The sequence below is a fragment of the Limnobacter sp. genome, from assembly GCF_036405155.1.
In the GTDB taxonomy this organism is placed as follows: Bacteria; Pseudomonadota; Gammaproteobacteria; order Burkholderiales; family Burkholderiaceae_B; genus Limnobacter.
This window is the reverse complement of the sequence record NZ_DASWYD010000006.1, coordinates 688,324-802,716: the sequence shown is the minus strand read 5'-3', so window position 1 is coordinate 802,716 and position 114,393 is coordinate 688,324. Positions and strand designations below refer to the sequence as shown.

The 114,393-nt window shown below is 55.9% G+C and carries 109 protein-coding genes, 4 tRNA genes and 1 pseudogene (2 of these 114 cut by a window edge); 69 read left to right on the top strand and 45 right to left on the bottom strand.

Annotated elements, in window-relative coordinates:
* Positions 1–74, bottom strand: partial view of a circularly permuted type 2 ATP-grasp protein gene (locus VGE55_RS10110; RefSeq protein WP_331131556.1) — the beginning only. It extends 2,494 nt beyond the left edge of the window; only the first 74 of its 2,568 coding nucleotides appear in the window; the start codon lies at positions 72–74; the stop codon falls past the left edge of the window.
* A gap of 41 nt (positions 75–115) precedes the next feature.
* Positions 116–3,409, bottom strand: a complete 3,294-nt coding sequence (locus VGE55_RS10105; RefSeq protein WP_331131555.1) for a transglutaminase family protein — start codon at positions 3,407–3,409, stop codon at positions 116–118.
* A 63-nt stretch (positions 3,410–3,472) separates the two neighbouring features.
* Between VGE55_RS10105 and VGE55_RS10100 the strand changes: the two genes are divergently transcribed.
* Positions 3,473–4,021: a pyridoxamine 5'-phosphate oxidase family protein gene (locus VGE55_RS10100; RefSeq protein ID WP_331131554.1), complete on the top strand. Its 549-nt coding sequence runs from the start codon at positions 3,473–3,475 to the stop codon at positions 4,019–4,021.
* Positions 4,022–4,032: 11 nt separating this feature from the next.
* Complete coding sequence (locus VGE55_RS10095) at positions 4,033–4,995, top strand: alpha/beta hydrolase family esterase (protein ID WP_331131553.1); 963 nt, start codon at positions 4,033–4,035, stop codon at positions 4,993–4,995.
* 18 nt (positions 4,996–5,013) lie between these two features.
* Here VGE55_RS10095 and VGE55_RS10090 read toward each other — a convergent pair whose 3' ends face one another.
* Together VGE55_RS10090 and VGE55_RS10085 are read right to left on the bottom strand one after the other, a co-directional pair.
* The gene (locus VGE55_RS10090; RefSeq protein ID WP_331131552.1) at positions 5,014–5,559 is read right to left on the bottom strand and encodes a hypothetical protein; all 546 of its coding nucleotides are present in this window, start codon (positions 5,557–5,559) and stop codon (positions 5,014–5,016) included.
* 74 nt (positions 5,560–5,633) lie between these two features.
* Positions 5,634–6,050, bottom strand: coding sequence for a hypothetical protein (locus VGE55_RS10085; RefSeq protein WP_331131551.1), 417 nt, complete (start codon positions 6,048–6,050; stop codon positions 5,634–5,636).
* A 96-nt stretch (positions 6,051–6,146) separates the two neighbouring features.
* Here VGE55_RS10085 and VGE55_RS10080 point away from each other — a divergent pair, with 96 nt between their 5' ends.
* Positions 6,147–6,476 (top strand): hypothetical protein, encoded by a 330-nt coding sequence (locus VGE55_RS10080; RefSeq protein ID WP_331131550.1) that lies wholly within the window; start codon positions 6,147–6,149, stop codon positions 6,474–6,476.
* A gap of 14 nt (positions 6,477–6,490) precedes the next feature.
* On the opposite strand, the gene iscX is transcribed toward VGE55_RS10080, so the two are convergent.
* The 16 genes from iscX to VGE55_RS10000 form a co-directional block, all read right to left on the bottom strand.
* The gene (iscX, locus tag VGE55_RS10075) at positions 6,491–6,685 is read right to left on the bottom strand and encodes a Fe-S cluster assembly protein IscX (protein ID WP_331131549.1); all 195 of its coding nucleotides are present in this window, start codon (positions 6,683–6,685) and stop codon (positions 6,491–6,493) included.
* An 11-nt stretch (positions 6,686–6,696) separates the two neighbouring features.
* Entirely contained in the window at positions 6,697–7,035 is a 339-nt protein-coding gene (gene fdx / locus VGE55_RS10070; protein ID WP_331131548.1) for an ISC system 2Fe-2S type ferredoxin, read from the bottom strand.
* Positions 7,036–7,059: 24 nt separating this feature from the next.
* Complete coding sequence (gene hscA / locus VGE55_RS10065) at positions 7,060–8,937, bottom strand: Fe-S protein assembly chaperone HscA (RefSeq protein WP_331131547.1); 1,878 nt, start codon at positions 8,935–8,937, stop codon at positions 7,060–7,062.
* Positions 8,937–9,458: a Fe-S protein assembly co-chaperone HscB gene (hscB, locus tag VGE55_RS10060; RefSeq protein ID WP_331131546.1), complete on the bottom strand. Its 522-nt coding sequence runs from the start codon at positions 9,456–9,458 to the stop codon at positions 8,937–8,939. The genes hscA and hscB overlap by 1 nt, the downstream gene beginning before the upstream one ends.
* Entirely contained in the window at positions 9,458–9,781 is a 324-nt protein-coding gene (gene iscA, locus VGE55_RS10055; protein ID WP_331131545.1) for an iron-sulfur cluster assembly protein IscA, read from the bottom strand. The genes hscB and iscA overlap by 1 nt, the downstream gene beginning before the upstream one ends.
* Positions 9,782–9,808: 27 nt before the next feature.
* On the bottom strand, positions 9,809–10,189 hold the full coding sequence (gene iscU / locus VGE55_RS10050) for a Fe-S cluster assembly scaffold IscU (protein WP_331131544.1): 381 nt from the start codon (positions 10,187–10,189) through the stop codon (positions 9,809–9,811).
* 39 nt (positions 10,190–10,228) lie between these two features.
* The gene (locus VGE55_RS10045; RefSeq protein ID WP_331131543.1) at positions 10,229–11,440 is read right to left on the bottom strand and encodes an IscS subfamily cysteine desulfurase; all 1,212 of its coding nucleotides are present in this window, start codon (positions 11,438–11,440) and stop codon (positions 10,229–10,231) included.
* 41 nt (positions 11,441–11,481) lie between these two features.
* Positions 11,482–11,967: a Fe-S cluster assembly transcriptional regulator IscR gene (gene iscR / locus VGE55_RS10040; protein WP_331131542.1), complete on the bottom strand. Its 486-nt coding sequence runs from the start codon at positions 11,965–11,967 to the stop codon at positions 11,482–11,484.
* 661 nt (positions 11,968–12,628) lie between these two features.
* The gene (locus tag VGE55_RS10035) at positions 12,629–13,537 is read right to left on the bottom strand and encodes a ScpA family protein (RefSeq protein WP_331131541.1); all 909 of its coding nucleotides are present in this window, start codon (positions 13,535–13,537) and stop codon (positions 12,629–12,631) included.
* 10 nt (positions 13,538–13,547) lie between these two features.
* Positions 13,548–13,733 carry a DUF3460 family protein gene (locus VGE55_RS10030; RefSeq protein ID WP_331131540.1) on the bottom strand — a complete coding sequence of 62 codons (186 nt, stop codon included), beginning with the start codon at positions 13,731–13,733 and terminating at the stop codon, positions 13,548–13,550.
* 76 nt (positions 13,734–13,809) lie between these two features.
* A complete protein-coding gene (gene metG / locus VGE55_RS10025) occupies positions 13,810–15,900 on the bottom strand; it encodes a methionine--tRNA ligase (protein WP_331131539.1) in 2,091 nt (696 codons plus the stop codon).
* Between the two features lie 69 nt (positions 15,901–15,969).
* Positions 15,970–16,062: transfer RNA gene (locus tag VGE55_RS10020), tRNA-Leu, on the bottom strand.
* A gap of 16 nt (positions 16,063–16,078) precedes the next feature.
* Positions 16,079–16,152, bottom strand: a tRNA-Cys gene (locus tag VGE55_RS10015).
* A gap of 80 nt (positions 16,153–16,232) precedes the next feature.
* Positions 16,233–16,308, bottom strand: a tRNA-Gly gene (locus VGE55_RS10010).
* Positions 16,309–16,452: 144 nt separating this feature from the next.
* Entirely contained in the window at positions 16,453–17,178 is a 726-nt protein-coding gene (gene queC, locus VGE55_RS10005; RefSeq protein ID WP_331131538.1) for a 7-cyano-7-deazaguanine synthase QueC, read from the bottom strand.
* Between the two features lie 202 nt (positions 17,179–17,380).
* Positions 17,381–17,998, bottom strand: coding sequence for a response regulator transcription factor (locus VGE55_RS10000; RefSeq protein ID WP_331131537.1), 618 nt, complete (start codon positions 17,996–17,998; stop codon positions 17,381–17,383).
* 495 nt (positions 17,999–18,493) lie between these two features.
* On the opposite strand from VGE55_RS10000, the gene VGE55_RS09995 reads away from it, so the two are divergent.
* The 7 genes from VGE55_RS09995 (at position 18,494) to VGE55_RS09965 (ending at position 26,936) form a co-directional block, all read left to right on the top strand.
* Positions 18,494–19,132: an RNA polymerase sigma factor gene (locus VGE55_RS09995; RefSeq protein ID WP_331131536.1), complete on the top strand. Its 639-nt coding sequence runs from the start codon at positions 18,494–18,496 to the stop codon at positions 19,130–19,132.
* Between the two features lie 10 nt (positions 19,133–19,142).
* Complete coding sequence (locus VGE55_RS09990) at positions 19,143–19,559, top strand: hypothetical protein (RefSeq protein WP_331131535.1); 417 nt, start codon at positions 19,143–19,145, stop codon at positions 19,557–19,559.
* Positions 19,560–19,576: 17 nt separating this feature from the next.
* Positions 19,577–21,499, top strand: a complete 1,923-nt coding sequence (locus VGE55_RS09985; protein ID WP_331131534.1) for a peptidase domain-containing ABC transporter — start codon at positions 19,577–19,579, stop codon at positions 21,497–21,499.
* Positions 21,499–22,875, top strand: a complete 1,377-nt coding sequence (locus VGE55_RS09980) for an HlyD family type I secretion periplasmic adaptor subunit (RefSeq protein ID WP_331131533.1) — start codon at positions 21,499–21,501, stop codon at positions 22,873–22,875. Before VGE55_RS09985 ends, VGE55_RS09980 begins: the two co-directional genes overlap by 1 nt.
* Entirely contained in the window at positions 22,872–24,524 is a 1,653-nt protein-coding gene (locus VGE55_RS09975) for a TolC family protein (RefSeq protein WP_331131532.1), read from the top strand. The genes VGE55_RS09980 and VGE55_RS09975 overlap by 4 nt, the downstream gene beginning before the upstream one ends.
* Before the next feature lie 169 nt (positions 24,525–24,693).
* A complete protein-coding gene (locus VGE55_RS09970; RefSeq protein ID WP_331131531.1) occupies positions 24,694–26,013 on the top strand; it encodes a hypothetical protein in 1,320 nt (439 codons plus the stop codon).
* A gap of 77 nt (positions 26,014–26,090) precedes the next feature.
* Complete coding sequence (locus VGE55_RS09965) at positions 26,091–26,936, top strand: hypothetical protein (protein WP_331131530.1); 846 nt, start codon at positions 26,091–26,093, stop codon at positions 26,934–26,936.
* Positions 26,937–26,974: 38 nt separating this feature from the next.
* Here the strand turns inward: VGE55_RS09965 and VGE55_RS09960 are convergent, their stop codons facing one another.
* Entirely contained in the window at positions 26,975–28,030 is a 1,056-nt protein-coding gene (locus VGE55_RS09960) for an ABC transporter ATP-binding protein (RefSeq protein ID WP_331131529.1), read from the bottom strand.
* 157 nt (positions 28,031–28,187) lie between these two features.
* On the opposite strand from VGE55_RS09960, the gene VGE55_RS09955 reads away from it, so the two are divergent.
* Complete coding sequence (locus tag VGE55_RS09955) at positions 28,188–29,729, top strand: iron ABC transporter permease (RefSeq protein WP_331131528.1); 1,542 nt, start codon at positions 28,188–28,190, stop codon at positions 29,727–29,729.
* Here the strand turns inward: VGE55_RS09955 and VGE55_RS09950 are convergent.
* The 3 genes from VGE55_RS09950 to VGE55_RS09940 form a co-directional block, all read right to left on the bottom strand.
* Positions 29,726–30,970 carry a DUF2863 family protein gene (locus VGE55_RS09950; RefSeq protein WP_331131527.1) on the bottom strand — a complete coding sequence of 415 codons (1,245 nt, stop codon included), beginning with the start codon at positions 30,968–30,970 and terminating at the stop codon, positions 29,726–29,728. The two genes, VGE55_RS09955 and VGE55_RS09950, sit on opposite strands and share 4 nt — an antisense overlap.
* A 48-nt stretch (positions 30,971–31,018) precedes the next feature.
* A complete protein-coding gene (locus VGE55_RS09945) occupies positions 31,019–31,969 on the bottom strand; it encodes a sterol desaturase family protein (RefSeq protein ID WP_331131526.1) in 951 nt (316 codons plus the stop codon).
* Positions 31,970–32,251: 282 nt separating this feature from the next.
* Positions 32,252–33,262, bottom strand: coding sequence for an alpha/beta hydrolase (locus VGE55_RS09940; RefSeq protein ID WP_331131525.1), 1,011 nt, complete (start codon positions 33,260–33,262; stop codon positions 32,252–32,254).
* Positions 33,263–33,373: 111 nt separating this feature from the next.
* On the opposite strand from VGE55_RS09940, the gene VGE55_RS09935 reads away from it, so the two are divergent.
* Together VGE55_RS09935 and acnB are read left to right on the top strand one after the other, a co-directional pair.
* Positions 33,374–34,390: a helix-turn-helix domain-containing protein gene (locus VGE55_RS09935; protein WP_331131524.1), complete on the top strand. Its 1,017-nt coding sequence runs from the start codon at positions 33,374–33,376 to the stop codon at positions 34,388–34,390.
* A 213-nt stretch (positions 34,391–34,603) separates the two neighbouring features.
* Entirely contained in the window at positions 34,604–37,195 is a 2,592-nt protein-coding gene (gene acnB / locus VGE55_RS09930; RefSeq protein WP_331131523.1) for a bifunctional aconitate hydratase 2/2-methylisocitrate dehydratase, read from the top strand.
* Between the two features lie 74 nt (positions 37,196–37,269).
* Here the strand turns inward: acnB and VGE55_RS09925 are convergent, their stop codons facing one another.
* Positions 37,270–37,758 (bottom strand): hypothetical protein, encoded by a 489-nt coding sequence (locus VGE55_RS09925; protein ID WP_331131522.1) that lies wholly within the window; start codon positions 37,756–37,758, stop codon positions 37,270–37,272.
* A gap of 126 nt (positions 37,759–37,884) precedes the next feature.
* Here VGE55_RS09925 and VGE55_RS09920 point away from each other — a divergent pair, with 126 nt between their 5' ends.
* Positions 37,885–39,387: an amidase gene (locus VGE55_RS09920; protein WP_331131521.1), complete on the top strand. Its 1,503-nt coding sequence runs from the start codon at positions 37,885–37,887 to the stop codon at positions 39,385–39,387.
* A gap of 29 nt (positions 39,388–39,416) precedes the next feature.
* Here the strand turns inward: VGE55_RS09920 and VGE55_RS09915 are convergent, their stop codons facing one another.
* The 5 genes from VGE55_RS09915 to prpB all read right to left on the bottom strand — a co-directional run bounded on the left by VGE55_RS09915 (position 39,417) and on the right by prpB (position 48,370).
* Positions 39,417–42,182: a phosphoenolpyruvate carboxylase gene (locus tag VGE55_RS09915; RefSeq protein ID WP_331131520.1), complete on the bottom strand. Its 2,766-nt coding sequence runs from the start codon at positions 42,180–42,182 to the stop codon at positions 39,417–39,419.
* Positions 42,183–42,420: 238 nt separating this feature from the next.
* The gene (prpF, locus tag VGE55_RS09910) at positions 42,421–43,620 is read right to left on the bottom strand and encodes a 2-methylaconitate cis-trans isomerase PrpF (RefSeq protein WP_331131519.1); all 1,200 of its coding nucleotides are present in this window, start codon (positions 43,618–43,620) and stop codon (positions 42,421–42,423) included.
* Positions 43,617–46,235 carry a Fe/S-dependent 2-methylisocitrate dehydratase AcnD gene (acnD, locus tag VGE55_RS09905; protein WP_331131518.1) on the bottom strand — a complete coding sequence of 873 codons (2,619 nt, stop codon included), beginning with the start codon at positions 46,233–46,235 and terminating at the stop codon, positions 43,617–43,619. Before acnD ends, prpF begins: the two co-directional genes overlap by 4 nt.
* Before the next feature lie 13 nt (positions 46,236–46,248).
* On the bottom strand, positions 46,249–47,406 hold the full coding sequence (gene prpC / locus VGE55_RS09900; protein ID WP_331131517.1) for a bifunctional 2-methylcitrate synthase/citrate synthase: 1,158 nt from the start codon (positions 47,404–47,406) through the stop codon (positions 46,249–46,251).
* A gap of 76 nt (positions 47,407–47,482) precedes the next feature.
* On the bottom strand, positions 47,483–48,370 hold the full coding sequence (gene prpB, locus VGE55_RS09895) for a methylisocitrate lyase (protein ID WP_331131516.1): 888 nt from the start codon (positions 48,368–48,370) through the stop codon (positions 47,483–47,485).
* A gap of 169 nt (positions 48,371–48,539) precedes the next feature.
* On the opposite strand from prpB, the gene prpR reads away from it, so the two are divergent.
* Both prpR and VGE55_RS09885 read left to right on the top strand, forming a co-directional pair.
* A complete protein-coding gene (gene prpR, locus VGE55_RS09890) occupies positions 48,540–50,141 on the top strand; it encodes a propionate catabolism operon regulatory protein PrpR (protein ID WP_331131515.1) in 1,602 nt (533 codons plus the stop codon).
* A 49-nt stretch (positions 50,142–50,190) separates the two neighbouring features.
* Complete coding sequence (locus VGE55_RS09885) at positions 50,191–50,550, top strand: DUF2845 domain-containing protein (RefSeq protein WP_331131514.1); 360 nt, start codon at positions 50,191–50,193, stop codon at positions 50,548–50,550.
* Between the two features lie 35 nt (positions 50,551–50,585).
* On the opposite strand, the gene VGE55_RS09880 is transcribed toward VGE55_RS09885, so the two are convergent.
* Complete coding sequence (locus tag VGE55_RS09880) at positions 50,586–50,903, bottom strand: hypothetical protein (RefSeq protein ID WP_331131513.1); 318 nt, start codon at positions 50,901–50,903, stop codon at positions 50,586–50,588.
* Positions 50,904–51,209: 306 nt separating this feature from the next.
* On the opposite strand from VGE55_RS09880, the gene VGE55_RS09875 reads away from it, so the two are divergent.
* From VGE55_RS09875 to VGE55_RS09865, 3 genes are read left to right on the top strand one after another with little or no spacing between them, the layout of a single operon-like run.
* A complete protein-coding gene (locus tag VGE55_RS09875; RefSeq protein WP_331131512.1) occupies positions 51,210–51,746 on the top strand; it encodes a DinB family protein in 537 nt (178 codons plus the stop codon).
* Positions 51,746–52,150: a PPC domain-containing DNA-binding protein gene (locus VGE55_RS09870; protein WP_331131511.1), complete on the top strand. Its 405-nt coding sequence runs from the start codon at positions 51,746–51,748 to the stop codon at positions 52,148–52,150. Before VGE55_RS09875 ends, VGE55_RS09870 begins: the two co-directional genes overlap by 1 nt.
* A gap of 20 nt (positions 52,151–52,170) precedes the next feature.
* Positions 52,171–52,650, top strand: a complete 480-nt coding sequence (locus tag VGE55_RS09865; protein WP_331131510.1) for a TspO/MBR family protein — start codon at positions 52,171–52,173, stop codon at positions 52,648–52,650.
* 24 nt (positions 52,651–52,674) lie between these two features.
* Here VGE55_RS09865 and VGE55_RS09860 read toward each other — a convergent pair whose 3' ends face one another.
* Both VGE55_RS09860 and VGE55_RS09855 read right to left on the bottom strand, forming a co-directional pair.
* Positions 52,675–53,658, bottom strand: a complete 984-nt coding sequence (locus tag VGE55_RS09860) for an HpcH/HpaI aldolase/citrate lyase family protein (RefSeq protein WP_331131509.1) — start codon at positions 53,656–53,658, stop codon at positions 52,675–52,677.
* 91 nt (positions 53,659–53,749) lie between these two features.
* Positions 53,750–54,736, bottom strand: coding sequence for a malate dehydrogenase (locus tag VGE55_RS09855; RefSeq protein ID WP_331131508.1), 987 nt, complete (start codon positions 54,734–54,736; stop codon positions 53,750–53,752).
* A 167-nt stretch (positions 54,737–54,903) separates the two neighbouring features.
* Between VGE55_RS09855 and VGE55_RS09850 the strand changes: the two are divergent.
* The 29 genes and pseudogenes from VGE55_RS09850 to VGE55_RS09710 all read left to right on the top strand — a co-directional run.
* Positions 54,904–55,623 (top strand): annotated as a pseudogene (locus VGE55_RS09850) (GntR family transcriptional regulator); the annotation flags it as partial.
* A 176-nt stretch (positions 55,624–55,799) separates the two neighbouring features.
* The gene (sdhC, locus tag VGE55_RS09845; protein ID WP_256765042.1) at positions 55,800–56,213 is read left to right on the top strand and encodes a succinate dehydrogenase, cytochrome b556 subunit; all 414 of its coding nucleotides are present in this window, start codon (positions 55,800–55,802) and stop codon (positions 56,211–56,213) included.
* A 3-nt stretch (positions 56,214–56,216) separates the two neighbouring features.
* Positions 56,217–56,594 carry a succinate dehydrogenase, hydrophobic membrane anchor protein gene (gene sdhD / locus VGE55_RS09840; protein WP_331131507.1) on the top strand — a complete coding sequence of 126 codons (378 nt, stop codon included), beginning with the start codon at positions 56,217–56,219 and terminating at the stop codon, positions 56,592–56,594.
* A 2-nt stretch (positions 56,595–56,596) separates the two neighbouring features.
* Entirely contained in the window at positions 56,597–58,378 is a 1,782-nt protein-coding gene (sdhA, locus tag VGE55_RS09835; protein WP_331131506.1) for a succinate dehydrogenase flavoprotein subunit, read from the top strand.
* A gap of 22 nt (positions 58,379–58,400) precedes the next feature.
* Positions 58,401–59,117 (top strand): succinate dehydrogenase iron-sulfur subunit, encoded by a 717-nt coding sequence (locus VGE55_RS09830; protein WP_256765039.1) that lies wholly within the window; start codon positions 58,401–58,403, stop codon positions 59,115–59,117.
* Between the two features lie 75 nt (positions 59,118–59,192).
* Positions 59,193–59,465 carry a succinate dehydrogenase assembly factor 2 gene (locus VGE55_RS09825; protein WP_331131505.1) on the top strand — a complete coding sequence of 91 codons (273 nt, stop codon included), beginning with the start codon at positions 59,193–59,195 and terminating at the stop codon, positions 59,463–59,465.
* Between the two features lie 30 nt (positions 59,466–59,495).
* Positions 59,496–60,803 (top strand): citrate synthase, encoded by a 1,308-nt coding sequence (locus VGE55_RS09820; RefSeq protein ID WP_331131504.1) that lies wholly within the window; start codon positions 59,496–59,498, stop codon positions 60,801–60,803.
* Positions 60,804–60,888: 85 nt separating this feature from the next.
* The gene (locus VGE55_RS09815; protein ID WP_331131503.1) at positions 60,889–62,430 is read left to right on the top strand and encodes a 2-isopropylmalate synthase; all 1,542 of its coding nucleotides are present in this window, start codon (positions 60,889–60,891) and stop codon (positions 62,428–62,430) included.
* Between the two features lie 147 nt (positions 62,431–62,577).
* Positions 62,578–62,847: a 30S ribosomal protein S15 gene (rpsO, locus tag VGE55_RS09810; RefSeq protein WP_331131502.1), complete on the top strand. Its 270-nt coding sequence runs from the start codon at positions 62,578–62,580 to the stop codon at positions 62,845–62,847.
* A gap of 130 nt (positions 62,848–62,977) precedes the next feature.
* Complete coding sequence (gene pnp, locus VGE55_RS09805) at positions 62,978–65,137, top strand: polyribonucleotide nucleotidyltransferase (protein WP_331131501.1); 2,160 nt, start codon at positions 62,978–62,980, stop codon at positions 65,135–65,137.
* A 7-nt stretch (positions 65,138–65,144) separates the two neighbouring features.
* The gene (locus VGE55_RS09800) at positions 65,145–66,134 is read left to right on the top strand and encodes an NAD(P)H-quinone oxidoreductase (RefSeq protein ID WP_331131500.1); all 990 of its coding nucleotides are present in this window, start codon (positions 65,145–65,147) and stop codon (positions 66,132–66,134) included.
* A 59-nt stretch (positions 66,135–66,193) separates the two neighbouring features.
* Positions 66,194–66,961, top strand: a complete 768-nt coding sequence (tpiA, locus tag VGE55_RS09795; protein ID WP_331131499.1) for a triose-phosphate isomerase — start codon at positions 66,194–66,196, stop codon at positions 66,959–66,961.
* Between the two features lie 7 nt (positions 66,962–66,968).
* Positions 66,969–67,334: a preprotein translocase subunit SecG gene (secG, locus tag VGE55_RS09790; protein WP_331131498.1), complete on the top strand. Its 366-nt coding sequence runs from the start codon at positions 66,969–66,971 to the stop codon at positions 67,332–67,334.
* Between the two features lie 6 nt (positions 67,335–67,340).
* Positions 67,341–67,426 (top strand) — tRNA-Leu (locus VGE55_RS09785).
* 89 nt (positions 67,427–67,515) lie between these two features.
* Positions 67,516–67,875 (top strand): NADH-quinone oxidoreductase subunit A, encoded by a 360-nt coding sequence (locus tag VGE55_RS09780; protein ID WP_256765191.1) that lies wholly within the window; start codon positions 67,516–67,518, stop codon positions 67,873–67,875.
* Between the two features lie 18 nt (positions 67,876–67,893).
* Complete coding sequence (locus VGE55_RS09775) at positions 67,894–68,370, top strand: NuoB/complex I 20 kDa subunit family protein (protein ID WP_256765029.1); 477 nt, start codon at positions 67,894–67,896, stop codon at positions 68,368–68,370.
* Between the two features lie 12 nt (positions 68,371–68,382).
* Entirely contained in the window at positions 68,383–68,982 is a 600-nt protein-coding gene (locus VGE55_RS09770) for an NADH-quinone oxidoreductase subunit C (protein WP_331131497.1), read from the top strand.
* Positions 68,983–68,984: 2 nt separating this feature from the next.
* Positions 68,985–70,238, top strand: a complete 1,254-nt coding sequence (locus VGE55_RS09765; protein ID WP_331131496.1) for an NADH-quinone oxidoreductase subunit D — start codon at positions 68,985–68,987, stop codon at positions 70,236–70,238.
* 14 nt (positions 70,239–70,252) lie between these two features.
* Positions 70,253–70,732, top strand: coding sequence for an NADH-quinone oxidoreductase subunit NuoE (gene nuoE / locus VGE55_RS09760; RefSeq protein ID WP_256765026.1), 480 nt, complete (start codon positions 70,253–70,255; stop codon positions 70,730–70,732).
* Positions 70,729–72,024 carry an NADH-quinone oxidoreductase subunit NuoF gene (gene nuoF / locus VGE55_RS09755; protein ID WP_331131495.1) on the top strand — a complete coding sequence of 432 codons (1,296 nt, stop codon included), beginning with the start codon at positions 70,729–70,731 and terminating at the stop codon, positions 72,022–72,024. Before nuoE ends, nuoF begins: the two co-directional genes overlap by 4 nt.
* A gap of 20 nt (positions 72,025–72,044) precedes the next feature.
* Positions 72,045–74,312, top strand: a complete 2,268-nt coding sequence (gene nuoG / locus VGE55_RS09750; RefSeq protein WP_331131494.1) for an NADH-quinone oxidoreductase subunit NuoG — start codon at positions 72,045–72,047, stop codon at positions 74,310–74,312.
* Complete coding sequence (nuoH, locus tag VGE55_RS09745; RefSeq protein WP_331131493.1) at positions 74,309–75,382, top strand: NADH-quinone oxidoreductase subunit NuoH; 1,074 nt, start codon at positions 74,309–74,311, stop codon at positions 75,380–75,382. Before nuoG ends, nuoH begins: the two co-directional genes overlap by 4 nt.
* 12 nt (positions 75,383–75,394) lie before the next feature.
* Positions 75,395–75,886 (top strand): NADH-quinone oxidoreductase subunit NuoI, encoded by a 492-nt coding sequence (gene nuoI / locus VGE55_RS09740; protein ID WP_256765022.1) that lies wholly within the window; start codon positions 75,395–75,397, stop codon positions 75,884–75,886.
* A gap of 29 nt (positions 75,887–75,915) precedes the next feature.
* Positions 75,916–76,530 (top strand): NADH-quinone oxidoreductase subunit J, encoded by a 615-nt coding sequence (locus VGE55_RS09735; protein WP_331131492.1) that lies wholly within the window; start codon positions 75,916–75,918, stop codon positions 76,528–76,530.
* 15 nt (positions 76,531–76,545) lie between these two features.
* On the top strand, positions 76,546–76,851 hold the full coding sequence (gene nuoK, locus VGE55_RS09730; protein WP_256765020.1) for an NADH-quinone oxidoreductase subunit NuoK: 306 nt from the start codon (positions 76,546–76,548) through the stop codon (positions 76,849–76,851).
* A gap of 6 nt (positions 76,852–76,857) precedes the next feature.
* The gene (gene nuoL / locus VGE55_RS09725; RefSeq protein WP_331131491.1) at positions 76,858–78,843 is read left to right on the top strand and encodes an NADH-quinone oxidoreductase subunit L; all 1,986 of its coding nucleotides are present in this window, start codon (positions 76,858–76,860) and stop codon (positions 78,841–78,843) included.
* A gap of 36 nt (positions 78,844–78,879) precedes the next feature.
* Positions 78,880–80,361 carry an NADH-quinone oxidoreductase subunit M gene (locus tag VGE55_RS09720; protein ID WP_331131490.1) on the top strand — a complete coding sequence of 494 codons (1,482 nt, stop codon included), beginning with the start codon at positions 78,880–78,882 and terminating at the stop codon, positions 80,359–80,361.
* Between the two features lie 22 nt (positions 80,362–80,383).
* A complete protein-coding gene (nuoN, locus tag VGE55_RS09715) occupies positions 80,384–81,847 on the top strand; it encodes an NADH-quinone oxidoreductase subunit NuoN (RefSeq protein WP_331131656.1) in 1,464 nt (487 codons plus the stop codon).
* Positions 81,848–81,869: 22 nt separating this feature from the next.
* The gene (locus VGE55_RS09710; protein ID WP_331131489.1) at positions 81,870–82,172 is read left to right on the top strand and encodes a DUF2818 family protein; all 303 of its coding nucleotides are present in this window, start codon (positions 81,870–81,872) and stop codon (positions 82,170–82,172) included.
* Between the two features lie 75 nt (positions 82,173–82,247).
* Here the strand turns inward: VGE55_RS09710 and VGE55_RS09705 are convergent, their stop codons facing one another.
* Positions 82,248–83,900: an electron transfer flavoprotein-ubiquinone oxidoreductase gene (locus VGE55_RS09705; protein WP_331131488.1), complete on the bottom strand. Its 1,653-nt coding sequence runs from the start codon at positions 83,898–83,900 to the stop codon at positions 82,248–82,250.
* 243 nt (positions 83,901–84,143) lie between these two features.
* On the opposite strand from VGE55_RS09705, the gene VGE55_RS09700 reads away from it, so the two are divergent.
* From VGE55_RS09700 to ftsB, 6 genes are all read left to right on the top strand, one after another.
* Positions 84,144–84,848 (top strand): CoA transferase subunit A, encoded by a 705-nt coding sequence (locus VGE55_RS09700; protein ID WP_331131487.1) that lies wholly within the window; start codon positions 84,144–84,146, stop codon positions 84,846–84,848.
* A 10-nt stretch (positions 84,849–84,858) separates the two neighbouring features.
* Positions 84,859–85,503, top strand: a complete 645-nt coding sequence (locus tag VGE55_RS09695) for a 3-oxoacid CoA-transferase subunit B (protein ID WP_331131486.1) — start codon at positions 84,859–84,861, stop codon at positions 85,501–85,503.
* Positions 85,504–85,597: 94 nt separating this feature from the next.
* Entirely contained in the window at positions 85,598–87,244 is a 1,647-nt protein-coding gene (locus VGE55_RS09690) for a CTP synthase (RefSeq protein WP_331131485.1), read from the top strand.
* A 53-nt stretch (positions 87,245–87,297) separates the two neighbouring features.
* Positions 87,298–88,158 (top strand): 3-deoxy-8-phosphooctulonate synthase, encoded by an 861-nt coding sequence (gene kdsA / locus VGE55_RS09685; protein WP_331131484.1) that lies wholly within the window; start codon positions 87,298–87,300, stop codon positions 88,156–88,158.
* Between the two features lie 29 nt (positions 88,159–88,187).
* Positions 88,188–89,471 (top strand): phosphopyruvate hydratase, encoded by a 1,284-nt coding sequence (gene eno, locus VGE55_RS09680; RefSeq protein ID WP_331131483.1) that lies wholly within the window; start codon positions 88,188–88,190, stop codon positions 89,469–89,471.
* Between the two features lie 42 nt (positions 89,472–89,513).
* Positions 89,514–89,882, top strand: a complete 369-nt coding sequence (ftsB, locus tag VGE55_RS09675) for a cell division protein FtsB (protein WP_331131482.1) — start codon at positions 89,514–89,516, stop codon at positions 89,880–89,882.
* Positions 89,883–89,900: 18 nt separating this feature from the next.
* Here the strand turns inward: ftsB and VGE55_RS09670 are convergent, their stop codons facing one another.
* Positions 89,901–90,818 (bottom strand): Hsp33 family molecular chaperone HslO, encoded by a 918-nt coding sequence (locus VGE55_RS09670; protein ID WP_331131481.1) that lies wholly within the window; start codon positions 90,816–90,818, stop codon positions 89,901–89,903.
* Positions 90,819–90,824: 6 nt separating this feature from the next.
* On the bottom strand, positions 90,825–91,349 hold the full coding sequence (locus tag VGE55_RS09665) for a gamma carbonic anhydrase family protein (RefSeq protein WP_331131480.1): 525 nt from the start codon (positions 91,347–91,349) through the stop codon (positions 90,825–90,827).
* A gap of 68 nt (positions 91,350–91,417) precedes the next feature.
* Between VGE55_RS09665 and VGE55_RS09660 the strand changes: the two genes are divergently transcribed.
* The 9 genes from VGE55_RS09660 to VGE55_RS09620 are packed head-to-tail and all read left to right on the top strand — an operon-like array spanning position 91,418 to position 99,239.
* Positions 91,418–92,221: a ferritin-like domain-containing protein gene (locus tag VGE55_RS09660; RefSeq protein ID WP_331131479.1), complete on the top strand. Its 804-nt coding sequence runs from the start codon at positions 91,418–91,420 to the stop codon at positions 92,219–92,221.
* Between the two features lie 17 nt (positions 92,222–92,238).
* Positions 92,239–93,162 (top strand): 3',5'-nucleoside bisphosphate phosphatase, encoded by a 924-nt coding sequence (locus VGE55_RS09655; protein ID WP_331131478.1) that lies wholly within the window; start codon positions 92,239–92,241, stop codon positions 93,160–93,162.
* 15 nt (positions 93,163–93,177) lie between these two features.
* A complete protein-coding gene (locus tag VGE55_RS09650) occupies positions 93,178–93,834 on the top strand; it encodes an L-threonylcarbamoyladenylate synthase (protein ID WP_331131477.1) in 657 nt (218 codons plus the stop codon).
* Between the two features lie 2 nt (positions 93,835–93,836).
* Positions 93,837–94,493 carry a site-2 protease family protein gene (locus tag VGE55_RS09645; protein WP_331131476.1) on the top strand — a complete coding sequence of 219 codons (657 nt, stop codon included), beginning with the start codon at positions 93,837–93,839 and terminating at the stop codon, positions 94,491–94,493.
* Positions 94,494–94,496: 3 nt separating this feature from the next.
* A complete protein-coding gene (locus VGE55_RS09640) occupies positions 94,497–95,699 on the top strand; it encodes a tryptophan--tRNA ligase (protein ID WP_331131475.1) in 1,203 nt (400 codons plus the stop codon).
* A gap of 26 nt (positions 95,700–95,725) precedes the next feature.
* Positions 95,726–96,298 (top strand): class I SAM-dependent methyltransferase, encoded by a 573-nt coding sequence (locus tag VGE55_RS09635; protein ID WP_331131474.1) that lies wholly within the window; start codon positions 95,726–95,728, stop codon positions 96,296–96,298.
* Positions 96,299–96,307: 9 nt separating this feature from the next.
* On the top strand, positions 96,308–97,186 hold the full coding sequence (dapA, locus tag VGE55_RS09630; protein ID WP_331131473.1) for a 4-hydroxy-tetrahydrodipicolinate synthase: 879 nt from the start codon (positions 96,308–96,310) through the stop codon (positions 97,184–97,186).
* Between the two features lie 25 nt (positions 97,187–97,211).
* Positions 97,212–98,378, top strand: a complete 1,167-nt coding sequence (gene bamC / locus VGE55_RS09625; protein ID WP_331131472.1) for an outer membrane protein assembly factor BamC — start codon at positions 97,212–97,214, stop codon at positions 98,376–98,378.
* Between the two features lie 24 nt (positions 98,379–98,402).
* Entirely contained in the window at positions 98,403–99,239 is an 837-nt protein-coding gene (locus VGE55_RS09620) for an MBL fold metallo-hydrolase (RefSeq protein WP_331131471.1), read from the top strand.
* A 70-nt stretch (positions 99,240–99,309) separates the two neighbouring features.
* On the opposite strand, the gene VGE55_RS09615 is transcribed toward VGE55_RS09620, so the two are convergent.
* Together VGE55_RS09615 and VGE55_RS09610 are read right to left on the bottom strand one after the other, a co-directional pair.
* Positions 99,310–99,528, bottom strand: a complete 219-nt coding sequence (locus VGE55_RS09615; RefSeq protein ID WP_331131470.1) for a hypothetical protein — start codon at positions 99,526–99,528, stop codon at positions 99,310–99,312.
* A gap of 240 nt (positions 99,529–99,768) precedes the next feature.
* Positions 99,769–100,920, bottom strand: coding sequence for a cupin domain-containing protein (locus VGE55_RS09610; RefSeq protein WP_331131469.1), 1,152 nt, complete (start codon positions 100,918–100,920; stop codon positions 99,769–99,771).
* Positions 100,921–101,043: 123 nt separating this feature from the next.
* Here VGE55_RS09610 and VGE55_RS09605 point away from each other — a divergent pair, with 123 nt between their 5' ends.
* The gene (locus tag VGE55_RS09605) at positions 101,044–101,592 is read left to right on the top strand and encodes a peptidylprolyl isomerase (protein WP_331131468.1); all 549 of its coding nucleotides are present in this window, start codon (positions 101,044–101,046) and stop codon (positions 101,590–101,592) included.
* Positions 101,593–101,598: 6 nt separating this feature from the next.
* Here the strand turns inward: VGE55_RS09605 and VGE55_RS09600 are convergent, their stop codons facing one another.
* The 3 genes from VGE55_RS09600 to VGE55_RS09590 all read right to left on the bottom strand — a co-directional run bounded on the left by VGE55_RS09600 (position 101,599) and on the right by VGE55_RS09590 (position 106,196).
* Positions 101,599–102,723 carry a metallophosphoesterase gene (locus tag VGE55_RS09600; protein WP_331131467.1) on the bottom strand — a complete coding sequence of 375 codons (1,125 nt, stop codon included), beginning with the start codon at positions 102,721–102,723 and terminating at the stop codon, positions 101,599–101,601.
* Complete coding sequence (gene mutS, locus VGE55_RS09595) at positions 102,720–105,329, bottom strand: DNA mismatch repair protein MutS (protein ID WP_331131655.1); 2,610 nt, start codon at positions 105,327–105,329, stop codon at positions 102,720–102,722. Before mutS ends, VGE55_RS09600 begins: the two co-directional genes overlap by 4 nt.
* Before the next feature lie 99 nt (positions 105,330–105,428).
* On the bottom strand, positions 105,429–106,196 hold the full coding sequence (locus VGE55_RS09590) for an inositol monophosphatase family protein (RefSeq protein ID WP_331131466.1): 768 nt from the start codon (positions 106,194–106,196) through the stop codon (positions 105,429–105,431).
* Between the two features lie 45 nt (positions 106,197–106,241).
* Here VGE55_RS09590 and VGE55_RS09585 point away from each other — a divergent pair, with 45 nt between their 5' ends.
* Together VGE55_RS09585 and cysE are read left to right on the top strand one after the other, a co-directional pair.
* On the top strand, positions 106,242–107,063 hold the full coding sequence (locus tag VGE55_RS09585) for an RNA methyltransferase (protein WP_331131465.1): 822 nt from the start codon (positions 106,242–106,244) through the stop codon (positions 107,061–107,063).
* A 48-nt stretch (positions 107,064–107,111) separates the two neighbouring features.
* A complete protein-coding gene (cysE, locus tag VGE55_RS09580; protein WP_331131464.1) occupies positions 107,112–107,912 on the top strand; it encodes a serine O-acetyltransferase in 801 nt (266 codons plus the stop codon).
* 12 nt (positions 107,913–107,924) lie between these two features.
* Here cysE and VGE55_RS09575 read toward each other — a convergent pair whose 3' ends face one another.
* The 4 genes from VGE55_RS09575 to VGE55_RS09560 form a co-directional block, all read right to left on the bottom strand.
* On the bottom strand, positions 107,925–108,743 hold the full coding sequence (locus tag VGE55_RS09575; protein ID WP_331131463.1) for a UDP-2,3-diacylglucosamine diphosphatase: 819 nt from the start codon (positions 108,741–108,743) through the stop codon (positions 107,925–107,927).
* 93 nt (positions 108,744–108,836) lie between these two features.
* Positions 108,837–109,328, bottom strand: coding sequence for a peptidylprolyl isomerase (locus VGE55_RS09570; RefSeq protein ID WP_331131462.1), 492 nt, complete (start codon positions 109,326–109,328; stop codon positions 108,837–108,839).
* A 128-nt stretch (positions 109,329–109,456) separates the two neighbouring features.
* Positions 109,457–110,755: a L,D-transpeptidase family protein gene (locus VGE55_RS09565; RefSeq protein WP_331131461.1), complete on the bottom strand. Its 1,299-nt coding sequence runs from the start codon at positions 110,753–110,755 to the stop codon at positions 109,457–109,459.
* Positions 110,756–111,901, bottom strand: a complete 1,146-nt coding sequence (locus tag VGE55_RS09560) for a L,D-transpeptidase Cds6 family protein (protein ID WP_331131460.1) — start codon at positions 111,899–111,901, stop codon at positions 110,756–110,758.
* A 185-nt stretch (positions 111,902–112,086) separates the two neighbouring features.
* Between VGE55_RS09560 and cysS the strand changes: the two genes are divergently transcribed.
* The 3 genes in view from cysS to VGE55_RS09545 are tightly spaced (at most 9 nt apart) and all read left to right on the top strand, a layout consistent with a single transcriptional unit that may run on beyond the window.
* Complete coding sequence (gene cysS / locus VGE55_RS09555) at positions 112,087–113,490, top strand: cysteine--tRNA ligase (protein ID WP_331131459.1); 1,404 nt, start codon at positions 112,087–112,089, stop codon at positions 113,488–113,490.
* Positions 113,475–114,122, top strand: a complete 648-nt coding sequence (locus tag VGE55_RS09550; protein WP_331131458.1) for a DNA-3-methyladenine glycosylase 2 family protein — start codon at positions 113,475–113,477, stop codon at positions 114,120–114,122. The genes cysS and VGE55_RS09550 overlap by 16 nt, the downstream gene beginning before the upstream one ends.
* 9 nt (positions 114,123–114,131) lie before the next feature.
* On the top strand, positions 114,132–114,393 hold the 5' end (the start) of the coding sequence (locus VGE55_RS09545) for an acetyl-CoA carboxylase carboxyltransferase subunit alpha (RefSeq protein ID WP_331131457.1). The gene runs 707 nt beyond the window's last position; the window shows 262 of its 969 coding nt (coding positions 1–262); the start codon lies at positions 114,132–114,134; its stop codon lies off the right edge, out of view.

Below are 114,393 nucleotides of genomic sequence, written 5' to 3'. Positions count from 1 at the left end.
GTGCCGTCCAATATGGCCTGTTGCCAGGGAATGTCGGCGTCTGCAATGTTCGGCAGGTTGGGGTTGGCACTCACGGCAGGCCACAGTTCAGCAATGAAGACTTCATTTTACTGGTTTAAGTCCATCGCAAATCCAGTGTGAGCGGGAACTCCCCGCGTGGTTTGCAATCGCTGGCCACCAACGCGCCCTGGCTCTGCCCCATCCGGAAAAAGCGGGCCAAACGTCGACTTTCAGCCTCAAAGGCGTTCACTGGAAATACCTCATAATTTCGGCCACCCGGGTGGGCCACATGCACTTGGCAACCCCCCAGGCTGCGGCCATTCCAGGTGTCCACGACATCAAACACCAAAGGGGCATGCACACCGATGGTGGGGTGCAGCGCATTGGGCGGTTGCCAGGCGCGGTATCGCACACCCGCCACATATTCCCCTTCTCGACCCGTGGGGTGCAATGGCACACGGTGTCCGTTGCAGCAAAGCTGGTAACGTTCATCGACCCAATTGCGAAGGCGAACCTCCAGCCGCTCCAGGGATGAATCCACATAACGGACTGTGCCACCCGCACTGCCTTCCTCGCCCAGCACATGCCATGGCTCCAGCGCCGCATGGATGTCCAATTGAAGGTCCCGCACCTGCAAATCGCCGATTTTCGGGAAACGGAAGGCAAAGTGGGGTTCAAACCAGGCCATCTTCAAATCAAAACCCGCTTGGTTCAAATCCTCCAGCACATCGCTCAAATCTTGTCGAACAAAGGTGGGCAGCATGAACTGGTCGTGCAGGCGGTTACCCCAATTCACCAGCCGTGCTTTGTAGGGGCGCTGCCAGAAGTGGGCAATCAGGCTGCGCAGCAGCAATTGCTGGGCAAGGCTCATTCGCGCGTTCGGTGGCATTTCAAAGGCCCGCAATTCCAGCAAGCCCAGGCGGCCCGTGGTGGAGTCGGGGCTGTACAGCTTGTCGATACAAAATTCGCTGCGGTGCGTGTTGCCCGTGGCGTCCACCAGCAGGTTGCGCAGCAGGCGGTCCACCAGCCAAGGTGGGGGCTCACCGCGGTAACGCTGTGTTTGTCGGTCCAGTTCGGTCAGGGCCAATTCAAGCTCATGGGTTTGGTCGCTGCGGGCTTCATCCACACGGGGTGCCTGGCTGGTGGGCCCAATGAACAGGCCCGAGAACAGGTAACTCAAACCCGGGTGGTTGTGCCAGTAGCGCAGCAGGCTGGCCAGCAAGTCGGGGCGACGCAAAAATGGGCTGTCTGCTGGGGTGTCTCCGCCCATCACGATGTGGTTGCCGCCCCCGGTACCCGTGTGTCGACCATCCAGCATGAATTTCTCAGTGGACAAGCCGCACTGCCGGGCTTCCTCATAGAGGGTGGTGGTGAGTGCAAGCAGTTCACCCCAGTGTTTGCTGGGGTGAACATTCACCTCCAGCACACCGGGGTCGGGCGTCATTTGAAGCACAGTGAGGCGTGGGTCGCGGGGGGGCGGGTAACCTTCCAGCACCACAGGGCAATCAAGGTCCGCCGCTGTTTGCTCAATGGCCGACAGCAATTCAGCGTACGCCTCCAGGCCAGCCAAGGGCGGCATGAAAATATACAGGTGTCCATTGCGAACCTGTGCGCACAGGGCGGTTCGAACAATGCCACTGGCACTGTCAAAGAGTGCGGGCTCATCGTGTGAGCCTGAGTTTTCTACCGACTGGGCCGCAGCCTTGGTTTGAAATGCTGTCCGCTGCGTCAACGGTGGTGGCGTGGTGTCGAAAGGGTCCCGCTCAATGTGCACGGGTAAGTCGGCTTTGCTGGCCCACGGCAATGAGTCCAAAGGCAGGCGGTAGCCCATGGGTGAGTCGCCCGGCAACAGGTAAAGCCGCTCATCCCGCAAAAACCACGGGCCTGTTTTCCAGCAGGTGTTGCTTTTGGCCAGCGGCAGGCAATACCCGGTCACCGTGCCCAGCCCTTGGGCAAACACGGCGCGCAGCCGTTTGCGTTCCAAAGCGTCGTCCAGCCGCGAATCGAAAGGGTCCACATTCACCGGCAGGCGGCGCTCACGCCACAGGTGGTACCACACGTCCTCATACCCAGCCAGCACATGGGCATCGCTCAAAAACAGGTTGTGGCACAGGCGTTTCAGGAACACCTGTGCGGTGGTGGTTTCGGCACGGCCTGGGCTTTGTTCATCATCCAGCAGTTCGCGGTTGTGCCACAAAGGGGTGCCGTCTTTCATCCAGTACAGGCTGAGTGCCCAGCGCGGCAGTTGTTCGCCGGGGTACCACTTGCCCTGGCCAAAGTGAAAAAAGCCGCCAGTGCCATAATGCCGGGCCATGCGCTTTAGAAGTTCAGCGCCATGGGCACGCTTGGTGGGCCCCAGGGCCTCGGTGTTCCATTCGGCACCCCCCCGGTCAGTGCTGGACACGAAAGTGGGCTCTCCACCCATGGTCAGGCGCACGTCCAGTTTGTCCAGCACTTGGTCTACTTGGTGCCCCATGGCTTCAATGGCTGCCCAAGTGTCATCGGTGTACGGTTTGCTGGTGCGCGGTGCTTCGTGAATGCGCTGAACGGTCATGGTGTGTTCAAACACCACCTCGCATTCATCCAGTGCGCCCGTGATGGGCGCTGCACTGCTGGGGTCAGGGGAACAGGCCAACGGAATATGCCCTTCGCCGGCCAACAGGCCCGATGTGGGGTCCAAACCAATCCAGCCGGCACCGGGCAGATAGACTTCGCACCAGGCATGCAGGTCGGTAAAGTCGGCTTCTGGTCCGTCGGGCCCGTCGATGGCTTTGACATCACTTTTCAGTTGAATCAAATAGCCCGACGCAAAGCGGGCAGCCAGGCCCAGCCGCCGCAGCACCTGCACCATGAGCCAGGCGGAGTCCCGGCAGGAGCCACTCCGTTTGAGCAGGGTCTCGTCCGGGGTTTGCACACCGGGCTCCAGGCGAATCAGGTAGTCAATTCTTTTGAACAGCAACTGGTTCAAGTACACCAGGTAATCCACCGTGCGGCATCGGTCTCGCACCAAGGTGCTCATGAATTGCTCAAATGCAGGGCCCAGCCGGCAGGGCTTGAGGTAAGGGGCCAGTTCATGGTCCAGGGTGGCATCGTACTGGAATGGGAAGTACTCCGCCTCTTTCTCCAGGAAGAAATCAAAGGGGTTGTAGACCGCCATTTCGGCCACCAGGTCAACGGCAATCTCGAACTCGGTGGTTTTGTCGGGGAAGACCAAACGCGCCAGGTGGTTGCTTTGGGGGTCTTGCTGCCAGTTGATGAAATGGGTGGCTGGCAGCACCTTCAGGCTGTAGCTGAGGATGCGTGTGCGGGCATGGGGCGCAGGCCGCAGGCGCACCACTTGGGGGCCAAGGTGGATGGGCCGGTCATACCGGTAGCGTGTAATATGGCGCAGGGCAATGTGAATGGACACGGTTCAATTCCCAAAAACAGGGCACAAATGTCAGCAAATAATCCTCTTTTGATGTGACAAAGCATGAATCATGCCGCTGAAACATGGGCCATGCTGGTTCGGGCCAGTGTGGACAACAAACACCCGTGGCGCACACCAGCCTTGTGCACCCAAGGCGTGGACGGCCCCAACGCACGCCATGTGGTGCTGCGCAAGGTGTTGCCGGATGCAGCGACCTTGGTATTTTTCACCGACCACAGAAGCCAAAAAATGCAAGACCTTGCGCAATGCGACAAGGTTAGCCTGGTCTTCTGGAACCCCAAAAGCAATACCCAGCTGCGGGTGTGGGGTACTGTGCGTGTTGAAGCCGATGTGTCGCAAGTTGACCAATACTGGGCGAGGGTGCCTGACCATGCGCGGCGTGACTATGCCACCTTGTCTGCACCGGGTAGCGTACTGAATACGGACAGTGATCAGGCTCACGACATGAGCCTGGCGCGCGAGTACTTCACCGTGTTATTGGTCGATGTGCAGCGCATGGATTGCCTGCAATTGAGCCGGGAAGGGCACCAGCGTTGGGCTGCAGAGCGCAATCGACAGGGTGGGTGGATAACGCAGAATTTGGTGCCTTAAAGGACATGGCAATGAATGATCAACGAATGAGTGGTCGTTTGACGGGTGTTGTGGCTGCTGCCCTGTGGCTGGCTGTGTGGCTGCTGCAACCTGCTTATGCCGATGTGTTGGCGGTGAATGGTCAAAAACGCACCTACACCTTGGTCAAGCCCAGCGGCAACAACCCTTTGCCTTTGGTGATTGCCTTGCACGGCAATACGCAGCAAGGCGCAGACCTGATGGAACGCAGCACCTGGCCCGAACTGGCCCGCCAACAGGGATTTGCAGTCGTGTTTCCCGATGGCTTAAACCGCAGTTGGGCCGATGGCCGCTATCCCGCTGAGCGCGCGGGTGCTGTGCCGCCGGAAGGTACCGATGACCGCGCCTTTCTGCTGACATTGACCGACCAGTTGATATTGCGCGGCGTGGTCGACCCTCGACGGGTTTACTTGGTGGGTGTGTCCAACGGTGGAGCCATGGCGTTGACCTTGGCCTGCAGTGACCCGCAACGGTTTGCCGCTGTGGCCAGCGTCATCATGCTGATGACCCAAGGCTTGTCGGAAACCTGCGCCAACCGGCAACCCAGCCCACCCCTGCCCATATTGTTTATGAATGGTACTGACGACCCATTGGTATCCTTTGCCGGTGGGCAGGGTCGAGCGCGCCATGCTGTGCGGGGTGTTTGGTCATTTGATCAAACACTGGATTTTTGGCGCCGTTTCAACGCTTGCCAGGAAGGCGATGCCCGTTTGGTCCAACTACCCAACAAAGACGCCCAAGACGGCAGCACCGTGAGCCGAATTGAATCCAATTGCCCCAAGGGAACCGATGTGTTGGCTTATCGAGTCAACGGTGGGGGCCATCGCATGCCAGGCCGAAGCCCGGACGCGCGATTCCCGAAACTCGTGGACAAAGCCCTGGGTCCGCAAAACCACGACATTGATGGACCCGAGGAAATCTGGGCCTTTTTCCAGCGGTTTAGTTTGGTGCGGTAAGTCACTTTTTTGGCACCATTACCGACATTGGCGCGGCGGCTGGTCTGAGCTGAATGCTTGTCGGCTTGATGCAATTCGGAGGTGCTGATTCGATGTGAACATTTCCACAAAGAGTTGGGTGCTGTCCTGCGGAATTGATGGATTGGCCTCCATGGCTGCTTTGGTAAAGGGTTTAACAGTCAGTTTCAACCTAGCCCAATCAATGCATGTCGTCGACTTGACCGGAAGCCATTCGATATCAACTACCTCACCCAATACACCGAGGGGTTGCAAGGCGACTTCGGGTTGCTCATCCATGGTGGCTGCGGACAACCAATAGTTCAGACGACAGGGTGTACTGGTTTCAGTCTGACAACGGTTGGTTTTTTCGGGAAGACTGTGTAATCGAACCCAGATGGATTTGCTGATGGCTGGTGAATAGTCATTGACCTCTTTGGTTTGTCCGATCGCAATGATTCGAGTAAGGTCGGGAGTATTCGATGCAGCCCATGTGTCAGCAACCGACATTGCAAATATCAGCGTCAAACCAAGCACACTCAAAGATTTTTTAAGACTGACTCTCATCTTTAATCCACCGACGAATTAGAAATCGGGTGTTACCCACCGAGGGATTGGACGGTCATGCCCATCCCCTGGTTTTATTTCCGCTTTTTCTTTTGCGACACCACTTTTAATGGATCAAGACTGTCCATTTCCACCAGCAGGCGGGTGATGTTTTCCAGCTTGGCCCGGTGCATGTTCAATTCAATTTCGGTTCGTTCCAGTTGAACACTGAGTGCGGCGTTTTCCTTTTCAGCCATGATCAGTTTCCGGTTCAGTTCCTGGTTTTCCTGCTCCAGTTCCTTGTGGGCCTGGTACATTTTCATGAGGTTGGTTTGCAGGCTGCGGACCTTGTCTTGTAATCCATCCACCGTGCTTTTCAAGCCACTTTCAAACTGGCTGACCTGGTCCACCACCGCGGTCAACAAGTTGCCTGCGGGCAGGGAAGCCGCACCCGCTTGCGCAACAGATTTCAAACGGCTCAATACGGCACCGCCTTTCTTGGTCACACCCATGGTTTTGTCTCCTGTTATGATGTTGGGGTTGCAGCGTGCAGTTTGCCCTGCTTTTTCGAACCTGCAAAGATGAAACTTTTACACCCTGCAAATTGTTTGATTGCATTGTCCGTGTCGATGACAGCCTGTGCATCGCCAACGCCCCAGCCTGTGGAGTTGGCCAAACGGGTGAGCAATGTGCAGTGTGAACCTGCCAAAACAACCGTGGGTATGTTGGATGCCGAGTTGGCCAAGGCCGGTGTGGGTGTGAAAGCAGCGCGTTGTGCCAGTGATGGCCGCATGTATGCCGCAGTGTGTGGCGGGCCCACAGCATTTGTTCGGGTGGTGTCTGTGGATGCCGCCGATGAGCAAAAAGCCCGTGCCTTGGGCTATCAACCAGTCAGTCTATTTCCCAGTTTGACGGACAGTGCTTGTCCGTCAAACTGATCTTCAAACAAGTTTCAGTCTTGCTCGTCGATCCACGTCATCTGGATCGCTTCCAGAATTTTCTCGTTCGACTTGGCTGCCTCGTCGGAAAACCCAGGCAGGGCCATCACCCACGCATGCAGGTCCGTGAAGCGAATGTACTGTGGGTCTACGTCCGGATGAGCGTCAATAAGCGCCAGGGCGATGTCCAGTGTGTCGGTCCATTTCATGGTCGTCTCTCTCAGTGGTGTTCGCGCGCATGGTTTTTGGTGTATTTGGGCAGTTCCAGTGTCAGGTCCTTTTGGGCCACTTTCACTTGGCATGACAGCCGGCTTTGGGGCGTCAGGCCCCAAGCCATGTCCAGCAAGTCATCTTCGTCATCATCACTGGCTTCCAGGCTGTTAAAACCCTCGCGTACAATCACATGGCAAGTGGTGCAGGCGCAGCTCATCTCGCAGGCGTGTTCAATTTCAATGTCGTGCTTCAACAGGCTTTCGCACAGTTGTTCCCCTTCGGCCACTTCAAAGGTTTTGCCTTCGGGGCACAGCGTTTCGTGGGGCAATACCTTGATCACCGGCATGGTCAAAAATTCCTCAATTCCAGTTTATTGATTGGTCAGTTGTTGGCTGACTGCATCCAGCGTTTTTCCAGCCAAAGCCTTGCGGATGCCAGCATCCATGCGGCGTGCAGCAAAATCTTCCGTGAGGTGGCTCAGGCTTTCAATGCCTTGTTCAATGGCGCGCAATTGGTCGCTGGCTGCAAGCTCACGCAATGCGCCCACACTGGCGCGTATGGACTTCAACTCCGTGTCGTCCAGCAGTTGAGCGTCTTTGTCGAGTGCCGCTTCAACCGACTCCACCAAGCGCATGGCCTCCACTTGCTGCTCGCGCAACTGGCGTGCATGCATGTCAGCTTCGGCATGTTCAAAGCTGCTTTTCAGCATGTCGGCAATTTGGTCGTCGCTTAAGCCATACGCGGGTTTTACCGTGATATTGGCCGACACATTGGAGCCTGTTTCTACAGCATTCACCGATAGCAAACCATCGGCATCCACTTGGAATGTCACGCGAATGCGCGCAGCGCCAGCCACCATGGGGGGAATGCCCCGCAATTCAAATTTTGCCAGCGAACGGTTTTCGCTCACCAGTTCGCGTTCGCCCTGTACAACGTGAATGGCCATGGCGGTTTGGCCATCTTTGAAGGTCGTGAACTCCTGCGCCCGGGCCACTGGAATGGTGCTGTTGCGGTTGATGATGCGCTCAGTCAGTCCACCCATGGTCTCGATACCCAGCGACAGCGGGATCACGTCCAGCAGCAACAGTTCATCATCATTTCGGTTACCGGCCAGCATGTCGGCCTGAATGGCGGCACCCAGCGCCACCACTTCATCCGGGTTCAGGTTGACCAAGGGGTCCTGACCAAAAAATTCTTTCACCGCCTTGCGAATGACGGGCATGCGGGTTGAGCCCCCCACCATCACGACGCCATCAATGTCGTCGATCGACAAGCCTGCATCCCGCAGGGTTTTTCGGGTTGCTGTCAGTGTGCGTTTCACCAGGGGTTCGACAATGTTGGCAAACTGTTCAGCCGTCACTGTTTCAGCAATGGTTTCACCGCTTTTAAAATTCACACTCAAAAATGCCGTGTGTTCGCTGGAGATTTGTTCTTTCACTCGACGGCAAGCCATCACCAAGCGGGACCGTTGTTGCGGGTTTAGCTCCGTCAGCCCGTGCGTGGCCAGAAAATGGTCTGCCATGGCACGGTCAAAGTCGTCGCCGCCCAGGGCTGAGTCGCCACCGGTGGCCAACACTTCAAACACACCACCTTGCAGGCGCAAAATTGACACATCAAAGGTGCCACCACCCAGATCGAACACCACAAACTGGCCTTGGGCCTTTTGATCCAATCCATACGCCACGGCAGCGGCGGTGGGTTCATTGATGAGGCGCAGCACATTCAAACCAGCCAGTTGCGCAGCGTCTTTGGTGGCTTGGCGTTGTGCATCGTCAAAGTAGGCTGGTACGGTGATCACAGCACCCACCAATTCACCGCCCAAGGACGCTTCGGCCCGTTTGCGCAAGGCACGAAGAATGTCTGCCGACACTTCCACCGGGCTTTTAACGCCAAAATCCGTGTCGATGTTCACCATGCCAGCGGTGTCGGTTAAGCGGTAGGGCAACCTCAGGCCCTGCACATCGGCATGGCCACGGCCCATCAGTCGCTTCACGGAAAACACCGTGTTGAATGGATCGGTGTCGGCACAGGCCAGGGCTTCTTCACCCAGGTTTTTCACACCCTGTTCGCCGTAGCGAACCACCGACGGCAATATCACCCGGCCAGAGGCATCGGGCAGGCAGCTTGCGCTGCCAGAGCGCACGCTGGCCACCAGCGAGTGGGTGGTTCCCAGGTCGATACCAACCGCCAACCGGTGTTCATGCGGCGCGGTGGACATGCCGGGTTCGGCAATCTGCAACAAGGCCATTAGCTGGCATCCTCCATCTGCTCCAGCTTCTTCTGAAGCTCCAGCAGAAATTTGTCGATGAACATCAAGGCCTGCGCGGTGTGTGTGGCGGCCTTGGCATCCCGTTCTTCATCAATTTCACGGGCAATCACGCCCAGGCAGCGCCGCTTTTCCGCAGCCACTGCATCCATCAGTTCCTCCAGCGCAGCGGGCGAGTCAATGTCCTCGGCCTCTTCACGCCAGTCCATTTGCTGCATCAGCAGGGCAGGGGGCAATTGGCTTTGCTGTGCGCGGGGTTCTTCCCCCTGAAGTTCGCACCAGTAAATGGCGCGTTCCAAGGGGTTTTGCAAGCGCTTGTAGGCCTCGTTGATTCGCGTGGCCCACTGCACAGCCAGGCGCTTTTCCTGTGCACTGGCATTGGCAAAGCGGTCTGGGTGCGTCTGGTTTTGCAGGCGCAGGTAGGCCTTGGTCAGGGCCTCCTTGTCCAGCGAGAAGCGTGCAGGCAGGCCAAAGAGTTCAAAATCGCTGTCGCTGAGGTTCATCACACGGTAAAGCTTTCACCACAACCGCAGCGGGCTTTCTCATTGGGGTTGTTGAACTTGAACCCTTCGTTCAGGCCTTCGCGGGCGAAGTCCAGTTCAATACCTTCCAGGTAAGGCATGCTTTTGGGGTCCACAAAAAGCTTCACGCCATGGCTTTCAAACACGGTGTCTTCCTCGGCCGAGGTGTCGACAAATTCCAGTTTGTAGGCCATGCCCGAGCAACCTGTGGTGCGAACACCCAGGCGTAGCCCAATGCCCTTGCCGCGTTTGGCCAGGAATTTGGTGATGTGGTCAGCAGCCCGTTCCGTCAGTGTGATGGCCATGGTGTTTCTTCCTTCTCAAGCCAACATTCAAGCGTGTTTCTTTTTGTAATCTTCAACTGCAGCCTTGATGGCGTCTTCAGCCAAGATGGAGCAGTGAATTTTTACAGGTGGCAATGCCAGTTCTTCGGCAATCGCGGTGTTCTTGATCTCCAGGGCTTGGTCCAGTGTTTTGCCTTTCACCCACTCGGTCACGAGCGATGACGATGCAATGGCCGAACCGCAACCATAGGTCTTGAATTTCGCATCGGTGATCACACCGTCTTCACCCACTTTGATTTGCAGCTTCATCACGTCGCCGCAGGCCGGTGCGCCCACCATGCCGGTGCCCACTTCATCGTCATTTTTGTCAAACGAGCCCACATTGCGGGGGTTTTCGTAGTGATCAAGCACTTTGTCGCTGTATGCCATGGTACTTCTCCTTCAATTCGGGTTGGTTCAGTGGGTTGCTCAGTGGGCAGCCCATTGCACGGTGTTCAAGTCCACGCCGTCCAGGTGCATTTCCCACAATGGGGACAGCTCCCGCAGCTTGGCCACTTTGGTTTTCATGAGTTCAATGGTGAAATCAATGTCAGCCTCGGTGGTAAAGCGGCCCACCGAGAAACGAATGGAACTGTGCGCCAGTTCGTCGCTGCGGCCCAAGGCGCGCAACACGTACGAAGGCTCCAGCGAGGCCGATGTACAGGCCGAACCCGACGACACCGCGATGTCCTTAACCGCCATGATCAGCGACTCACCTTCCACAAAGTTGAAGCTCACATTCAGGTTGTGCGGCACGCGGCGTTCCAGGTCACCGTTCACGTAAATTTCGTCAATCTGTTTCAAGCCGTTCAGAAGGCGATCGCGCAGCGCGCGAATTTTTGGCAGTTCGGTGGCCATTTCTTCTTTGGCAATGCGGAAGGCTTCGCCCATGCCCACAATTTGATGTGTGGCCAAGGTACCCGAGCGCATGCCACGCTCGTGGCCGCCACCGTGCATTTGCGCATCAATGCGCACGCGGGGTTTGCGTCGCACATACAAAGCACCCACACCCTTGGGGCCGTAAGTTTTGTGGGCCGAAAAGCTCATCAGGTCCACTTTCAATTTGGTCAAATCGATGTCCATTTTGCCGGTGGCCTGCGCGGCATCCACATGGAAAATGATGCCCTTTTCGCGGCACAACTCGCCGATGGTCTCGATGTCCTGAATCACGCCAATTTCGTTGTTCACTGCCATGACCGAAATCAAAACCGTATCGGGGCGAATGGCGGCTTTTAGCACATCCAGGTCGATCAAGCCGTTTTCCAGAACATCCAGGTATGTCGCTTCAAAACCATGGCGCTCCAACTCGCGGAAAGTGTCCAGCGTGGCTTTGTGCTCGGTTTTCACGGTGATGATGTGCTTGCCCTTGCTTTCGCCATAAAACATGGCGGCGCCTTTCACAGCCAGGTTGATGGACTCGGTGGCGCCCGATGTCCAGACGATTTCGCGTGGGTCTGCATTCACCAGCGCGGCCACATGCCCACGGGCTTGTTCAACCGCGTCTTCTGCTTCCCAGCCGTACGCATGGCTGCGGGATGCCGGGTTGCCAAAGCTTTCGCGCAGGAAGGGAATCATGGCGTCGACCACGCGGGGGTCCACGGGGGTGGTGGCGCTGTAATCGAGATAAATCGGCATCTTCATGTTCAACTGCTCCAAATGTGTTCTGTCGTGTTCGTGTTTTGTCAGGCTTGGGCTGCGGTATTCAAACCCACTGGCCTGTCGCGAAACTGAATGGTTTTTCCTGCATCCTTTTCGGCGTCTTTTTGGCGGTGTTTGTCCACCAAGCACTGCAAACTGACCGAGCCCAGGTATTCCAACATTTTCTGGTTCAGGCTGGACCAGAGGTCGTGCGTCATGCACTGGCCTTCGTCGGTGCAATTTTCCTTGCCGCCGCATTGTGTGGCATCCAGGGGTTCGTCCACGGCCAAAATGACATCGGCCACGCTGACTTTGGTCAGTGGACGGGAAATCTGATAGCCACCGCCAGGGCCGCGAACACTGTCCACCAGCGCATGGCGGCGCAGTTTGGAGAACAGTTGCTCGAGGTAGGACAGGGAAATGTTTTGGCGTTGACTGATGCCCGCCAGCGACACCGGACCCTCGTCCTGCTGCAGGGCGAGGTCGATCATTGCTGTCACGGCAAAACGGCCTTTTGTGGTCAATCGCATGGCAAAAACCCAATTCCGAGTATTTTGGTCAAGTATAGCAAAGTTGACTAAATCACTCAACTTTGATGTGGTGCAACATGGCTGGGGAAAACCCGGTTTTTTGAATATTCGAAACCGTGGATAACACACAGCGTGGTTCATCTGCCTTGGCGCTCCATCAAATGCGCCACTGCGCATTCACCCCCCTTCGCGACGGCCAATCTGTGTTTCAAAACCTGGGCCTCGCGATCGCTGAGGTCGACCCTCCAAAAGAGACGGTCGGGAATCGACCTCTGAACTGACCGTTGTTCAGTTCACCGCGCCCGCTTGTCACAAGGTTTGGACAATGAGTGCAGATTGTCCTGACTGTCGCTGCAGGGGAGGGGAACCGCGCAGGCGGCGCCCCCAGCAATGCCGGTATGCCCGGCGCCGAACAGTCAGCCCCCCGATCGGCTTGACCCGCACAGCATTCGAACACACGGACCGAGATGTTTGAGCCACGCAGTGGCGAGTTCTCGGGACGGTTCGCGATTTTGCCCAATGAGCGCGGGGCAACCTTTTCATTCGGGGGGCGTTCGGCACGGGCTATCGGTGTTGCTGGGGGAGCAAATACAACAGGCACGGGCTACCGGTGTTGCTGGGGTGCAATACAACGGGCACGGGCTACCCCTGCCAACGGGGATTAGATTGCCTCAGCGCCATCCGCATGAAACGGCACCGCAGGCTCAGTACCGCCCTGTGCGCCTGTAGCTTCATACCCCAGTCGCACATAAATCGGCGCATAGGGCTCAGCCTGGGTCACCTTGACCAGACCTTCACGGGTTAATTCCAGCATGGCGATGAAATGAACCACCACCACAGCAACACCTTTGGCGGTCTCGAACATGTCAAAAAATTCAACAAACTTCTGGGTTTGAAGGCGACGCAGAATAATGGTCATGTGTTCACGCACCGACAGCTCTTCCCGTGAGATGGTGTGCGCTTTCACCAGCGATGCTCGCCGCAAGATGGCTTGCCACGCTTCCTTGAGTTCATCTGCGTTCACGTCCGGATACTGAACGACGGTGCTGGGGTCGTGGTGGGCATGGGGCGTCCAAAAGTCCCGACCCAACACCGGCACGCGGTCCAGCTCCTGGGCTGCCAACTTGATTTGTTCGTATTCAATGAGGCGCCGTGCCAGTTCAGCACGTGGGTCTTCGGCTTCTGTTTCGCCATCCTTGGGGATGACCGGCAACAACATGCGTGATTTGATTTCGATCAGCATGGCGGCCATCAGCAAGTACTCGGCGGCCAGTTCGAGATTTCGGCTGCGAATTTCTTCCACATAGGCCAGGTACTGACGGGTCAGCTCGGCCATGGGAATGTCCAGAATATTGAAGTTCTGCTTTCGTATGAGGTAGAGCAGCAAGTCCAGCGGCCCTTCAAAGGCCTCCAGGAATACCTCCAGCGCATCGGGTGGTATGTACAAGTCTTTGGGCACATTGAACAGCGGTTCGCCGTAGAGGCGCGCCAAGGCCAAGCCGTCCACCGTATTCGGTGTGCTGTCCTGGCTGGTGCCCAAGCCGACATCGTCAAGCGCTGGTGTGCTCACGCAGCGGCGCTCAGTTGTTTTGGTACACGTAGGGTTTTTGAGGCACTTTCGCGGTCTTGAAACCCGCCTGCAAATCGCGGTCCAGTTGCTTGTCCCACAGCAGTGAGCGGCCCTTCTGTTGCTCCTGTTCCAGGTGGGGTCTCTCCTGCTTCAGTTGATTCAAAAACTGGGTTGCTTCAGATTCGTAGTGCGCCATGGTCAAAGCCTGTTGAGAAATGTTTTCAATAGTTTATCAGGCGCCCAACGGACGGGCGCCGGTTGTCAATCGGTGATCAACTGATTTTCATGCCCGGGGTTAATTGACCGGCTGCGCTCAATGTGGACAGCGCAGAGTCATCGTCCGCCGCTGCGCACAGCACCATGCCTTCAGACACGCCAAACTTCATTTTGCGGGGTGCCAGGTTGGCCACCACCACCACAAACTGGCCAACCAAAGCCTCGGGTTTGTAGTGCGCGGCAATACCGCTGAAAATGTTGCGTGGCTTGGCTTCGCCCAAGTCGACCGACAGTTGGAGCAACTTCGTTGAACCTTCCACCGCATTGCAGCTCAGCACTTTGCCCAGGCGCAAGTCCACTTTGGCAAAGTCATCGATGGTGATGAAGTCGCCAGTGGCAGGGGTGTTGGCAACAGCCTGCGCAGGTTTGCTGGTCTTCGCCGTTGCGCTATTTGCCGTGGCTGTGGGGGCGGTGGTGCCCAAGGATTGTTTGTTGGCCTCAATCAAGGCCTCAATCTGTTTGGCATCCACGCGTTGCATGAGGTGTTTAAACGCAGAAATGGCCTGGCTTGCGTTAAGTGGCAGGTTCACGCTGTTCCAGGTCAGTTGGCCTACCCCCAACAACTGCTCGGCGTTGCCGGCCAAGGTTGGCAATACGGGCTTCAGGTAAATCGTCAATAACCGGAACGCTTCCAAGCACACAGAGCAAGCGGTGTGAAGTTCATCCCGTTTGTCATCCTGCTTGGCAAGGTCCCAGGGCTTTTCCTGGTCTACATAGGCATTGACTGCATCGGCACCCGCCATGATTTCCCGAATAGCCTTGCCATACTCCCGTTCATCGAAGTGCTGGGCGATGGTGGCCGCTTGTGCGCGCAACTGTTGCAACAGCGGGTGTTGCATGGCGCCGTTGTTCACTTTGCCATCAAAAAACTTCACCAAAAAGCCGGCGCTGCGGCTGGCGATGTTGATGTATTTCCCGACCAAGTCACTGTTCACGCGTGCTGTGAAGTCCGTGAAGTTCAGGTCCAGATCTTCCATGCTGGAATTCAGCTTGGCGGCAAAGTAGTAACGCAGCCATTCCGGGTTTAAGCCTTGTTGTATGTAGCTTTCGGCGGTGATGAAGGTACCGCGGGATTTACTCATCTTGGCACCGTCCACCGTGAGGAAGCCATGCGCATTCACTTTGGTGGGCGTGCGCAGGCCTGCAAATTGGAGCATGGCTGGCCAAAACAGGGCATGGAAATAGAGAATGTCTTTCCCGATGAAGTGAATCATCTCGGTGTTGGTGTCTGCTTTCAGGAATTCCTGATAGTCCACACCGATGCGTTCGCAGAGGTTTTGGAAGCTGGCGAAGTAACCCACCGGTGCATCCAGCCACACATAAAAGTACTTGCCGGGGGCGTCTGGAATTTCAAAGCCGAAATAGGGCGCGTCGCGGGAAATATCCCAGTCAGCCAGTTTGCCGCTGCCTTCCTCGCCCAACCACTCCTGCATTTTACGGCTGCCTTCAATTTGCAGACGACCTGGGCTTTGGGTCCATTCGCGCAAAAACTGCTCGCAGCGCGGGTCAGACAACTTAAAGAAGTAGTGGTCCGAGCTTTTTCGGATGGGGGTGGCCCCTGATACCGTGGAGTACGCATTTTTCAATTCGGTGGGCTGGTAAGTGGCGCCACACACCTCACAGGAGTCGCCGTACTGGTCTTTGGCGCCGCACTTGGGGCATTCGCCCTTGATGAAGCGGTCCGGCAGAAACATGCTTTTGACCGGATCGTAAAACTGCTCCACCGAACGCGTTTCAATCAGACCCTGGTCGCGAAGCTGCTTGTAAATGGCTTCGCAGTGCGCCTTGTTCTCGGGTGCGTTGGTGGAGTAGTAGTTGTCGAAGCCGACAAAAAAACTGGCAAAGTCGCGTTGATGTTCAACACTCACCCGGGCAATCAGTTCTTCCGGTGAAATGCCCTCAGACTGTGCGCGCAGCATGACTGGGGTGCCATGTGTGTCGTCTGCACACACGTAATACACCTCGTTGCCCTGCATTTTTTGAAATCGAACCCAGATGTCGGTTTGAATGTACTCAACCAAGTGGCCCAAATGAATGGCGCCATTGGCATAGGGCAGGGCGGAGGTAACAAGAATGCGGCGGGTCACGGTGAATAGATGGCAAATTTGAACAATTTGCTATTGTACTTCGGGATCCAGGCCACGCGCGTTGACCTGTGGTGCCCGGGACCGGAATCGAACCGGTACGCCCCTTTTACGGTAAGCGGCGGATTTTAAGTCCGCTGTGTCTACCAATTTCACCACCCGGGCAGCTGTCTGTATTTGTTGGAGGCGGGGGTCGGAATCGAACCGGCGTACACGGAGTTGCAGTCCGCTGCATGACCACTCTGCCACCCCGCCAAGGGTGCTCTACAAGGAGGAAAAAAACCTCCCCCGTAGACGTGGAAAAGGGGAAGTGTAGCACTTCCCCTTTAGGAATATGGAGCGGGAAACGAGGCTCGAACTCGCGACCTCAACCTTGGCAAGGTTGCGCTCTACCAACTGAGCTATTCCCGCGTTTTCAGCAACAATGCGTCGCTGAGAGAACGAAATTATAGCAATTAAAATTCACCTGTCAAACACTTTTTGAAAATTATTTTGATTATTTCCATTTTGCTTAAAAAATGTGCAAACCCGCGTGGCGATTGGTTTCGCGCAGTTTCAAGGCGATGGTTCATCAAGTGACTGATTAACCTTGGAAATGTATTGATTCCACCCGTTTGCACGCAACTCGCAGGCGGGGCATTCACCGCAACCATACCCCCAGGGGTGCAGTGTGCTGCGGTCGCCCATGTAGCAGGTGTGTGTGTGGTGTCGAATGATGTCGAGCAGTGGATTTCCGCCCAATTGGGCCGCCATGTCAAAGGTTTCGGCTTTGTTGATCCACATCAGCGGCAATTCAAACCGGAACTGACTGGCCATGCCCAGGTTGGTCGCCACTTGGAGTGCCTTTAAGGTGTCTTCCCTGCAATCCGGGTAGCCCGAGAAGTCCGTCTGGCACATCCCGCCCACCAGTGTGTTCAGTTCACGCCGGTAAGCCACTGCGCTGGCAATCAGAAAAAAGACTAGGTTACGGCCGGGTACAAAGGTGTTCGGCAGGCCGCTCTCTGACAGCTCAATCTTGCGGTTCTCGGTGAGCGCGCAGTCGGAAATTTGCCCCATCCAGCCCAAATCAATCACGCGGTCTTCACCGATTTTGGCGGCCCACGCTGGGAATGTGGTCCGAATGGCCTCCAGCACCTTGAGTCGACAGTCCAATTCCACCCGGTGACGCTGGCCATAATCAAAACCAATGGTTTCGACGTGGTCAAACTTGGACAAGGCCCAGGCCAGGCAGACGGTGCTGTCTTGCCCGCCCGAGAAGAGAACCAGCGCTTTGTTGGACATGGTTGGTGGTGGTGTTAGGTCATTGCAGATGGTTGGATTGTAGCGCTGATCCGGCCCACAGCTTCCCCGTTGCTTTGCCGAGCGCCATAAAAAACCCCGCCATTCGGGCGGGGTTTGGGCGCTTTTTTAGAACAATAGTTTTGTAGTCGTTTTTCAGGTTTTCAAAAGACTGCGGTAATCATCAGGTAAGGAATGCGTTGAATCAGTTCGCCAGGCCTGCAGAAATGGCGTACTTCACCAGTTGAACGCTGGAATCAAGGCTGAGTTTTTGCAGCAGCCGTGCACGATAAGCATCAATGGTGCGGGGAGACACTTTGAGCAGCTCGGCAATTTCCCGGCGAGGACGCCCTTGTGCAATCAGCGTCAACACCTGACGTTCGCGACGAGTCAGCTGCGTGCTTTCTTCGTCTTCATGGAATGTATTCAGTTTGCCGCCGTGATCCGTCCGCTCGTGCGCATTGGCTGCGTTGGCGGGTTTGGCGTTGACCAACTCAGGCGCTACAAAGCGTGCACCAGCAGCCACCGTGTCAATCGCTTCGCGCAGCGTTTCAACGGAAGACTGGCGCCCCACACAGGCCCATACGCCCTGTTTGAAGGCCATGGCGAGAATGTCCTGCGCTGTGCCTTCACACACGAGAACAATGCGGACATCCGAATAATGTTCACCGATGTGCTCGACCACCGTTTCGCCGTGGCTGCTGCCTTTTTCCAGCGTTACCACCACGATTCGGGTCTCTGCGCTGGCGAGGTGGTTGTCGATTTCTGCAAGGGTTGTTCGGTTGGTCACGAACATGGGTTGCAGGCTGACAGTACGGTTCACGGACGGCTGACTCAACGCAGTGGTGTCGCGTCCAGGGCTGGTACGGCCAGCCATTATTTTTTCATTTGTCATATTCCCACCCAAGGTCGGCTGGTTTGGCCAGCTCGTACGTAGTGTCATGTTAACCCCGCATTTGTCATTCACGTTCTGGACTGCAACGATTGTGATTGTTACTTAACACTTCAAAAATCGGATTCAACTGACTGTCAGTAAAGTTAGCGGTCGTCAATCGGGGGGTATCCATCGGGGGGATGGATCTTTCGGTAATTGTCTGTAAGCAAACCAACACAAGACGCTGTTCGCTCCGGTTAACTTTTGCTAGTATCACTGAACTGAGGGATACCGAGAAGTCACATCCCCAGAAGCGGGTGGCCCTATTGAGCGGTTTGACCTGAAAAACAGGGCTTATTTGACGGACCCTGCCACACGCCATGCCAGTAAATTACGCAGTAAAGAATCGTTCCATTCCAGAAACGACCTCTCGGGGACACTCATTTGAAAGACGAACTGGCTTCTCTGATCGAGCGTATTGCCAACCGCGACCGTCGGGCATTCGAGGAGCTGTATCGCCTCACTTCCCGAAAGATGTTCGCGGTGGCCATGCGCATCGTGCGTGAGCCAGGCGTTGCCCAAGACGTTATTCAGGACTCCTACATCCGCTTGTGGCGTTACGCTCATACCTTCAACGCCAAGTTGTCTGCACCCGAAACCTGGTTGCATCAGGTGGTTCGAAATCGAGCGTTGGATCTGATCTCACAACAGGGGCATGCCCTGAATTGTATTTCCATCGACCAGTTTGCCGACGATGAGGACGGTGAGTCCAATGCTTTGTTCGAAGAACATGGCCATCATGCCGATGAGGGTGACTCTGGACAGGTTATGCGGGATTGCGTTCAAAAACTGGAAGGCAAATATCGACAAGTGCTGACTTTGGCCTACAACCATGGCATGAGCCATGCAGAGATTGCGGACCATTTGGATGTCCCGCTGGGCACGGTCAAAACCTGGGCCCGGCGCGGCTTGATCGAATTGAAGGCGGTGTACGACCAGTACCAGTCCGAGTTGACAGCCTTGTCGCTGGCAGCAGTCAACAAACACCGCCAGGATGCCGAGCACCCTGGCTTCATGGCCTAGGAGGCACCTCATGACCGACGACGAAAAAAACTGGTTGGCAGCCGACTATGTGCTGGGTGTGTTGCGAGGTCCTGAAAAACTGGCGTTCGAGCAACAAATGCGCAACGACACGGTGTTGGCTCGCAGCGTGCTGGATTGGCAAACCCGTCTGAGCCTGATTGATGGGCAGGGCCACGCATTCATGCCGTCCATGAGTGAGGCTGATATTGATGCTGCGCTTGGACAAGTCTTTGAGCGGGTTTGTAAAGCGATTGATGCCCAGCCTGAGGCGGGTGTCAAGTTGAACAATCCCTTGTCGCGCCTCAGCCGAGAACAGCTGGGGGCCATGCGCCCAGCCGTGGTCCGCATGATCGCCTCTTACCTGGTATTGCTGGAACGTTTGAAAGCCCAGCAAGCCCGTATGGCCAGTTCCACTGGTCTGGCCTGAAAATCTAGGATCATCGAATGTCAGTCAAATATTTGTTCAAAGAACGCCTGGAGGCTCTCTGGAATTTCGGCTTGAAGCCGTGCAGTACCACCGCGGATGAAAACGAAGCGGGTGCGACCGGGATTCAAGGTGAGCGCACCGTTCAGTCCGTGATTCGGGGGGCATTGCCCATGTTGAAGCGGGCAGCGTTGTTGTCCGTGTTCGTCAACCTGGTTGCCCTGTTTCCGGCTGTGTTCTCTTTGCAAGTCTATGACCGTGTGATTTACAGGGGTGGCCTCAACACCTTGGTGGCTCTCCTGATCGGCATGGCCATACTGATGGCGGCTGATTTGATTTTGCGTTCCTTCCGTGCCCGTGTGCTTCGGGTGGCCGCCGTAAAAATCGATGGTCAAATTGCCAGCGACCTCATGAACAAAATCTTGGCCATTCCGCTGCGTCAATTGGAAGCAAAATCCACTGCCGCTTGGTATGCCTTGTTCAAGGATGTGGACACAGTCCGTGTGGTGTGGAGCGGCGCGGTGGCCATGACCATTCTGGACTTGCCATTTGCCATTTTGGCCTTGGGGCTGATCGCAACCATTGCATTGCCCATTTTGCCGGTGGTGTTGACAGGGTTGGCTTGCCTGGCCAGCTTGGCTTGGTACAGCTCGGGTGAGTTCCGCAAACGCCGGGTGGAAGAATTTGCGCGCGCCCGTCGCCGGGATGAGGTGTTGGCGGAGGTGTGTCGCGGTCGCGAGGCCATCAAGAGCCTGGTGCAGGATGATTCTGCCAAACGGGCGTGGGTGTCCAGTTACAACTCTTGGGTGCAGGAAAGCTTCAGCAAAAACGGTGAACTGGAAGACCAGCGCGAACTCTCGACCACCATCATGCTGTGCGTGAACGTGGCGATTACAGCGGTCGGTGCCTTTTCCGTGATCAACCAGTGGATGACGGTTGGGGGCTTGATTGCATCGAATATGTTGGCCAGCAAGGCGATTGGACCGTTGGCGGCGTTGTCGGGGCACTGGCGCTCGATTGCGCATGCGCGCGAGGCCACAGACCGCTTGAATGACGTGTTGGCAGCACAGGAAGAAAAACAGGCCACCGGCCTTGCCTTGCCCATGCCTTCTGGTGCGTTGCGCCTTGAAAATGTCAGTTACCAACACGTGGGTGCGCAAAAGGAAGTCGTGAAGACGGTGTCTGCCCAAATTGGTCCACGGGGTTTGTATGGATTGGCTGGTGACAACGGTGCGGGCAAATCCACGCTGCTCAAATTGCTTCGCGGCCTATACGAGCCACAAGAGGGCCGGGTGTTGCTGGATGAATACGATCTCTCCCAGTTTTCGAGGGTGGAGTTGTCCAAGTGGATCGGGTTTTTGCCGCAGACTTCTCAATTGTTTGAAGGCACCATTGTAGACAACTTGCGCCGGTCCAACCCCGATGCAAGTGACGAGCAAATCCTGCTGGCCTCCAAGCGCTCGGGCGCGCACGACTTCATCGCCAAAATGCCCGACGGCTACATGACGCAGGTCGGTGAAGGCGGTAATCGCCTGTCGGGTGGTCAGCGCCGTCGCATTGCCATCACGCAGGCATTTTTGAGTGATGCGCCGGTCTTGCTGCTCGATGAACCCACCAATGACCTCGACTTTGCCGCTGAAACCCACCTCATGGCGGTTTTTAAAAGCTTGGCCACAGTCAAAACCATCGTGATGGTGACCCATTCCGTGCGTTTGATGTCGATTTGCGACAAGATCATTTACCTCGACAAGGCCTCCAAGTTGCATGTGGGCGCAACGCCGGAAATGCTCAAATTGTTGTACGGCATTTCTGTGCCAAAACCTGTGGCGCCTGCGGTCAAGCCGACGGTGGCCCAAGTGGCTGAACAGGCGGTGCAGGGCGCCTTGGGCGACGCTGCGGCGTCTTCCAACGCAGACACCAACGGCAAAGCAGCCCAGGCGTAATGAGCGAGACACCCGACATGAACAAACCCAACAACGCGGTGGCCGAGGTGCCCAAGCGAGAGCCAGCGCTGCGCAATGACTCGCAAGTGATTGAAGTTCCGTCTCTGTACAAACCAACCGGTGGTACTTTTGACACCAAAAGCAAGTTTGCCTTGGGTCTGATTTCCGTCGCCTTGTTCGCATCGTTGTTTATCCGTGTGGATCAGGTCGTGAGCGCCCCTGGCAAGGTGATTCCCTCCAGCCGGATCAAAACCATCCAGCACTTGGAAGGCGGTATCGTCAAAGAACTGGATGTCAAAGAAGGCGACGTGGTCAAAGAAGGGGATGTGTTGGTCCGTTTGGACCTGGCCACTTCCGGTATCAACATCGAGGAGTTGAAAAGTCGCCGGGCAGCGTTGGAAATGAGCCGCGCACGTCTCATCGGCGAGGCCTCGGGCAAGCAGCCAGAGTACCCGGCAGAACTGATCAAAGACTTTCCGGAGCTGTATCGCACTGAGCAGTCCACCTACATTGCCCGCATGGCCGAATTGAACGGTGTGCTGTCGGTGAATGACAGCCAGACACTGGGCAACCAGGGCAAAGTGGGCGAGTTACAAGCCAAGCTGGATGGGTTGCAAAACCGTGAAGTCACCACCGCGCGTGAACTGGAAATTACCAAAGAATTGGTGCGCGAGCGTTTAGTCTCACAGTTGGAATACCTGACCAAAAAGCGCGAATACGACAGCCTGGTGGCTGAAATCAACTCGATTCGCCAAACCATCGCTTCCGCCCAAGCAGCAGTGACGGGTGGCCGTGCAAAGCGCATGGAGGAAGATGGCAAATTCAGACGCCGTGCAGCAGACGAGCTCACCACGCTTGAGCGTCAATTGGCCAGCTTGAAAGAGGACATTGGACGTGCGACCGACCAGCGTGATCGTGCCGTGATCAAGTCGCCCATCGACGGCGTGGTCAAAAACCTGAAGCTGCAAGCTGTGGGCAACGTGGTTCGCCAAGGTGAGCCGATGATGGAAGTTGTGCCGGTGGATGAGGTGTTGGTGGTGGAAACACGCTTGTCACCATCCGACCGTGGTTATGTATCGCTAGGGCAGGAGGCCCAGGTCAAGGTGTCGGCTTACGATTTCCTTCGCTACGGCACATTGCCAGGGAAAGTCAGCCAGATTGCGGCGGACACCGACCCTGGAAGCGAAGAAACCGGTCCATACTACCGCTTGATTGTGAGCACCGACAAAGCGTTTTTTGGCACTGCCAGCGCGCCACTTCGAATCTCTCCGGGTATGACCGCAGAGGTGGACATCAAGGTGGGCTCTCAGCCGTTTATTTACTATCTGCTTAAACCGGTATTGAAACTGAAGTACGACGCTTTCAGGGAACCATGAACAAAAACCATCGGGGTGGGAAGAAGCTGCAGGCATTTTTGCTGGTGCTGGCGGGCTTGACTGCGAGTGCACATTGTGTGGCTGAGGTCGCGGTCAAGAAGGCTGCCAACAACGCAGGCCGTCGCATATCGCCAGCAGAGGCTGCGGACATGTCAGTTCCCGACCAAGCCAAATTCCGCTTTTTGAACATGTTGCGAACCAATCCGGAGATCGCTACATCCCGGATTAACCTGAACGCCCAACAGTATGTCGAAGACGCTGCACGTGCAGCGTATTACCCCAAATTGACCGTGGGAGCCAATGCCAGTTCCAGCTCCACGGTGACCAACCGGCAATCCACGGACATTACGGTGACGCAGCCGATTTACACGGCAGGTCGCATTGGCGCGCGCGTGGACGCCGCTTTGGCTGACGAAACCATTGCCCAAGGCCAGTTCAACAAAACAGTTCAGGACGTGGTGCTGGAGTCCTTCATTGCGAGTAACAACTTGTCGCGCAACTCATTGCTCGTGGATGCTTCCCGTGCAGCAGTCAGCGCGGTTTCCCAGTTGCTGGCCTTGGAGGAAAAGCGCGTGGAGCTGGGCGGCAGCGGGATCACCGATGCGCAGTTTGCCAAGGCTCGGTTGGCGGTAACCCAAGACCGCCTGGTGAACTATGAGGGGCAATTGGACGAGTCCCGTGCGACCTACTTCAAATATTTTGGTGCGTATCCGGAAGGGTACAACGTGCCCGAACTTGAAATCACCAAAACCATGTTGCCACCCAACCTGGATGATGCGGTGAACAAGGCCCTGTTTGCCAACCCGGACATCCGCGTCGCGGAAGTGCAAATCACCAAGGCCAAACACAACTACAAGGCTGAGGATGCAAGCCTGTATCCGTCGTTGAACCTGGTGGGAATTCAGCAGTTTTTTGGCGAAAAAGACCCTTTCACCGGGAAAAATACAGACAGCTCTGTGAACTTGCGTTTGTCCTACAGCGCATTTTCAGGTGGAGAACAGGTGGCCCGAGTCAACCAGGCGGCAGCCAGCATTGACACCCGCCGAACACAACTCACCTCGGCCCGCATGCGGGTTGAGGAGTCGGTCCGTTTTCAGTGGGGGCGTTACCTGGCTGGCACGGCACGCTCCAACACATTGCGCAATGCCTATGCGGATTCGCTTCAGGTGTTTAAAAATCGCAAACGCTTGCGCGACTTTGGCCGCGAAACCGTGATCGTGATGCTGGACGCGCAGGTGGAATACTTCAACGTGTTGATTGCCTACGTGAATGCCGTGTTTGATGCGCGCGAAGCCGGATTTCGCTTGATGCATGCCATGGGGCAGATGATGCCCACGGCAGGCGCAGAGGCCACTTGGTATGGCCAGTTTTTTGCCCAGCAAACCGAACGCGCGCGGCTTGAAGAAAGCCTGAAAGCGACTGCCGACATTGCCAGCAGCCCTGCTGACCAAGACATTGCCAAACGATTGGGGTTGGATGTCAGCCAGAAAGACATCCAAAAAGCTTCGGAGTTTACCCTGACCCCAGCCCAGCGTTTGCAGGTGGAGCGAGAGGCGGAGAAGGTTCGTGTGGCACCCAGTGACAATGAAAAGGGTTTAAAACCCAAATTGCGTGCAGCGCCCATTCTTGATCCACGGTTTTATCGTTAAGTAAAACCTTGATTTTTGTCCGTAAAGTGCCGACAATTTAAATCAGAAGCACTTTTACCCGCCAATTCCCGGCTTTTGCTTGCTTCCCGGCTTGAGACACTAGTCTCATTGGGGAAGACCATTTGAGGCCGGGGCTTGACCGGTTCTCTCGAACAGGGAAGGCAAGATCATGGGTGACACACAACCGTTTGAATCGCAGTGGGCAGGCTTGGATGCCGACATGCAGAAAGCCGAGTCAGTGCTTGCTGACCCGCATGCGCTCAACATGCAGATTCTGCAGTCCACCATCGACCACACCCCGCAGGACCTATCTGCCGCCAGCGCTGCGCTTCCACGATCCACATTTTCGAACAGTATCCCCCACAGTTATGCCACTGCACCCTTGGGCGGGGTGGCGCCTGCGTTTTCAGGCTTGGGTTTGTTGGCTGCCACGGTAGACCACGCCGGGGCCGCATCAGCGTTGGGGCTGGTGTCGTCCACAGCGGCGGCTGCCCCCAGCAGCTTTGGAAAAACAAGCCTCGGTGACGCTGCCCAACTGTCGCATTTGGGGGCCAAGGCCATGGTGGACAACATGCCAGCGGAACGCTTGGCCGATTCTCTCCCCTTGCTAAAACCGATTGTTGGACAGGAGTCGCACAGCATGAGTCCCGAACTGGATCATTTGTTGGCTTCCCTGATGAACCCGGAGGCTTTATCGACTGCAGTGGACCCGGCGCACCTACTGCAGGGCCTGGGCAGCAATCCAAGCGCCGATGCACTCCAGACCGCCATCGACACCTTGGTGGATCAAATCAATTTGCTGAACAACACCTTTGAGCCGGTTTTCGACAATCTGAGTGCCGATGTTTCCCAGCAGTTGAGCGATTTCTCCGGGCTTCCGACGACAGACCTTGGCGTGATCCTTCACGATGATGCTTCCAATCTGAGTGATTCCCTTTCATCGCTGCTCAGCGTTACCGATTCGATTGGCAATCCATCGATTGATAACCTGTTGCACCTGGGCACCACTGTGGACGATGTGGTCTCCTTGGTGGGTAACCTGCCCGGTGTTGATTTGTCGCCCGTGTTGACGCCAATCACCGATGTGGTCGGTGATATTACTCAACCCATCACCGACATTGTGGGCGGCATCACGGACCCCATCACCCAACCGATCACCGACATCGTGGGCGGCATCACGGACCCCATCACCCAACCGATCACCGACATTGTGGGCGGTATCACTGACCCCATCACGCAACCGATCACCCAGCCCATCACCGACGTGGTTGGCGGCGTGACCACGCCCATCACACAGCCCATCAGTGACATTGGTGGGGTGCTGGGTACTGTCACCGGTGGTCTGTTGGGTGCTCACCAGGTGGACGGTGCGCCGGCCACAGACACCAGCATGCTAAACACGCTCAGCAGCGGTATTTCCAGCACCTCAGGGGCCGCCGATGGTGCTGTGTCCCATTTGCTGGGTGGTCTGGATCCAACGAAGACCTGACAATGTCCGAATCGATTTGAATCCGATCTTGAGCCTGTGTCGTATAATTGACATAGGAACAACGTTCGGACCTTATCTTGACACCCACCACCATCCAGATTCAGGCGGATTCAAACCACACGACAGTTCAAGGCGAACTGATCGATGTGGCGCGGGCCGCGTCTATCCGGTTTTTTGACCACAGTGCATCCAGCTGCGATGTGGCGTCAGTCCACTTGGATTCCGTGTCGGGTCTGGTCAAGGGTGTGCACCTCTCATCATTGGGAACCGATGTCCCTTCCGTGGGCGAGTTTCGGGTCTTGGTCAGCCACTGCGTTTCCGATCCTGGCTTGATGGGTGATCAATCCCTGGTCGCTGGCACAGCCTCAGCGGATTTGTGGATGGAGTCCGAACCGGTTGGAGCACTCATGCACACTACACACGAACAAGGTTCTGCCCACTTGGGCCACGACTTGGCCGGTATGATTCCCAAGATTGATGCGGCGTTGGCAGGTCATTTGAACGCTGGTGAACTGAATCAGCTGATTGCCGACCTTCAATCCCAAGTGCTTGACTTGAACAGCGGTGGACAGCAGCTCTTTGGTGACTTGAGCAGTGACATTCACGCCACAGTGCATGCGTTGCAGGGCCTGGACAGTCACCTGTTGTTGAGTGCCATGAGTCTGGACAGCGCCTATTTGGGAGATCCTGTCTTGGATGCATTTTCTGCTTCAACCCCGTTGGCCACGGTCACGACGCTGGACGGTCTGTTCACATCGCCGGAAGCGTTTCCGTTGACCCTGGATTTCTCAAATCCACACGGCGTGCACGAAGCCACCGAACTGTTTGCTGCTGCGGGTGGATCCTCCATCAACTCGTCAGCTACCTCCAGCGACCCTGGTTTCATGGTGGATTCTGGCAAAAGCGGGTCAGATCTGGGCTAAACCCAGCTGTTGGCTCGACCCTCCGCAAAACCTACGCGTCATTTCCGGGCAAACGTCATCACATGGTCCAATTCAAGCCGAATACCAATCGGCTCGCCAATGGCGTGATTGTGGTGACTGGGCACCAGCGCCATCACATGGGCACCACTGCCCAATGCCAGGGTGTATAAAAAATCTGCACCGCGAAACGCTTTCCGAATGACTGTGGCCTGTAGAGGGCTTGCATCGTCGTGGATGATGTCGTCCGGCCGGATCAGAATATCCAATTCCGCTGCATCTATGGCCGCTCCTTCCGGGATGGGCAATTCACCCAGTTCGAATTCGATGCATTTGGCCGATCGACGCGCTGGCAGAAATACGCCCTGACCAATAAAATCGGCCACCATTCGGGAGTTGGGCTGGTGGTAAAGGGCATACGATGAGCCCCACTGCTGCAATACGCCGTTGTCCATCACGCCAATTTCATCGGCCATGCTAAAGGCCTCATGTTGGTCGTGTGTGACCAAAATGGCGCTCATGCGCTCTGCTTTCAGAATGTCCCGCACTTCCAGCGTCAGACGCTCTTTGAGTTCCACGTCCAGGTTAGAAAATGGCTCATCCAGCAAGATCAGCGCAGGGCGGGGGGCCAGAGCACGGGCCAGTGCAACCCGCTGTTGTTGCCCGCCAGACAATTCATGTGGGTAGCGTTTTCCCATGTCTTTCAGCCCGATCAATGCCAACAAGCCATTGCTACGTGCCGCACGCTCAACGGGCTTTTCACGGTGAAGCCCAAACTCAATGTTTTCTTGAACGGTGAGGTGTGGAAACAGGGCATAGTCCTGAAACACCACGCCCACGTGTCGCTTCTCGGGACTCAGCACTTGCCCGGGTGTGCTCATGCGTTGGCCACCAATGTGAATTTCCCCGTGCGATGGGGCCAAAAAACCCGCGATGGCCCGAAGCAGGGTGGTTTTACCGCAGCCGGACGGCCCCAAGAGGCAAGCAATCGTGCCCGCAACCAATTTGAAGGATATGTCTTGGACCGCAGGCGTGGCGGAACCCGCATAGCCAATGCTGAGGTGGTCAATTTCAAGGGCCAGGGGAGGAGTGCTCATGGGCGAACAGCGCAACTGCCAACTTAAAGTAAAATGATAATTACTTCTATTTTGCCATGCTTGGGCGGTTGGTTTGTTGACATTGGGTATTCGGAGTCGGGTTTCCGCAGGCCTGTTGGCCGTGCTTTTGCTGCTGCCATTTGCATGTCTGGCTGGCATGGCTTTCGTTGGTGCCTATGCTTCGCCGGGTGTTTTGCAGCACGTGCTGTCCACCACCTTGCCCAGCCTGTTGGGGCAAACCGTGCTGTTGACAGTCGGGGTGATGCTCTTGACCAGCACCATGGGCGTGTTGCCAGCCTGGTGGATTTCTACCCATGACTTTCCCGGCAGGCGCTGGATTGAATGGTTGCTGATTTTGCCGCTGGCCATGCCCTCGTACGTCATCGCGTATGCCTACACCGATGCGTTGCAATACTCGGGCTTCATCGCGAGCCATTTGCGGATGGTCTTTGGGTCTCAGTTCCGCATACCGGAAATCCGTTCGCTATCCGGCGCCATTGTCGTCCTGGCGCTGGTCCTTTATCCATATGTGTATCTCATGGCCAGGGCCTCATTTCTGGCCCGCAGTCCGTCGTTGATGGATGCAGCGCGCTCATTGGGTCATTCAGCCACCGGGGCCTTTCTGCGGGTTGGTTTGCCGGTTGCCCGTCCAGCCTGGGTGGCTGGTTTGGCCTTGGTGTTGATGGAAACACTCTCTGAATTTGGTGCTCTGTCGTATTTTGGTGTGCAAACCTTCACCACGGCCATATTCAACACTTGGCTTAACCTGGGTGACCGTGCCTCTGCGGCCCTGTTGTCGGTGTTGTTGCTGGTCATCATGTTTGGACTGATTGTGGCCGAGGGCCGTGCGCGCGGCAGGGCGCAGTTTTACACGCAATCCGGCAAGGGGCAGGCACCCCTTCGCAGTCGACTGAAACCCCTGCAGGCCGGCGTGGTGATGGTGTTGTGTGCGCTTCCGTTTGTGTTGGGTTTCGTGCTGCCTGTGTTGTTTCTGCTTCTGTTGTTGCAACACGTGGACACCTCGATCGACTGGGCGCGCAGTGTTCAATGGGCCAAACACTCCGCCATATTGGGTTTTTCTGCGGCTGTCGTGTCCTTGATGTTGGCTGTTTTTCTCGCTTACCTCAAACGCCAGCAACCTGTTGCATGGATACAGGCGGTTCATCGTTTAGTCTCTTTGGGATATGGTGTCCCGGGTGCCATTTTGGCAATCGCCATCTTGCTGCCCCTGGCATTTGTGGATCGGTTGACGTTCGAGATGGGCTGGGGGCTGCCAGCTCTCACTGGCAGTGTTGTGGCCTTGGTGTATGCCTACAACGTGCGGTTTACATCGGCCGCCCTGCAGGCCGTGGACGCGGGGCTGGGGCAAATCACACGGCACATTGATGAATCAGCCCGGGTGTTGGGGCGAACTGCCCGGCAGGTGTTGTGGCAGGTGCATCTGCCCATTTTGAAGGGGCCGCTGGCCACCGGGGTTTTGCTGGTGTTGGTGGACGTGGTGAAGGAACTACCCGCCACATTGGTGCTGCGGCCATTCGACTTCGACACATTGGCGGTTAAGGCTTACCAGTTTGCCGCCGACGAGCGCTTGACCGAGGCCGCAGTGCCTTCGCTGCTGATTGTGTTGGTGGCCTTGGTGCCCATTCTGTTGCTGATGCGCCAAGGGGCACAACAGCAACAGTCGGGTACCCCGCATTAATGCAGTTGCATGGTGTTGGGCAGCTCGGAATCTTCGGGCAGTTCCGCGTGCATCAACTCACCTTCGGGGTTGGGGTATAGGGGTGACCCACAGTCTTCGCAATACTCCAGCGGGAAGCGCTCTTCCAGCACCGTGATTTTTCGAATGCCCACTTCCTTCAGCAAAGCCTCAATCTTGGAACGAATCACCGGGTTATCGGGTTCGCTTTCAATGTCCCGTTCGTAAACAGGGTCGGGTTCATTGCCGTATTCTTCACCAATCAGCGGCCACACCACGCCATGCACCACGTCCGGGCTGCCTTCCAGCGAAAAGCCGATCCGGTATTCTTCGATTTCACCGCGGTCCACAAAGGCACCCACGCTGGCACAAATTTTTTGAGGTGGCACATCCAGCGCGCTTTCCAGGAATGCAGCCGAGGCCCTCACGGAATAGGCTCTTGCTTCTTTTTCTGCTTCACGGCAAGCGTTGTACAGTCCGTTGGGCAGCATCAGCTCCAGCAAGCAACCCGGCATGATTTTTTGAAGCGCCTGACTGCCAACCACGCGCCAGTTTTCCAATACCTCTTCTTTGCTGAGCAATACGCCATTGCTGTGGGACTCCACCTGCCATTTGAATGCCGGTTGACCAGAGGGTACTGCGATGGCGCCAATCAGGTAGCGTACGTCCGATAAAAAGCTTTGCGTGGCCGGCAGGTTTTCGGTGTCGATGCGGACCAAGGCTTTGTCCACAGCGGCTTGTCCCAATTGCCGGGCCAATTCAGCGGCCGAGGTGTAGCTTTCCGGCAATTGGTCTGGGCTAAACAACATGTTGGTCAATACCAGGTGTGAATGTTCCGACAGCACGTTTTTGTGCAGTAGTTCGGTGAACAGGGCCACGGTGGACTCGTCAATTTTGCCGGAGGGAATGTTGTACGTTGACCAAGCCAGAATGGGCGCAGCCAGCAACAGCACGTCCACCGAGCCGTCACCAATGGCTGGAGATTCCACCGTGTTTTCAATGGCGAATGCCAATTCATCGTAGGCACGGTAGTTGGTGCTGTACAGGTAGTCCAGGGTTTGGACCAGCGTGGTGTCGCTGCGGCTTTCCAGCATGGGTGCCAAGGCGGCGAACAGCTTTTTTTTCCAAAACCGGCGCTCAAGGCGGCTACCCGCATCGGCCAACAATATGGCCAGGTTGGCCAGTGGCTTGGCGTATTTCGAGAGCTTGGAGCGGGAGGCTGTGTTCAGCGGTTTTCTGCGCATGGGTGGTTCCTGTGAGGTTCCACCCATTGTAGTACGAGATGGTGTTGCTTATGCTTTTGCGGCAGCGGCCTGCACCGGTTTGTCTCGCAGGTTGGACTGGTCTGCCAAACCGGGGCGCACCCACTCGGGCGGTGCCCAGATGTGTTTGATGCGTTGCCACAGTGGGCCTGGTTTAAGCGCATCACTGAACATGTCGCGCCACTCGTGGGTGTTCAGAGTCCAAATGTTGTTTGTTTTGGGCTGGCGAACAATGCCGTATTCAACCGGTGCTACTTCGGGTTCGAAAGTACCAAACAAACGGTCCCAAATGATCAACACACCACCGTAGTTTTTGTCGATGTACTCGTCGTTGCGGCCATGGTGCACCCGGTGGTGGGACGGTGTATTGAACACAAATTCGAACCATTTGGGCAGCTTGTCCACGGCTTGTGTGTGCACAAAATATTGATAACCCAGGTTCACGCCATAGGCCAGCAACACAGCCCACACAGGGAAGCCGATGATGAGCATGGGAGCCCAAAAAATTTGATGCAAGTTCACCGCGTAAAACAGGCTCTGACGCATGGCGGTGGTGGTGGTCATGTTCTCGCCGCTGTGGTGAACTACATGTGCGCACCAAAACCACCGGATGCGGTGGCTGGCCCGATGGAACCAGTAGTAGCAAAACTCAATGCCAAACAGCAGGCCCAAAAAATTCAGTGGGGTTACTTGAATGGTGGCCAAGCGAAAGCTGTACAACCATTCCATAAAAAGGCTGACGAAGAGCGCGTACCACACCACCTCCATGGCTTGGTAAGTACCGCCCAGCAGCATGTTGGTGATCACTTCCTGTTTTCGAAAAAAGAAAGATTTTCCAACCTTTTTCAAATAGACATATTCAACCGCAGTGCCCAACAGGAAGAGAGGGGTCAGTATGCTGAGGAATACCTGTTTCCAGTCGGGGTCTGGACCAAAAAAAAGATGGATGGTGGGCAAAGCCTGTTCGATGAACGCTTCCATGTGGGGTCTCCCCGTGGTGTTGTTTTGATGGTGGCAGTTTGCTTGAAACGCGTCGAGGTTTCTTGTGAAATCAGGACTATTTTTTGTGATTTTGCGCCAATCGGTGTGTTTGTTTGCTTGGTACGGCCGAGCCCCCAGCAATGCCGGCACGGGCTGGCGGTGTTGTGAAAGGGCGAAATAAAAACCGGCACGGGCTAACGGCGTTGCTGGGGGGCAATAACAACCACGGGCTGTAGGCTTTGCGAAAGCGGCATTAAACAGGCACCTGCTACCCGAGGCTCATCACTTGAGCCCGGCCTCCCAAGCCAAATAAGCCGCCGCGACTTCCTTGGGTTTTTCCATCATGGGTACATGCCCGGTCTGGTCCATGATCATCACCTTGGCTTGTGGCAAGGCCGCAGCCAATTCAGCCGCACCATCCACATGCAACACCCGGTCATTCTGGCCCCACACAATCATGGCGGGCCCTATGTAATTGGATGCTTTCAGTGTGCTCGCCAAGTCCGAGGGCAATGCTTTGAAGTCTTTGTAAATCCGTTGGTTCAATGCTTGGTCCCGAATGGCCCGTTCGGCCATGGCATCCACCACAAAGCCAGGCGCAAAGGCGGGGCGTTTGTACATCACGGTGTTGACGATGTTTTCAAACTCTGCCCGGTTGCCTGCGGTGAGTACAATTTTTCCGGTGGTGTCGTAAGTCTTTAGCACTTCCGACTTTCTGGACGCTTGCAAACCCGCGGGTGCCAAAAACAAAATCGAGCGCACCTCGTCAGGATAGCGCGCCGCGTAAGCACCGGAGATCCACCCGCCCATGGAATTTCCGCCGATGTGCACTTTGGTGAGGCCGATTTTTTGCAAGATGGTATGCACCCGGTCTGCCTGGGTATTGATGCGGTAGTCCGCGTCGGCAACTCGGGTTGAGCCGCCGAAACCGGGCACGTCAATTGAATACACCGTGAAATGATTTTTCAGTTCCCGAGCAAATCGGTTGAAATTGTCCTTTGAACCGCCAAAACCATGAATCAACACCAAGGGCTCTCCCTGGCCGCCAGTCAGGTACGGCACCTTAAAGCCGTCAATCTCCACTTCCCTGCGTTCAAGCCCACACCAGGCTCGCTCGGCCGCAATGGCCAAACCTGCCATGCCCTGAATTTCCCCCTCGGGTTGCTGCAGGCTGCAAGCTGCAACACCCGTGACCAAGGCAGCGCCCAAGGCCAGTCGACCTGCCCAAAGCCCCAATCCAGTCAACTGCTTGGCAGAGTGTGGGTGTTGCTGTGCCCGAGTGAATGATTTCATGCTGTCTCCGGTGTTGTGGTTTGATTACGCGATAGCATAGACCACGGTTTGTCACCGGGATTGGTCCATTCCCATTGAATTTCGGACAGCTTTCGCTGGTTTGTCGCCCACATGACATTGAATACACTGCCCTTGAACGTCGACCTTGGTCATGTCTCGGCCAGTTATGTGAATGTGCTGTTTGATTGGCTTGAACAGAACCACCCTGAGCTTGCACGGAAAATGCCCTTTGAGAGACCCGCACCGGGCGACCTCAACCGCGTGCCGATTGCCGATTGGCAACCCATGTTGGTCTGGGTGGACCAGCAACTGCACGACCCGGACATGCCGCTGCAAGTGGCGGCCAGCGTGAAAACAGCCAATACAGGGCTATTGGGTTACATGGCGTCATGCTGCGCGACCTTGGGTGAGGCCTTTGCCCGGCTTCAGCAATTCGAACACCTGATCTATTCGGTCAATGCCTTGCAGGTTCATTTTGACGATGGTTTGTTGTGTTTGCGCTGGGGCGCTGAGCGTGGCAAACCAGGCCATTGGGTCGATTCCGTGGCGATTGGCGTGCTGGTGTCGTTCACCCGGAGTTTGGTGGACAGGGATATCCAGCTTAGTCGAGTTCGCTTCGTGAATCCCAAGCCCTGCAATGTGGGCTACTTTGAATCCTTTTTTGGCTGCCCAGTATTGTTTGACGAACCCTACACTGAGGTGGCCATGCCCGAAGCCGTGCTGCAGTGGCCGTTGAAGTCACCCGATGCTGTGCTGCGGCAATTGCTCGACCAACAGGCTGAGCAGTTGTTGGCGAAGGTGCCGGACCGATTGGAGCCGTTGCCCGGTTTGCAGCGGGCCATTCAGGACAGCGTACTGGCTGGCCTGCCGGTGTTGGAAGAAGTCGCCAAACGTTTGTGCGTTAGCACTCGTACACTGCAGCGCCAATTGCAACAGAATGGTTTGACTTTTCGACGCGAACTTGAAAAGGTGCGCATCCAAATGGCCAAAAACTGCCTCGACAAAAGGGACATGAGCTTGGCTGACTTGGCGAGTTTTCTGGGTTACAACGACCAAAGTGCATTCACGCATGCCTTCAAGCGGGCGTTGGGTCAAAGCCCGGCCAGGTACCAAAAATCCCGCCAGTAACCCCGCACTGCAAAAAATGGAGTGTCCAATCGGTTCCCAAACCTGTAAAAGCAACCCAAAGTCCTATATCATATATAAGACTTGGTGAGCCAATCTGCCCGGTTGTATGCCGCATCCAGCAGGCCGTTTTTGCTGTGCAGCACTTGTATCGGGTGTTGAACTGGCTCAAAATCACAGTTTCCTATTGACCCTCACCCAATCAAGGGAGTTCTCATGCTTGAGTCCTATCGCCAACACGTGGCCGAACGCGCCGCGTTGGGCATTCCTCCACTGCCACTGTCTGCTGAGCAAACCAATGGTTTGATCGCCTTGTTGAAGAATCCGCCCGCGGGCGAAGAAGCCTTCCTGATGGACCTGCTGACCAACCGTGTTCCTGCCGGTGTGGACGATGCCGCCAAAGTAAAGGCCGCATTCCTGGCCGCCATTGTGAGCGGGGCAGACAAATGCGGTTTGGTGTCTCGCCTGAAAGCCGTTGAGCTGCTGGGTACCATGCTGGGTGGTTTCAACATCAAGCCCCTCATCGACGCACTGGGTGACGCTGAAGTGGGCGAGGCTGCTGCTGCCGCCTTGTCCAAAACCTTGCTGATGTTCGACTATTTCCACGATGTTAAAAACCTGGCTGACAAAGGCAATGCCAATGCCAAGCGCGTGATGCAGAGCTGGGCCGATGCCGAGTGGTTCACCAGCCGCCCCGAAGTGCCTGCGTCCATCAAGTTGACCGTGTTCAAGGTGTCTGGCGAGACCAACACCGACGATTTGTCCCCAGCCCCCGACGCATGGAGCCGCCCAGACATTCCGTTGCATGCCTTGGCCATGTTGAAAAACCCACGCCCCGGCATCAACCCGGACGAACCCGGCAAAGTGGGCCCCATCAAGCAACTGGCCGAACTGCAGAAGAAAGGCAACCCCATCGCCTACGTGGGCGACGTGGTCGGTACCGGTTCTTCCCGCAAATCCGCCACCAACAGCGTGTTGTGGTTCACCGGCGACGACATTCCCTTCATCCCCAACAAGCGCTTTGGCGGCTATTGCCTCGGCGGAAAAATTGCACCGATCTTCTTCAACACCATGGAAGATGCTGGCGCATTGCCCATCGAGCTGGATGTGAGCCAAATGGAAATGGGCGACGAAATTGAGTTGCGCCCCATGGAAGGCAAGGTTCTGAAAAACGGTGCAGTCATCTCCGAATTCCAGATGAAAACCGATGTGCTGTTTGACGAAGTGCGCGCCGGTGGCCGTATTCCGTTGATCATCGGCCGTGGGTTGACCGACCGCGCCCGCGCAGCACTGGGCCTTGAGCCTAGCCCCGTGTTCCGTCGCCCCTCGGCCAAGAACGACAGCGGCAAAGGCTTCTCGCTGGCCCAGAAAATGGTCGGCAAGGCCTGTGGTCTGCCCAAAGGCCAGGGCGTTCGTCCCGGTACTTACTGCGAACCTCACATGACCACCGTGGGTTCTCAGGACACCACTGGCCCCATGACCCGCGATGAACTGAAGGACCTGGCTTGCCTGGGTTTCTCGGCCGACCTGGTGATGCAGTCTTTCTGCCACACAGCCGCTTACCCCAAGCCCGTGGACGTGAAAATGCACCACGACCTGCCCGAGTTCATTGAGAACCGTGGCGGTGTGGCCCTGCGCCCAGGCGATGGCGTGATTCACAGCTGGTTGAACCGCTTGCTGATGCCCGATACCGTGGGCACTGGTGGCGACTCGCACACCCGTTTCCCCATCGGTATTTCCTTCCCAGCCGGTTCCGGTTTGGTGGCATTTGCTGCTGCCACCGGCGTCATGCCGCTGGACATGCCTGAATCAGTTCTGGTTCGTTTCAAGGGCGAAATGCAGCCAGGCGTTACCTTGCGTGACCTGGTCAATGCCATTCCCTTGTACGCGATCAAGGCTGGTCTGCTGACCGTGGAGAAGAAGGGCAAGAAGAACGTGTTCTCCGGCCGCATTCTGGAAATCGAAGGGTTGCCTCAACTCAAGGTTGAGCAGGCGTTCGAACTGTCCGATGCATCTGCCGAGCGCTCAGCCGCTGGTTGTACCGTGCACCTGGACAAAGAGCCCATCATCGAATACATGCGCTCCAACATCACCCTGATGAAGTGGATGATTGCGCAGGGCTATCAAGATGCACGCACACTGACACGCCGCATCAAGGCCATGGAAGACTGGATTGCCAACCCCGAGTTGCTGAAGGGCGATGCCGATGCAGAATACGCTGCTGTCATCGAAATCGACCTGAAAGACATCAAGGAACCCATCCTGGCTTGCCCCAATGACCCCGATGATGTGAAGTTCCTGTCTGAAGTGGCCGGCGACAAAATCGACGAAGTGTTCATCGGTTCCTGCATGACCAACATCGGTCACTTCCGTGCAGCAGGCAAGGTGCTGGAAGGCAAGAGCGACATCCCAACCCGTTTGTGGATTGCGCCACCCACCAAGATGGACCAGCACATTCTGACCGAGGAAGGCTACTACGGCATTTTGGGCCGCACCGGTGCCCGCATGGAAATGCCGGGTTGTTCATTGTGCATGGGTAACCAGGCGCAAATCCGAAAGGGCTCCACCGCGGTGTCTACTTCCACCCGCAACTTCCCGAACCGCTTGGGCATTGACACCCGTGTGTACCTCAGCTCGGCCGAACTGGCTGCTGTGTGTGCACTGCTGGGCAAAATCCCAACGGTGGAGGAGTACATGGAGCAGGTGAAGATGTTGGGCTCTGTGTCCAACGACGTTTACCGCTACATGAACTTCGACCAGATCAAGGAGTTTGTGGACGTGGCCGCAACTGCGAAACTGGCTGCTTAAGTCTTCAGCTTTCGTTACACAAAAAAGCCCTCCGATTGGAGGGCTTTTTTATGGTGATGCGCGGCCCGCGGAATTCAACCGGCACGGCTCAAAATTTCATCGAACTCTTGTGCCAAACGAACAGACGTGCGTTCAGGTCGACCCATTTCCTCATTGGCGTGCAGCAACAGAGCGCTCAATAAGGACTTTGTCAAGTTCAGCGAGGCCTGTTTGCCCAGCAGACAGACGTCGCGATCATTCTGGAAATACACCCGCATGTCGTTGTGGTCTTCTTCCATGAACAGCACATTCGCATGGGGGAAGCAATTCAGCACCTGATCAATCGCAGCGCTTTGCTCCTCGGTACTCCAGTTCATGTCAACCACGACCAGTTTGGCACGCTCAACGTCGTCCGATACGAAATCGGGCATGGCGTCCAATACCGTCACCTTGAATTCTCCCAGGCTGGCCAAAAATTTCAGGTAGCCCATGGCCTTGATGGGGTAGTCGGATAAAACGACGCAAGTGGACGTGGCGGAATGCATCAAGGCAATGTTCTCGATATAAGCGAAAGTTTCACGCATTGTCTCCAAACTCCCCCGAATTTTGTATTACCTGACTGGGTTAATATTTAGACCGACAGGTGGTTAGAAAAACACAACGAAACCACGGACGTCGCAGCATCACAAACACCTAGGAGACAGAGCACCATGGCGGGTTTCAAAGAGTTCGACCAATACGACGCATTGGGTTTGGCCCAACTGATCGCAGCGGGGCAGGTTACCCCGTTAGAGTTACTCGAAGAGAGCATTGCCCGCACCGAAAAGGTCAACTCCCGGATTAACGCAGTGATTCGGCCGATGTATGACATATCCCGCAAACGGGGGGGGGAGGCCTTCAGTGGCCCATTCGCGGGTGTTCCGTTTTTGCTGAAAGATTTGGTGGCCAGCTATGCCGGTGTCGAAATGAGCAGCGGCAGCCGGTTTTTCAAGGGGTTTGTACCCGCCCAAGACTCTGAATACGTTCGGCGATTCAAGCAGGCCGGCCTGAATATTTTTGGGAAAACCAACACGCCAGAGTTTGGAATTACCCCATCAACCGAACCCGAATTGACGGGCCCAAGTCGTAACCCTTGGGACCCCTTGCGCAGCCCCGGTGGGTCGAGCGGGGGTGCGTCAGCGGCGGTGGCAGCCGGCATTGTCCCCATGGCCAGTGCCAGCGATGGCGGGGGGTCCATCCGCATTCCAGCCGCCTGTTGTGGCTTGTTTGGCCTAAAGCCAACCCGTGGCCGCGTTCCGTCAGGTCCTGAACAGGCAGACGGTTGGTTCGGCTTTATTGCCGAGCATGTCATCTCCCGCAGTGTGCGGGACTCGGCCCACATGCTGGACGCTTTGCAGGGTAATTACCCGGGGCAGTTGCTGCGCACTGCACCACCAGCCGACAGTTATGCCTCCGCGTTGGAGAAAAAACCCAAGAAGCTTCGAATTGCCTATTCAACCGACCCGGCGCTGGGGGAGAGTCTTCATCCTGATTGCAAACAGGGTGTGCTGGAAACAGTCAAGCTACTGGAGGGCATGGGGCACGTTTGCGAAGAAGTGAAGTTGCCCATACAGCGTGAAGAATTCATTTACGCCTACAGTGTATTGATTTGCGCGGAAATGGCGGCCACCGTGGCCGAGGGTGAGCGCTTGATGGGCAAGACCGCCAAGGCCGCCGATTTTGAGGCACGAACCTGGGCATTGGCCAAGCTGGGCAAAAGCTTCTCGGCGGGCGATGTGGCCAAAGCGATGTGGACTTTGGATCAGTTCAGTCGCCAGTGGATGACATTTTTTGAGCCCTACGATGCCTTGCTGACCAGCACACTGGGGGATTTGCCCATTCATGTGGGCGGTTTGCGGCCCACAGCTCAGGAGCTGATTGAGTTAAAGGCGCTGGCCTATTTGCCGATTGGCTTTATTGCCAAGCAAAAAGACTTCGTGCTGAAAGCAGGTCGTCGCATATACAACTACTGTTCACAAACCATTCCGGCCAACGTGACCGGGCAGCCGTCCATGAGCGTGCCATTGCACTGGAATGCGCAAAATATTCCGGTCGGCATGATGTTCACCGGGCGTTGGGGCGAGGAAGACGTGTTGTTCAACCTCGCCGCTCAATTGGAGCAGGCCAAACCGTGGTTTGACCGTCGAGCGCCCATCCATGCTGCCCAGGTTTGAATGGGGCGCCCTTCGTCGGTGACTGCGCTTTAGCCGAACCGGCCAACACCATTGGCGTTGGCTTGCATGCTCATCACCAGCAAGGGTTTCAGCGAATCGGTGGCATCAACCCCCCGGGGTTTATTGAATGCCCGGAGGAGCTCCACCTGTGCGTGTTGGGCCATTCGGCGCAGCGGGAATCGTTCATCCACCGCCTGTTTGACCTGCAGTTCCTGGGGTGTTGTGCTATTGCCTTTGATGTGGTCAATCATGTTGCGGGTCAACTGGTGCTCGCTTTCAATGCGTTCAAAAACAGGCAGTGTGGATGGGTTCAGGTTAGCGTACTGTCGAGCCATACCAATGTCGCTTTTGTGCAAGGCCATATCGGTTCGATCCACAAAGTTTCTGAAAAAAGGCCATTTTTTGTACATGGTCTGGAGTTCCTGAAGTTTGCCTTTGTTCATCGTTCCATCCCAGGCGTTCAGGCTCACATGTTGAGCCAGTGCAGTCCCGGTGCCAAAATAGGCAGGCATCATGCTGCCGCTCTGATACCAGGCCGCTGTCCATGGAATGGCCCGCATTTGTGCCAAATATTCCTGATCATTCCCAGGCACCTTTCTGGACGCAGGGCGGCTACCTGCATTGGACAGTCCCATGTATTGAATGGGTGTGGTGGATTTGAAGAATTCAACCAGTTGCGGGTGCCCATACAGTGTCTTGTAATGGGCATTTGCCGTGCTGGCCAAACTGTCCATGATGGGCTGGTATTGTTGAACGCCGATGTCGCGGCCCTTGCTGGCCGCATTCAAGGTGCTGCCCAGCATGTCCATCAGGTTCGCCTCTGACAGCACCCGGTTACCAAATTTCAAAGGGACTTCTTCACCCTGCTCGGTTTGTCGCAAACCCATGGCTAAACTGTCACCGTTCAGATAGTCAATGTCCTGTTCGTAAGAGTGTCCCGAGCCGCGAGCCTCTGTACCTCCACGACCATGAAACACTTGCAACAGCAGTCCGTGTTCCTTCGCCAAGTCTGTGAGCGAGGCCACAGCCTTGTGAACAGCCCAGCTGGAAGCCAATGGGCCGTCCAGCCGATTGCTGTCTGAATAGCCCACCATGACATGCTGAACCTGCGGACTTGCTGGGTTGTTTGGGTCTGCTTGTGGCAGCTTTTGCACATACCAGGGAATATTCAGGACTTGGGCCAGCATGGGTTGTGCATTTTTAAGATCGTCCACCGTTTCAATCAGGGGCATCACATTCATGTGCATACCCTGTTGGCCGATCAACCCCGCTTCCTTCAGTAACAACATGACTTCCAACATATCGCTTGCGCTTTCAGAGTTCGCTGTAATGCAATTCTTGAGCGCACCCTGACCATAATCCTGTTGAATATTTTTGTAGGCCTGAATCAACGCCATTTCCGATTGAAATTCCGGACCTCCGGCGTTGGTCTTCAGTGGGCCATTCGTGGCATTTGTATTGTTCAACGTATTGAGCAACACATCGCAACGCGCTTCCTCCGGCAGGCTGATGTAGTCGTCGTGAACACCACGCTGCTTCAATATTTCGGCAACCGTTTTTTCATTCATCGAACTGTTTTGCCGTATGTCGGTGGTAGTGCCGAAAAACCCCATGGTTTTTATATCCTGTGACAGCCTCAGCAGCTTGGACTCCGCGCGACTTTGGTCTTCCAGGTCCAGTGCACTCAAGTTGATGTGTTGAAGTGCCTCTTCAAATTCCTGCGCATTGTTAAACGATGGGCTCTCCGGGTTGAAGCTTTCCGGATGGTTTAATCGGTGGTTGGTGTTTCGCAACTGTTGAACAAGTTTGTCCAAGTATTCACCCTGTCCTGCCGCTTTCAACAAGGTGCTCAAGCTGCTGGGTTTGATGTCGCCGTTTTCTAGCACCTTGCCTTCCAGTTTGTTGAGATAGAACTCGAAGGCCACTTCGCTGTATTGGCTGACCACTTTCACCAAATCTTCAGCGCGTATGGTTGGATTGCCATCTCGGTCGCCTGCAACCCAATTGCCCAGTTCAAACAAATTTTTGCGGGGTGCACTCAGGCCTTGTTCTTCCGCAGATCGATACAAAAACTTTTGAATCCTGTGACTGCTGCTGAGCAATTCTTTCACCATGGGCTGAAAGTGCTTGGCTTCTTGCTGAACAGTGGGCTTGGTTTCTCGGTGCCCTTGGCCAGCCCACACGGCCTTACAAAGTTCTTCAATATTTGAAGGGGACGCATCCATGGAGCCAACACGTTTGAGTGCCGATTGAAGTGCCTCGGGTTTGTTGAGGGACGTAGGGTGTCCCGTGATGACGGGACGCACCATCAATTGCTCCAGGCTACCCGTCGAGTTTGTTGTGGACTGGCTCTTGGCGTAACTGGACAGACCCAATTCCAAACGTTTTTGACCGTTCATGTTCAAGGCTTTGGTTTGTTGCTCTGCCACCAGCATCACCAGCAATTGGCTGTTCAGTGTTTTGAGGAAAAGCCCCATCACCTTGGGATTTCGCTCCAGTGCTTGCTGCAGGTGTGTCACGAAATCTTCAGGGACTTCTCCGGGCGATTTGCTCAGGTAATCCAGCAGTCTTTCAAGAAGCTCGCTCTCATTTGGGCTGAGATTGTTTCTGGCGTCTTTTGCCTCTGCCAAAGCCATCTTTTGGAAGTGTTGCAAACACTGTCGACTCCATGAAGTGCTGTGGTGTATTGAAGGGCTGGTCGATCTCGATCGGCTGTCGGCGGTCGACAGTTGTTCTGTGGGCATGTAACCCAACACATTGGATGAACTGGAAGAATTGATGGTGGATCCGGGCATTCTGTGCCTCCCTTGTCTGTTGTTGTTGAGGGGGCCTCAGCATAGGAGAACGGATGGTGCTTCACTCGGTAGAGGGGTGAGCGTACTTATTCTTCCTCCTTCGAGTGTCATTCATTTAGATTGGCGAAATACACTGTGCGTGTTGATCTCACGGAGTGAGCTTCTATATAAAAAAACGGCGTACTGTGTGTACGCCGTTTTCAGTTGGTTCTGCCTTTGTTCGGTTCTGATGTATGTTTTAAAAGGTGTCGGCTGGTACCCGCACCCAACCTTCCATCAGCACCCGTGCACTGCGGCTCATGATGGCCTTCTTCACCACCCATTGGCCATTTTCCTGCACCGCCTGTGCACCCACACGCAAGGTGCCACTGGGGTGACCAAAGCGCACGGCTTCACGTTCGGTGCCGCCCGCTGCCAGGTTCACCAGCGTTCCAGGCACAGCCGCTGCCGTGCCAATGGCCACTGCAGCGGTTCCCATCATGGCGTGGTGCAGTTTGCCCATGCTCATGGCGCGCACCAGCAAGTCGATGCCGCTGGCTTCAACCACTTTGCCGCTGGAACTGGTGTAGGTTTTGGGTGGCGCCACAAACGCCACTTTGGGTGTGTGTTGGCGTGTGGCGGCTTCATCCACATGCTTGATCAAACCCATTTTGACCGCACCGTGAGCGCGAATGGTCTCGAATTTCTTCAAGGCATCTGGGTCGCTGTTGATGTCGTCCTGCAATTCTGTGCCGGTGTAACCAATGGCCTCGGCGTTCACAAAAATGGTGGGAATGCCGGCATTGATCAGCGTGGCCTTGAGTGTTCCCACGCCGGGCACTTCAAGGTCGTCAATCAGGTTGCCGGTGGGGAACATGCTGCCGCCACCGTCGCCTTCACCTTCGTCGGCCGGGTCCAGAAATTCCAGTTGAACTTCAGCGGCGGGGAAGGTGACCCCATCCAGCTCGAAGTCGCCGGTTTCCTGCACCAAACCATCGGTGATGGGCACATGCGCAATGATGGTTTTGCCAATGTTGGCTTGCCAAATGCGCACTGTGCAGGTGCCATTTTGCGGCACACGCGCTGCGTCCACCAGCCCGCTGGCGACCGCGAAAGACCCCACCGCTGAAGACAGGTTGCCGCAATTGCCGCTCCAGTCCACAAAGGCTTTGTCGATGCTGACCTGGCCAAACAGATAGTCCACATCGTGATCGGGTTTGCTGCTTTTGCTCAAAATCACGGTTTTGCTGGTGGATGAGGTGGCCCCACCCATGCCGTCAATCTGCTTGCCGTAGGGGTCAGGGCTGCCAATCACGCGCAACAGCAGTTTGTCGCGCGCAGCACCCGGCTTTTGGCAGGCCTCCGGCAGGTCTTGCAAGCGAAAAAACACGCCTTTGCTGGTGCCGCCCCGCATGTAGGTGGCGGGCACTTTCAGTTGCTGGCTTGGTTTGTTGCTCATGCTTCAGCCCCTTCCAGAAAGTCTTGGGCAAAACGCTGCAACACGCCGCCAGCCTCGTAAATGGACACTTCCTCGGCCGTGTCCAAACGGCAGGTCACGGGGAACTCCACGCGCTCGCCGTTTTTGCGGGTCATGATGACCGTCAATGTGCCACGCGGCGTACGCTCGCCCACCACTTCAAACACCTCACTGCCTTCAATGCCGTAGGTGTGGCGTGTTTCACCCGCCTTGAATTCCAGGGGCAGGGTGCCCATGCCGATCAGGTTGGTGCGGTGAATGCGCTCAAAGCCTTCGGCAATAATCGCCTCCACACCCGCCAGGCGTACGCCTTTGGCGGCCCAGTCGCGGGAAGAACCCTGCCCGTAGTCCGCACCGGCGATGATGATCAGCGGTTGTGCACGGTCCATGTAGGTCTCAATGGCCTCCCACATGCGGGTCACTTTGCCGTCGGGTTCAATGCGCGCCAGCGAGCCTTTTTTCACCTTGCCGTCTGCATCGCGAACCATCTCGTTCAGCAGGGTGGGGTTGGCAAATGTGGCGCGCTGTGCGGTCAGGTGGTCGCCGCGGTGGGTGGCGTAGCTGTTGAAGTCTTCTTCAGGCAAGCCCATTTTGTGCAGGTATTCACCGGCCGCGCTGTTCATCAAAATTGCGTTCGATGGGCTGAGGTGGTCGGTGGTGATGTTGTCACCCAGCACCGCCAGCGGACGCATGTTTTTCAGTGTGCGCGGGCGGGCTGCCAAAGCACCCTGGCCTTCGGTGTCCCAGTAGGGTGGACGACGAATGTAGGTGGACTGTGGGCGCCAGTCGTACAGCGGGCTGGGGGCCTTCTCCACCGCACCCAAGTCGAACATCGGGATGTAGATCTGGCGGAACTGCTCAGGCTTCACATGCTTGTTCACAATCGCGTCGATTTCCTCGTCGCTTGGCCACAGGTCTTTCAGGCGAATCTCTTTGCCGTTGACCACGCCAAACACGTCTTGCTCAATGTCAAAGCGAACGGTGCCTGCAATGGCGTAAGCCACCACCAGCGGCGGGCTGGCCAGGAAGGCCTGCTTGGCGTAGGGGTGAATGCGGCCATCGAAGTTGCGGTTGCCACTTAGCACGGCGGTGGCGTACAAATCGCGGTCAATGATTTCCTGCTGAATCTTGGGGTCGAGCGCGCCGCTCATGCCGTTGCAGGTGGTGCAGGCAAAGGCCACAATGCCGAAGCCCAGCTTTTCCAGTTCGGTCAGCAGTCCCGCTTCTTTCAGGTACAACTCAGCCACTTTCGAACCCGGTGCAAACGAGCTTTTTACCCACTGCTTACGCACCAGGCCCAGTTCATTGGCTTTCTTGGCCAGCAAGCCAGCAGCCACCACGTTGCGTGGGTTGCTGGTGTTGGTGCAGCTGGTAATGGCCGCAATAATCACCGCGCCATCGGGCATCAGGCCTTGCTGTTCTTCGGCTTTCGCTTTGTCCAGGTTGACTGCAATACCGCGCTTGGCCAACTCGGTGGTGGGCATGTGCGCATGCGGGTTGGAAGGGCCCGCCATGCTGCGGGTGACCTTGCTCAAGTCAAACTTCAGCACGCGCTCGTATTCGGCCTTGGCCATGCCATCGGCCCACAGGCCAGTGTGCTTGGCAAACAGCTCCACCAATGCCACTTGCTCGGGCTCGCGGCCGGTCAGCTTCAGGTAGTCAATGGTTTGCTCGTCGATATAGAACATCGCAGCCGTGGCGCCGTATTCCGGTGTCATGTTGGAAATGGTGGCGCGGTCGCCAATGGTCAGGCTGCGTGCGCCTTCGCCATAAAACTCCACGTAGGCACCCACCACGCGTTCTTTGCGCAAAAAGGCAGTCAGTTCCAACACAATGTCAGTCGCGGTAATACCGGGCTGGCGCTTGCCCAAAAGCTCAACACCCACAATGTCGGGCAGGCGCATCATCGATGCACGGCCCAGCATCACGGTTTCGGCTTCCAAACCACCCACACCGACGGAGATCACGCCCAGCGCGTCCACATGCGGTGTGTGGCTATCGGTGCCCACACAGGTGTCGGGGAATGCGACACCCTCACGCACTTGCACCACGGGTGACATTTTTTCCAGGTTGATCTGGTGCATGATACCGTTGCCCGCTGGAATCACATCCACGTTTTCAAATGCGGTGCGGGTCCAGTTGATGAAGTGGAAACGGTCTTCGTTGCGGCGCTCTTCAATCTCGCGGTTTTTGCGGAATGCGTCGGGGTCAAAGCCACCACACTCCACGGCCAGTGAGTGGTCCACAATCAACTGCGTGGGCACCACGGGGTTGATCTTCGATGGGTCACCGCCTTCCTTGGCAATCGCATCGCGCAAGCCAGCCAAGTCCACCAGGGCGGTTTGGCCGAGAATGTCGTGACATACCACGCGGGCTGGGTACCAAGGAAAGTCCAAATCGCGCTTGCGGTAAATCAGTTGTTTCAGGCTGTCAGTCAGTGCTGAAGGCTCGCAGCGGCGCACCAGCTGTTCCGCCAAAATTTTACTGGTGTAAGGCAGACCGTCGTAAGCACCGGGTTGAATCGCTTCAACCGCCTCGCGGGTGTCATAAAAGTCCAGTTGCGTGCCGGGCAGTTTTTTTCTGAATTGGGTGTTCATGGTCATCACCAGCTCACTTGCGGTCTTTCAAAGGTACAAAGGCCTGGTCTTCGGGGCCAGTGTAGTTGGCGCTGGGGCGAATGATCTTGCCGTCAATGCGCTGCTCGATGATGTGAGCCGACCAGCCGGATGTGCGGGCAATCACAAACAGCGGTGTGAACATGTCGGTGGGCACGCCCATCATGTGATAGCTCACCGCGCTGAACCAGTCCAGGTTGGGGAACATCTTCTTGATTTCCCACATCACGCTTTCCAGGCGCTCGGCAATCTTGTACATCTTCATGTTGTTCTGTTCTTTGGACAGGTCTTCCGCCACCTTCTTGATGACCACGTTGCGGGGGTCGCTCACGGTGTACACGGGGTGGCCAAAACCAATCACCACTTCCTTGCGCTCCACACGGGCGCGAATGTCCGCTTCGGCTTCATCGGGGTTGTCGTAACGCTTCTGGATTTCAAACGCCACCTCGTTGGCACCACCATGCTTGGGGCCGCGCAGGGCACCAATGCCACCGCAAATGGCGGAATACATGTCGGAACCGGTACCGGCCACCACACGGCTGGTGAATGTGGACGCGTTGAATTCGTGTTCCGCGTACAGAATCAGTGAGGTGTGCATGGCGCGAACCCAGCTGTCGCGCGGCTTTTCGCCGTGCAGCAGGTGCAGGAAGTGACCACCAATCGAGTCATCGTCGGTTTCCACTTCAATGCGCTTGCCGTTGTAGGCAAAGTGGTACCAGTACAGCAGCATACTGCCCAGGCTGGCCATCAGCTTGTCGGCAATGTCGCGTGCGCCAGGGTGGTTGTGGTCTTCTTTCTCTGGCTTTACGCAACCCAGCACGCTCACGCCGGTGCGCATCACGTCCATGGGGTGGGAAGAGGGGGGCAGTTGCTCCAAGGCCACTTTCACGGCCGCTGGCAAACCACGCAGCGACTTCAATTTCGTTTTGTAGCTGGCCAGTTCAGCCACGGTGGGTAGCTTGCCATGCACCAACAGGTGGGCAATTTCTTCAAATTCACTGGTGGTGGCCAAGTCCAGAATGTCGTAGCCACGGTAGGCCAGGTCGTTACCCGTGCGGCCAACCGTGCACAGTGCGGTGTTGCCAGCGGCGGTGCCAGACAGGGCAACAGACTTCTTGGGCTTGAAGCCTGGTGTTGTGGTTTGTTCAGTCATCTCGATCTCCAGTTGTATTTGGTTGGGCTCATGGGGTGAGCGCCAATTCATGTGGGGTTATGAATTCGATGTTGATTTATTTCTTGCCTTGGGCAAACAGGGCATCCAGCTTTTGTTCAAAGTCGTGGTAACCAATCGCGTCGTACAGCTCCATGCGTGTTTGCATCAGGTCCAGCACATTCTTTTGCGTGCCATCCCGGCGCACAGCCTCATAAACCGACTGCGCAGCTTTGTTCATGGCCCGGAAAGCCGACAACGGGTACAACACAAGGCTCACGCCCACGCTCTTCAGTTCTTCAGTGGTAAACAGTGGTGTAGACCCAAATTCGGTGATGTTGGCGAGCACGGGCACTTTCACCGCTTCTACAAACTGTTTGTACATTTGCAGGTCAGTAATCGCTTCCGGGAAAATCATGTCGGCACCGGCCTCAACGCAGGCGCAGGCGCGGTCGATGGCCGACTGCAAACCTTCAACAGCCAAGGCGTCCGTGCGGGCCATGATGACAAACTCGTCGCTGCCCCGCGCGTCGGCGGCGGCGCGCACGCGGTCCACCATTTCTGCTTGGGTCACGATGGCTTTGCCTGGGCGGTGGCCGCAACGCTTGGCGCCCACCTGGTCTTCAATGTGCATGGCCGCTGCGCCGGCCTTGATCATGGCTTTTGTGGTGCGGGCAATGTTAAAGGCCGAGGCGCCAAAGCCGGTATCCACATCCACCAGCAGGGGTGTGTCGCACACATCGGTGATGCGGCGCACATCGGTCAGAACGTCGTCCAGCCCGGAAATACCCAGGTCGGGCAGGCCCAGCGAGCCGGCAGCAACACCGCCACCCGACAGGTAAATGGCCTTGAAACCGGCGCGTTTGGCCAGCAGGGCATGGTTGGCGTTGATGGCGCCAATCACTTGCAAAGGTTGTTCTTCTTGGACAGCTTGCCGAAAACGGGCGCCTGCAGATGCTTGAGTCATGGTCTTCTCCCAGTTGAGTCGAGCCTGTGGTGCAAGGGGTGTGCCAAGCCATGTTTATTAAGCAAGTGTTTGATATGCCTTGTTTTTATCTGAATTCGTTCTGTTGAGGGCAATTGTGTGTTTCAATAAGTGTGTCAAATGAAACATTATTGAAACGCAACCGTCGATTATGAAACCTCGAATTGTGGTGTTCAGCATCAGCGCCTTGGCAGGCACGCTGCGTGAAATCTCTCGGGATTACCTTCAGCAGGCCAGCATCGAACTGGTGTCCAAAGCCTATGAAGATGCCCTGGCCTATGCGCGCAACCGCTATTACACCGACACGGCCGATGTGTTTGTGGCGGCAGGCTCCAACGGTGCATTTTTGGCGAATCAGCTGGAGGCACCGCTGGTGGTCATTCGCACGGATGGTTTTGACCTGATGCAGGCGCTGGCTGTGGCTCGACGGACCTCTCCGGAGGTCGGTTTGGTGACCTATGAAACCGCATTCGATGAGTTGGCGCAGTTTTCCAGGGCATTTGACCTGCCCATTCCCACACGCACCTATCGTACCCCCGAGGATGCCCGACAATCCGTGCTGGAGTTGGCTCAGTTGGGCGTCAAAACCATTGTGGGCCCCGGCTTGGTGAACGAAATTGCGCAGGAATTGAAGTTAAACAGCGTCCTCATCTATTCCCGTCAGGGGGTGATGAAGGCATTTGATGAGGCCATTCGACTGGCCAGCGCCAAAGCAGGCGGGTCGCCCCGTGTGGCACGCCCATCTTATGTTCACCACACCGAGCTGGATATTCTCGGTGTCAGTCCAGCGGTCCAGCAGCTGCGAGCCACCATCCGCCTGTGCGGTACCGTGGATTTTGCAGTGCTGATTCAAGGCGAAACGGGCGTGGGCAAGGAGCTGGTTGCCCAATCCATTCACACCGCCAGCACCCGGGCCGGTAGGCCTTTTGTGGCCATCAACTGCGCATCGCTCACCGAGACCCTGTTGGAAAGTGAGTTGTTTGGTTACGAGGAAGGTGCATTTTCAGGGGCAGTGAAGGGTGGGCGTGCCGGCATGTTCGAAAGTGCGCAGGGGGGTACAGTGTTCCTGGATGAGATTGGGGACATGCCGCTGGCATTTCAAACGCGCCTGCTGCGTGTGCTGGAGGAAGGTCAAGTTCGTCGCATTGGGTCCAGCGTTGCGCGCAAGGTGGATTTCCGCTTGTTGGCCGCCAGCCATGTCGATTTGGTGCTGGCTGTGCAACAGGGGCGTTTTCGGGAAGACCTTTACTATCGACTGAATGAACTGCTGATTCAAATTCCGCCGCTGCGCCAGCGTCCTGAGGATATCGAATTGCTGGCGGGGCATTTCCTGAGGGCCACCCCGGTGCGAGTACCCAAGGTGCGCTTCGATGCGTTTCTCAACGTTGCATTGCCCGATTTGAAGCGCCTGACATGGCCAGGCAACATTCGCCAACTTAAAAATGTGTGCAAAAGAGCCGCCATCATGCTGGCGCAGGACCTTCGGCTGGAGACATGGAAAACCTGGTTTCCGGATGTTTTCAATGCAGGTGAATCGGGCTCAGGCAATGAGCCTCTAGCCCCGAGGGTTGAAGCCATGGATACGCCAGTCACCGATTGGTCTCGATTGGCCCTGGCTTATCAACAGGCATCCAAACCAGACAAACCGGCATTGGTGCAACAAGCCCTGGCCATGGCAGGCGGCGAGGTGCACACTGTGGTGAAACACTTGGGTATTTCAAGATCGACCGTGTGGCGAATGTCCAAACGCTAGCGCATGGCTTGGTGATACCATCCAATCGTGGCTTGTCGACGACTCATCCATGGGTAAGATTGCCGTGAAACTGTTGATGCAATGCTGTTTGGTTTTTCTGGCGGTTGGCTCGTGCTGGCAAGCCCATGCCGAGTCCCTGCGTTGCGTTGCAGGCAGCGTGTCGGAAGGCGATTCAAAGGCATCGGTGGTGTACAAGTGCGGGCAACCCACCCTGGCGGATACCACCTGCGCACCGGTTTATCTGCCCGGTTCTCCGTATCCCGTGTCACCAGCTTATGTGGGGTCGGTGGTGCCTTGTCAGCCTGTTGAAGAGTGGCTGTACGACCGTGGCACAGGCAACCTGCTGGCCACGGTTCGCTTCAAGGATGGGCGCGTGTTGTCCATTCGATATGGTCGTCAACCCGAATAGCGCAAACTGTTGCCCAGCCTTGGGTTGTGTATGCCTTATTGGGTTTGCCGATCGTGCTTCTGGCGATAGATGTCTTTGCTGGTTCTGTTTTGCATGCGTTCAATTCGGCGGTGTTCGGTTTTGGTCACTTTGCCATCCGACCCAGCTTTTGCCTCTGCCGCATCAATCTTCGACTCGCGTTTTTCAAGATGCGCCGCCTCCTTGGTGGTGAGTTGACCCGATTGAACGCCCTGTTCGATGCGTTCCTGTTGACGAACATCCCGACTCATGGGTGTTTGGGCGGCAGCAAGATTGGCGGTGAGTGCACCGGCAATCATCAGGGCTACAACAGCACTTGTTTTGGACAGTTTCATGGCACGACATTCCTCAAAAGTTTGTTTGGGTGTGGATGCGTCGACTCATCTGTGCGTTTAACGCAGCCCCTCTTGGGCTGGTGTACGCAGGGGGGCTCGGTGTGTGTTGTGGAATTCACGCTGGGGCGAATACTTCCAACTGTGTATACTCGTAAAGATCAAGTCCTGATGCGGGTTTTGAGTAAAACGGACGGTCAGCTTGAACGAACTTCCAGGGGGTGCTTTTGAGGGCACCATTCCTCACCTTTACGAAACTTTACTTTTTGCCGCACAGGCAAGAGTTGTTCGAGCGGAGCGTATGGTTTGATGATGAAACAACATTTTGAGTGTTTGGCAGAATATAACCAGTGGATGAACCGCAGCATCTACAGCACATGTGCGCAGTTACCGTTCAATGAATTGCAACTTGACCGCGGTGCATTTTTCAAATCGATCTGGGGCACATTAAATCACTTGGCAGTTGCAGACACGCTGTGGTTAAAACGACTAAGCCAGGCGTTTCCGCACTGGGCCGTGTTGTCCAGCATGCACCTTAGGCCATGGCCCACTGCGCTGGATGCACCGTTGTTTGTAAGTTTTGATGCACTGCTCCAGGAGCGAATAGCGTTGGACCAGTGTTTCATCGAACTCACGGCCGCGTTGACCGAAGCTGAATTGAATCAGCCCTTCATGTTCACAACCACGAAAGGTGTTCCCTTCAAGAAAAATCTGGGGGCTGTCCTGTTACACATGTTTAATCACCAAACTCACCATCGAGGTCAACTCACCACGTTGTTATCGCAGATGGCTATCGACTTTGGTGCCACCGATTTGTTGTTGCTGGTTCCCAATCTGGAGTCTTGATGTCATATCTTCCAGTCCGACTGCAACCCGGCGATGATTTGCGCAAATTTCTTGAGCAATTGTCGCGTTCTTTTCCGACACAGTCCGGATTCGTTGTGTCTGGCATCGGTAGCCTGTCCAACGCGTCCATTCGCTTGGCAGATCAATCTGCCGAAACCCTTATTCAAGGCCCTCTCGAGCTGGTGTCCATCTCCGGTAGTTTGTCGCAGGGCGGGGCGCATATTCACCTGTCCGTGGCCGATGCATCCGGACAAGTGAAGGGCGGGCATCTTGGGTATGGTACGCTCGTGCGCACGACGGCTGAAATTCTGTTGACGTCGCTGGATGCGTGGACGCTGGTTCGTGAAATGGATGAAGTCACTGGATTCAAAGAGTTGGTGGTTCGCCCAGCCTTCCAGCGTTGACCGATCGACATGAGGTACTGATGAAAAATGTTGTAAGCCTGGTGGTTTGGCTGGCTGTTACCTTGGGGGTCGGTGCACTGGGGGCTGTTGCATCGGTTAACGCTGCAAGCTTCTATGCCAATCTGGTTCGCCCTGAATGGTCGCCACCGGGCTGGCTCTTTGGGCCTGTCTGGACCGCACTGTACATCCTCATGGGCATATCAGTCTGGTTGGTGTGGAAACAGTCTCCCTCAGCCCGTCGCACTGGTGCACTGGAGTGGTTTGTTGCGCAGTTGCTGGTCAATGGCCTGTGGTCGTGGTTGTTCTTCGCGTGGAATTTGGGCTTGTGGGCCTTTGTTGATGTCGTGCTGTTGCTGGTGCTGATTGCATGCACGGTGCGGGCCTTCTGGCCACTGAATAAATTGGCGACCATCCTGCTGCTGCCTTATTTGGCCTGGGTTGGTTTTGCCAGCATCTTGACTTGGTCTGTTTGGCGGGCGAACCCCGGTGTATTGGGGTGACCGCTTGACCCGAGCCGATGGTGTTTATCCCCATTTGTTGGCACGGCTTCTCAATACCTCAAAAAAATACCGATAGCTGGCCCGGTCGTGCAGTTCACCTTTCATCTGGATTGGCCCCCAGTTGGCCTTTTCGGCTTCCTGTAGAACCAAGGTTGCCTCGTCCACCTCGGCTGCTGTGGGCAACAGGGCCGACACAATGTGGACAATCTGGGCAGGGTGAATGCTCCACATGCGCAGGTAGCCGAAATCCTTTTTGGCGCGGGCCGCATCGGCACCAGCCTGCTCAGGCTGAAAGATCTGCCGACTGACATTGTGTGAAGGCACCTTGCCAAATCGATGGCATGCCGCAGAAATTTCAAGCTTGGCACGTCGCACCAGCGGGGTTTCAAATTGTCCGGGGCTATTCAGCGCGCTTTTGGGGATTGCCCCACGGTGACCCGACACGAAATCCATCAAACCAAAACTGAGCGACTCTACGCCGGGCAAACCGGCAATCGCATGCACATCGGCCAATGCCCCGTGGGTTTCAATCAACACATGCAGCGGTGGGGCCGGTTTGTTGGCTTTGTTACACTGTTCGCCAATCCGCTCAAGCGCCCATTGCACATCGGCCAGTTTCTCCGGCTTGGGGAGCATCAAGAATGCAGGTGTCGGCACGTTTTCTTGTAGCACAGTCTGAATGTCCAGCTCAAAATGGCCATCGGCCACCGGGTGCAGGCGGACACCGGGCCGACGCGCCTCAGCGCCATGCAACTGTTCATATTCCTTGAGGCTCTGGGCGGCCCACTGCGCCATTACTTGCGGTTGCCCCACCTCCGCACCATCTTCCAGGTCCAGGGTGATGTCAAAGCACGCCCCCAATTCCGCTTGAAGCGTCAGTGCCTTTTCAAAAAACTTGGGCTTACCAGCGTAGTGGTCACACACCGGCAGGTGGCTGGGCAGCTGTCCTTCGCTGTAGAGAATGGTGGAGATGTGTTCAAGATCCAGTGTTGGTTTTTTCTGGCCCATGGCGACGTGTGGTTCCGAGTGGAGGGATCTGCTGGACATAAAAAAAGCCAGCGCGAGGCTGGCTTTCTTTTTAGCACACCCTGCGGTGCAATTACTTGCCCAGCAGGTGCTTCACGCCCTCGCGTTCTTCCATCAGTTCGTTCAGGGTGATGTTGATGCGCTCTTGGCTGAATGCATCAATGTCCAAGCCTTTCACGATTTCGAACTTGCCGTTGGCACATGTTACTGGGAAGCCGAACTGTGTCTTTTCGGGAATACCGTAGGAACCGTCGGAAGGAATACCCATGGTCACCCACTTGCCATTGGTGCCCAGTACCCAGTCGCGTACATGGTCGATGGCTGCATTGGCTGCAGAGGCTGCAGAAGAAAGGCCACGCGCTTCAATAATGGCAGCACCGCGTTTGCCAACGGTGGGCAGGAACGTGTTGGCATTCCATTCCTGGTCGTTGATCATGTCTTTGACGGAAGCGCCGTCGATGGTCGCAAAGCGGTAGTCGGCATACATGGTGGGTGAGTGGTTGCCCCACACGCACAGCTTTTCAATGCTGGCCACAGGCTTGCCAGTTTTTGCAGCAATCTGGCTCAACGCACGGTTGTGGTCCAGGCGAAGCATGGATGTAAAGCAGTTCGGGTCCAGGTCGGGTGCAGACTGTTGGGCAATGTAGGCGTTGGTGTTGGCCGGGTTGCCCACCACCAATACCTTCACATTGCGCTTGGCGTGGTCATTCAGTGCCTTGCCCTGAACGGTGAAGATCGCGCCGTTGGCTTCCAGCAGGTCCTTGCGCTCCATGCCTTTGCTGCGGGGGCGTGCGCCCACCAGCAATGCAACGTCCACATCCTTGAATGCAGTTGCAGGGTCATCGGTGATCACCACACCCTGCAACAGGGGAAATGCGCAGTCTTCCAGTTCCATCACAACACCTTTTACTGCTGGCAGGGCGGGGGTGATGTCCAGCAACTGCAGAATCACCGGCTGGTCCTTGCCCAGCATGTCGCCATTGGCGATACGGAACAACAAGCTGTAGCCAATTTGGCCAGCAGCGCCGGTAACTGCAACACGCATTGCGGGTTTGGTCATGACGAACACTCCAACAGTGAGATGAAAAATCGAAGGCCATAGTTTAGCCCCAAACGCTGACCGCTTGTTGACGAATTCCGGTTTTAGAGCCCTTTGTCTTTGAAAAGTCCTCTATAAGATATAAGATATGGGATAGAGAAAAACAGACCGAGACAACCTTGCCACCACCCAACCCGACATTCAGCCCCTTGTACCAGCAAATCAAAGGCTTGCTGATACAAAGCCTGCAAGATGGCGAATGGAAGCCAGGTGAACTCATACCTTCCGAAACTGAACTGGCCGTGCGTTATGGCGTAAGCCAGGGTACTGTGCGCAAAGCCATCGATGAATTGGCTGCTGACAACCTGGTGGTTCGAAAGCAAGGCCGGGGCACTTTTGTGGCGACCCACAACGAGGCCAAGGCGGAATACCGCTTTCTGCGCCTCACCGCCGATGACATCAACGTCGGCAAGCCAAAGTCAAACTACCTGTCGGTCGATCGTGTGCGTGCCAATTCCCACGTCGCCAAGTTGTTGGACATCAAACCCAGCGACTCTGTGTTTGTGGTCAAGCGCGTGCTGAGGTTTGACGGGGTGCCCCAAATTCTGGATGAGATCTGGTTGCCTGCATCGCAGTACAAAGGGCTCACGCTGGAGCGACTTCAGGCCTGGAATTCCACGCTGTATGGCTTTCTGGAAAGCAGTTTTGGGGTTCGCATGCTGCGGGCAATCGAAACCATCAAGGCAGTGAGCGCTGAAGAGGCCCAGGCCAATGTGTTGCAAGTGCCAGTGGGTGCGCCATTGTTGCTGGTAGAGCGGCAGTCCATGACCTATTCGGACCAGCCCGTGGAATTGCGCCGTGGCTGGTATCTGACGGACCGTTTTTCCTATAAAAATGAATTGTATTGAATTGATCTAATTGTATTGAGCCAAAATGACCCAAAAGCGTCTAAAAACCCCCAAAACTTCTGGGGGTTTATATTCAAGATTGAGGTGATTTGGTTCAAAATGTGGGTCTGTTTGGAACCGTATTCAACCCTGAGCGGCCCCCTCTAACCGGTTTTTTTACACAGAAGAAATTGAGCATGTCAAACACTGTTGCCAAAAAGCGTCCGGAATACCGGAACATACATGTCACTCAGATTCTCAAGTACCGTCTGCCATTGGCAGGCAAGCTGTCCATCCTGCACCGCGTCAGCGGCGCAGTCATGTTCTTGGCCTTGCCCATCATTTTGTTGCCACTGTTCGACAAAAGCTTGACCTCTGAATTGTCCTTTGAAGAGATGAAAGCACTGGTGGGCAACCCATTGGTGAAAGTGGTCTTGCTGGGCCTTATTTGGTCTTACATGCACCATTTCTGCGCGGGGATCCGCTACCTGGTGCTCGACATGCACGTGGGCACCGACAAGTATGCAGCAGCCAAATCGGCTGGTTCGGTGTTTGCGGTCAGCCTTACGCTCACGGCCATCTTCGGTCTCAAACTGTTCGGAGTGTTCTAAATCATGGGCAACAACATTGGTTCCAAGCGCCTGGTGGTTGGCGCACACTACGGTCTGAAAGAGTGGGTTGCCCAGCGCATCACCGCCGTCATCATGGCCCTGTATACCATTGGTCTCTTCCTGGCTGTGCTGTTCACGCCCGACCTCGATTACACCAAGTGGGTTCACTTCTTTAACTTCACATTGCTGTCCTTCCCGCTGGGCAAAATTTTGGCGCTGCTGGCCTTCTTGTCCCTGTGTTATCACGCCTACATCGGCATCCGCGACATCTGGATGGACTATGTGAAGCCCACAGGCATTCGCCTCACATTGCAAGTTTTCACAGCGTTGTGGCTGATCGGCTGTGCCGGTTACGCCGCTGATATTCTCTGGAGGGTCTGAAAGTGACTGCAGTTAAAACCAACCTTCCACGTCGTAAATTTGACGCGGTAATCGTGGGTGCTGGTGGCGCCGGTATGCGCTGCTCCCTGCAACTGGCGGAAGCCGGCCTGAATGTGGCTGTGCTGTCCAAAGTGTTCCCAACCCGTTCACACACTGTGGCCGCACAGGGCGGTATTGGCGCCTCTTTGGGCAACATGTCCGAAGACAACTGGTACTGGCACATGTTCGACACCGTCAAGGGTTCGGACTACCTGGGTGACCAGGACGCGATTGAGTTCATGTGCCGCGAAGCCCCCAAAGTGGTGTACGAGCTTGAACACTTTGGCATGCCCTTTGACCGCAATCCCGACGGAACGATTTATCAGCGTCCGTTTGGTGGCCACACCGCCAACTTTGGCGAGAAGCCTGTTCAGCGCGCCTGCGCTGCAGCGGACCGCACCGGTCACGCTTTGCTGCACACGCTGTACCAGCGCAACGTGCGCGCCCGCACACAGTTCTTCGTGGAGTGGATGGCCTTGGACATCATCCGCAACGCCGAAGGCGATGTGGTGGGTGTGACCGCGCTGGAAATGGAAACCGGCGAAATCATGATTCTGGAAGCCAAGGTCACCGTGTTTGCCACGGGTGGTGCTGGTCGAATCTGGGCTGCTTCCACCAACGCCTTCATCAACACCGGTGACGGCATGGGCATGGCGGCTCGTGCAGGTTTGCCACTGGAAGACATGGAATTCTGGCAGTTCCACCCCACTGGCGTGGCTGGTGCCGGCGTGCTGGTCACCGAAGGTGTTCGCGGCGAAGGCGGTATTTTGCTGAACTCCAACGGTGAGCGTTTCATGGAGCGCTATGCGCCAACCCTGAAAGACTTGGCCCCGCGTGACTTTGTGTCCCGTTCCATGGACCAGGAAATCAAGGAAGGCCGTGGCTGTGGCCCCAACAAGGACCACGTGCTGCTGAAGCTGGACCACTTGGGTGCAGACACCATCATGAAGCGTCTGCCATCCATCCGCGAAATTGCGATCAAGTTTGCAAACGTCGACCCCATCAAGGAACCGATCCCAGTCGTTCCAACCATCCACTACCAAATGGGCGGTATTCCAACCAACTTCTACGGCCAGGTTGTAGCCCCCAAAACACCGGGTGGCGCACAGGAAGTGGTCAACGGCATGTACGCCATTGGCGAATGCGCATGCGTGTCCGTACATGGCGCGAACCGCTTGGGCACCAACTCCTTGCTCGACCTGGTTGTGTTTGGTCGTGCCGCAGGCAATCACATCGTGTCGCAAAACTTCAAGTCGCAAACCCACCGTGACTTGCCAGCCGATGCGGGCGATTTCACCATGGAGCGCATCAACAAGTTGATGAACAGCACCTCCGGTGAGCGCACGCAAGACGTGGCCAACGGCATTCGCGCCAAGATGCAGCACCACTGCGGCGTGTTCCGCACCACCGAGTTGATGAACGAAGGTGTGAAGGTGATCAACGAGTTGGCCGAACAAGCCGACAACATTTTCATCAAGGACAAGTCCAAGGTGTTCAACACCGCGCTGGTTGAAGCCCTTGAATTGGCCAACCTGAAAGAAACCGCCAAGGCCACCATGGTGTCGGCTGCAGCCCGCGAAGAAAGCCGTGGTGCGCATGCTCACCGTGATTTCCCCGAGCGCGATGACGACAAGTGGATGAAGCACTCCCTGTGGTATTCCGAAGGTAACCGCCTGGATTACAAGGCTGTGAACACCAAGCCACTGACTGTTGAAACCTTCCAGCCCAAAAAGCGGACTTTCTAATCAAGGATTCGAGGTAATTAACATGAGCGGAAAGCGTGTAGTCAAATTCGAGATTTATCGCTACGACCCCGACACCGGCGAAGCACCCAAGATGCAAAAGCTGGAAGTGGAGCTGGAGCCCACCGACAAAATGCTGCTGGATGCGTTGATGCGCATCAAGAGCGATGTGGATGACTCCCTGTCATATCGCCGTTCTTGCCGCGAAGGTGTGTGTGGCTCTGATGCCATGAACATCAATGGCAAAAACGGCCTGGCCTGCATCACCAACCTGCGCGACCTGAAAGAGCCCATCGTTCTGAAGCCGCTGCCCGGTTTGCCCGTGGTGCGCGACCTGATTGTGGACATGACCCAGTTCTTCAAGCAGTACCACAGCATCAAGCCCTACCTGGTCAACGAAACGCCTCCCCCCGAGAAGGAGCGTTTCCAGTCGCCCGAGGAGCGTGAAGAGCTGGACGGCCTGTACGAATGTATTTTGTGTGCATGCTGCTCAACCAGCTGCCCATCGTTCTGGTGGAACCCCGACAAGTTTGTGGGCCCTGCTGGGTTGTTGCAGGCTTACCGTTTTATTGCGGACAGCCGCGACCAGGCAACAGGCGAGCGTTTGGACAACCTGGAAGATCCGTACCGGCTCTTCCGTTGCCACACCATCATGAACTGCGTGGATGTGTGCCCCAAGGGCTTAAACCCTACCAAGGCGATCGGCAAAATCAAGGAATTGATGGTGCGTCGCGCTGTCTGATACCCGACGCATTGCAATTTTTTTAAGCAATTCGGGGTTGTGCACTGCAAAACCCCGTTTTTTTTGTTGTAGTTTATGAGTCATCAACAGCATCAAACCGATCCAGCACAACGAGCCCGGCTTCGTTGGCGTGCCCGCAGGGGTTTGCTGGAAAACGATTTGATTATTCAGCGGTTTTTCGACAAATACGAAATGGAGTTGACCGACGACGACGTCGCGGCACTAACCCTGTTGTTCGAAGAAATCGACAACAAACTGCTTGATCTCCTGCTTGGACGCGCTGCACCAGAGGGAGACCTGGACACACCTGCTGTGCGAAGGGTGATCCAGTTGATGAAAGACGTTTAATTTAGACATAGACCATTAGAAGGAAATCCGATGAGCACCGAACACAAGGCCACGCTGTCGTTCACTGACGGCACACCGTCTGTTGAATTTCCCATCCACCAGGGCACGATTGGGCCAGATGTCATCGACATTCGCAAACTTTACGGCGCCACCGGCAAGTTCACCTACGACCCAGGCTTCCTGTCCACCGCATCGTGTAATTCCACCATCACTTACATCGATGGCGACAAGGGTGAGCTGCTGTACCGCGGTTACCCCATCGAGCAACTGGCCACCAACTGCGACTTCATGGAAGTGTGCTACCTGCTGCTGAACGGTGAGCTGCCCAATGAGTCCCAGCGTGCCGAGTTTGTGTCCCGTGTGTCCAACCACACCATGGTCAACGAGCAGATGCATTTCTTCCTGCGCGGTTTCCGTCGTGATGCACACCCCATGGCCGTGATGACTGGCTTGGTCGGTGGCATGTCTGCGTTCTACCCCGATTCCATGAACCTCATGGACAAAAACCAGCGCGACATTTCGGCGATCCGCTTGATTGCCAAAATGCCAACCCTGGTTGCCATGGCCTACAAATACGGCATTGGCGCACCGCACATGTACCCGAAGAACGAGCTGTCCTACACAGCCAACTTCATGCGCATGATGTTCGGCAACCCCTGCGAAGATTACAAAGTCAATGACGTGCTGGTTCGCGCCATGGACCGCATTTTCATTCTGCACGCCGACCATGAACAAAACGCTTCCACCTCAACCGTGCGTTTGTGCGCGTCATCCGGTACTAATCCGTTTGCCGCCATCGCCGCGGGTGTGGCTTGTCTGTGGGGCCCATCACACGGTGGCGCCAACGAGGCCTGCCTGAACATGCTGATGGAAATTCAGCAAAACGGTGGTGTTGAAAAGATTGGTGACTTCATCAACAAGGTGAAGGACAAAGACTCCGGCGTTCGCCTCATGGGCTTTGGCCACCGCGTTTACAAAAACTACGACCCCCGTGCAAAGCTGATGCGCGAAACCTGCCACGAGGTGTTGAACGAGCTGGGCCTGCAAGATGACCCACTGTTCAAGATCGCCATGGCCTTGGAAAAGATCGCGCTGGAAGACGAGTACTTCGTCAAGCGCAAGCTGTACCCGAACGTGGACTTCTATTCTGGCATCGTTCAAAAAGCGATCGGTATTCCAGTGCCACTGTTCACGGCCATTTTCGCATTGGCCCGCACCGTGGGTTGGATTGCCCAACTGAACGAAATGATTGCAGACCCCGAGTACAAAATCGGTCGTCCCCGTCAGCTGTTCATGGGTGCCACACACCGCAACGTCAAGCCCATCGGTCAACGTTAATCTGCGTTTTCGATGTGTTCAAAAAGCCACCTTCGGGTGGCTTTTTGTTTTGTTGTATCCTTGACGGATTATCAGGAGATTCACCATGTCAGACCGCCTCATTATTTTTGACACCACCTTGCGCGACGGCGAGCAAAGCCCTGGCGCCTCGATGACACGGGAGGAAAAAATTCGCATCGCCAAACAGTTGGAAAAGCTGAAGGTGGATGTGATCGAAGCGGGTTTTGCCGCGTCCAGCAACGGTGACTTTGAGGCCATCAAAAGCATTGCGTCTGTGGTCAAAGAATCCACGGTGTGTTCATTGGCCCGGGCCAATGAGCGCGACATCAGCCGTGCTGGCGAGGCCCTGGCTCCAGCAGAACGCCGACGCGTGCACACCTTCATTGCAACGTCGCCCTTGCACATGGAAGTCAAGCTGCGCATGACACCCGAGCAGGTGTTGGAGCAGGCCGTCAAAGCCGTGAAGCTGGCCCTTCAATACACCGATGATGTCGAGTTTTCTGCAGAAGACGGTTACCGTTCCGAGTTGCCTTTTCTGGCCCGCGTGTGCGAAGCCGTCATCAAGGCCGGTGCCAAAACCATCAACATTCCCGACACCGTGGGTTATGCCGTGCCATCGCTGTATGGCGAATTCATGAAGAGCTTGCGGGAAATGACACCCAACAGCGACAAGGCGGTGTGGTCCGTCCATTGCCACAACGACCTGGGCATGGCAGTGGCCAACTCGCTGGCTGGCGTGTCCTTGGGGGGCGCCCGTCAAATTGAATGCACCATCAACGGGCTGGGCGAGCGGGCCGGAAACTGCTCGCTGGAAGAAATCGTGATGGCTGTGAAAACCCGGCGTGACTTTTTCAACCTGGATGTCGGCATCGACACGTCTCAAATTGTTCCAGCCAGCCGTTTGGTCTCCAACATCACGGGCTTTGTGGTTCAGCCCAACAAGGCGATTGTGGGCGCCAACGCCTTTGCGCATGCATCTGGTATTCATCAGGACGGTGTGCTCAAGGCCCGCCAAACCTATGAAATCATGACCGCTGAGGACGTGGGCTGGACTGCCAACAAAATCGTGTTGGGTAAATTGTCGGGCCGCAACGCATTCAAGCAACGCCTTGAAGCCTTGGGCATCGAAATGGAATCGGAAGCCCAGCTCAACGAGGTGTTCCAGCGGTTCAAAGACTTGGCCGATCGCAAGGCCGAGATTTTTGACGAAGACATTCATGCCTTGGTCTCTGGTGATTCCATCGATGGCGGGCAGGATTTCTACAAGTTTGTGTCCCTCTCCCAGCGGTCTGAAACCGGCGAGCGTCCCCAGGCTCGGGTGGTGTTTTCGGCAGAAGGCCAGGAAATTGTGGCCGAAAGCGAGGGCAATGGCCCGGTGGACGCCACGGTCAAGGCCATTGAGTCGAGGGTCGCCAGTGGCGCCGAGTTGTTGCTGTTCTCGGTCAACGGCATTACCTCGGGAACCACAGAAAGCCAGGGTGAAGTGACCATGCGCCTTCAGCGCGGTGGGCGTATCGTCAATGGCGTCGGGGCAGACCCCGACATTGTGGTGGCCTCCGCCAAAGCCTATTTGTCCGCTTTGAACAAATTGCAGTCCAAAAATGAGAAATTGAACCCACAGGTTTGATTTCTCGTGGTTTTCCGCTACAATCGTGGGCTTGGTTGCTTGCCCATGGTTGGGAGGCGTAAAAGAGTTGTCCAAGTTTGTTCGCACGAAGCCTAGGCTGCTCGGTTGTTGAGCCGGTTTGCTTGGGTTTTCGCAAGTGGAGTTAACATGACTGTAGAAAACATCAACAAGGCAACCATCGTTGCCGAATTTCAACGTGCCAAGGGCGACACAGGTTCTCCCGAGGTGCAAGTGGCGCTGTTGACAGCCCGTATCAACTCGCTGGCCGACCATTTCAAGGCCAACGCCAAAGACCACCACTCACGTCGCGGCCTGCTGCGCATGGTGTCCCGCCGTCGCAAACTGCTGGATTACCTCAAGCGCACCGACACTGACAAGTACCGTACGCTGATCGGACAACTGGGCCTGCGTAAGTAATTGGTCTACGCCACAATCCGTTGATTGAACTCAAATGCCTGCAACAGTCGTTGTGGGCATTTGTGTTTTGAAACTCACGGGCTCTCGCATGGGAATGTGACCCACCGGGATAACTACAAGGAAGAGAAAAGTGTTTGAAATTCATCGTGAAACATTCCAGTACGGCCAGCACACTGTGACGCTGGAGACAGGCGAAGTCGCCCGTCAGGCCGATGGTGCAGTGCTCGTCACTGTGGATGACACCGTTGTTCTGGCCACTGTTGTAGCCGCCAAAACAGCCAAGCCTGGTCAGGATTTTTTCCCGCTGACCGTGGACTATGTTGAAAAATTCTATGCCGCCGGTCGTATCCCAGGCGGTTTCTTCAAGCGTGAAGGCAAGGCCACTGAAAAGGAAACGCTGACAGCACGTCTGGTCGACCGCCCGCTGCGCCCGCTGTTTCCTGAAGGCTTCTACAATGAAGTTCAGGTTGCCTTGACCGTGATGTCCTCCAATCCCGAAGTGAATGCAGACATCCCCGCGCTGATCGGCGCCTCTGCAGCATTGTCGATTGCCGGCATCCCGTTCAATGGCCCCATTGGTGCCGCCCGCGTGGGTTACATCAACGGCGAATACATCATCAACCCCACCACCAGCCAGTTGAAAGACAGCAAGCTGGACCTCGTGGTTGCCGGTACTGAGTCTGCCGTGCTGATGGTGGAGTCCGACGCTTACGAATTGACCGAAGACGTCATGCTGGGTGCCGTGGTGTACGGTCACGAGCAAATGCAAACCGTGATCAATGCCATTCACGCGCTGACTGCCAAGGCAGGCAAGCCCGAGTGGGATTGGCAAGCGCCGCCCAAGAACGAGCCGTTGATTGCCGCCATCACCGAATTGGCCGGTGAAAAAATCGCTGCGGCCTACAAAATCACGCAGAAGCAGGCCCGCAGCAAACGCCTGAAAGAAATCACGGCTGAAGTGCAAGCCGAGTTGCCAGCCAAGCTGGGTGAAGAAGGCATGGCCGGTGTAACGGGTGCCGACATTGGCGAGGTGTTGTTCAACCTGGAAGCCAAGGTTGTTCGCAGTCAAATCCTGAATGGCGAGCCGCGCATTGACGGCCGCGACACGCGCACTGTTCGTCCAATCACGGTGCGCACTGGTGTGCTGCCCCGTGCTCACGGTTCAGCCTTGTTTACCCGTGGTGAAACACAGGCCTTGGTGGTGACCACCCTGGGCACTGGTCGCGACGAGCAAATCATCGACGCCATCAACGGTGAGTACCGTGATCGCTTCATGTTCCACTACAACATGCCCCCTTATGCCACTGGCGAATGTGGTCGCATGGGTGCCCCCAAGCGCCGTGAAATTGGTCATGGCCGCCTGGCCCGTCGCGCCATTGAAAACCTGTTGCCCGCGGTGGAAGATTTCCAGTACAGCATGCGCGTGGTGTCTGAAATCACCGAGTCCAACGGTTCCAGTTCCATGGCGTCCGTGTGCGGTGGCTGTTTGTCCCTGATGGACGCGGGCGTACCCGTGAAGGACTTCGTGGCCGGTATTGCCATGGGCCTCATCAAGGAAGACAACAAGTTTGCGGTGTTGACCGACATTCTGGGTGATGAAGACCACCTGGGTGACATGGACTTCAAGGTGGCTGGTACCGAAAACGGTGTGACTGCCTTGCAGATGGACATCAAGATTCAGGGCATCACCAAGGAAATCATGCAGGTTGCGCTGGCTCAGGCCCGCGAAGCCCGTATTCACATCCTGGGCATCATGAAGGAAGCCTCCTCGGGTGTGGGTGAACTGTCTGATTTCGCACCCCGCATGATCAGCATGAAGATCAACCCTGAAAAAATTCGGGACGTGATCGGCAAGGGTGGTGCAACCATTCGCGCCATCACCGAAGAAACTGGCGCAACCATCGACATCAAAGACGATGGCACCATCACCATCGCGTCTGTCGATGGCGAGGCTGGCGAGAAGGCCAAAAAGCGCATTGAAGACATCACGGCCGAAGTGGAAGTGGGTGGTGTGTACGAAGGCACTGTGCTCAAGTTGCTGGACTTCGGTGCCATTGTGAGCGTGTTGCCTGGCAAAGACGGCCTGCTGCACATCTCTCAAATCGCCAACGAGCGTGTCAACACCGTCGGCGATTACCTCAAGGAAGGTCAGCAAGTGCGTGTGAAGGTTCTGGAGGCCGATGAAAAAGGCCGTCTGCGCCTGTCCATGAAGGCGTTGCTGGAGCAGGCAACACCGGAGGCACCAGCCGCTGGTGAAGCACCTGTTTCCGAAGGCAATTCCGAAGACTGAAGCTGACATGAGCAGCATGAAGGGCATTGTGGTTCAGGCCCCTGGGGGTGTCGATCAGCTCACGCTGGTGGACTTGCCCAGGCCGGTTCCCGGTCCCTTCGACGTGCTCATTCAGGTCAAGGCGGCCGGTGTAAACCGGCCAGATGTACTTCAGCGCCTTGGCCTGTATCCGCCTCCACCTGGCGCCAACCCGCATTTGGGTTTGGAAGTGGCTGGGCAAGTGGTGGAGACAGGCGAGGGTGTTGATTCAGCATTGAACGGTCAGGCAGTGATGGCCCTGTGCAATGGTGGTGGGTATGCGCAGTATGTGTGCGTGCCCGCCGCGCAATGCATGCCCGTGCCGCGTGGTTTAAGCTTCGCTGAGGCGGCCAGCCTGCCCGAGGTCTACATGACTGTTTGGCAAAACCTGGTGGTCAAAGGCCGGTTGAAAGCGGGTCACTCCGTGTTGGTTCACGGTGGCAGCAGCGGCATTGGTACTGCCGCCATTCAATTGTGCAAGCGGCAGGGTGCCCGGGTGATGGTCACAGTTGGGCAAGATGCAAAAGCCGAAGTTTGTACTCGGTTGGGTGCCAACATGGTGGTGAATTACCGTTCCCGAGATTGGGTAGCCGCCGCTCTGGAATTCACGGGTGGAAGAGGCGTTGATATGGTGCTCGACATGGTGGCGGGTTCCTATCTCGACAGGGATCTGGATTGCCTGGCGGTTGAAGGCAGGATTCTGGTGATTGCCCTGTTGGGTGGCCGTATGGCCGAAATTGACGCGGGTAAGCTGCTGATGAAGCGGGCCCTGTTGACCGGCACCACATTGCGACCAGAGTCTGCCGAGTTCAAGGCCTCGTTGGCCAAGGCTGTTGGTCAAGAATTGCAGGCAGGATTTGCTCAGGGCCATTACCAAACCGTCATTCATTCCGAATTTGATTTGGCCGATGTGGCCCAGGCACACCGCTTGATGGAGTCTGGCGATTTGGTGGGTAAGTTGGTGCTTCGGGTTGCTTGAGCCCGCTGTGCGGGAGTGCCCTTGCAGGGTGTGAAATACGACCATTCAGGAACATTCAAATGAACAAAAGAACAAAATTTGTCGCAGGTAACTGGAAGATGAATGGCAGTTTGGCTGCCAATCAGTCCCTGATTGAGGGTTTTGCTGCAGAGGTGCAACCCGGGGTTGACGTGTCGGTGTTCTGTCCCTTCCCTTACTTGGCCCAGGTGTCCACCTTGGTGAAGGGCACTGGCATTTCATTTGGTTCGCAGGATGTTTCGGCGAAGGCCAGTGGCGCATACACCGGCGAAGTGTCGGTGTCCATGCTGAAAGAGTTTGGGGTGACTCAGGCCCTGGTGGGGCACTCGGAGCGCCGCAGTTACCACGCAGAAAGCAGCGAAATTGTTGCCCTCAAGGCGGTTGCAGCACTGGAAGGTGGCTTGATGCCCATCGTGTGTGTGGGTGAAACACTGGCGGAACGCGAGGCGGGCCAAGTGGAGGCGGTGATCGCGTCGCAACTCGACCCTGTTGTTGAGCATTGTTCGAGGTTTGTCTCTAATGATGCATGGAATTTGGTGATCGCGTACGAGCCGGTTTGGGCCATTGGTACCGGCGTTACAGCCACACCTGAACAAGCCCAGGCGGTGCACGCCATGATTCGTGCCCGACTGAAAGCCATGCTGGGTGAGGCCTTGGCACAAAGCACCCGCATTTTGTATGGCGGCAGTGTGAAGCCCAGCAATGCGGCAGAAATATTTGCAAAAGAAGACATTGATGGAGGCCTAATTGGCGGTGCGGCTTTGTCTTCATCCGATTTCTCTGGAATAATACGCGCCGCGAGAGGTTAATAACGTCATGAGCATTCTTCATTCCATCATCACCGTTGTGCAGGTTTTGGCTGCAGTGGCGGTCATCATTCTGGTTTTGTTGCAGCACGGCAAGGGTGCCGACATGGGCGCTGCTTTTGGTAGCGGCTCCTCTGGAAGCCTCTTCGGCGCTACAGGATCTGCAAACTTCCTCAGTCGGGCCACGGCGGTGTGTGCTACAATCTTTTTGCTTTGCACATTGGGTTTGGCCTTCTTTTCGAGGGCAGGCGCAAGCCACGAATCCGGTGGTGTAATGGAGTCAATTCAGACTGCTCCAGCTGCGGAGGGCACGGCAACCCCTGCAGCGCCGAAGCCAGCTGAACCTGCCACACCAGTGCAGGAAATTCCGAAGTAAAAACAAGCCGACGTGGTGGAATTGGTAGACACGCTATCTTGAGGGGGTAGTGGCCACAGGCTGTGCGAGTTCGAGTCTCGCCGTCGGCACCAGATTAGAACAAAAAAGCCGGTCCTCTGTGTGAACGACCGGCTTTTTTTTGGGTAACACAAACCTGCTTAGGGTTTACACGGGAGCCAACGTGAACTTAGAGTCGTATTTTCCGGTTTTGCTTTTCATTCTGGTTGGCGCAGGCGTGGGCGGTGGTGCCATGCTGGTGGGGCGTCTGCTGGCCCCCCATCGTCCGGACGGACAAAAACTTTCCCCTTACGAATGTGGTTTCGAGGCTTTCGAAGACGCCCGCATGCAATTCGACGTGCGCTACTACCTCGTGGCCATTCTGTTTATTCTGTTCGACCTTGAAATTGCGTTCCTGTTTCCATGGGCTGTGGCCTATCGAGAAATTGGTCCGGTTGGGTTTTGGTCGATGATGATTTTCCTGGGCATTCTGGTGGTCGGTTTCATTTACGAATGGACCCGTGGCGCGCTGGATTGGGAATGAACCTTCAGAGGTGTAGAGATGGGAATTGATGGCGTATTGAACGAAGGGTTTATCACCACCACAGCCGACAAGCTGATCAACTGGGGGCGCACCGGGTCGTTGTGGCCCATGACTTTTGGCCTGGCCTGCTGCGCGGTGGAAATGATGCACGCGGGTGCAAGCCGCTATGACCTGGACCGGTTCGGAATTATTTTTCGTCCCAGCCCACGACAATCCGACCTCATGATTGTGGCCGGCACTTTGTGCAACAAGATGGCCCCGGCCCTGCGCAAGGTGTATGACCAAATGGCCGAACCGCGTTGGGTGCTGTCCATGGGTTCCTGTGCCAATGGCGGTGGTTATTACCACTACAGCTACTCAGTGGTTCGTGGTTGTGATCGCATCGTTCCCGTGGACGTGTATGTGCCAGGCTGCCCACCCACCGCGGAAGCCCTCATGTATGGTCTGCTGCAATTGCAGAACAAGATCAAACAAACCTCCACCATTGCACGCTGAGGAATTTTCAACATGTCCGAAAATCTGTTGCGTTTGCAAACGGCACTTCAAGATGCCTTGGGCGACCGTGTGGTGTCGTCCACCATTGCTTTGGGTGAGCTGAACGTGGTACTCAAAGCCAAAAGTTACCTGGAGGCTTGCACCATCCTGCGGGACCACGAAGCCCTGCAGTTTGAGCAGTTGATCGACCTGTGCGGTCTCGACATGCAGGACTACAAAAACGAGGTCAACGAAGGGCCGCGTTTTTGGGTTGTGTCCCAGTTGCTGTCCGTGTCCAAGAACCTGCGTGTGCGCATCAAGGTGGCTTGTCCCGATGACGAGTTGCCCACGGTGGCGTCTGTCAATGACGTGTGGTCCTCTGCCGGTTGGTATGAGCGTGAAGCGTTCGATTTGTTTGGCATCGTGTTTGAAGGCCACGCCGACTTGCGCCGCATTCTCACCGACTACGGTTTTGTGGGCCATCCGTTCCGAAAGGATTTCCCGCTGTCGGGCCATGTGGAAATGCGCTACGACCCAGAGCTCGGTCGTGTGGTCTATCAACCCGTGAGCATCGAGCCCCGTGAAATTACCCCCCGCATCATTCGCGAACCTCAGTACGGCGGAGCGAAATAACCATGGCTGAAATCAAGAATTACACCCTGAACTTTGGTCCACAGCACCCAGCGGCACACGGTGTGTTGCGTTTGGTGCTCGAGCTGGACGGTGAAGTTGTTCAGCGGGCTGATCCACACATTGGCCTGTTGCACCGGGGTACCGAAAAATTGGCCGAGCACAAAACCTTCATTCAGTCCTTGCCCTACATGGATCGCTTGGACTATGTGTCCATGATGGCCAATGAGCATGCCTACTGCATGGCCATTGAAAAATTGCTGGGCATTGAAGTGCCTGTGCGTGCCCAGTACATCCGCGTCATGTTCGATGAAATCACCCGTGTACTCAATCACCTGCTGTGGATTGGTGCGCACGGTCTGGACGTGGGTGCGATGGCGGTGTTTCTCTACGCTTTCCGTGAGCGCGAAGACCTGATGGACTGCTATGAAGCAGTTTCCGGCGCCCGTTTGCACGCGGCTTACTACCGGCCGGGTGGTGTGTATCGCGATCTGCCAGACCGCATGCCGCAGTACAAGCCGTCCAAGGTTCGCTCTGCAAAAAAGGTCGATGAACTCAACCGCAACCGTCAAGGTTCGCTGCTCGACTTTATCGACGACTTCACGCAGCGTTTTCCCAAATACGTGGACGAATACGAAACACTGCTGACCGACAACCGGATTTGGAAGCAGCGTTTGGTGGGCATCGGCGTGGTCACGCCGGAACGCGCTTTGTCCATGGGTTTCACCGGCCCGATGTTGCGGGGCTCAGGCATTGCATGGGACTTGCGCAAAAAGCAGCCCTACGAAGTGTATGACCGCTTGGACTTTGATATTCCTGTTGGTAAAAACGGTGATTGCTACGACCGTTACTTGGTGCGTGTTGAAGAAATGCGCCAGTCCAACCGAATCATCAAACAGTGTGTGGATTGGTTGCGTGCCAACCCAGGCCCTGTGATGAGCGACAACCACAAGGTAACGCCGCCCAAGCGTTTGGACATGAAGTCCAACATGGAAGAGTTGATTCACCACTTCAAGCTGTTCACGGAAGGCATGCATGTGCCTGAAGGCGAGGCCTATGCTGCGGTGGAGCATCCCAAAGGCGAGTTTGGCATTTACTTGATGGCCGATGGTGCCAACAAGCCGTACCGCCTGAAGATTCGCGCCCCGGGTTTTGCACACCTGCAAGGTTTGGATGAAATGTCGCGCGGCCACATGCTGGCCGACGTGGTGACCATCATTGGTACCCAGGACATCGTGTTCGGTGAAATTGATCGCTAAGGATTTATCCCATCATGAAGTTGAGTGAAAACGCGTGTCGTTTGATCGACAAGGAATTGACCAAATACCCGGCGGATCAAAAGATTTCAGCCGTGATGGCGGGTCTGAGGATTGTGCAAGTGGAACTGGGCTGGTTGCCGGCTGAGGCCATTGAGGCTGTTGCTGATTACTTGGAGATTGCTCCAATTGCAGCCTATGAAGTGGCCACCTTCTACAACATGTACGACACCAAAAAAGTGGGCAAGTACAAGCTGGTGGTGTGCACCAACTTGCCATGCGCATTGTCCGGTGGCACGGATGCTGCCGAGTACCTGAAAAAGAAACTGGGCATTGATTACAACGAGACCACCCCGGATGGTCAATTCACCTTGAAAGAAGGGGAATGCATGGGTGCTTGTGGTGATTCGCCGGTGATGCTGGTCAATAACCACCGCATGTGCAGTTTCATGAGCAATGAGAAAATCGACGCGCTGGTAGAGGAGTTGAAGTCATGACCTGTTTGCACGGACGTCACATCAACCCGGTGATTTTGGCCGGTCTGGATGGCAGCAATTGGGATTTGAAAGGCTACGAAGCCCGTGGCGGTTATAAAGCGCTGCGCAAAATCCTCACCGAAGGCATTTCGCAAGAAGATGTCATTGCCGAAGTGAAAAAATCCGCACTGCGTGGCCGCGGGGGTGCAGGCTTTCCCACCGGTTTGAAGTGGAGCTTCATGCCCCGCCAGTTTCCAGGTCAAAAGTACCTGGCTTGTAATTCTGACGAAGGCGAACCCGGTACATTCAAAGACCGCGACATCCTTCGCTACAACCCACATGCGGTGATTGAGGGCATGGCCATCGCTGCCTATGCCATGGGCATTTCAGTGGGTTACAACTACATTCACGGCGAAATTTGGGAAACCTACGAGCGCTTTGAAGAGGCCCTTGAGCAGGCGCGTGCTGCGGGTTACCTCGGCGACAATATCCTGGGTTCCAATTTCAGCTTCCAGTTGCATGCACATCAAGGTTATGGCGCTTACATCTGTGGTGAAGAAACGGCCTTGATTGAGTCCATCGAAGGCAAAAAAGGCCAGCCTCGCTTCAAGCCGCCGTTCCCGGCGTCGTATGGCATTTACGGCAAGCCGACCACCATCAACAACACCGAAACCTTTGCAGCCGTGCCGTTTATTTTGCAAAACGGTGGCGACTGGTTTCTGGAATTGGGCAAGCCCAACAACGGTGGCACCAAGATCTTCTCGATTTCCGGCGATGTGGAAAAACCCGGCAACTACGAAATTCCGTTGGGTACACCCTTTGCGAAATTGCTGGAGTTGGCTGGTGGCATGAAAGGTGGCCGCAAGATCAAAGCTGTTATTCCTGGCGGTTCATCCATGCCTGTGTTGCCAGGCGATGTCATGATGGCCACCGACATGGACTACGACTCCATTGCCAAAGCGGGTTCCATGTTGGGTTCAGGTGCCGTCATCGTGATGGATGAAACACGCTGCATGGTCAAGAGCCTGTTGCGCCTGTCCTATTTCTACTACGAAGAAAGCTGCGGTCAGTGCACACCGTGTCGGGAAGGCACCGGTTGGCTGTATCGCATCGTGAACCGAATTGAACACGGTGAAGGTCGCCCAGAAGACCTCGACATGCTCAACAGCATTGCGGACAACATTCAAGGTCGCACCATTTGCGCCTTGGGTGACGCAGCCGCCATGCCGGTGCGGGCATTCCTGAAGCATTTCCGTGAAGAATTTGAGCACCACATCACGCACAAGTCCTGCATCGTGCCGGCTTATGTGTAACTCCCTGCGGGACGAAACAAATGGTTGAACTTGAAATTGATGGCGTGAAGGTCGAAGTGGCCGAGGGCAGCATGCTGATGGATGCAGCCCAGAAAGCGGGCAGTTATGTGCCTCACTTCTGTTATCACAAAAAATTGTCGATTGCGGCCAACTGCCGCATGTGCCTGGTGGATGTGGAAAAGGCCCCCAAGCCTTTGCCAGCCTGTGCAACGCCCGTTGCCCCCGGCATGATTGTTCGCACACATTCCGAGAAAGCCGTGAACGCCCAAAAAAGCGTGATGGAATTCTTGCTGATCAACCACCCGTTGGATTGCCCGATTTGCGACCAAGGTGGTGAGTGCCAGCTGCAGGACATCGCGGTGGGTTACGGTGGTGTGTCATCGCGCTACAAGGAAGAAAAGCGCGTGGTGTTCTACAAAGACATCGGCCCCTTGGTGTCGGCTCAGGAAATGAGCCGCTGCATTCACTGCACCCGTTGCGTGCGTTTCGGCCAGGAAATTGCCGGGGTGATGGAGCTGGGCATGGCCAATCGGGGTGAACACTCTGAAATCCTGAGCTTTGTGGGCAACTCGGTGGATTCTGAATTGTCGGGCAACATGATTGATTTGTGCCCTGTGGGCGCATTGACGTCCAAGCCTTTCCGCTACAGCGCACGCACTTGGGAAATGGCGCGTCGCAAGTCGATTGCCGCGCACGACAGCCTGGGTTCCAACGTTGTGGTCCAAGTGAAGGCCGACAAGGTCATGCGGGTTGTTCCGCAAGAGAACGACAGCATCAATGAGTGCTGGATTTCTGACCGGGACCGTTTCAGCTATGAAGGTCTTGACGCAGCTGATCGACTGACTGAACCCATGATCAAGAAAAATGGTCAGTGGGTGAGCACCGATTGGCAAACCGCGCTGAATGCTGTTGCTGAAGGCTTGAAAAAGGCCCGTCGCGAGTCAAGCGACCTGAACAAAATTGGCTTGTTAATCTCCCCCAACGCCACCTTTGAAGAAATGGCCTTGGCCAAAGCACTGATGACCGGTGTAGGGTCCAGCAGCATCGATGCAGGCTTGCGTCATCACGCCAGCTTGAATCTGGACGGAGTCAAGCCCTGGCTGGGCGCCAGCATCAAGGCGGTCGCCGACGCAGATGCCATCGTACTGGTGGGTACAGACCCCCGCAACGATCAACCCTTGTTGACCCAGCGCGTTCGCCAGGCGGCCAAGCAAGGCGCCGCTGTGGTACTGGTCAACGCCGGTGGTTTGGACCCCCTCATGCCCAAGGCACAATGGATTAAAGCTGCGCCATCGCAGTGGTCCGCACAGTTGGGTGCCAGCGCGGTGAGCAAGGCATTGGCCGTTGAAGGCAATAAGTTTGTGCTGATTGGCCAACAAGTGCTGATGAGCGAGCATGCCAACGCGGTGCTGTCCAAGGCTGCAGAGTTGGCAAAGTCCACTGGCGCAACACTGGGCTTTTTGGGCGATGGTGCCAACTGGACGGGCTCGTTTGTGGCCGGTGTTCAGGCGGCAGCGCACAGCGGAAGCGCCGCTCAAACATGGCTGGAGAACAAAGCCAAGGCGGTGATTGTGTTTGGAGCCGAGCCTGATCTGGATTCTGCCGTCGGTCAAAAGACCCTGCGTGGACTGATTGATGCCGAATTTGTGGTGCAGGCTTCTGCCTTTGTTGGCAACGCCAAGCAGTACGCCGATGTGTTGCTGCCGATTTCCCCAGCCACCGAAACATCCGGTACCTTCATCAACATCGAGGGCACCGTACAAACCTTCAAGGCTGCTGTAAAGCCTGCTGGTGAAACCCGCCCAGGTTGGAAAGTGTTGCGTGTCATGGGCAACCTGCTGCAACTGGATGGTTTCGAGTTCAACAGTTCAGAAGAAGTGTTGAAGGCTTTCTTGCCAGCCGCCTTGGGATTGGGCAACGCAGTGCCTGCTCAGCCGGCCACCGACGTGGTGACCGCAGGTCTCGAGCTGGCTGCCTATGTACCCCTATATGACACCGATGCATTGGTTCGCCGCGCTGAATCACTCCGTCAAACCAAAGCGGCCAAACCTGCGCTGGTGCAACTGAATGAGAAAACAGCCTCAGCCCAAGGTTTGAAGGCTGGTGCGACCGTCAAGTTGACCGATGCCAAGGGTGGCTTTGTTCAAGCCGCCGTGGCCATCAACAAACACGTGGCGGACAATACGGTTCTGGTGCCTGTTGGTCGCGCGGAAACACAGGGGCTGCGTGCAGCGTCGGGCTCTGTATCGCTGGAGTCGGTTGCTGTGGAAAGTGAGGTGCAGGCATGAGTTACCCCATCGAATTGATCACCACCACCGGCGCTGAATTGCTGGGGCCAGCCTGGCTTCCGGTGTGGACCTTGATCAAGATTCTTTGCATTACATTGCCCTTGCTCGGTTTGGTGGCTTACCTGACCTATTGGGAACGCAAAATGATTGGCCGCATGCACATCCGCATGGGCCCAAGCCACGTGGGCCCCATGGGCTTGCTGCAGCCCATTGCCGATGCCGTGAAGATGATGTTCAAGGAAATCATCGTTCCCATCAATGCGAACAAGGGCCTGTTCATCATTGCGCCCATCATGACCATCATGCCGGCATTGGCAGCGTGGGCCGTGGTGCCGTTTGGCCCCGAAACTGTGCTGGCCAACGTGAATGCGGGATTGCTGTATTTGATGGCGATTACATCGCTGGAAGTGTATGGCGTGATCATCGCGGGTTGGGCATCCAACTCCAAGTATGCGTTCTTGGCGGCCATGCGCGCATCGGCGCAAATGGTGTCCTATGAGTTGGCCATCGGTTTTGTGTTGGTGACGGTGTTGCTGGTCACTGGCAGCCTGAACATGACCGACATTGTGATGAGCCAAACCCGCGGCCAATTTGCAGATGCTGGCCTGAATTTCCTCTCGTGGAACTGGTTGCCGTTGCTGCCTCTGTTTGTCATCTACCTGGTGTCGGGTGTGGCTGAAACCAACCGCCACCCCTTTGACGTGGTGGAAGGTGAATCCGAAATCGTGGCGGGCCACATGGTGGAATATTCCGGCATGACGTTTGCCATCTTCTTCCTGGCCGAATACGCCAACATGATCCTGATTTCTGCCTTGGCAGCCATCATGTTCTTCGGCGGATGGTCTTCGCCAGTGGAGTACGCGCCATTCACGCTGATTCCTGGCTGGATCTGGTTGGGACTGAAAACCTTCCTGCTGGTGTCCATGTTCATCTGGTTCCGGGCGTCCTTCCCGCGTTACCGCTATGACCAAATCATGCGCTTGGGTTGGAAGGTGTTCATTCCACTGACCCTGGTTTGGTTGGTGGTGGTTGCCGCATGGATGCAAACCCCCTTGAACATCTGGAAATAATCGAGACGCACTATGTTTCAAGTGATCAAAGAATTCCTGAACAGCTTGCTGCTGCGTGAAATGCTGAAGGGCATGGGTTTGACCATGAGCTACATGTTCACCACGCCCATCACCATTCTGTACCCCATGGAAAAAACGCCGATGTCGCCGCGTTTTCGTGGCTTGCATGCCTTGCGTCGTTATGCCAACGGCGAAGAACGTTGCATCGCCTGCAAGCTCTGTGAGGCGGTGTGCCCAGCCATGGCCATCACAATCGAGTCCGAGCAGCGTGCGGATGGTTCACGCCGCACAACCCGGTATGACATCGACCTGACCAAATGCATTTTCTGCGGGTTTTGCGAAGAGTCCTGTCCTGTGGACTCAATCGTGGAGACACACATTCACGAGTACCACGGTGAAAAGCGGGGCGACCTGTATTTCACCAAGGAAATGCTCTTGGCCGTGGGTGATCGGTATGAGGCTGAAATTGCCGCAAACCGCGAAGCTGATGCGGCTTACCGATGAATTCAATTTACTGAGCTAGACCCCAACTCATGAATGCAATGACTGGTTTTTTCTATGTGTTTGCGGCCATTCTGGTGTTTGCCGCGGTGAGAGTGATCACCGCCAAGAACCCCGTGCACGCAGCCTTGTTCCTCGTCTTGGCTTTCTTCTCGGCATCGGCACTGTGGATGTTGCTGGAGGCTGAGTTTCTCGCCATTTCGCTGGTGCTGGTGTATGTCGGCGCCGTGATGGTGCTGTTCCTCTTCGTGGTGATGATGGTTGATCTGAACCTCGACAAAATCCGTGCGGGCTTTTGGAAGAACTTGCCAGTGGCCACCATTGTCGGCTCGCTGATTGCCTTCCAGATGTCAGTGGTGCTCATGCGCGGGTTCTGGGACCCCAACGCCGAAGCCCCCAAGCAGGCTGCCAACAACACAGGCGCACTGGGCAAACTGCTGTACACCGAATACCTGTACCCGTTTGAAGTGGCTGCACTCATTTTGCTGGTGGCCATGGTGGCAGCCATTGCGCTCACCTTGCGCAAACGCAAAGACACCAAGAGCCAAAACCCGTCCGAGCAGGTTCGCGTTAAGGCGGCAGACCGCGTGAAGCTGGTGAGCATGCCGGCCGACCTGGACCGCAAGCAGACGAAGTCTGGACAATAAGGCAGGACAACAACCATGATTTCACTTGCACATTACCTGGTACTGGGCGCCATTCTGTTTTCGATCAGCGTCATTGGCATCTTCCTGAACCGTCGCAACCTCATCGTGTTGCTGATGGCCATTGAATTGATGCTTTTGGCCGTGAACATGAACTTCGTTGCGTTCTCTCACTATCTGGGCGACCTGTCCGGCCAGTTGTTCGTTTTCTTTATCCTCACTGTGGCTGCTGCTGAATCTGCCATTGGCTTGGCAATTCTGGTGGTGCTGTTCCGTAACATGAACTCTATCAACGTCGAAGACCTCGACCAGCTGAAGGGGTAAGCGCGAATGAATCCCTTGTATTTGATCGTTCCGTTTGCACCACTGCTGGGCTCATTGCTTGCAGGCCTGTTTGGCAAACAGATTGGCCGGCGTGGCGCCCACACCGTAACCATTCTCGGCGTGGCTGTGGCGCTGTTTGCGTCCATCCTGGTGTTCAAGGATGTGATGGCAGGTAACACCTTCAACGGCACCCTGTACCAATGGGCTGTGGTTGGAAAGTTGACCTTTGAAGTCGGATTTCTGATTGACTCGCTGACTGCCACCATGATGCTGGTGGTGACCAGTGTTTCCCTGATGGTGCACATTTACACCATTGGTTACATGGAAGAGGACCCCGGTTACCAGCGCTTCTTCTCATACATTTCCCTGTTCACCTTCTCGATGTTGATGCTGGTGATGAGCAACAACTTCCTGCAGTTGTTCTTCGGCTGGGAAGCGGTGGGCTTGGTGTCTTATCTGCTGATTGGTTTTTGGTTCAAAAAGCCAACCGCCATCTATGCCAACCTGAAGGCATTTTTGGTGAACCGTGTGGGGGACTTCGGTTTCATTCTGGGCATTGGCTTGGTAATGGCCTATGCCGGCTCCATGAACTATGCCGAGGTGTTTGCCAAGGCCAATGAATTGGTCCCGCTCACATTCCCGGGCACCGACTGGCCGTTGTTGGCTGTGGCCTGTATCTGCCTGTTCATTGGTGCCATGGGTAAATCAGCACAGTTCCCGCTGCATGTGTGGTTGCCCGATTCCATGGAAGGCCCAACGCCCATTTCCGCGCTGATTCACGCAGCAACCATGGTGACCGCTGGTATTTTCATGGTCAGCCGCATGTCACCGCTGTTTGAGCTGTCCGACATCGCACTGAACTTCATTTTGGTGATTGGTTCGATCACAGCACTGTTCATGGGATTTCTGGGCATCATTCAGAACGACATCAAGCGGGTGGTTGCTTACTCAACCCTGTCCCAGCTGGGTTACATGACCGTCGCCTTGGGCGTGTCCGCGTATCCCGTGGCCATCTTCCACCTGATGACGCACGCGTTCTTCAAGGCGCTGTTGTTCCTGGGTGCAGGTTCGGTCATCATCGGTATGCACCATGATCAGGACATCCGTCACATGGGCGGCTTGTGGAAACACATGCCCATCACCTGGATCACCTCCTTGCTGGGCTCATTGGCCTTGATCGGTACGCCGTTCTTTGCCGGTTTCTACTCCAAGGACAGCATCATTGAGGCGGTGCACTTCAGTCATTTGCCAGCGGCGGGTTTTGCCTCTTTTGCAGTGACTGCGGGTGTATTCATCACCGCCTTCTACAGCTTCCGGATGTATTTCCTGGTGTTCCATGGCAAAGAACGTTTCCATGACATTCAGCACGATGACCATGGCCACGACGATGGCCATGGCCACCACGGTCCCGTGCAGCCCCATGAGTCCCCTTGGGTGGTGACACTGCCACTGGTGCTGCTGGCCATTCCATCGGTGTTGATTGGTTACATCGCGATTGAGCCGCTGTTGTACGGCACATACTTCAAAGATGTGATCACCGTACTGCCCAACCACGAGGCCATGGCCACGCTGGCCGAAGAATTCCACGGCGCCGCTGCCATGGGTATGCATGCCTTCCACACATTGCCGTTCTATCTGGCATTGGCGGGTGTGGTGTCTGCAGCGGTGTGCTACCTGTGGGTTCCAGCCATTCCGGCCGCGTTCTACAAGGCGTTCAAGTCCATCCACACACTGCTCGAGAACAAGTACTACATGGACAAGTTCAACGAGGTGGTGTTTGCCGGTGGTGCGCGTGGCTTGGGCCAAACGCTGTGGACGGTGGGTGACCGCACCCTGATCGACGGTTTGATGGTGAACGGCACCGCACGTCTGGTTGGGCTGGTCTCTGGTGTGGTTCGTTACGCACAGAGCGGTTACATCTACCACTATGCGTTTGCGATGATTCTCGGCGTTCTCGCCATGATCATCACATTCATCAGTTTGAATTCATGAGGGCAGGGCGCAGGTCCTACTAATTGGAAATTATCCATGTACAACAACATTCCTCTACTTAGCTTGGCCATCTGGATGCCGATTGTGTTCGGCGTGCTGATCATGGCCTTGGGCAATGACAAGAATGCGGGTTCCGTGCGGGGGTTTGCCCTGCTGGGTTCAGTCCTCAGTTTTTTGGTGACCATTCCGCTGGTGACTGGTTTCGACACCACCACAGCCAAACTGCAGTTTGTCGAAAAGCTCGACTGGATTCCCGCATTTGGCGCGAGCTACGGTCTCGGTGTGGACGGCTTGTCCGTTTGGTTCGTGTTGCTGACCGCGCTGATCACGGTGTTTGTGGTGGTTGCGGCGTGGGAAGTGATCACCGAGAAGGTGGCGCAATACATGGCCGCTTTCCTGATCCTTTCTGGCTTGATGATCGGTGTGTTCAGTGCGACCGATGGCCTGCTGTTCTACGTGTTCTTCGAAGCCACCTTGATTCCGATGTACATCATTGTGGGCATTTGGGGTGGTCCAAACCGTATTTACGCGGCTTTCAAGTTCTTCCTGTACACCTTGCTGGGCTCGCTGCTCACCTTGGTTGCCATCATTTACCTGCAGTCCAAATCGGGCACCTTTGAGATCGCGGCCTGGCACAAGCTGCCATTGAACATGACAGAGCAGGTCCTGATTTTCCTGGCCTTCCTGATGGCGTTCGCGGTGAAGGTACCCATGTGGCCTGTTCACACCTGGTTGCCGGATGCCCACGTTGAAGCGCCCACGGGGGGTTCTGTGGTGCTGGCGGCCATCATGTTGAAGCTGGGTGCATATGGTTTCCTGCGGTTCTCCCTGCCGATTGCGCCGGATGCCAGCCATCACTTGGCCGGTTTCATGATCACACTTTCCCTGATTGCGGTGGTGTACATCGGCGTGGTGGCGCTGGTTCAGAAGGACATGAAAAAGCTGGTGGCGTATTCATCCATCGCACACATGGGTTTCGTGACCCTGGGTTTCTTCATGTTCCAAGACCTGGCCATGCAGGGTGCCATCATCCAGATGATCTCTCACGGTTTTGTGTCCGGTGCCATGTTCCTGTGTATCGGCGTGTTGTATGACCGCGTTCACAGCCGCGAAATTGCTGCGTACGGTGGTGTGGTGAATACCATGCCCAAGTTTGCTGCGCTGTTCCTGCTGTTTGCCATGGCCAACTCGGGTTTGCCCGCCACCAGCGGGTTCGTGGGCGAGTTTTTGGTCATTCTGGGCGCGGTCAAATTCAATTTCTGGATTGGTCTGCTGGCAGCCACCACCCTGATTTTTGGTGCAGCTTACTCCCTGTGGATGTACAAACGCGTGGTGTTTGGCGATGTGGCCAACGACGATGTCAAAGACCTTCAAGATGTGAACACCCGCGAATTGTTGATGTTGGGTGCCATGGCGGTCTTGGTGTTGGCCATGGGCCTGTATCCAAAACCTTTCACTGATGTACTGCAGGTGTCGGTTGATGCCCTGTTGCAGCACGTTGCTCAGTCCAAGCTTTAATCGAGGATCGTTCGTGGATCAGATGAATCTCTCCCTAGCCCTTCCTGAAATCGCCCTGGCGGTTTTCGTGTGCGCGTTCATGATTGTGGACAGCGTGACCAAGGGCCGCATTCTTCCCGCCTTGCACAACGGTGTGGTTCTTTTCCTCTTGGCCTTGGGCGCCTATTGTTTGGCCAATGTGCCGGCAGTTGGCACGCAATTGGCGTTCCACAACATGTACATCCAGGATGGGATGGGGATGGCCCTGAAAGGTTTTTCTGCCTTTGCAGTGGCATTCACCTTGATTGTGGGCTCCAGCTATGCCAAAGACCGTGACATGTTCAAGGGCGAGTTGCACGCCTTGGTGATGTTCACCTTGTTGGGCCAGATGATCATGATCTCGGCCAACAACCTGTTGTTGATTTACCTGGGTGTCGAACTGCTGTCGCTGAGCTTGTACGCCGCAGTGGCCATGCACCGCGACAGTGTGAAAGCCACCGAAGCCGCCATGAAGTATTTCGTGCTGGGTGCCTTGGCCTCTGGTTTCCTGCTGTATGGCATGTCGATGATTTACGGTGCCACCGGCTCCCTGAACCATGCGGATATTGCATTCGCCAGTGCAGGCGCAGGTTCCAAATCAATCATCTTTGTGTTCGGTCTGGTGTTTTTGGTGGCTGGCCTGGCCTTCAAACTGGGCGTGGTTCCGTTTCACATGTGGGTGCCTGACGTTTATCAGGGATCTCCTTCCATCACCACGTTGCTCATCAGCGGTGCGCCCAAATTGGCTGCGTTTGCCATGATGATGCGTTTGCTGGTGGACGGTTTGTACACCAAAGCCATGGATTGGCAGCAAATGTTGATGGTGTTGGCGGTGCTGTCCCTGGCCATTGGCAACCTGACTGCCATTGCACAAACCAGCTTGAAGCGCATGTTGGCTTACTCCACCATTGCGCAAATGGGTTTCATGCTGTTGGGCATGTTGTCTGGCGTGATTGCGGGCAACCCCGCCAACTCCACAGCCGCTTATTCAGCTGCCATGTTCTATTCCATCACCTATGTGCTCACCACGCTGGGTACCTTTGGCGTGATCATGGTGATGTCCCGCAAGGGCATTGAGGTTGAAAACATCGCTGACCTGAAGGGTTTGAACAAGCGTTCGCCCTGGTTGGCTTTGGTGATGCTGTTGCTGATGTTCTCGCTGGCGGGTATTCCGCCCATGGTGGGTTTTGCTGCCAAGTTGGCTGTGTTGAAAGCCTTGCTGGCCACCGGACAGATTTGGCTGACGGTGTACGCGGTGATGTTCAGCCTGGTGGGTGCTTTCTATTACATCCGCGTGGTCAAGACCATGTATTTCGAAGCACCTGCGGATGACACAGACATCGCCATTGCGGCCGATGCCCGCACCGTATTGGGGTTGAATGGCCTGGCTGTGATTGTGTTGGGGCTGTTGCCAGCACCCTTGATGGCCTATTGTGCTCAACTGATTCAGCAGTCACTGGCTGGTTGAATTTCACAGGACCCCCACCAGCGTGTCTCAAACAGTAGGGCATTGGTTGTTGTTCGGTTTGGCCATCTTGATGGCCAACCTGCCGTTCGTGAGCAATCGGCTGATGGGACTTGTCAAACTTCAGCACAAGTCGGGTTGGACGCGGGTTGTTGAAGTGCTGGCGGGTTATCTTCTGGTGGGCCTGATCGGGTTTGGTATCGAGGCGACCGTGAGCCAGATCACACCGCAGCGTTGGGAGTTTTATGCGCTCACCGCTTGTTTGTTTTTGGTGTTGGGTTTTCCAGGTTTTGTCTACCGCTTTCTGTGGCGGGGTACCGAACGCTGAATTTGTCTGTTAACGACACAAAAAAGCCCCGGTGTTTCCACCGGGGCTTTTTTGTTGCAGGCTCACAAAGTGAGCTTACATATTGGGGTAATTGGGACCGCCGCCACCTTCGGGCGTAATCCACACAATGTTCTGTGTGGGGTCTTTGATGTCACAGGTTTTGCAATGCACGCAGTTCTGTGCATTGATCTGCAACTGGTCTGCACCGTCTTCTTTTTTCACGTATTCATACACACCGGCTGGACAGTAGCGCTGCTCGGGGCCTGCATACTTGCTCAAGTTCACTGCCACAGGCACACCCGCATCTTTCAAGGTCAGGTGGGCTGGCTGGTTTTCCTCGTGGTTGGTGTTTGAAATAAACACCGAGCTCAGTCGGTCAAACGTGATCTTGCCATCCGGTTTTGGATAGTTGATGGGTTCAAATTCCGCCGCAGGCCGCAGGCATTCATGGTCTGCATGTTTGTGGTGAAGTGTCCAGGGCACCTTGCCCTTGAACAGCTTCTGCTCAATGCCCACCATCATGGTGCCGGTGTACAGGCCTTTGCTCATCCACTGTTTGAAGTTGCGGGCACGGTACAGTTCGTCGAACAGCCAAGAATCGTGGAAGGCCTTGGGGTAGGCGTCCAGTTCGTCGGCTGCGCGGTCGTTGGCCAGGGCGTCGGCAATGGCCTCTGCGCACAGCATGCCGCTCTTGATGGCTGCGTGGCTGCCCTTGATGCGGGAAGCATTCAGGAAGCCAGCGTCACAACCCACCAGTGCACCACCAGGGAACACCAGTTTGGGCAGGCTCATCAGGCCGCCAGCAGCAATGGCGCGGGCGCCATAGGCCAGGCGTTTTCCGCCTTCAAAATATTTGCGGATGGCAGGGTGTGTTTTGTAGCGCTGAAATTCTTCAAACGGCGAGAGATAAGGGTTTTCGTAGGCCAGACCAACGACAAATCCCACCGCCACCTGGTTGTTTTCCAAGTGGTACAGAAATGAACCGCCATAGGTGTTGGCGTCCAGCGGCCAGCCACCGGAGTGAATCACCAAGCCCGGCTTGTGCAGGGCTGGATCAATTTCCCACAGTTCTTTCAAACCAATGCCGTACACCTGCGGGTCGCGGCCTTCGTTCAGGTTGAATTTTTCGATCACGCGTTTGCCCAAGTGTCCGCGCACGCCTTCAGCAAACACGGTGTACTTGGCGTGCAGTTCCATCCCAGGCTGGTAGGCGTGGGTGGGTTGGCCATCTTTGCCAATGCCCATGTCACCGGTTTGAACGCCTTTAACAGCGCCTTTCTCGTCGTATAACACTTCAGCGCCGGCAAAGCCTGGGAACACTTCCACGCCCAAGGCTTCCGCCTGTTCACCCAGCCAACGCACCACGTTGGCCAAGCTGATGACATAGTTGCCATGGTTCTGGAAGCACTCGGGGAGCAGGGCGTTGGGAACCTTCTTGGCCGATTTTTCCGTCAGGAACAGAAACTGATCCTCGGTCACTGCGGTGTTCAAGGGGGCTCCGCGTTCTTTCCAGTCCGGGAAGAGCTCAGTGATGGCTCGTGGGTCCATCACAGCGCCCGACAGGATGTGTGCGCCCACTTCGGAGCCTTTTTCCAGCACACACACGTTGATCTCCTGCCCTTTTTCGGCAGCGATCTGCTTCAGGCGAATGGCCGTGGACAGGCCGGCAGGGCCGCCTCCAACCACCACCACATCGTATTCCATCATGTCTCGTTCAACAGCCGACATAACGAGCGTCTCCTTCAAGTCGTTTTTCAGGGTTGACAGTTCTGCGTCAGAAAACGCGGAAACCCCGATATCAATTGGATTTCAAGCCGTAAGGATAGAGGAATCTCACTCAAAAGGGTTGATAACCGTCTCTAGTGTCGGCAAGAAAGTTTGATGCGTTGCAGCATCATTTTTGTATAATCATACGCGGTAGACTTTCGGCTAAAAATGACAATTTCAAATCAGAAGGACATTGAGATGGGGATGAATAAACTGGTGGGTAGCGCCACCTTGGCGTTGGCCGACAAAATCAAGGACGGCATGACACTGGCCGTGGGCGGCTTTGGTCTGTGTGGTATTCCGGAAGCGTTGATTGACGCTGTTCGTGAGTCTGGTGCCAAGGACTTGACCGTGATTTCGAACAATGCGGGCGTGGACGGCTTTGGCCTGGGCAAGCTGCTGGAAACGCGGCAGGTCCGCAAAATGATCTCTTCCTATGTGGGCGAGAACAAAGAATTTGAGCGCCAGTACCTGGCTGGTGAGCTTGAGCTGGAATTCACGCCACAGGGCACCCTGGCTGAAAAACTGCGGGCGGGTGGGGCTGGTATTCCGGCTTTTTTCACCAAAACTGGTTTTGGAACCGTGATCGCCGAAGGCAAGGAAACACGCGTGATCAATGGTGAACACTATGTGCTTGAGCACAGCCTGACCGCGGACATTTCCTTGGTGAAGGCTTGGAAAGCCGACACATCCGGCAACCTGATTTACCGCTTGACCGCCCGCAACTTCAATCCGGAATGCGCCGCAGCCTCCAAATTCACGGTGGCTGAAGTGGAGGAGGTGGTGGACGTGGGCGCACTGGACCCCAATTTCATCCACACCCCGGGCATTTATGTGCAGCGTTTGGTGCTGAATGCGCACCCTGAAAAACGCATCGAAAAACGCACCGTGTCGGGCACAACAGCTTAAGGGGAAGACGATGGGATGGAATCACGACGAAATGGCCGCATTGGCGGCCCGCGAACTGCAGGACGGCTTTTATGTGAACCTGGGCATTGGCTTGCCCACCCTGGTGAGCAACCACATTCCAGCAGGCATGAATGTGATGCTGCAGAGTGAAAACGGTTTGTTGGGCATTGGCCCGTTTCCAACCGATGACCAGGTGGATGCAGACCTCATCAACGCGGGCAAGCAGACTGTCACAACCTTGCCAGGCTCCGCGTTTTTTTCAAGTTCCGAGTCATTTGCCATGATTCGCGGCGGGCACATCAATTTGGCCATTTTGGGGGCCATGCAAGTGAGCGAGCAGGGTGATTTGGCCAACTGGATGATTCCGGGCAAGCTGGTGAAGGGCATGGGCGGCGCCATGGACCTGGTGGCTGGCGTGTCGCGCGTGATTGTGTTGATGGAACATTTGGCCCGCAAAAAAGACGGCTCCACAGACTTGAAAATCCTGAAGGAATGCAATTTGCCATTGACCGGCAAGCGGGTTGTCAACCGCATCATTTCCGACCTGGCTGTGATGGATGTGACAACGGATGGTCTGAAGGTGCTGGAGATGGCGCCCGGCGTGACTCGAGAGGAACTTCAAGAAAAAACCGGCTGTGAACTGAAGTTTGGTTGATTGGTCAACATGGAACAAAGCGCGCTCAGGTTATAATCGCGCTTTCCAACTGTGCTCCGGTTGCCGTGTGGCTGGCCGAGCGCCGCTTTGAACCATGACCAAATACGTATTCGTCACTGGCGGGGTTGTCTCGTCACTTGGCAAAGGCATTGCAGCCGCATCACTTGCCGCCATCCTCGAAAGCCGTGGCCTGAAGGTCACCATGTTGAAGCTGGATCCCTACATCAACGTGGACCCGGGCACCATGAGCCCCTTCCAACATGGCGAAGTGTTTGTGACCGAAGACGGTGCTGAAACCGACTTGGATTTGGGTCACTACGAGCGCTTCATCTCGGCGAAGATGAAGAAGGCCAACAACTTCACCACCGGTCAGATTTACGAATCGGTGCTGCGCAAAGAGCGTCGAGGCGAGTACCTCGGCAAAACTGTGCAGGTTATTCCGCACATCACCAACGAAATTCAAGCTTTTGTCGAACGCGGTGCAAAAGCCGCCTGGGATGGTCATACCGATGTGGCCATTGTGGAAATTGGCGGCACGGTGGGCGACATTGAGTCCTTGCCCTTTCTGGAAGCTGCCCGCCAGATGAGCCTGCGTTTGGGCCGCAACAGCGCCTGCTTTGTGCATTTGACGCTGGTGCCGTTTATTGCCTCGGCTGGCGAACTGAAAACCAAGCCCACCCAGCACAGTGTTCAAAAATTGCGGGAAATCGGTATTTTCCCAGACGCTTTGTTGTGCCGTGCCGACCGTCCAATTCCCGACGACGAACGCGCCAAGATTTCCATGTTCTCGAACGTGCCTCTGGAAGCCGTGATTTCCGTGTGGGACGCCGACACCATTTACAAAATTCCAGCCATGCTGGAAGCCCAGAAGCTGGACCAGATTGTGCTCGAAAAGCTGGGCATTGATGCCAAGCCAGCCGACCTGTCCAAATGGGCCGACATTGTGTATGCGCAGGAAAACCCGACGCAAAGCATCAACATCGGCATGGTGGGCAAGTATGTGGACCTGACCGAGTCGTACAAGTCGCTGATCGAAGCACTGAATCACGCAGGCCTTCACACCCGCACCCGCGTCAACATCAACTACATCGATTCCGAAGACATCGAGTCCAAAGGCACCGATGGTTTGAAAAAGCTGGATGCCGTGCTGGTTCCCGGTGGCTTTGGCAAGCGGGGCACCGAGGGCAAAATTGCCGCCATTCAGTTTGCGCGCGAAAACAAAGTACCTTACCTGGGCATTTGCTTGGGCATGCAGTTGGCGGTGATTGAATTTGCACGCCATGTGGCTGGTTTGCCCAAGGCCAACTCCACCGAGTTTGATCAACAGGCCGAAACGCCCGTGGTGGCTTTGATCACCGAGTGGATGGACAAAAGCGGCAAGGTTGAAACCCGCACAGAAACCTCCGACCTGGGCGGCACCATGCGCCTGGGCTCACAGCGCTGCCCCATTACACCGGGTACCTTGGCCGAGTCCATTTACGGTCCCGAGGTGAATGAGCGCCACCGCCACCGTTACGAAGTGAATAATAACTATGTGCCACAGCTGGAATCAGCGGGGTTGCGCATCTCCGCCAGAACGCCGACAGAGAACCTGCCGGAGATCATGGAGCTGCCCGACCACCCCTGGTTTATCGGGGTTCAGTTTCACCCCGAGTTCACCAGTACACCGCGTGACAGCCATCCGCTGTTCATGGCGTACGTGAAGGCAGCGCTGGCGCACAAGCAGTCCAAGGGCATGTAAAGTAGGCAGAGAACAATAAAAACCCCAATCAACACACTGCTGGAGAATCCAAGATGAAGCTGTGCAATTTTGAAGTCGGGTTGGACCAACCGTTTTTCCTGATTGCCGGGCCTTGCGTGATTGAAAGCGAGCAAATGGCCATGGACACTGCGGGCCAGCTCCAGGAAATCTGTTCCAGCCTGGGAGTCCCGTTCATTTACAAAAGCTCCTACGACAAAGCCAACCGCAGCTCAGGAAAAAGTTTCCGGGGCTTGGGCATGGACAAAGGCCTGGCCATTCTGCAACACGTCAAGAAAACACTGAACGTGCCTGTGCTGACCGATGTACACGCGATAGAAGAAATTAGGCCTGTCGCTGAGGTGGTGGACGTACTGCAGACCCCGGCATTTCTGTGCCGCCAAACGGATTTCATTGAGGCCGTGGCGTCAGTGAAGCGCCCCGTGAACATCAAGAAAGGCCAGTTTTTGGCGCCTGGCGACATGGTGAACGTCGTTGAAAAGGCCCGAGCAGCCAGCATTGCCAGTGGCGATGATGGCAACAACATCATGGTGTGCGAGCGGGGCGTGAGCTTCGGTTACAACAACCTGGTTTCCGACATGCGTAGCTTGGCCATCATGCGCAACACCGGTTGCCCAGTGGTGTTCGACGCCACGCACAGTGTGCAGTTGCCAGGCGGGCAGGGCACCGCTTCCGGCGGTCAGCGTGAGTTTGTGCCCGTGCTGGCCCGTGCCGCAGTGGCTGTGGGTGTGGCGGGTTTGTTTATGGAAACCCACCCGGACCCTGCCAAAGCCATGTCCGACGGACCGAACGCCTGGCCATTGCCGCGCATGAAAGCGCTGCTGCAAACCTTGCAGGCACTGGACCGACTGGTGAAAGCCCAGCCCCTGGCTGAACAAGATTTGATGAAATCCTGAACAGAATCTGAACCATCCGAGAGGAAATTATGAGTGCAATCGTTGATGTGATTGGTCGCGAAGTGATTGATTCACGCGGCAATCCCACTGTGGAATGTGACGTGCTGCTGGAAAGCGGTGCCATGGGCCGTGCGGCTGTGCCGTCGGGTGCTTCCACCGGTACCCGTGAAGCCGTTGAACTGCGCGATGGTGACAAGTCTCGCTACTTGGGCAAAGGCGTATTGAAGGCGGTTGAAAACATCAACACCGAAATTTCCGAAGCCATTCTGGGCCTGGATGCTCAGGAACAAGTGTTCCTGGACCAAAACCTGATCGACCTGGACGGCACCGAGAACAAAAGCCGTTTGGGCGCCAACGCCACGCTGGCTGTGTCCATGGCGGTGGCCCGTGCGGCTGCTGAAGAAACAGGTTTGCCCCTGTACCGCTACTTTGGCGGCATGGGCGGCATGAGCCTGCCCGTTCCCATGATGAACGTGATCAACGGCGGTGCGCACGCCAATAACAACCTGGACCTTCAAGAGTTCATGATTCTGCCGGTGGGCGCGCCTTCGTTCCGTGAAGCCATTCGCTACGGTGCGGAAGTGTTCCATGCGCTGAAGAAAATCATTCACGACAAGGGCATGTCCACTGCGGTGGGTGACGAGGGTGGTTTCGCGCCTTCTGTGGCCAACCACGAGGCAGCCATTCAACTGATTTTGCAGGCCATTGAGCAGGCTGGTTTTGAACCCGGCACTCAAATTGCGCTAGGCCTGGACTGTGCCGCCTCCGAGTTTTTCAAAGATGGCAAATACCACCTGCATGGCGAAGGCATGACCCTGAGCAGCCAGGAGTTTGCCCACATGCTCGAAGGCTGGTGCAACAAGTACCCCATCATTTCCATCGAAGACGCCATGGCTGAAAACGATTGGGATGGTTGGGCTTACCTGTCCAAAACCCTGGGCCGCAAGGTGCAATTGGTAGGCGACGATTTGTTTGTGACCAACACCAAGATTTTGTCAGAAGGCATCGAGAAGAAAATTGCCAACTCCATTCTGATCAAGATCAACCAGATTGGTACCCTGACTGAAACCTTTGCTGCCATCGAAATGGCCAAGCGTGCACGGTACACTGCAGTGATTTCTCACCGCTCCGGCGAGACTGAAGACAGCACCATTGCCGACATTGCTGTGGGTACCAATGCCATGCAAATCAAAACTGGCTCCATGAGCCGTTCGGACCGCATCGCCAAGTACAACCAGTTGCTGCGCATTGAAGAAGACCTCGGCGACATCGCTTACTACCCCGGCCGCGCCGCCTTCTACAATCTGGACTAAATCCCAGTTTGACCGGGCCCTGCGAAAGCAGGGCCTCTTTGCATGAATCGTCGATTTATTTCGTTCACCCTGCTGGCTTTGCTGGCCCTGTTGCAGTACCCCTTGTGGTTCGGTAAAGGGGGGCTGATGCGTGTCCATGAACTGGAGCAGCAGCTGGCGCAGCAACGCAAGGTCAATGAGACATTGCGTTTGCGCAATCAGCAGTTGGAGGGGGATGTGCGCAGCTTGCGCGATGGTGTTGAAGCGGTGGAAGAGCGGGCCCGCAACGACTTTGGCATGGTCAAGCCGGGTGAAACATTTATTCAGCTCATTGACCCGAAGCCCGGCGTAACCACCTCAGTGCCCAGCATTCCGGGTGCCAAACAAGCGCCCAAGGGCAACAAACCCGACAGCCCACCCTTGGACGACTGACTGGTCGATTGACCGTCCTTAATGCAGTGTTGGTTTGTTCTCGTCGCCGCTTTCGTCGTTCTTGAACAGCGCTAGGCAGGCAGCCTGATCAAAGCTGTAGTTCTTGCCGCAGAAGTCGCATTGCACTTCCAGTGTCGGGTTTTCTGTCAAAGCATCCCTCACCTCAGCTTCGCCCAGTGTGACCAACATGGACTGCACTTTTTCTGCCGAGCAGCTACATTCAAAGTGCGGGTGCCGGTCTGCCAGCACGGCAGGGTTTTCTTCCCAGAACAGGCGGGTTGCCAGGTCATCCACGGCCGTGGACAAATGTTCATCGGCCTGTAGGGTGTTGGCCAGGGCGACCAAACGAGGCCAACCATCCGGGTCGAACTGGGCTTCCACAGACTTCCCGCCGGTGGTTGGCATTTGCTGCAGCATCAAACCGCTGGCTCTTTGGGCGTCGGCATTCAGCACCAAGCGGGTTTCCAGTTGTTCAGAGCTGTGCATGTACGCTTCCAGTGCATCGGACACGCTGCTGCCCACCAACGGCACCACACCTTGGTAAGGCGACTGGCCTGGCAAGCGGTTGCGAGGGTCCAGCACAATCACGCAGATGCCTTTCCCCTGCTGGTTGACCAAGTCTGCAAAGGTGGCCTTGCGGTCGATCTCGGTTCCCTCCGCAATTTTAACGGTGGCCCGTAGGCCCAAACGGCTATTGCACTCGGCCACCACCAGTTTCACCGGTCCATCGCCCTGAATTTGTAAAATCAGTGACCCTTCAAATTTGAGTGATGCAGACAGCACCGCACTGGCGGCCACCAGTTGCCCCAACATTTCCAGCACTGCGGATGGGTAGTGGTGGTTTGCTGCAATGGCTGTCCAGCTGTCGTTCAGGCTCACCAATTGAGCCCGGGCACTGGCGGTTTCAAATACAAGGGTACGAAGGGTATCGGTCATGACGTGTCAGTCAGGGAGACGTTCCAGGGTGTTTTTAAAGACTTTGGCTTTTTCAATGTAAAACTGCGCGCCAATCAGGCGGGCTACATCGTCGTCGCTCAAGGTGCGAACAATTTTTCCAGGCGAACCCACCACCAGTGAGCGATCCGGGATTTCCTTGCCCTCGGTGATCAGTGCGCCGGCGCCGATGATACAGTGTTTTCCAATTTTTGCGCCGTTGAGCACCACCGCACGAATGCCAATCAGGCTGCCGTCTCCCACGGTGCACCCATGCAGACAGGCTTGGTGCCCTACGGTGACCAGTTTGCCCACGTTCAATGGGAAACCGATGTCGGTGTGTAACACAGCGCCTTCTTGCACGTTGCTGCCTGCCTGAATGTGAATCAGCTCGTTGTCACCACGAAGTGCAGCAAAGTCCCACACCGAGGTGTTTTCATCCAGTTGAACTTTGCCGATGAGGCTGGACATCTCGGCCACATAGGCGCTGGGGTGAACGATGGGTGCAACGCCATCCACTGAATATTTTGCCATGCGTACAGACCTGCGAATGTTGAGGGGATGAACTAAAATACCACGAGAGATGTTGCCGCCCAATTGCCATGAACCCCGATGCATTGCCTGAAATTCGCGCCCAAGCTGCCAGGGCACTGTCCTGCGTCAACCCGCTGGACAAAGTGAGTGCCGTCCAGGCACTGCGGCAGGATTGGCCCGTCGATACGCATGCTGTGCTGGTGCCCCAAGTGGGGCGACCTGCAAAACCAGCGCTGGTACACCCCCGGCAGGTGCCCACCCGGGGTGTGGGGGATGTAACCGGGCGTGGCATGTTGTTGCATGCCTTGGCCCACATTGAATTCAATGCCATTAACCTGGCTTTGGACATCATGGTGCGGTTTGCCGGTCAGCCTGCCGAGTTTTATCGTGACTGGTTGCAGGTGGCCCGCGAGGAGGCCTACCACCACACCCTGTTATGCAAACGCATGGCCGATTATGGCGTGGCCTATGGCGATTACCCGGCCCACGATGGTTTGTGGCAAATGGCGGAGAAGACTTCAGACAGTTTGATGGCCCGACTGGCCCTGGTGCCCCGCTTGCTGGAAGCACGGGGGCTGGATGTGTCGCCCGCGATTCGGGACAAGCTGATATCGGTGGGCGACACAGACAGCGCCGAAGTGCTAAACATCATTCTCCAGGATGAAATTGGTCATGTGGCCATCGGTAACCGATGGTTCAACGCGCAGTGTCAACTTCAGGGCGTTGAGCCCGTGGCGGCCTTTGAACAACTGCTGGCCCAATACGGTGCCCCGATTCCGCGGTCGCCGTTCAATTACCCAGCCCGCCGGGATGCAGGGTTTAGCGAATTGGAATTGGCCTGGTTGCACCAAATTGAACTGGCTCAGCATTGAGGGTGTAAGATCAAGCCATGAACGAAGCCATTGCATCAACCCCGCTTGAAGTAGCCACCCAAACCCTGCAGCGATCTGCCTGGGCTGACCCGCATCGCATCAATGCCGATTTGCATTGCCACTCGGTGGTGTCGGACGGCACACTGACCCCGGAGGAATTGGCAGCGCGGGCCGCGGCCAATGGCGTACAACTGTGGTCGCTGACCGACCATGATGAGGTGGGTGGCTTGGCGCGGGCCAAAGCTGCGGCACAGGCCCATGGTTTGGTGTTCATCCCCGGTGTCGAGGTGTCCGTTACCTGGGCCGGTGAAACCCTGCACATTGTGGGGTTGAACGTGGAGTTTGAAGGGTCTGCTCTCGAGCACGGCTTGACCAGTGTGCGGGATGGTCGCACCGAGCGCGCCCGTGAAATGAGTCGCTTGCTCGCAAAGGTCGGTATTGAAGGGGCCTATGAAGGTGCGTTGAAGTATGTGGGCAACCCGGCACTGATCAGTCGAACCCACTTTGCCCGCCATTTGGTGGAAACCGGTGTCTGCACTGAGGTGCGGGAGGTCTTTGAGCGCTTTCTGACCCCCGGCAAGCCCGGCTATGTCCCCCATGAATGGGCCACACTATCCGATGCCGTTCGATGGATTCTGGAGTCCAATGGACAGGCGGTGATTGCACACCCGGGCCGCTACCGGCTTAGCCCCTTGCAAATGGATGTCTTGATTGAGCAATTCATCGGGCTGGGTGGCACAGGCATCGAGGTGGTCACTGGCAGCCACACGGTGGATGAATACAAATACTTTGCGGCCAAATCCGTGCGATGCGGACTCAAGGCCTCTCGCGGATCGGATTTTCACGGGCCCACCGAGTCGCGCGTAAATCTGGGCGAATTGCCGCCCCTGCCCGATGGCTGCGTACCAATCTGGGATAATTGGGCGCATCTGGTTTCATGACAAGGTGTGGTTCTTTTGGCGCAGTTTTTCAACGTTCACCCCGACAACCCACAACCCCGCACTTGCAAACAGGCGGCTGACCTCATCAACGGCGGTGCCATTGCTGCCATTCCCACGGACAGTTGTTATGCGCTGGTGTGCCAACTGGATGACAAAAATGCGGTTGAGCGTTTGCGACGGCTGAAAGGCATTTCTGAAAAGCAGCACCTGGCCTTGTTGTGCAAGGACTTGAGCGACCTGGGCAGTTATGCCAAGGTGAACAACGTTCAATACCGTTTGTTGAAGTCCATCTACCCTGGGCCCTACACCTTCATACTGGAAGCCACCAAAGAGGTGCCCAAACGGGTGTCTCACCCCTCCAAAAAGTCCATCGGCTTGCGGGTGCCCAATCACGCGGTGGTCCAGGCCTTGCTCGAGCACACCAACGGGCCACTGATTGCGACCACAGCACAACTGCCCGGCATGGAAGAACCCTGTCGCAGTGGTTGGGAAGTGGAAGAGGCGATGGGGCACGACCTTGATCTGATTGTGGATGATGGCGAGTACTGCGGTGCGTTGCCCACCACCGTGATTGACTGGACCAGCGATGAGCCTGTGGTGGTGCGCCAGGGGGCAGGGCCACTGACAGGCCCGCTGGAGCCCATCCAGATTGACGAACAAGAGGCCTTGTAAACATGGACGGTTCCATCATTCAAACCATTGCGGTGTATGCATTGCCGGTGTTGTTTGCCATCACGCTGCACGAGGCGGCGCATGGCTACGTGGCCCGCATGTACGGTGACAACACAGCCTTGTGGGCAGGGCGAATTACCCTGAACCCCTTGAAACACATCGACCCCATGGGCACCGTGGCGTTGCCGATTTTAATCCTGATCACTTCCAGCCTGATGGGGGCTGGGCCCATGCTGTTTGGCTGGGCCAAGCCGGTGCCTGTCAATTTTGGCAAATTGAAAAACCCCAAGCGCGACATTCGCTACGTGGCTTTTGCAGGTCCCGGTGCCAATTTTGTGATGGCCTTGCTGTGGGCTTTACTCTTGAAAGGCTTGGTGGTGCTCAACATGCCCGAGCCTTTTTTTGTGGAAATGGCCCGAGCAGGCATCATGGTCAACCTGGTGTTGGCGGCGCTTAACCTGCTGCCCATCTTGCCGCTGGATGGTGGTCGCATCCTGTTCAGCTTCCTGCCCAGTTCTGCAGCCTACAGTTTCAGCCGTACCGAGCCGTATGGCATGATCATCCTCATCGCACTCCTGATGCTCAACGTCCTGCCGGTGTTTATTCAGCCGGTGGTTCACGCGGGTGTGGGTGTCCTTTCTTTTTTGTTGAATCTTTAAACCATGTTTGCTGAACGCGTACTGTCGGGCATGCGCCCAACCGGCTTGCTTCACCTGGGCCATTACCACGGTGTGTTGAAAAACTGGGTGAAACTGCAAAACGAGTTTCCCTGTCTGTTTTTCGTGGCCGACTGGCATGCACTGACCACCCACTACGAAACCCCCGAAATCATCGAGGCCAATGTGTGGGACATGGTGATTGACTGGCTGGCTGGGGGTGTAGACCCTTCACAAGCCACGTTGTTCATCCAGAGCAAGGTGCCTGAGCATGCGGAGTTGCACTTGTTGCTGTCCATGTCCACCCCGCTGGGCTGGCTGGAGCGTGTACCCACCTACAAGGACCAGCAGGAAAAGCTGTCTGAGAAAGACTTGGCCACTTATGGTTTTCTGGGTTATCCGCTGCTGCAGTCCGCAGATATTTTGATTTACCGCGCCACCCAGGTGCCTGTGGGTGAAGACCAGGTACCGCACATCGAGTTGACACGTGAAATTGCACGGCGCTTCAACCACTTGTACGGTCGTGAGCCCGGCTTTGAAGCCAAAGCGCTGGAAGCCGCCAAAAAGTTGGGCAACAAGCGCATGAAGCTGGTGCTGGATTTGCGCAACCGGTTTCAGGAGCAGGGCGAAGAGGCTGCGTTGGAACAGGCCCGGGCCATGCTGGGTGAAACCCAAAACCTGAGCGTTGCAGACCGCGAGCGGCTGTTTGGCTACCTGGAAGGTGCCCGCAAACTGATTTTGACCGAGCCACGTGCCATGTTGACCGAAGCCTCGAAAATGCCCGGGCTGGATGGTCAGAAAATGTCCAAGAGCTATCAAAACACCTTGTCGCTGCGCGAGACGCCGGAAAACATCAGCCTGAAAATTCGAAAAATGCCCACCGACCCCCAGCGGGTGCGTCGCACCGACCCAGGTGACCCTGAAAAGTGCCCGGTGTGGCAACTGCATGAGGTCTACTCCGACGAGAAGCAAAAAGCCTGGGTGCAACAGGGCTGCAAATCGGCCGGCATTGGCTGCCTGGAATGCAAGGAGCCCGTGATTGACGCCGTGACCCGTGAACTGGCTCCCATGCGCGAGCGGGCAGCCATGTACAGCGAAGACCCCACCTTGGTGAAGAACATCATTGCCGACGGTTGCGAGCGAGCCCGCCAAATTGCCCAGGAAACCATGCGGGATGTACGCCAGTCCATGGGACTGAGTTACACCTGATTGACAGATTAGCGCCTCGACTTGCCATGAACCATTTGGGAATGAACGCACCGTCTGCTTGGGTGGTGTCTGCAGTGCAGGCCGTGTGGGGCGCCCACCGGCCCTGTCGGGGCCTCAAGGCGCTCGACTTGGCCTGCGGTGGCGGGCGTCATGCGGTGTACCTTGCCCAGCAAGGGTTTGAGGTGCACGCGGTGGATCGCCAAATGCCCGACACGTCGGCTTGGCCTTCACAGGTTCAGTTTGAACAACTCGACCTGGAGCAGCCCACCTGGCCCTTGCCCAAAGCCGATTACGATTTGGTGGTGGTGACCAATTACTTGTACCGACCGCATTTTGATGCGCTGTTGGCCAGTTTGAAGCCTGACGGCGGCGTATTGGTTTACGAAACATTCATGCAGGGCAATGCGCGCTTCGGTTCGCCCAAGAACCCGGATTTTCTCTTGGAACCTGGCGAGCTGTTGCAGCGTCTATCGTCTGCGCACATCATGCGTTTTGAACAGGGACTGCGAACTGAACCCGGTCCAGCCATGATTCAACGGCTGGTCGCCATCACGGGTCCGTGGTCTGGGATACAATCTGAAACGCATACATTCACTTGAAGGGATTCAATGATCACAGGCAGCATTGTTGCGATTGTTTCGCCGATGTTTGAAGACGGCTCGCTGGACTATGACAGCTACCGGAAACTCATCGACTGGCATATTCAGGAAGGCACCGACTCCATCGTGGCTGTTGGCACCACCGGCGAGTCGCCCACCGTGGACGTGGAAGAGCACGGTGAGTTGATTCGCGTGGCGGTTGAGCAGGCTGCGGGGCGAATCCCGATCATCGCGGGGACCGGCGGCAATTCCACCACCGAGGCCATCGAGCTGACCGAATACGCCCGAAAAGTGGGTGCAGCCGCCAGTTTGCAGGTGGTTCCGTATTACAACAAGCCGACCCAAGAGGGCATGTACCAGCATTTCCGCAAGGTGGCCGAATCGGTCGATTTGCCGGTGGTGCTGTACAACGTGCCTGGCCGTACTGTGGCCGACTTGTCCCACGAAACCGTGGTGCGCCTAAGCCAGGTGCCCGGCATTGTGGGCATCAAAGAGGCCACTGGCAACCTGGAACGTGGTGCCTGGCTTGTTCGAGATTGCAGCGAGAATTTTGCAGTGTACAGTGGCGATGACCCCACTGCCGTCAACTTGATGTTGATGGGTGGCAAAGGCAACATTTCGGTGACGGCCAACGTGGCCCCGCGCGTTATGCACGAACTGTGTGCAGCCGCCATGGCAGGTGACGCGAAAAAGGCGCACGCGCTGAATTTGTCGTTGTTGGACCTGCACAAAGCGATGTTCTGCCAAGCCAACCCAATCCCCGTCAAATACGCTTTGGCCAAGATGGGCAAGATGGCGCCCGGAATACGCTTGCCTCTGACTCGACTGGAATCGAATTATCACGCTGCAGTGGATGCCGCCTTGCGCGCGCATCGACTGATTGACTGAAGATTGACTGAAGGCTGCTTCTGACATGGAATTGATTGTGAACCGACCATTGAAACAATTGGTATTGGTGGCCGCGATGGCTGCGTTGGCTGGCTGCTCCACCTATACAAACATGGTGGAAGGCCAAAAAGTGGCGTACAAAACAGCCGAAAAACGGGAATCTGGTCTGGATGTCCCGCCTGATTTGACCGCCCAGTCTGCCGACGAACAGTTTTTGATTCCCGGTGAGTCGGCCAGCGGCGCGGTGTCTGCATCGTCGTATTACAACAATCGGGCCAATGGTGGTGTGGTGGCCGGCGGACGGGTTGCCAAGTCTGAACCCGTGCTGATCTCGACCTCAGACGTCAAAATCAAAAAGACCGGCAACGTGCGTTCCCTGGAAGTGAAAATGCCGCCCGAGCAGTTGTGGCCCAAGCTGCGTGAGTTCTGGAAGGAAAATGGTTTTGAGTTGTCCACCGATGACCCAAAAATCGGCCTGATGGAGACCAACTGGGCCGAGAACAGAGCCAACATTCCCATGGATGGTATTCGCAAGGTCATTGGTCGTGTGTTTGACGGCATGTATTCCAGCAATCAGCGGGATCGCTATCGCACCCGGGTTGAGCCCACTGAAACCGGTGTGGAGGTATTCATCACGCACCGTGGCATGGAAGAAAACTACACCGACAAAAGCCAAACCACCCTCCAGTGGATGAACCGTCCCGAAGACCCGGAGCTGGAAGCGGAAATGATGAACCGCCTGATGGCCAAACTGACTGGCGATGAGCAGGCCGCCAAGGATGCCGGACGTGCGGTTGGTCAGCAACTCATCACCGTTCAGAAAGACGCCAACGGCGCCGCCATTGTATTGGCCGAGAACTTCCCATCGGCATGGCGCCGGGTTGGGTTTGGTTTGGATCGCGCAGGCTTTATTGTCGAGGACCGCGACCGCGCCAACGGTGTGTATTACGTCAAGTACACCCCTGACTCCGCCTCGGCTGAGAAGAAAGACAGCGGATTTTTCGGCAAGTTGTTCGGTGGAAGCGATTCAGGCACCAAAAACCTGAAAGCAGACCAGCGCTTCCAGGTGGTGGTGGCCACTCAAACGGACAAGTCCACGTCTGTGAAATTCACGTCCGAGCGTGGCACGTCGATCGATCCCAAACTGTCTGAAGAGGCCTCCAACCGCTTGGCTGCCAAGTTGCGTCAATAAGCGGCGCTTGTTCACGCATTGACCATGATTCGATTTTGCAGTTTGGGCAGTGGCAGTGAAGGCAATAGCTGGCTGTTTGAATGTCGTCAGGGTGAGCGCCCAGTCCGCCTGATGGTGGACTGTGGCTTTGCGGTCAAAGAAACCGTTGCCCGATTGGGACGGATCGATTTGGAGCCTGAGTCGATCGACGGCATTGTGGTCACTCACGAGCATGATGATCACATTGGCGGCGTGTTCAAATTCAGCCGAAAGTTTGGAACACCGGTCTTTCTGACCCACGGCACGTGGCGTGCCGCGTTGCGCTCCAAGCTCACCGTGCCAGAGTATCTCGACACAGGACGTGTCAGGCTCATCGACAGCCACACACCCTTCAAAGTCGGCTCACTTTCACTGCACCCGTTTCCAGTGCCGCATGATGCGGCTGAACCCGTTCAGTTGTTGATTGAATCGGAAGCTGGTTTTACCGTCGGAATTTTGACGGATTGTGGCAGTTCCACGCCGCATTTGGTCCGCATGTTGGACCGCGCGCATGCGTTGATTTTGGAGTCCAACCACTGTCCCGACCGCTTGGCCACATCCCCCTACCCAGAAAGCCTCAAAAGGCGTGTGGGCGGCGATTACGGCCATTTAAGCAACCAAGTGGCCTGTGACATCCTCAGTCAGCTTAATTCGGGGCGATTGCAGCGTGTGGTCGCGGCGCATTTGAGCAAAACAACCAATTGCCCAACCGTGGTGCAAAGCCTTTGGGAAGCGGTTCTAAAACCGCGTGGGATTCCGTTCAGCATTGCGGCGCAGGACGATGGTCTGCACTGGGTCGAATTAAGTTCCAATTCAAACTCCAATTTCACTGAAACGGTGTGATGGCTTCAGGCATAAAAAAACCCCGAGGTAAACCTCGGGGTTTTTGTGTTCTCTGCTGAGAACTGAAGAATTACTTCTTCTCTTCTGCAGGAGCGGCAGCAGGAGCAGCAGGAGCTTGCTCAGCAGCAGGAGCGGCAGCAGCAGGTGCTGGCTCAGCAGCAGGAGCGGCAGGAGCGGCAGCAGGAGCAGCTTGCTCAGCAGCAGGAGCTGCAGGAGCGGCTTCTTCTTTCTTGCCGCAAGCGGCCAGAGCAACAGCGAACAGGGAAGCGATCAGAATCGAGTTTTTCATGTTTATTCCTTTTGGGGTCACGAAATGGACGCTTGTTTAAGGCGCCGTTTATTGAGTAAATAGGCTCCCAAGAGAACCCAGAATCACCCAGTTTCCTATCGGGTGTTCAAGCACTCGACCGGGAAAACTTTGCAAATTCTATCGAATAGCCCGTTAAATTCAAGTCATTCTTCCGACCAAATTTTCGAGACTAAACTCTATTGACTTTGCACAGTCGTTCCGAATTTTAAATGAATTCACTTAATTTAGGGTTTCTACCCAACCTGCTTTTGCAAATCCAATTAAAAAATATTGAAATTCTTTGTCTTGAAGTGCTGAATTTGCCGCATTGGCGTCCATTTCATGTTCATTTGCCAGCACTTGCAGCAACTTCATGCAGGATGGTGTTTTTGGTGCGATCGCCTCTCCGTTGATGAAGCACAGCCCGTCGCTGAACAACATTTTGGTTTTCATCGACAAAGCGATTCCACGGGCCTTCAGAACGTCCAAAATTTCTGAAGGAGACATGTCTTCAGTGTTGTGTGCAAAATACACATGTGGTTTGGGTTCGGTCAGCAAACAACCCAGGCTTTTCTGAATCTGACTGGCGTCCGGCCTGAATTCAGCCATCAATCGTTGACCAAATTGAATCAAGTCGGTGGGAAGCTCTGCGGGTGTTTGGCACAGGCCACGTCGTGGGTCTGAAAACAGTTGGGTTTTTAATGCAGTGTTTTGTTCAACAGCATCGGCAAAGTCGCGCAGCAAGCCGGCCAATACCTCGGCATGCGTGGGGGCACGAAAGCCAACGCTCAGCGTACTGCAAACACCTTCGGCAATGCCTTCATGCCCATAATTGGGGGGCAGATACAGCATGTCACCGGGTTCCAGTACATATTCTTCGGTCGGTTCGAAGCCCTCGAGAATCTTCAGCGGTGTATCGGTTCGAAGCCGTGCTTCTTTCAACGGGCCAATTTTCCAGCGGCGAGTGCCGTGCATTTGAAGCAAAAACACATCGTAGGAGTCGTAGTGGGGGCCCACGCCACCTTGGTCGCTGGCCAGGCTCAACATCACGTCGTCCAGGCGTGCGTCGGGAATGAAGCGGAACTGGTGCAGCAATTCATAAGCCTCGGGCAGCACCTGGTCAATGCCTTGAATCAACACCGTCCAGCCCTTGGTTTTCAGGGAGGGCAATTTTTCGAAAGGCCCTTGTTGCAGCGTCCAGTCTTTGCCCTTTTGTTGAATCAGTCGGCTTTCAATGTCTTCGTCCGAGGCCATCTCGGCGATGGTGTCCAGGTCGCACAGCGGCTCGAAGTCGGGAAATGCAGCCCGGAATAAACGAGGGCGAACATGCCAGTCTTCGTTCATGAAGGTTTCGACGGGCAGTCCGGACAAATGGGTGAGGGCAGGGTTCATGGTCTGGTTCAATCGCAGTTGACCCGATGGCACAGGGCGATCCGGGTGTGGAATTAAGGCGTATCATAGGCCACCTTGACAGCGGCGCTGTGCGTGCGCGCTTTAATTTTCGGAGTTTTGGCAATGAATGTAGAACAGGGCATGGTGGTCACCGTGGATTTTGAGTTGCGCGATGCGCAGGGTGAAGTCATTCAACCCCATGGTGGCGAGCCCATTGTTTACCTGCAGGGCGGGGAGCACGAGGTGTTTCCCAAGCTTCAAGAGGCGCTGGAGGGCAAGGTGGTCGGCGAGGAGGTGTTCATTCAACTGGAGCCCGAGGACGCCTTTGGTGATTTTGACCCTGACTTGATGCGGATTGAGTCCATCGAGAATTTTCCGGAAGAATTGAGCATCGGCATGCAATTGGAAGAAATGCCGGTGGACGACGAGATGTCACCCGACGAACTGGCCAGTGAAGAAAACACCGGGTTTGGGCGGGTGTGGACAGTCACCGACATTGCCGATGGCAAGGTGGTGTTGGATGGCAACCACCCGCTGGCGGGCATGGCCTTGCGCTACCACCTGAAGGTGACCGACATTCGGCCTGCAAATGAAGAGGAAAAGGCCAACGGCGCCGCAGCACAGTCGCTGTTCTCGGTGGCCCCCAATCCCGATGCACACAAACTGAATTGATGGAGGTCAGTTGGGGTTGTCCGCGTGCATCAGGATGCTTTCTGCCAGGAATGGTTTTGATTTGCCAGGGGTCACCGTCACTTTCACCCACTGGTTGGTGAACGGATGGCCCCAGCCCTCCACCCGGTAGATGAGGGCATTCACTTCAGGTGTTGCACCATACTTGCTTAAATCGGGTTGATCCCACCGGTACCGGTGCGTGTCACCATGCGCGATCAACACCGGGCGATGTGTGTTGGCCGCAAACTGCACCAATCGTTTCATGAGCGGCTCATAACCGTCTGGTCGCACCAACATTCTGTCCATGCTGAATGGCGTGCCCGACCCATCCAGTGGGTCGCCTTGAAAGGCAATCACGGTTTCGGTGGGCGCATCGTCTTTTTTAAATAATTGTTCTGCTTCGGCAAGCCAGGCATCCACGGCTTGTTGGCGGATGTTGAACAGCCTCTGCACCTCTTCATCGCGCAGCCCACGTGAGCTGGGGTTGACCAGGTCGTTGTTGCTGCCAGGAATGTTCAGTGTGACAAACAAGGTGGTGCCTTGTTGCCACATGAAATGCTCTGGAAAGCCCAGGGCCGTTTGCTGGCGCACCTTGAATGCCGCTTTGCCCAAGGTTAGCGGTTTGGTGTAAACCTGTTTTCTCAGAAAGGTGAGCCGCTCTTGGGGGTCGAAACTGCCATTGCTGTCGCGGTGGCAATCGGTCCATTCATTGTCGCCAGGCACCAGCACCAGCGCCTTTTGCGTCTTTTTCAATTGATTCAGACGGTGCTTGATCAAGCCATCGGTGCACAGCTCACTGCCACCTTTGATGTCGCCCACATGCAGAATCCATTCAATGTCGCTGCGACTGTCCAACTCTTTCAGAATGGCATCCAGCGCTTTTTCTTGGGATGGGTTGTAGGGTTGGTCGCCAATCAGTGCAAACGAAAAGGGTGGATTCAACAATCGCTGAATCTGTTCACTGGCCTTCTCCAGCAGTACTTTGGCTGGGCTCACCGATTGAGCCTCACCATCATTGCTTGTTTTGCCCTGGGCCAACACTGGGCCAACAGCCCAGAGCAAACAGCCCAACAAGGCAATGGTGTGTCGAACATTGAGCAAATGGCGCATGTTGATGGTGGGTGAGGTCAAATCAATTGCTGTTGTAGACCTTTGAGGTGAAACAAAAGTTGCAGTGCATCGCGCGGTGACAAGTCGTCCGGGTCCACTTCGGCCAGTTTCTCCAGAATCAGCCCGATTTCTTCGGGCAAGGCTGGTGTGTTCGGCTGGGCAGGGGGCGGCGTATCAAACAGACCCACCTGTGCATGGTCGGTGTGCTGGGCAGCCTCCAGTTTTTCAAGTCGCTTTTGCGCGTTTTTCACCAACAACGCGGGCAGCCCTGCCAGTTTGGCCACTTGAAGACCGTAACTCTGGCTGGCAGGCCCAGCTTCGACCCGGTGTAAAAACACGAGCTTGCCCTGGTGTTCGGTGGCTGACAGGTGCAAGTTGAAAACGCCGTCCTGCTCGGTGGCCAGTTGTGTGATTTCGAAATAGTGTGTGGCAAACAGGGTGAGGCATCGGTTGTGTTGTGCCAATCGTCGCGCAATTTCCCACGCCAGCGATAGACCATCGAAGGTTGAGGTGCCACGCCCGATTTCATCCATGATCACCAAACTTTGCGCAGTGGCTTGGCGGACAATGGTGGCGGCCTCGGTCATTTCCACCATGAAAGTTGAGCGGCCACCGGCCAGGTCGTCGGAGGCACCGATGCGGGTGAATATCCGGTCCAGAATGCCGATCTGCGCATGGTCGGCCGGCACGAATGAACCCATGTGGGCCAGTAGCGCAATCAAGGCGGTTTGGCGCATGTAGGTGCTTTTACCGCCCATGTTGGGGCCTGTGATGAGCGCCATGGATTTGCCCGGGTGCAATTGGCAATCATTGGGTGTAAACACTTCCACCTGTTGCTCAATGACCGGGTGGCGACCGCGTTGAATGTCCAGCACGGGGTGGTTGACCATGTGCGGACGTGACCAGCCCGCGTCAAATGCAACGGTGGCCAGGGCACACAGGGCATCCAGCTCGGACAATGCCCTTGCACAGCGCTGCAGGCTGGGTGTGAACGGGTCCAACCAGGCCAGCAACTGGTCATAAATGACTTTCTCAAGGCTCAGCGCGCGGTCCTTCGCTGACAGCGCCTTTTCCTCAAACGCTTTCAGCTCGGCGGTGATGTAGCGCTCAGCATTTTTCATGGTTTGCCGACGTGTGTAGTGCGCGGGCACTTTGTCGGCTTGCGCAGTGGACACCTCGATGTAAAAGCCGTGGACGCGGTTGAATTCCACCTTGAGGTTGGCAATGCCGGTGGCCTCTCGCTCTTGTCGCTCCAGCTCGATCAGGAACTGGCCACTGCCGGTTTGAATGTCCCGGAGTTCGTCCAGCTCGGCGTGGTAACCAGCCGCAATCACGCCGCCATCGCGGATGAGGGCGGGTGGGTTGTCGTCCAAGGCGGCTTGAAGCTCGGCCAGCAAAGCGGGTGGAAATTGCAGGGCGCTGCAGGTGTTTTCAAACACGGCTGGCCTGTTGTCGAGGTGCTCGCAGTGTTGGTGCTGCGCATCCAGCGATGTCAGCAACTGGTGGATAACCGGCAACAGGGCCAGGCTGTCCCGCAGCGCCAGCAGGTCGCGCGGTTTGGCACTTTGCAAGGCAATTCGGCTGCTGATGCGTTCCATGTCGCACAGGCGGCGCAACTGCCGGGTGAGTTCCATGCACACTGGTTCGGCGCTGTCGCTGCGCAGCGTTTGCAGGCGTTCAATGCTGGTTTGCCGTTGTTCAATCGCTTGCAGGCTGCGCAAGGGTTCCAGCACCCACTGCCGAAGCCGCCGTGCCCCCATGGCACTGCCGGTTTTGTTGAGCCGGGAAAACAGGGTGGGAGCTGGGTCGCCACGCAGGGTTTCGGTCAACTCCAGGTTGCGCCGTGCTGCGTCGTCTAACACCAGGAAATCACTGCCGTGTTCCACCTGGATGTCTGACAGGTGTTTGAAGGTGTCCACATTCAGGTGGGTTTCCTTCGCGTACTGCAGTGCGGCGCCCATGGCGGGAATGGCCAATTGGGCTTTGTCGAGCTCCAGGCTGTCCAGGTTGGCGGCTTGCAGCACGCTTTTGAGGTGGTTTTGGGCAAAGCCGGCGTCGAAGTGCCAGGCAGGCCGTTCAATGGGGCGTTGAATGCCTGCCTGCGTGGCCAAATTTCGGTTGTTCACCAAAATTTCGGCGGCATTGAATCGGCTGATGTGGGCATTCAAACCCGCTTGATCGCATTCCAGCAGGCGAATGCTGCCCGCAGACAAGGCCATGCAGACCACACCCCATTGGTGCCCGTCTTCAGAATACAGGGCCAACAGGGTTTTGTTTTCCTGGTCGGGCAGCAGGGTGCTTTCGGTGAGTGTGCCCGGTGTGACCACGCGGGCCACGCGCCGCTCCATGGGGCCTTTGGTTTGGCCCGGCGTGCCCACTTGCTCGCAAATGGCCACTGAATGCCCCAGCGCCACCAACTTGGCCAGGTATTGGTCGGCAGCATGAAATGGCACACCGGCCATGGGAATGGGCTGCCCAGCCGACTGACCACGGTGGGTCAGGGTGATTTGAAGCAATTGGGCTGCGGTTTGGGCGTCTTCAAAAAACAACTCGTAGAAGTCGCCCATGCGGTAAAATAACAGTTTGTCAGGGTAGCTGGCCTTCAGCGTGAGGTACTGCTGCATCATCGGCGTGTGGTTTTCAAAGGCCGATGGGGTGTTCAGGGCGCTTTCGCTGTTGTTCACAGTGCGTTCAGTCACGTTGCGGATGCCTCGCAGGCGAACTGCTTACTTGAAACTCAACAGGTACTGGAGCGCTTTGGGGTTGCCGGCCACCGCATTGCCGCTGTCCATGTAGTCGCAATTGCCTTGCGGATCGGTGATGAGGCCACCCGCTTCGGACACCAACAACACGCCAGTGGCCAGGTCCCAGGGTTTTAGCCCGAAGCACAAGTAACCATCCAGGCGTCCACAGGCCACGTAGGCGAGGTCGAGTACTGCAGAGCCCGACTTGCGAATGCCCGCTGTGCTTTCCGTCAATGCCAGCATTTTTTTCTTCACGTCCTGCGAGCCTTCGCTCACCCCACTGGGGAACGCAAAGCCGACCAGAAACTCGTTGGGTTTGCTGCGCTTGGACACACGAATGCGACGGTTGTTGAGGAAAGCACCTTCCCCTTTGGAGGCGGTGAACAGGTCGTTGGTGGCCGGGTTGTAGACCACCGCCTGTTGCACAACGCCCTGCACGCGCAAAGCGATGGCGATGGCATAGTGCGGGTAGCCGTGAATGAAGTTGGCTGTGCCGTCGATGGGGTCAATGATCCACTCGTGGTCGGAAGTGCCGGATGCGCCACTTTCCTCGGCTAGAATGGCATGGTCAGGAAAGGCTTGTTTCAGGACGTCAATGATGGCCGCCTCGGCAGCCTGGTCCGTTTCGGTCACAAAGTCGTTGGGGCCTTTGACGCCGACCTTGATCTGGTCCAGATCGAGTTCCGCCCGGTTGATGATTTTTCCAGCGGCGCGAGCGGCTTTAACCGCCACGTTCAACATCGGGTGCATGGCCTATCCTTCGAAGTCTAAATGTCATTTAACCCACCATTATAGATGAGCCTAGCCAATTCCCTTGCCAGCATTTCGATTGTTCTTGTAAAAACCAGCCATCCGGGCAATGTTGGGTCGGTGGCGCGGGCCATGAAAACCATGGGACTGGGCGATTTGAGGCTGGTCAGTCCCCGGTTTGACGACATTGCGTCGCAGGAAGAGGCCATTGCACTGGCCAGTGGGGCCGTAGATGTGCTGCAACAAGCCCGCGTCTACAACAGCTTGCCGGAAGCACTGTATGACTGTCACCGCTCGTATGCCTTGTCAGCGCGCATGCGGGAATTGGGGCCCCTGCTGCAAAGCCCGGCGGTGGCGGCAGCCGAAGTGTTTGAGGCACACGTCACCAGATTGAAGAGTGCGTTTGTGTTTGGCGCTGAGCGAACCGGCCTGACCAATGAGGAACTGCAGCAGTGCAACCGGCAGGTGTACATCCCGTCCAATCCGGTTTACAACTCGCTGAACCTGTCGCAGGCTGTTCAAATTGTTTGCTATGCCTTGCGCGTGGAAGGTGAGTTGCGCGAGGGTGCCGATGTTCCGCAAGTGCCAAATCCGGAAAAGCGTTCAGCGCCTGTGGTGAATCTGGCAACCGCAGAGGCAGTTGCCCAATTGCAGGCCCATTGGTTGACCGCCATGGAACGGGTGGATTTTCTCAACCCGGACAGGCCAAAGAAGCTGATTCAGCGCTTGACCCGTTTGTTGGGCAAAGCGCAGCTGGAACAGGAAGAGGTGGACATGTTGCGGGGGTTTTTGAGCGATGTGGTCCGCGTGGCCGATGGGCGGCTTTACCCCCATGAAGCGGAGCGCCAGCAGTCGCGCAGCGAGTGATGCTGGTACACTGCCCAATTCGATTCAACCATTCACTACCGGCACGCCATGTGGGTTCGCATTCAGGAAGACATTGACAACATTCTCAAAAAAGACCCCGCTGCACGCGGTCGTCTGGAGGTGTTGTTGTGCTACCCGGGCTTGCATGCACTGATTTGGCACCGCATGGCCCATGCCTGCTGGGGCAGGGGCATGACCACCCTGGCGCGTTTTTTATCGCATTTGGGGCGCTTTTTCACCGGGATTGAAATTCATCCGGGGGCCACGATTGGTCAGCGGGTGTTTATTGACCATGGTATGGGCGTGGTCATTGGCGAAACAGCGGTGATTCAGGACGATTGCACGATATACCAAGGTGTCACGCTGGGGGGAACCTCACTGGAGCAAGGCAAGCGTCACCCCACGCTGGAACGCGGTGTGGTGGTGGGCGCTGGTGCCAAAGTGTTGGGGCCATTCACGGTGGGTGAGGGCGCAAAAATCGGCTCGAACGCGGTGGTGACCAAACCGGTTCCGGCGGGTGCCACGGCGGTGGGCAACCCGGCCCGCATGATTGTGAAAGACGAGGCCAATGCGCAGTCGGGCGAAGCCAGCGGTGCAGTCAAAACCAAAGCGGAATTTTCAGCGTATGGCGTCTCCAAAAATGGCGATGATCCCTTGATCAAAGCCATTCATGGGTTGATCGATCAGGCCATTGTGCAGCAGCAACGGATTGAGCAACTGGAGCGTTCACTGGCTGACCGGTCTGCGGTTGATTCGTCTGCGGTAAACGCCAGTTCGGGCTCATCGGTTGAGCCTGTTTCCAGGGACTGTGAGGAACTGAAAGCGCTCAATAAGTTGGTGGACGATTAAACCGTCCAAGGGTTAATTGAACACGGTGAGCGTGTACGAGCCGTTGGGTTGGATGTTCAAAAAGCCGCCCTTGGATTGACCGGGGTCCGGTGTGTCGAAATTCCAGTCGGGCAACACAATTCGAAGGCCATCGGTCAACTGACCCGTTTGTGTCCCTGTATTTGCTTGCTGTTCAGCCCGGTGCACAGCACAGCGGTGCGTGTGGCCGTGAATCATGACCTGGCAAGGTCCAATGTAATCGCCATCTGGCCAGCGTCCACCAAAGGCAGCTTGAACGGCCTGCAGGTTTACATCTTGAATGGACAGCGCGCTGTTGGCTTTGTGTTCTTTGCTTTCCTGCCGTATGGTTTTGGCCAATGCCATGCGATGGGCCAGTGGCTGGCCAAGCAGGCGCTCTTGCCAATCAATGTCCCTGCTTTGTCGTCGAAAGGCTTGGTAGGCTGTGTCATCCGTGCACAGGGCATCACCGTGGGTCAGCATCACCACCCGTCCGGCAATGTTCAAAAATTCCGGGTCGGGTTGAAGCGTCATCCCGCAACGCTCTGCAAAATCCTCCCCCAATAAAAAATCCCGGTTGCCATGCAGGAAGGACACCTGCGCGCCAGCGGCAACCGCGCTGCGGACGGCCTTTTCAAACCGCATGGTGCAGTCGTCCGAGTAATCGTCGCCGTACCAAACCTCGAAAACATCACCCAGCAGCCAAATGACGGCATTTTCTGTGGCTATACCCGCCAGCCAGTGCTCAAAGGCCTGCATTGTGCGCGGCGTGTGTGTGGACAGGTGAAGGTCAGAGGCGCAGTACAGCGTGGAACGATCGGGTAATTCAATCACGGTGATTTAAGTCGAGCTGTATGTGGTTGTCTCGGGATGATACAAAAAAGCCTCCGACCAGCGGAGGCTTTTTTTGAGTGGAATACCGGTAAATTACAGCACTTCGACACTCTGGATCACCACGTCTTCGGCTGGCACATCCTGATGAAAACCTTTGGATGTGGTGCGCACAGTCACAATCTTGTCAACAACGTCCGTGCCTTCGGTGACTTTGCCAAACACGCAATAGCCCCAACCCTGGGGTGTTGGGCTCTTGAAGTTCAGAAATTCGTTGTTTTCCGTGTTGATGAAAAACTGAGCGGTGGCCGAGTGCGGGTCGTTGGTTCGTGCCATTGCAACCGTGTACTTCTCGTTTTTCAGGCCGTTGTTGGCTTCGTTTTTAACGGGGTCCTTGGTGGGTTTCTGTTTCATGCCGGGTTCGAAACCGCCGCCCTGAATCATGAAACCATTGATGACACGGTGGAAAATGGTGTTGCTGTAAAAACCACTTTTGGCGTATTCCAGAAAGTTGGCCACAGTGGCCGGTGCCTTTTCAGCATCCAGAGTGATGGTGATGTCACCGAAATTTGTTTTGAGTTTGACCATGGGTTTCTTGCCTGCCTTAGCAAAAGCCGTTGATATTGTTGAGGTACCGATGCTAACAGCAAATGCCGTCATCAGCGACCACTTGAGGAGAGTTCTTTTGCTGTCTTGCACAGGGTTTTCCTTACGCTTCAGAGTTTTTCGGTGTCTTCCTGGACGATTTGCCAGCGTGTGCCAACCTTCATCCAGTATTGCTGTTTTCGAACCTCGCCCGATACACGGTCTTCCTGCTTGAACGAGACCCACATCATGTCGTTTTTCTCGCTGGGGTAACGCATCATCGTCAGGTCGTTGATCTTGATGGATCCAAAACCTTTTGCGTCCAGGTGCTTGCTGCGTTGCCAGGCACGCAGGTCCTGGCCATCAATACGCACCTCGCTAGAGTAATGGCTCAGCCCTTTGGTCAAACCCTTTTCAAGGTCGTCTTTCCAGGCTTTCAACACCCGAATCGACGCCTTGCGCTGGCTTTGCCAAACGTCCTGCGGAACAAAATCAAGCCGCTCGGCAATCACCACCTGGGTGTTGCCGACCCGCACGAATTGTTTCAGGGCCAGTAGGTCCTGGTTGGCCAACACCACACAGCCGTCGCTGGCTTTGGGTGGTCGGCTCACATAACTTTTTGGCATGCCATGCAACCAAATGCCGTTGCCCGTTTTGCCCAAGCGCTTGTCCCATGGGTTGGGGTAGTTGATGGGCAGGGCAATGGGGCCGTAGAACTCGCCCAACTTCTCTTTGGGCAACAGCTCGGTGATGGTGTAAACACCAATGGGTGTGCGTTTGTCGCCCTCTTTACTTTTGACTGCCCCCATGCGGCCTTGGGAAATATAGAAATCCGTGACCAGTCTGGGGTAAGGGAATGCGTTTTCGTACAGAAACAGGCGGGAGCGGGAGGTGTCTACCAAAATCACGTACTTTTGATCGCTGTCGAGCTCCACCAGCTCTGCTGGCAACAGATCGCGTTTGGGCCGGTCCCGAACGGCTCGAAAACGGGCCACCGCCTCGGCCTTCAGGTCGGCCAGGTCATCCTGCTTGGACTTGGGTACATTCGGAATGTCGCCAATGCTGCGGACCATGCGGCCCGCTTTCATGGACAAAATGTCACCACGAATCATGTGGCCAAGGTGAAAATTGGGGAAGTCGGCCAGCAGGCGGTCGGTCAACTGCAGCGCTTTGTCCAGTTGGTTTGCACTCAAGGCCAGGTAGATGTCTTCAACCGCGGTGTCGATGACCGGCCGATAACCCTGGCGATCAAACAGTTGTCCAGCCAAGGCCTTGGAGCCAGCCTGTGCATCGGCATAACCAGCCACCTCGAAGGCACCTTCCTTGGACTCAACAAAGCTGGGCGCTGCGGTCAGCCCCCAGAACAGCAAAGGTGCCATCAATTTGATGCCCTTGCTCCAGTGTCGCCAAGTCCTGCTGAAGAACCGCATTTAGCCTCCTACACGCTCGCTGGTGATGCGCCATGCGCCGTTTTCCAGCTTGAGTGTCAAGGTTTTGTTGGACACGTTGTTCAGCCGGTTGGAGAAATAGCTTTGCTTGAATTTCACCGTGGCTTCGTCACCCGAGATGGTGATGAGCGGGTTGTCGACGACCACGCGGATGGATTCTTTACCAACGATGCGCTGCTCACGCATTTTTTCCCAGTTTTCGCGGCTCATCTTCCCGGGGGTGTCGAAATCCTGGCTGTAAGAGGCCAGATAGGTCTTGATGTCTTGCTCGGTCCATGCTTTGGCCCAGCGTTCAACCGCGTTCAGCACCTCAGTGTCGGTACCCAATGTTGGTTTATTGCTTGGCTTTTCTTTCCCGGGTGTGCTGGCGGAAATACTGGGCAGCGTGGTAGCTGCTGCTGCCACAGTGGCTGCAGCGGCGGGTACCTTGGCTGTTGCGGTCACAATGGGCGCCACGGGTGCTGGTGTTGGCGCAGGCTCGGGCGCAGCTGCGGGGGCGGGTGTTGGAGCGGGTGTTGGTGCAGCAGCCGCAGCCACGGTGGTTTTGCCCTTGGCGGTGTTAACCGGTGTGGCGGCAGCCAGGGTATCCGGCGTTTTGCCTGCAATCAGGTTGCGCACCAGCGCCAGCTTGGTTTGTGCGGTCTGGTTGCGCCCGTCCAGTTGGAGTGCCTTGTCGTAAGACTGAGACGCCAGCTTGGCATACACATCACCCAGGTTTTCATGCGCGGTTGCATAGCTGGGGTGGGTACGAATGGCCATTTCCAGGGCTTCGCGCGCCTTTTCATAGTCACCCCGGCCAGCGTACAACACAGCCAGGTTGTTGTATGGCTCGGGCAGTTCCGGGTAATCCTCGGTCAACTTGGTGAAAATGGTGATGGCTTCGTTGGTTTTGCCACGCTCGGTCAGGATGAGGCCCTTCAGAAACCGCATTTGGGCGTCGTTGGGCCGGTTGGCCAAGTAAGCATCTGCCCTGGCGAGCGCACGGTCATATTGGTTTTGCTGGATCAGCTTGGACACTTCGTCTGCTTCATCGGCACGGCTGGGGCCGCCAGCCAGTGCCAATCCCATCAAGGCGCACACCAGCAGGGTTTTGGCGGTGTTGCGTGGCTTTTTGTGAGTGTTTGTCATTGTTGTTGTGTCCTGCATGCGATTCGCAAAAGGGTTGCCTCGAGATCTGAATGGGGTCCGGAAAACTCGGTAATCGGGTAATGATATACTCGGCGGCTATTGTAGCAAGCCCCAGAGCGGGTAGAGTGGGTGTTCACCAGACCGGTCACGGTTCAGTACATCCACGGAACTTTCAACGCATTCCAATGAAATCATCTTTCCAAATCTACAATTCGCTGGCCCGGGAAAAACAGGTGTTCGTGTCAATGACCCCCGGGCAGGTGCGCATGTACGTGTGTGGCATGACCGTGTATGACTACTGCCACTTGGGCCATGCCCGCGTCATGGTGGTGTTTGACTTGCTCAAGCGCTGGCTGCGCGCCCTCGGCTACACCGTCACCTACGTTCGTAATATTACCGACATTGATGACAAAATTATTCGCCGGGCCCTGGAAAACGGCGAATCCATCCGTGCGTTGACAGACCGCTTCATTCAAGCCATGCATGAAGACGCCGATGCCCTGGGCATTGAGCGTCCAGACCATGAGCCCAGGGCCACCGATTATGTGGCAGAAATGCAGGCCATGATTCAAACACTCATGGACAAGCGCTTGGCCTACCGGGACGATGCCGGCGATGTGAATTTTTCGGTACGGGCTTTTCCGCAATACGGGCGCCTGTCGGGCAAAAGCCTGGACGAATTGCGGGCTGGCGAGCGGGTGGGTGTGTCGGGGTCTAAAAACGATCCACTCGATTTTGTGTTGTGGAAAAGCGCCAAGGCCGATGAACCAGCCGATGCCAAATGGGCCTCACCATTTGGTGAAGGGCGCCCAGGCTGGCATATCGAGTGTTCAGCCATGAGCTGCAAACTGTTGGGCGACAACTTTGACATTCATGGCGGTGGTGCCGACCTGCAGTTCCCGCACCACGAGAACGAAATTGCGCAAAGCGTGGGTGCCAATGGGGGCGAATTTGCCCGGCACTGGATGCACAACGGCTTTGTTCGGGTGGTGACCGATGGCAAAGACGAAAAAATGTCCAAATCGTTGGGCAATTTCTTCACTATTCGCGACATTCTTCAGGTGGTTGATCCTGAAGTGGTTCGTTTTTTCATCCTTCGCGCCCAATACCGTAGCCCGCTGACCTATTCAGAAAGCCATGTGCACGATGCCAAGGCTGCCTTGGGCCGCTTGTACAAAGCCGTGGGGGATGTTGCCCCTGTTGCCCAGATTGACTGGAGCCTGGACTTCGAAAGCCGTTTTGCCCAGGCCATGAACGACGACCTCAACACCCCCATTGCAGTGGCGGTGTTGTTCGACATGGCCAATGAAGTCAACCGGGACAACAACCGTGAATTGGCGGCCCGACTGAAAGCATTGGCTGCACTGCTTGGCTTGCTGGGGCGTACCGGTGAGGCATTCCTGAAAGCATCGGTGGGTGAGCACGCGGGGTTGAGCGAGGCCGCCATTGAGGCCTTGATTGCCGAACGTGCCCAAGCCAAAGCCGATAAAAACTTCGCGAAAGCCGACGACATTCGGAAAAGCCTGCTGGAGCAGGGCGTTGCGCTGGAAGATGTGCGGGGTGGCCCCACCCAATGGCGACGCCTGTGAACCTCGACCCCCAAGCCCCCGATTACTGGCAGCAGGCCTGCGAGGCGTTGGCGCAGCGGCATGGGGTTTGGGCAAATCTGATTGAGCGCCACGCTGATCGGGCGTTGCGGTCTCGTGGGGCACCTTACGAAACCTTGCTGCGCTCACTGATTGGCCAGCAAATTTCTGTGAAGGCCGCCGATGCCGTGTGGGGCAGGGTGCTTGCAGCGATGGGTGGCTCTGCCGACAGTCAGCGCTTGTTGGCCTTGCCGGAGGACACCCTGCGGGCTGCAGGGCTGTCGCGGTCCAAAGTTGCGTATGCCCGCGCCCTGAGCGAATTTCACCAAGCCGGGCAGCTGGACCTTGCGGTGCTGGAAGCCCTGACCGACGATGAATGTTCTCGCCACCTGTGCACGGTAAAAGGCATTGGCCCGTGGACCGCGCAAATGTTCCTGATGTTTGGACTGCGCCGGCCCGACGTGTGGCCGGTGGATGACCTCGGTATTCAAAAGGGCTTGTCACGTCAATTTTTCAAGGGCGAGCCCATTACCCCCAAAGAAGCACTACAATTCGGGGAAAAATTACGACCCTGGCGAACCGTGGCTGCATGGTATTTGTGGCGCAGTCTAGACCCAGCCGTGGTCGATTACTAAGAGAACCTCATGAAGCAAACATTCCTGGATTTTGAGTCTCCCATCGCAGAGCTCAAGGGCAAAATTGAAGAACTGCGGCTGGTTCAAGATGGCTCAGCGGTCGACCTTTCTGAAGAAATCCGTCGCCTGGAAGCCAAGAGCGACCAACTGACCAAAGAGCTGTACGCCAAACTGAGCCCCTGGCAAGTGTCGCAAGTGGCCCGTCACCCCCAGCGCCCCTACACGCTGGACTACATTGAACACGCATTCACCGACTTCCATGAACTGCATG

Bases quoted from the DNA above. Each gene is read 5' to 3' on its own strand.
- VGE55_RS10100 (WP_331131554.1), top strand. From the start codon at position 3,473: ATGAATCATGCCGCTGAAACATGGGCCATGCTGGTTCGGGCCAGTGTG.
- VGE55_RS10095 (WP_331131553.1), top strand. From the start codon at position 4,033: ATGAATGATCAACGAATGAGTGGTCGTTTGACGGGTGTTGTGGCTGCT.
- VGE55_RS10090 (WP_331131552.1), bottom strand. From the start codon at position 5,559: ATGAGAGTCAGTCTTAAAAAATCTTTGAGTGTGCTTGGTTTGACGCTG.
- VGE55_RS10085 (WP_331131551.1), bottom strand. From the start codon at position 6,050: ATGGGTGTGACCAAGAAAGGCGGTGCCGTATTGAGCCGTTTGAAATCT.
- iscX (WP_331131549.1), bottom strand. From the start codon at position 6,685: ATGAAATGGACCGACACACTGGACATCGCCCTGGCGCTTATTGACGCT.
- fdx (WP_331131548.1), bottom strand. From the start codon at position 7,035: ATGCCGGTGATCAAGGTATTGCCCCACGAAACGCTGTGCCCCGAAGGC.
- hscA (WP_331131547.1), bottom strand. From the start codon at position 8,937: ATGGCCTTGTTGCAGATTGCCGAACCCGGCATGTCCACCGCGCCGCAT.
- hscB (WP_331131546.1), bottom strand. From the start codon at position 9,458: ATGAACCTCAGCGACAGCGATTTTGAACTCTTTGGCCTGCCTGCACGC.
- iscA (WP_331131545.1), bottom strand. From the start codon at position 9,781: ATGGCCATCACACTGACGGAACGGGCTGCTGACCACATCACCAAATTC.
- iscU (WP_331131544.1), bottom strand. From the start codon at position 10,189: ATGGCATACAGCGACAAAGTGCTTGATCACTACGAAAACCCCCGCAAT.
- VGE55_RS10045 (WP_331131543.1), bottom strand. From the start codon at position 11,440: ATGAAGATGCCGATTTATCTCGATTACAGCGCCACCACCCCCGTGGAC.
- iscR (WP_331131542.1), bottom strand. From the start codon at position 11,967: ATGCGATTGACCACAAAAGGCCGTTTTGCCGTGACAGCAATGATCGAC.
- VGE55_RS10030 (WP_331131540.1), bottom strand. From the start codon at position 13,733: ATGGCGCACTACGAATCTGAAGCAACCCAGTTTTTGAATCAACTGAAG.
- queC (WP_331131538.1), bottom strand. From the start codon at position 17,178: ATGTCCAACAAAGCGCTGGTTCTCTTCTCGGGCGGGCAAGACAGCACC.
- VGE55_RS09990 (WP_331131535.1), top strand. From the start codon at position 19,143: ATGACCGACGACGAAAAAAACTGGTTGGCAGCCGACTATGTGCTGGGT.
- VGE55_RS09985 (WP_331131534.1), top strand. From the start codon at position 19,577: ATGTCAGTCAAATATTTGTTCAAAGAACGCCTGGAGGCTCTCTGGAAT.
- VGE55_RS09980 (WP_331131533.1), top strand. From the start codon at position 21,499: ATGAGCGAGACACCCGACATGAACAAACCCAACAACGCGGTGGCCGAG.
- VGE55_RS09975 (WP_331131532.1), top strand. From the start codon at position 22,872: ATGAACAAAAACCATCGGGGTGGGAAGAAGCTGCAGGCATTTTTGCTG.
- VGE55_RS09970 (WP_331131531.1), top strand. From the start codon at position 24,694: ATGGGTGACACACAACCGTTTGAATCGCAGTGGGCAGGCTTGGATGCC.
- VGE55_RS09960 (WP_331131529.1), bottom strand. From the start codon at position 28,030: ATGAGCACTCCTCCCCTGGCCCTTGAAATTGACCACCTCAGCATTGGC.
- VGE55_RS09955 (WP_331131528.1), top strand. From the start codon at position 28,188: ATGGCTTTCGTTGGTGCCTATGCTTCGCCGGGTGTTTTGCAGCACGTG.
- VGE55_RS09950 (WP_331131527.1), bottom strand. From the start codon at position 30,970: ATGCGCAGAAAACCGCTGAACACAGCCTCCCGCTCCAAGCTCTCGAAA.
- VGE55_RS09945 (WP_331131526.1), bottom strand. From the start codon at position 31,969: ATGGAAGCGTTCATCGAACAGGCTTTGCCCACCATCCATCTTTTTTTT.
- VGE55_RS09940 (WP_331131525.1), bottom strand. From the start codon at position 33,262: ATGAAATCATTCACTCGGGCACAGCAACACCCACACTCTGCCAAGCAG.
- VGE55_RS09935 (WP_331131524.1), top strand. From the start codon at position 33,374: ATGACATTGAATACACTGCCCTTGAACGTCGACCTTGGTCATGTCTCG.
- acnB (WP_331131523.1), top strand. From the start codon at position 34,604: ATGCTTGAGTCCTATCGCCAACACGTGGCCGAACGCGCCGCGTTGGGC.
- VGE55_RS09925 (WP_331131522.1), bottom strand. From the start codon at position 37,758: ATGCGTGAAACTTTCGCTTATATCGAGAACATTGCCTTGATGCATTCC.
- VGE55_RS09920 (WP_331131521.1), top strand. From the start codon at position 37,885: ATGGCGGGTTTCAAAGAGTTCGACCAATACGACGCATTGGGTTTGGCC.
- VGE55_RS09915 (WP_331131520.1), bottom strand. From the start codon at position 42,182: ATGCCCGGATCCACCATCAATTCTTCCAGTTCATCCAATGTGTTGGGT.
- prpF (WP_331131519.1), bottom strand. From the start codon at position 43,620: ATGAGCAACAAACCAAGCCAGCAACTGAAAGTGCCCGCCACCTACATG.
- acnD (WP_331131518.1), bottom strand. From the start codon at position 46,235: ATGAACACCCAATTCAGAAAAAAACTGCCCGGCACGCAACTGGACTTT.
- prpC (WP_331131517.1), bottom strand. From the start codon at position 47,406: ATGACTGAACAAACCACAACACCAGGCTTCAAGCCCAAGAAGTCTGTT.
- prpB (WP_331131516.1), bottom strand. From the start codon at position 48,370: ATGACTCAAGCATCTGCAGGCGCCCGTTTTCGGCAAGCTGTCCAAGAA.
- prpR (WP_331131515.1), top strand. From the start codon at position 48,540: ATGAAACCTCGAATTGTGGTGTTCAGCATCAGCGCCTTGGCAGGCACG.
- VGE55_RS09885 (WP_331131514.1), top strand. From the start codon at position 50,191: ATGGGTAAGATTGCCGTGAAACTGTTGATGCAATGCTGTTTGGTTTTT.
- VGE55_RS09880 (WP_331131513.1), bottom strand. From the start codon at position 50,903: ATGAAACTGTCCAAAACAAGTGCTGTTGTAGCCCTGATGATTGCCGGT.
- VGE55_RS09875 (WP_331131512.1), top strand. From the start codon at position 51,210: ATGATGAAACAACATTTTGAGTGTTTGGCAGAATATAACCAGTGGATG.
- VGE55_RS09870 (WP_331131511.1), top strand. From the start codon at position 51,746: ATGTCATATCTTCCAGTCCGACTGCAACCCGGCGATGATTTGCGCAAA.
- VGE55_RS09865 (WP_331131510.1), top strand. From the start codon at position 52,171: ATGAAAAATGTTGTAAGCCTGGTGGTTTGGCTGGCTGTTACCTTGGGG.
- VGE55_RS09860 (WP_331131509.1), bottom strand. From the start codon at position 53,658: ATGGGCCAGAAAAAACCAACACTGGATCTTGAACACATCTCCACCATT.
- VGE55_RS09855 (WP_331131508.1), bottom strand. From the start codon at position 54,736: ATGACCAAACCCGCAATGCGTGTTGCAGTTACCGGCGCTGCTGGCCAA.
- sdhC (WP_256765042.1), top strand. From the start codon at position 55,800: ATGTCAAACACTGTTGCCAAAAAGCGTCCGGAATACCGGAACATACAT.
- sdhD (WP_331131507.1), top strand. From the start codon at position 56,217: ATGGGCAACAACATTGGTTCCAAGCGCCTGGTGGTTGGCGCACACTAC.
- VGE55_RS09830 (WP_256765039.1), top strand. From the start codon at position 58,401: ATGAGCGGAAAGCGTGTAGTCAAATTCGAGATTTATCGCTACGACCCC.
- VGE55_RS09825 (WP_331131505.1), top strand. From the start codon at position 59,193: ATGAGTCATCAACAGCATCAAACCGATCCAGCACAACGAGCCCGGCTT.
- VGE55_RS09820 (WP_331131504.1), top strand. From the start codon at position 59,496: ATGAGCACCGAACACAAGGCCACGCTGTCGTTCACTGACGGCACACCG.
- VGE55_RS09815 (WP_331131503.1), top strand. From the start codon at position 60,889: ATGTCAGACCGCCTCATTATTTTTGACACCACCTTGCGCGACGGCGAG.
- rpsO (WP_331131502.1), top strand. From the start codon at position 62,578: ATGACTGTAGAAAACATCAACAAGGCAACCATCGTTGCCGAATTTCAA.
- VGE55_RS09800 (WP_331131500.1), top strand. From the start codon at position 65,145: ATGAGCAGCATGAAGGGCATTGTGGTTCAGGCCCCTGGGGGTGTCGAT.
- tpiA (WP_331131499.1), top strand. From the start codon at position 66,194: ATGAACAAAAGAACAAAATTTGTCGCAGGTAACTGGAAGATGAATGGC.
- secG (WP_331131498.1), top strand. From the start codon at position 66,969: ATGAGCATTCTTCATTCCATCATCACCGTTGTGCAGGTTTTGGCTGCA.
- VGE55_RS09775 (WP_256765029.1), top strand. From the start codon at position 67,894: ATGGGAATTGATGGCGTATTGAACGAAGGGTTTATCACCACCACAGCC.
- VGE55_RS09770 (WP_331131497.1), top strand. From the start codon at position 68,383: ATGTCCGAAAATCTGTTGCGTTTGCAAACGGCACTTCAAGATGCCTTG.
- VGE55_RS09765 (WP_331131496.1), top strand. From the start codon at position 68,985: ATGGCTGAAATCAAGAATTACACCCTGAACTTTGGTCCACAGCACCCA.
- nuoE (WP_256765026.1), top strand. From the start codon at position 70,253: ATGAAGTTGAGTGAAAACGCGTGTCGTTTGATCGACAAGGAATTGACC.
- nuoF (WP_331131495.1), top strand. From the start codon at position 70,729: ATGACCTGTTTGCACGGACGTCACATCAACCCGGTGATTTTGGCCGGT.
- nuoG (WP_331131494.1), top strand. From the start codon at position 72,045: ATGGTTGAACTTGAAATTGATGGCGTGAAGGTCGAAGTGGCCGAGGGC.
- nuoH (WP_331131493.1), top strand. From the start codon at position 74,309: ATGAGTTACCCCATCGAATTGATCACCACCACCGGCGCTGAATTGCTG.
- nuoI (WP_256765022.1), top strand. From the start codon at position 75,395: ATGTTTCAAGTGATCAAAGAATTCCTGAACAGCTTGCTGCTGCGTGAA.
- VGE55_RS09735 (WP_331131492.1), top strand. From the start codon at position 75,916: ATGAATGCAATGACTGGTTTTTTCTATGTGTTTGCGGCCATTCTGGTG.
- nuoK (WP_256765020.1), top strand. From the start codon at position 76,546: ATGATTTCACTTGCACATTACCTGGTACTGGGCGCCATTCTGTTTTCG.
- nuoL (WP_331131491.1), top strand. From the start codon at position 76,858: ATGAATCCCTTGTATTTGATCGTTCCGTTTGCACCACTGCTGGGCTCA.
- VGE55_RS09720 (WP_331131490.1), top strand. From the start codon at position 78,880: ATGTACAACAACATTCCTCTACTTAGCTTGGCCATCTGGATGCCGATT.
- nuoN (WP_331131656.1), top strand. From the start codon at position 80,384: ATGAATCTCTCCCTAGCCCTTCCTGAAATCGCCCTGGCGGTTTTCGTG.
- VGE55_RS09705 (WP_331131488.1), bottom strand. From the start codon at position 83,900: ATGTCGGCTGTTGAACGAGACATGATGGAATACGATGTGGTGGTGGTT.
- VGE55_RS09700 (WP_331131487.1), top strand. From the start codon at position 84,144: ATGAATAAACTGGTGGGTAGCGCCACCTTGGCGTTGGCCGACAAAATC.
- VGE55_RS09695 (WP_331131486.1), top strand. From the start codon at position 84,859: ATGGGATGGAATCACGACGAAATGGCCGCATTGGCGGCCCGCGAACTG.
- VGE55_RS09690 (WP_331131485.1), top strand. From the start codon at position 85,598: ATGACCAAATACGTATTCGTCACTGGCGGGGTTGTCTCGTCACTTGGC.
- kdsA (WP_331131484.1), top strand. From the start codon at position 87,298: ATGAAGCTGTGCAATTTTGAAGTCGGGTTGGACCAACCGTTTTTCCTG.
- eno (WP_331131483.1), top strand. From the start codon at position 88,188: ATGAGTGCAATCGTTGATGTGATTGGTCGCGAAGTGATTGATTCACGC.
- ftsB (WP_331131482.1), top strand. From the start codon at position 89,514: ATGAATCGTCGATTTATTTCGTTCACCCTGCTGGCTTTGCTGGCCCTG.
- VGE55_RS09670 (WP_331131481.1), bottom strand. From the start codon at position 90,818: ATGACCGATACCCTTCGTACCCTTGTATTTGAAACCGCCAGTGCCCGG.
- VGE55_RS09665 (WP_331131480.1), bottom strand. From the start codon at position 91,349: ATGGCAAAATATTCAGTGGATGGCGTTGCACCCATCGTTCACCCCAGC.
- VGE55_RS09660 (WP_331131479.1), top strand. From the start codon at position 91,418: ATGAACCCCGATGCATTGCCTGAAATTCGCGCCCAAGCTGCCAGGGCA.
- VGE55_RS09655 (WP_331131478.1), top strand. From the start codon at position 92,239: ATGAACGAAGCCATTGCATCAACCCCGCTTGAAGTAGCCACCCAAACC.
- VGE55_RS09645 (WP_331131476.1), top strand. From the start codon at position 93,837: ATGGACGGTTCCATCATTCAAACCATTGCGGTGTATGCATTGCCGGTG.
- VGE55_RS09640 (WP_331131475.1), top strand. From the start codon at position 94,497: ATGTTTGCTGAACGCGTACTGTCGGGCATGCGCCCAACCGGCTTGCTT.
- VGE55_RS09635 (WP_331131474.1), top strand. From the start codon at position 95,726: ATGAACCATTTGGGAATGAACGCACCGTCTGCTTGGGTGGTGTCTGCA.
- dapA (WP_331131473.1), top strand. From the start codon at position 96,308: ATGATCACAGGCAGCATTGTTGCGATTGTTTCGCCGATGTTTGAAGAC.
- bamC (WP_331131472.1), top strand. From the start codon at position 97,212: ATGGAATTGATTGTGAACCGACCATTGAAACAATTGGTATTGGTGGCC.
- VGE55_RS09620 (WP_331131471.1), top strand. From the start codon at position 98,403: ATGATTCGATTTTGCAGTTTGGGCAGTGGCAGTGAAGGCAATAGCTGG.
- VGE55_RS09615 (WP_331131470.1), bottom strand. From the start codon at position 99,528: ATGAAAAACTCGATTCTGATCGCTTCCCTGTTCGCTGTTGCTCTGGCC.
- VGE55_RS09610 (WP_331131469.1), bottom strand. From the start codon at position 100,920: ATGAACCCTGCCCTCACCCATTTGTCCGGACTGCCCGTCGAAACCTTC.
- VGE55_RS09605 (WP_331131468.1), top strand. From the start codon at position 101,044: ATGAATGTAGAACAGGGCATGGTGGTCACCGTGGATTTTGAGTTGCGC.
- mutS (WP_331131655.1), bottom strand. From the start codon at position 105,329: ATGATGCAGCAGTACCTCACGCTGAAGGCCAGCTACCCTGACAAACTG.
- VGE55_RS09590 (WP_331131466.1), bottom strand. From the start codon at position 106,196: ATGCACCCGATGTTGAACGTGGCGGTTAAAGCCGCTCGCGCCGCTGGA.
- VGE55_RS09585 (WP_331131465.1), top strand. From the start codon at position 106,242: ATGAGCCTAGCCAATTCCCTTGCCAGCATTTCGATTGTTCTTGTAAAA.
- cysE (WP_331131464.1), top strand. From the start codon at position 107,112: ATGTGGGTTCGCATTCAGGAAGACATTGACAACATTCTCAAAAAAGAC.
- VGE55_RS09570 (WP_331131462.1), bottom strand. From the start codon at position 109,328: ATGGTCAAACTCAAAACAAATTTCGGTGACATCACCATCACTCTGGAT.
- VGE55_RS09565 (WP_331131461.1), bottom strand. From the start codon at position 110,755: ATGCGGTTCTTCAGCAGGACTTGGCGACACTGGAGCAAGGGCATCAAA.
- VGE55_RS09560 (WP_331131460.1), bottom strand. From the start codon at position 111,901: ATGACAAACACTCACAAAAAGCCACGCAACACCGCCAAAACCCTGCTG.
- cysS (WP_331131459.1), top strand. From the start codon at position 112,087: ATGAAATCATCTTTCCAAATCTACAATTCGCTGGCCCGGGAAAAACAG.
- VGE55_RS09550 (WP_331131458.1), top strand. From the start codon at position 113,475: ATGGCGACGCCTGTGAACCTCGACCCCCAAGCCCCCGATTACTGGCAG.